Source organism: Rickettsia japonica YH, assembly GCF_000283595.1.
GTDB lineage: Bacteria > Pseudomonadota > Alphaproteobacteria > Rickettsiales > Rickettsiaceae > Rickettsia > Rickettsia rickettsii.
Window position 1 is genome coordinate 1,120,230 of the sequence record NC_016050.1, and the last position, 115,343, is coordinate 1,235,572.

Consider the following 115,343-nt stretch of genomic DNA (forward strand, 5'->3'; position numbering starts at 1 on the left):
ATATTCTAATGCTCCTACTAATACAGGATTACATGCAAATGTTATAAAATATTCTAAAGAAAACGGAAAAAATTATCGTATATATATAATGCCGGTGCTGGGGTAAGAGCAGATAATTCAAAGCTAAATCAAACACCAAAATATCAATTCTCTAAAATAAATGAAACAATAGAAGCAAGAAGTAAAGCAAAATTCAGCTCAATTAAATATGCACTCAAAAATCAAACAGATAAAGAAATAAAAGATAATATATTTTCTATATTATCTATAAATGAAATAGAAGCAATAAAAGCTCATAATAACGAAATCAACAGATTCAAATCGGGACAATTGATTAATCCAACAGCTGATTCAAGAAGAACAGTTACCGGACAAACTTTAGGGAATTGTAGTAGCAGGTCAATAAGAGAAGCTTTAAGAGACAATGTACCGGATTCAGAATTTCGTGAAATATATGATTTTATTACACAAAATCAAGTATCACAAATAATATCAAACTTAGAAAGTGAACAAAAAAATTTAGCAAATATCTTAAATATACCTTTAATAAAAGAACAAAGTATCTCAAATACAACTTATCAAAATCAATTTCAAAAAGATATTGCCAATTCAGCTACTAATTATTTTGATACTTTTTTTTATAATGAAGGGCATACACCAAGCACAAAAGAAAAGTGATTTAATAAAGTTGCTGAAGAATCTAATTTAAAGTATATCAAGATTGATCTAGTAGATTTTTTATCTACTGTATTTCCCTATAAGGACACTGATTTACCTATTACCGAGGATCTTTTTAAGCCTGTTATAAACCATATCCAAACTTGTTTTGAAGATCATGAAATCGCTCCCTCAAAAAAAGTTTTAGAAAATTATAGATTATATAAATCTAATAAAGAACAAATCATTAAAGAGCTATCAGCAAAATGCTTAAATGATAAAAATGTAAATATACTTATCAAAGCACAAATACAAACGAAAATAGCAAACCGCCCGGCATAGATATTTTCCAACAAATGAAACAAAGTAATACTAACCCTAAACCGCTAGAGCTATCGGAAGAACATAAGAAATTGGATAATGTCATAAAAGATATGGCACAAAAATACAAAATGACTATACCGGAAGCAAAAGCATCCGAAGAAATCACTCAAATGGTCAAAGATTTATAGTAAAAATAAATTTAATGAAGAAATAACACCTATAAAAGCTCAAAAATTAGTAGATGAATTTACACAGCAAACTCTAGATATTCTTGGAGAGAATAAATTAAGAGACTCACCTATAATTGAAACAAAAAACGTGCATATTAATATACCGCTCCCGAACTTAGAAAAACAAGAAACTACTAGCCTTAACTTGGATACAATATACTCAAAAAATTCGCCTGTATCAAGCTTTTTGAATGACGCTGTACTTAAAAGAAGAAAAACAAAATTTAGTAAATGCACTAATAACTGAAGTTAATAAAAATCTACCTAATAATACAGGAGTATTAGAAGATAAAAAATAAGAAGTTAAAACCGATAATACATGCAATAAAAATTCAGAACCTAAAAAACAAACTATCAAAAATAAATTTTATAAGTATTTAAGTAAATTAACGAGAAAATTGGGATTAAAATCCATAAGTAATTATCTTAAAGAATTAATTAAAGCCCCAAATCTTGAGCAAAATATCAATTTAGAAAAAGAAGCAAAGTTAATAGCAGACAAACATCGACTAACAAAATATATGGAACTTAGCGATAATAAAAATAATAATGCAGTATTTAGCGGTAAAAAAACATCAAAGAATATTACTCAATTATAGATTCATTTTACCGTCAATTCAGATATTGCCTATAAAAAGTTGACTCAAGGTTTCGATGTCATTCCTGCGAGGCTTTGTTGCATTGCTCGGTTTTTTCGTCATTGTGAGCAGCCATAGGCTGTGTGGAAATCTCATGAAATAATAACAAACTTGAGATTGCCACACAGCCTATGGCTGCTCACAATGACGACCCGGTATCCACACAACAATGCCTTGCGGGAATGACAGCGGAAAACCGAACCACGCAACAACTACGCTATTTACTATATCCTTTTAAAATCTCAAAATCTTGCCCTTGGAGCAAAAATTTTTCAGGTAATGTAATTTTTGCTATAAAATTCTTTACATCTGCGCTTTGTAAATAGATTGTAGCTTTAGCATTACTCTGATCTTCGTTATTTATACGAGCTGCAAGCAAGGTTACTATCTGCCGTAATTCTTCATGATTTTGTGGATAAAACTGTAGTTCAAATTGTTTATTATTAATTGCATCCTCAATTGATGAAAAGCTTTTTGCCGTTAGTTTTATTCCTCCCTCATCTTTAACTATGTCACAATTAACAACTACCAAACTTTTAACATCCAGTAAATGTACATAATCTTTTAAAACTTCCTCACTAAAAATACTAAGTTCAAAGATATTCTCAGGATCGGAAAGCACGAGCGTCACAAACCTACCTCTTGCCGACATACGAGAATCCTTTTTTTGTATTACACCGGCAAGATTTACTCGGTTAGTACCATCAGGTAAGTTATTATGCAAATCCGCAGTATTTAAAATATTTAAACGACTAAATATTTCTTGATATTCCGTAAGAGGATGATTAGAGATAAATAAACCCATAGCCTCAAATTCATAAAAGGCTAAAGTATTTTTATCGGCATAATCGCTTGATACTAAAATAGTTGGACTTAAACTAGAAACTTTAATTAAGCTAAATTGATTAGATTCCTGCTCTTCGTGATATGCAGTTGAATAAGAAAGCAATTTTGGAATGCTTGACAATAATTGCAATCGATTATCATGCAGCTCATCAAAACAGCCTGACTTGATTAAATTTTCCAATAATTTACTATTAATAGATTTGGGGGGTAATCTTTCAATAAAATCAGTAATTGATTTAAACGCCCCTCTTGCTTTTCGCTCATCCGTTACTAACTTACCGAAATTCGGCGTAACTCCCTTAATAGCACCTAAGGCAAAGATTATTGCACCCGCGATGTCATACCGTGGCTTGACCACGGTATCTTTTGAAATTTCCTGGATACCGCGATCAAGTTGCGGTATGACAGGCTTTACGCTATGCGGGATGACAGTGTCCGAAAACTTTACACTAAAATACCCTTCAGAAATATTAATATTAGGTGCAATAATTTTTATGCCGTTATCTTTTGCTTCTTGTAAAAATAAATTAATTTTATCGTGATGATTCAATTCAAGATTTAAGCATGCTACTAAAAATTCAGCAGGATAATTAGCTTTAAGATATGCAGTTTGGTATGAAATAACACCGTAAGACGCAGCATGTGCCTTATTAAAACCGTATCCGGCAAATTTAGCCACGGTTGCAAAAATGGATTTAGCTTGAGATTCCGAAATATTATTAGCAATTGCTCCTTTAACAAAAATTTCTTCCTGCTCCTCCATTTCTTTTTTTATCTTCTTACCCATTGCTCTACGAAGTAAATCGGCAGCTCCTAGCGTATAACCTGCAAGAACCTGAGCAATTCTTTGTACCTGCTCCTGATATATCACCACTCCGTAAGTTTCTTCTAAGATTGGCTTCAATAGCTCATGTAAATAATCAGGCTGTTGTAATTTATGCTTACAAGCTATATAGGTAGGAATATTTTCCATAGGACCAGGACGGTATAACGCACCAAGAGCTATCAAATCATGTATAGAATCAGGTTTAAGGCGTCTAAGTGCATCTTTCATCCCGATACTTTCAAATTGGAAAACGCCGACTCCTTTACCTTTACACAACATTTGATAAGTCTTATTATCATCAAACGTCATATTGTTAAAATCTACTTCTATCCCTTGCTCTTTAAGCAGTTTCTTACAATCGGTAATAACCGTTAGGGTTTGTAGCCCTAAAAAATCAAATTTAATTAAACCGGCAATCTCAGAATATTTCATAGAATAACCGACTACCAGCATATCGGAGTTAGCATCTTTATATACCGGTACTATATCGACTAAATCAGTACCTGCTATTACGATTCCTGCAGCATGAGTTGAGGAATGCCTATGCAGCCCCTCAAGAATTAACGAAGTATCAAGCACTAGCTTAATTAACTCCGCTTCACCGTCTAAATTATACAGCCCATTACCTTTAGCGGCATTTGCAAGCTCCGGAACTTCACGCATTGCCTGTTCTAAGCTAACTGGATTAACTGCACTAAAAGGGACAAGCTCCGTTAGATAATCAGCGAATTTATAAGGTAAGCTAAGAACACGAGCGACATCCTTAATTACAGCCTTTGCCTGCATCTTACCGAAAGTTATAATCTGTCCTACTCTATTATTACCGTATTTGGAACGTACGTAATTAATTACTTCCTCACGCCTTTCCTGACAAAAATCAATATCAAAATCAGGCATTGAAATACGTTCAGGATTTAAAAATCTTTCAAATAATAAGCCAAATTTAATCGGATCGAGATCAGTAATAAGCAAGCTCCAAGCAACAACCGAGCCTGCTCCCGATCCTCTACCCGGTCCGACTAAAATACCCTCTTTTTTACTCCATTTAATAAAATCAGATACAATCAAAAAATAACCGGCAAAATTCATATTACAGATAATATCCAGCTCATAATTAAGACGAGCAAAATATTCGGTTTTCAATTCTTCTTGATTCTCTAACGAAATATTTTCAGATTTAAACTTTGTAGCAAGCCTTGCAAGCAACCCTTCTTTTGCATCTTTTTTAATTAAATCCGTTTCACTAATATCTTTGGTGGCAAAATTAGGCAGCATCGGCGGGTTTGCATGTGCGGCAAAATAACAACGCTCTCTTAAATTCATGGTATTTTGGATGGCACTAGGTAAATCGGAAAAAAGCTCTATCATCTCATGCGGTGATCTAAAATAACAATTTTCGCTAACTGTTTTTCGATCCAAATATTCTTTAGTAACACCGGCTGATATACATAACAATACATCATGTGCATCATGCATGCTTTTCTCACTAAACAAAACTTTATTAGTAGCAACAAGCGGAATAGCAAGCTCGGCAGCAATTCTAATATAACTATCCTCAATAAACTGTTCTTCCGGTATCTCATGTCTCATAATCTCAAAGTAAAAACGATCTCCTAAAATTTCCTGTAATTTACGTGCAAACAGCATCGCTTGCTCCTCGTTGCGAGCTAGCAAGCATTTTCCGACAATACCGTCGGTATAACAGCATAATCCTATTAATCCTTCTTGATATTCGATTAAATCTTCAAAATCAATGTGATCGCATATCTTACGATCATTTTTAATAAAAGTAAGACTTGATAGTTTGAGTAAATTTTTATAACCAGTTTCATCTTTAGCTATAAGCAAAATTTGAGCAAAAATATCTATATCGTATTTTATATTTAGAATAACTCCGTGTATCGGCTGCAGTCCTTTTTTTACTGCACATAATGCAAACTCTAATGAGCCGAATAAATTTCCCTTATCTGCCAAACAAATAGCAGACATTTTATTCGATGAAGCAAGTTCTACTACCTTCTCAATCGTTAATGCACTTTCTAGAAAAGAATAAGAGCTTTGAGTTCTTAAATGAATAAATTCAGGTCGCATTTTAAATTAATGTTAAAGTTTATTGTCTTACTGTATGACTCCTTATGTCATTCCCGTAGACTTTTTATGTTATTTCCGCGTAGGCGGAAATCCATGGTAAAGCGAGATAAATCGAGCTTTTAAAAAGTTTTAAAGTACTGGATTCACGCCTACGCGGAAATAACATCGGAAGCCTTAACGACAAGACTAAATTTTACTTCCGACTGCATAATATCTAAAACCGATTTTTTTCATTGCTTCATTATCTAGTATATTTCTAAGATCAATGATTATCGGCGATTTTACTAAATCATAAATTTCTTGCCAATTAAGTTCTTTAAATTCTGACCATTCAGTTGCAATAACTATAATATCTACTGATTTACAGGCGTCAACGGCTGAATCTAAATATAGCAAATTTTTATGTTCCAAATTCTTTTTAGCATTTTCAAGACCGATAGGATCAAATGCTTTAACATATACATCTTTATTTAATAAGATCTTTACAATTGCGATGGCAGGGCTTGCTCTTACATCATCTGTTCCTGCTTTATATGTTAAGCCTAAAATTGCTATATTTTTACCTTTTAAATCTCCGTCTAACAAAGTAGCTATTTTATCTACCATATTACTTGGACGCTGCTTATTACTTTTAATTACTGCCTTAAGAATCCTACAATCTATATAATGATTTTCTACAAGATTATTTAATGCTAGAATATCTTTTGGAAAGCACGAACCGCCAAAACCAGGTCCTGCATTTAAAAAATTTTGACCGATTCTTTGGTCAAGTCCTACACCTTTAGATAAATCTTTAATATTACCGCCGATTTTTTCACATAAATCAGCCATCTCATTAATAAAAGCAATTTTGGTAGCTAAGAAACTATTTGAAGCATATTTAATAAGTTCGCTCGTCACTAAATCGGTAACCACAAACTTTGCACCTTGTAAAGGTGCATAAATTTTTCGCAATATTTCCTCTGATTCTTTATTATTTACACCGATAACTATACGATCAGGATATAAAAAATCTTCTACCGCACTACCCTCTCTTAAAAACTCAGGATTAGAAGCAACATTAAATGAAAAGCCTCTTGATTTTAAATAAGCTATAATATTACTGCAACTACCGGGCGGAACGGTAGATTTTATGACTATTAAACAATCTTTATTTATATGCTCGAAAACTTTATTAATAGCATCATAAACATATTTTAAATCCGCTTCTCCCAAACATTTTGAAGGTGTACCGACCGTAATAAATATTGCATCAGCATTTTGAAGTTCATTATTATAAATATTTGTAAATTTTAACCTATCAGATTCTAAAGCTTGCTTAAGATACTCATCAAGTTTAGCTTCATAAATCGGTAATATTTGCTTATTTAATTTGGATATTTTAACCTCATCATTATCAAGACAAGTAACATTATGACCTAAATAGCCCATAATAATACCTGAGACTAATCCCACATATCCACTACCAATAAATGTAATATTCATAATTTTTTGTGATTTTTATATTAAATTTTTAAATTATACGTTATATTCCAAGTGTATACCTCAAATAAATGAAGAGTAGTATAGACGAAGCTCAATTTCAAAAAGTGCAAGAAGTCCACAAGACGAGGAACAGAGCGTATACTTAATACGTGAGTACCGGAGTACTTGTAGGATGACGTAGCCAATTTTTGCAGTTCTATCCGAGTATATAAAGCTTTTATCATATTTCAATAGATTTACAAGCTCAAATGAATTTTATTAAAAAAACCTTTATTAGTATTTTTATAATTCTGATTTCATTATCTTTGGCTATAACTCTAACTGTTTATAGTGCAAATAAAGGACACTTAAATGAACCTTTGAAAAAAATAATTGAATTTTATTTAAGTAAAAATGATATAAAGGCTGTACTACATAATTTAGAATTTAAAGAAAACCGATTATCCATAGATAAAATTTCCTTAAGTCTTATAGATAATGCTAGAGGAGAAATTAACGATTTTAATCTTTTCTTTAATTGCAAAAATTTCTTCTCTAATTCGTTAATAGAGGCTAATTTTAATATCGATAAAATTTCCGTAATTTCAAATAACGATGAAGAGATTATAAATACTTCAACGACCGGTGATTATTCGTTAAATATAATTAAAAAAGATGCCCTAACCGACATACGACTAACTTCAATAAAAAGTGATATCTTAACTGATGAGCAAGGAGCAGACTTACCTCTAGGAAATGCTTTATGCTCATATAAAACCACCTATTCTAAAAATAATCCAAAGACCGTTAATTGCAAACTCACCTTTGGGGACAAAGCTTTTTTATCACTAAGCGGTATAATAACCGATAAAAATATCGATGCAAGTGCAGCTGCCGCAAATATGCCTTTAATAATTTATCAAACAGTCGAAAAAATTATTCCGAATAATCCTATAATCTCATATTTACGAGAACATATAAAACAAGGTTACATCCAAAACGGAGAATTAAATATTAAATTAGATAAAAAATTTTTAAAAAAAAATATTTTAGTAGAAGATAATTTAAAAGCAAATTTACATATCTCGAATTTTGAATATAAATATCATACAGATTTACCGCCTTTGACTAAAGTTGATACTAATATAATCATTTCAGGACCGGAAATAAAATTTCTAATTAATGAAGCATATAGCGGTAAAAGTGTCGTTTCAGACGGTATTATGACTTTCAAATGGGAAGGACTGGATAAATCACAATTTGTGTTTAATGCTACTGCTAAAGGTGAAATTAATGACTTAATTGCCTTTGTTCCAAATGATGCATATCAAAATATTAAAGCTCAAAATATTGATCTTAAAACAATCAAAGGAACGGCAAATTCAATAATAGAGTTAATAATTCCTATTAGCCCCAATATCCCTAATAGCTATAATGTTTTGTCGACATTAACAAATATCTCTTTTAACACATTAGATAATAATATCCTATTACAAAACGGTGAAGCCAAAGGTAGTTTTAAAGATAATAAACTAAATATTAGCGGTAAAGGTAACATTAATAATTATGCAAGCAGCTTTACTTATGATCATGATATATCGGATAAAAATAATGAGTGTTTACTTAAAATAAAAAGCAATATTGCAGCAAATAATCAAAGATTTGGAGTATTTAAATTAATTTCAGGCAGCACCGTTTTAAATTTTGAGTATAAAAAACAGCATAATAATGAGAGTTTTATTACCGTTAATTCTAATCTTAATAATTTAGAATTTTATATAGATAAAGTATCTATTCATAAAAAATTATATAAAAAAGCCAATTTATATTTATATACTAAATTAAATGATAAAAATTTCGATAGAAATATTGAATTTAACCTTTCAGGGCAGGATAATCTAAAAATTAACGGTAATGCCTTAATTAAGAAAAATATTTATAATATTAATCTAGCCTCTGTTAAACATAATCATACGGATTTAAAAGGAAAAATAATCATAGATAACCATAATCTTAATACGGCACTTTATGGAAGCAGATTAGATTTATCAAATGCTAATATGATGCAGTTTTTAGAAAAAGCGGGAGATTCTACACGTAATATTAATTTAAAAACTAATATATCAAAAATACTTTTAAAGAATAATATAATTCTAGGTAATCTTGATTTAGCAATTAAATGTGATAAAGTGCGGTGTTTCTCCGGCTTTCTAAATGCTAATATTGATAATAAAAAAGTTAAGATGTCGCTTACCGCTAAGGAAACTTTTGAACAATGGTTCATTGAATCCGATAATGCCGGAGCATTGCTTAAGGGACTCGGAATGTATACCACTATGCAAAACGGTCAAATTAACATCAACTTAAATACAAAAAGATATGAAGTAAAAAAAGGTGAAATAGTGCCAATATTAGACGGCAAATTTTCTATAAAACATTTTACGGTAGTCGATACTCCTTTTTTAACACGGCTTGTTTCCTTTGTTTCGTTGCCGGGTTTTCTTAGTTCAATCACTAATAATAAAAATATTTTATTTGAAGATATGAGAGGTAAATTTAATTATAGAGGAAATATAATTACAATTTTTGATACGGAAGCACATGGACCGTTCTTTGATTTTACTATGACAGGTAATATTGATACCAAGCAGCAATTAATTATGGTTAAAGGAAATGTTATTCCTTCCTTTTTCTTAATCAGCACTATTGTAACTAAAATACCGGTAGTCGGTAAAATATTTTCCAAAGTCGCTCCTTACTCCCTAAAAATGAAATATTAAGTAACTATTTAAAGCTATTAGATTTCGTGTACAAAATTTTTAATCATTCCTTTATGTCATTCCTGCGAGGCATTATTGCGTGTGTACCTAATCGTCATTACGAGCGACTGAAAGCGTTGTTGCATTGCTCAAAAAACGTGTTCGGCGTTATACCGTGGCTTGACCACGGTACCCAAAAAACAACTAAGAATGCTAACAATATTAGTATTTTTAACTGGGTCCTGCTACAAACTTGCAGGATGACAGAGGTGGAAGTAAGACATGCAACAAAGCCACAACTGCAAGGAGCGTGGTGGCAATTCAGAAATAATAATAGAATATTCTGTAAATCAGAATTTTTTACTGGATTGCTTCGTCGAAACTTACAGTTTTTCCTCACAATGACGTTTAAGATCAATTCATGCAAGAATGACATAAATAACCATACATATTTAATAGGTATTTTACTTTTAGGCTTAATTTCCGGTCTTACGTTCAATTTAATTTTTTTTACAGTTCCATATCAATTATCCGAAGCAAAATACACCACTGATATAATAGGTTCGATATCACTAGCTGCCTTTCCTTATTGCTTAAAGGTCATATGGTCACCTTTTATAGATAAATACTCTATACCTTTTTTATGTTCTAAATTCGGTCACAGGCGTGGCTGGGCATTGGTATCACAAATATTTTTAATCCTAGCGATGACGGGGTTCTTAAACATAAGCCCTTGTAATAACTTATATATTACTGCAATTATCTTATTTATTATTTCATTCTGCAGTTCTACACAAGATATTGTACTTGATGCATATAGAATTGAGAGACCTACATCTCAAGAAGAGCTTTCAATGGCTTTTACCTTTAGTAGCATAGGGTTTCGTTTAGGTATGTTACTTGGCAGCGTCGGTACTTTATATTCATCAATTATTTTCGGCTGGAATACAGTATATAAATTTGCTCTATTCATTACTCTAATTGGACCTATAGTAATTTTATGTATCAAAGAACCACCATCAAAAGAAATATACCATACAACTACTAATTTAATAGGATTACAACAATATTTTGAAGTGATTAAAAAAAGTATTATCTCCTTAAAAAATGAACAGCAATATTTACTGCTAATTATATTGTTTATCTTTTTATATAAGGCTGCGGATTCTATACCTATGGCTATGAGTTCGCCTTTATTGCTCGATTTAAGTTTTACTACTCATGAAATTGCCGTTATTTACAAAGCTTACGGGTTACTAATCATGATCGTCGGAGGAGCTTTAAGCGGCGTTTTAGCTGCAAAAATGGGTATATTTCATAGTGTCTTAATTGGTGGAGTTACTCAATTATTGTCACCTCTTATGTTTATGATTCTTGCTACTATCGGCTATGATATAAAGACATTTATAATAACTGTTACAGTACAAAATTTTTGTGCAGGCTTTGCAGGAACTATTATCTCTATCTATTTTGCTAGCCTTTGCAATAGTGAATTTGTTGCCACACAATATTCTATTATTGCATCTTTTAGCTCGCTTAGCCGTATTATTCTAGCTAGCCTTGGCGGTATTTGTGCAAAATATCTTACTTGGCCTGTATTCTTTTTAGGTAATACTCTGTTTAGCATGTTATTTATCCCGATATTTTATAAAATATATAGAAAGAAACTAGGCTTTGTGAATATTTCTAAAAAGATATGACAATTATTAAAAAAAGTTTATAATATTGATATATATATTTCTGCGAAATGAAGAGTCAGAATTTTTATGAAACTATATAGTTTTCAAGAACATTTATTAGAATTAAAAATAAGGCTTCTTAGAATATTTACTGCTTTTATAAGTATATTTGCTATTTGCTATTATTTTAGCGACAATATTTATAGTGTTTTATTAAAACCGCTTGCTAAGCTAAGCGGTGATACGGTACGAAATATAATTTATACAGGGCTTACAGAAGCATTTTTTACCTATATTAAACTTGCAGCTTTTACTGCTTTTACTATTATTATACCTATAATTGCTTTGGAGTGTTATTTATTTATCAGTCCCGGGTTACACCGCCATGAAAAAAAAATTATCGCTTTTATTCTTTTTATGTCGCCTATTTTATTTTGGTGCGGTAGTATTTTTGTTTTTTACTTTGTAATGCCGAAAGCTTGGAATTTTTTTCTTAGTTTTGAAAAACGTGATATGATAGTACCGATAGTTTTGGAAGCAAGAATTAGCGAGTATCTAAATTTAGTTATTCATTTAATTATTGCTTTTGGCGTTGCCTTTCAACTGCCAGTTGTGATAATGATATTAAATATACTAAAAATAGTTAAGGTACAAACACTTAAGCAAAAAAGATGCATTGCCGTGGTAATTAACTTTATTATTGCAGGAATATTAACGCCTCCTGACATTTTAAGCCAGTTTGCTCTTGCAATACCGCTACTTTTATTATATGAAACTTCAATAATGATATGTAATTTTATAGAAAAACTGAGGACACTAAATGTTAAATATCAAATGGATTAGAGAAAATAAAGAATTGTTCGATGAAAAACTTAGCCAAAGATTTATTGAACCTATGTCTAGTAAAATTGCTATGCTCGACGGAGAGAAAAGAAAAATTACGAGTTTAATTCAAGAATTTCAGCATGCACGTAAGGTAAAATCAAAGATTTTAGGTAATATGGCCTCTAAAAGCGGCGAAGAGTTTGAAGGGTTACAAAGAGATGTCAAACATATAAATGAGAAGTTGGAAGCACTTGAACAGGATCTAAATAATAATAACGAATTAAATGAACTATTAAATATGTTTCCTAATATTCCGGACGAAGAAGTACCTTACGGAATGGATGAAAGTATGAATAAATTAGTTCGTACTTACGGAGAGACAAATCCAAATGCTTTGAATAAACAGCATTTTGAACTAGGTATAAAATTAAATTTAATGGATTTTGAACAAACTGCTAAAATTTCTGGAACTAGATTTGTAACGTTAAAAGGTGATTTAGCAAAGCTAGAACGTGCTTTAATTAATTTTATGGTTGATGTTCATACTAAAGAGTGGGATTTCTTTGAGATATCACCTCCGGTATTAGTGCGAGATAATGCTATGTATAATGCAGGACAACTACCTAAATTTGCCCAAGAGTCTTTTGTAACAACCAATGGTTACAGACTAATTCCAACCGCAGAAGTATCTTTAATAAATATAGTCGCCGATGCTATTATACCAAGAGAAAAATTACCGATGCGTTATGTTGCTTACACCCCGTGCTTTAGATCAGAAGCAGGTAGTAGCGGTAGAGATACAAGAGGTATGATTAGATTACATCAGTTCGGTAAAGTTGAGCTAGTATCTATTACTACCCCTGAAGAATCAAAAAATGAACATGAATATATAACTAATGCATCAGAGACTATTTTACAAAAACTGAATCTTCCTTATCGTGTTATGTTACTTTGCACCGGAGATATGGGATTTGCGGCAAAAAAAACCTATGATATAGAAGTATGGCTTCCGGGACAAAAGCAATATCGTGAAATTGCTAGCTGTTCTAATTGTGGAGATTTTCAAGCACGTAGAATGAAAGCAAGATATAAAGAATTCGGCAGTAACGAAACTACCTTAGTTCATACTTTAAATGCTTCAGGATTACCTATCGGAAGAACTATGGTTGCAATACTTGAAAATTATCAGAATGAAGATGGATCAATAACTATACCGGATGTCTTGATAAATTACATGGGAGGATTACAAAAAATCACTGCCTATAGTGAATAATTGTTTATTAAAGATAGATAATAAGGTAAAGTTTCTAGTTGTTGTTAAATTGGCTTTGTTGCATGGCTCTTATGTCATTCCCGCGAAAGCGGGAATGACATCGAGTAGAGGCCTACGGCTGCTCGCAATGACAACTCTAGCATCCACACAGGCAAAGTTCATTAGTATATACTCCTGTGAAATGAAGAGTTGGCTACGTCGTCTTTGTAAGTCCTCGGATACTCACGTATTAAGTATACGCTCCGCCCCTCGGCTTACAGAATCCTTGCTCTTTTCCAAGTTGAACGAGTATACAAAACGATAATTTAAATTCAGGTTATTTGTGTTTAGTGGTTTACGAAAATTTGACAAAGATATATATAATTATAATGCTCCTAATTTTATACCTATAGCATGTCATTATAATGAAAATACTTTACTTACCAAAGACGGTAAATTACTACAAATTATCAAAATACACGGCATTACCTCAGAGAAAATAAGTGATAACATACAAAATTTACGTGAAATGGTTAGAGTTTCTATAAAAAAGAATATAACCGATTATAATTTTGCTTTTTGGCTACATACAATACGAGAAAAACAAAACTTAGACGATTCAACTCCTTACAAAAAATTATTACCGGCAAATATTCATACCCTATGGCAAAGAAAAAACCATTGGAATGATAAATTCGTTAATACTTTATATATATCTATAGTACATGATTCTACTAAAGTTAACATCACAAATTTTAACTCTTTAATAAATTCTTTATCTAATAAATTAATTACTGATTTTGAAAATAACTACTTAGATGCAGCGTTTCAAAAATTAGACAATATCACTAATAATATTTTAAATGATTTAAACGAATTTGGTGCTGAAAAACTCGGTATAATATTTGAAAATGATAATGCTTTTTCTAATCCTTTATTTTTATATAATCGAATAGCTAACCTTAATAATAATGATTGTTTGGTACCTATAATAGATTTATCCGATGCACTAGGTAGAAGTATTTATACAATTAGAAGCGATAAAGTGGTAGTTACGGATCATGAGCAAAATAATAAATTCGCTTCTTTACTATCTATAAAAGAATATCATGAAACTCCTTCTAATACACTGGATAAATTTTTACAGTTACCGATTGAATTAATAATAACTGAAATATTTTACTTTGTTAGCAAAAAACAAGTAATATCCAAATTGCGTGGTCAAGATTATATTCTAAAAATTACTAACGACTCAACTTTACTTAATCACAAAGGGATTAATAAGCTTGATGCAGCTAATTTAGATTTTCAATTTTGTAATCAGCAAATTTCAATTGCCGTTATAGAAGAAGATGAAAATAAACTAGATGCAGCCGTAGCTAAAGCATCAACCGAACTTTTTAAACTTGGTATTATTCATGTAAAAGAAGATATTAATATTGAGCAAATATTTTGGTCGCAATTACCTGCTAACTTTGCCTTTATACGTAAAATGTCGCCATTATCCGTAGAGCATATTGCTTCTCTTACCGCTCTTCATAATACTACACTCGGTAATCAATATAATCCTTGGGGTAAGGCTATAACTTTACTGCGAACCGAGAAAGGTACTCCATATTTCATGAATTTTCATGATAAAACGAATAAAGGTAATACTTGCATCTTTGGTACGGGGAAAACCGGCAAAACCGTATTATTGAACTTTTTAATATCAGAATCGACTAAATACGATCCAACAATAATTTATATCTCTAATAATAATGATTCTAAAATTTTTATCGAGGCAATAGAAGGCAAATGGTTAGAACCGGACAAACAAATTATCAATCCATTTTTAGTAGATGATACAGAAAAATCACAAGCATTCATTTTAGAATTTTTAAAATTAATCAGTGGTCATTATATTTCACCTCTTAGCGAAATAGAGATATCCTTTCTAGAGAAATTAAAAAATAAAATTTTATCAATTGAAAAAGAAAAACGTATTTTTTCCGATATTTTAAAATTAGAAGATTTTAAGGAGGAAGGAGGAATACAAATACTTGATAAACTTAAAGTTTTTACCGAAGAACAATTATATTCCGGATTATTTGACGGATCGTCTCTTAACATTGAAGAAGGGCAAGTTATAGGGTTTAATTTATATAAACTTTCTGATGAGCCGTTTTCTAAACAATTTTACCCGACGGAGAGAAAATTTTTAGAACAATTTAATAATAATTTAAAGAAACACCAAAGTATTAGTGCAGCAGCAATTTATGCTCTTACTTATCATTTAAGTCTAGTTGGCACAAAACCTAAAATATTTGCTGCCGATAATTTTGATAAACTTTACAGACCTGAGATTTATTATGATAATATAAATTTAATCTATAATAATTTGTCTCAAAATAACGGTATTTTCGTCAGTAATTTCAATTTTATTTATCTTAAGTCATATCCAAAATATACTATAAAACCTTGGCTTGATTTAATTAATACTAAAATCATTCTACCATCTGAAGTTAAAATAGAAGATTTAGATAAAATTTTAGGTTTAAGCGAGCCGGAAATAAAAAAATTATCACAGCTAATACTTTCTGCAAGAATGTTCTTAATTAGTAAGGATAATGAATCGATAGCTTCTGAATTAAGTATTGCCGCTTTAATAGGAGTTGTCCGTATTTTATCAAGCAGACAGGAGGAAATGGATATTTATAAAAAAATACTTGAACAACACCAAGGTCCTCCGGATAATTGGGTTAATTACCTATATAATGAGTTAAATACGGACTAATATTTCACTCTGTCATCCCGTGATTTATTATGGGATCCAAAAAAATTAAAAAGGACTGGATCCCGCTACAAGCTCGTGGGATGACAATAATTTATTATGAACTATAAAAACAACGAGCATAAAGAATACTCAAAGTGTTAAAAAAATATTTACTATTTTTCTTATTTTCATTTTTCTCATTTAATGTATATGCATCTATTTGGGATGATATAGTCACTTGTCTTAGCGATCCATGTAATTGCGGTCAAAGTGAGAGAACGGAAATTTGGAATAAGGATGGAGGCATCAATGCAAAGCCAAGAGGGCCTTTTAAACCAGGCACATTATGTCCTCCTTGGAATAAAAGCGACGGCCGTAATAATGATACTTGTTTATTAAAATTTGATTACCCAGGTACATTTATCGGTTTTTTACTCAATAGATGTGCGGAAGAAGCCCCTGATAGTAGTTACTTTACTCCAAAAATTCGTATTAGAGTTCAAAGCTGTAATGCCATAGCTTGTTGGCACCAAAACTCTACTTTAAATTGGGATGGAGAATGTGTATTATGGCCTACAGGTTACGGTATACCTCTAACTAGAGTCTGTGCTAGAGTTGCCGTACCGGATATGCCTCCACCTCCCGGAATAAATGCCCCACCTTCCCCTGCAGATCCAGGTTATACCGATGGAGTACATCTCAATAAAGTCGGTTATACAGAAACTGATAATAAGATAATCGGTGTAGACGGAAAAATAGTTACTTTAAAACCTCCTAAACTTTGTGCTTATAGCGATCCTGGACTTGTTAACCTTGTTTCAGATTCCGGTGTACATCTTGATCCGGTGGACTGGAATCCTAATCGTCAACCTCTTCATCACACTAACGAACTTAGCCCTATTGCAAAAGTATTAAAATTTTTAGTTGAAACGATAAAAGGAGCAAGTTTACCAAGTTTATTAGGGCAGCTTCTTGGTATGATAGATCAAAATTCAGAATTTATCAAAGTACTTCAATCAATACTTAATGCAATAGGAGAGATTTTTAATTTTTTTCCTACTTTAATAATAAAAATTATTGAAGCACTTGGGTCATTAAACGGTTCTGTAGATAGCTATTCTTTTGGTTGTGTACAATTACCTTTAGGGCCTTTTCCACCACCATATTGTCCAAATTTAGATTATATTAGCATTAATGCGAGTGCTCATAATGTATGTAGCATAAAAGATGCAAGCGGCCAGTTTGACCAATCTTCTACTAGTCCAGCTTGTGTAGTGCCATCTAATATTAATGTTAAAAACAATATTGTTAATAATACCATACGTGTTAGCTTTAGCAATCTTGTTCCGCTTTGCACGAGTTCTCGCTCTGACCTCAAAACTTGTGTAGAACCACGTAATATAGATTTTTCTTCAGCAAAAATTACTCATACTAATACGGCTTTTAAAGATTTAATTAAATCGTGTAAGAATACTTCAGGCAACACTCCATGTATTAATACAGAAATTTCTACGCCATGTAGTGTTACAGCTAACGGTTGTAATGAGGGATTTAGAATAGTATATTCGCAGAAAATTGGAAATGTAGAAACACCCAGCGATTACTACATAAGCGATATACCGGACTGTCCAAGTTCTAATTCAACTACCTGTCAAAAAGTGTGGGGAGTTAATATCGGCGAATTTAAGGATGTAAGCGTAAAATTTCCTGAGGTACAAAAGCAAGATACAACTAGCTTAATGCCTATAAAGACAGATGTCATCTTAAAAGACACTAACGGTAAAGATAGAAAGCTTTATGTCTCTATTAGTAATACCGAAGACGATAAGCAAAATCCTAATAATATTTGCTTATTTGAGTCCGGTAGTTTAATAGATTGCGTACCGAGAGTAAATCATTCTTACAGCTTAGCTACTTATGAATGTGCAAAGCAATATGCCGGAATTACCTGTACTAATAATAGCAATCCCAACGATGCTTATTATAAACCGCAATTCGTTGCATCAGTACAAGTAAGAGAAGGCGACAATATCATAGATGAAACAAGCACTCTTGTAACGCCGTTAGCATACGCCGGACCTCCACCCCCCAACCCCACTGACACCGAAAGCATAGTAATGCTTGCCGGTTATAAGTATAGTTCTTCCGTTGCGTTTATACCTAAAGATCCAAAGGAAGATAAATATATTGCTATGCCGTTTTCAGGAGAGAATGCTCTAAATCAGTTGACTATTCACGGTAAATATAAAGACGATAAAGCACCTTATGATAGTAATGGAAATCCTGACTCAAGTGCGGTATATTTAAAATATTTAGAATATATAAACGGTAAATATATCCAAGGTGGAACGCATGCCTGCTTGATGCCGAAAAATTTCCAACATTGTAACCCTATGCTGCGTCCTACTTTACCTGATGGATCACCTATGCCCGGTTACAATAATGACTCAATAAATTGTGTACTTGCTAAACTCAACAACAACGATACTATAAATTGTAAAGATTTTAAAAATAAATATAACGTTAAATATCCAAATCTTGGCTTATGTAAAAAAGATACAGATCTAACGCGCTGTACTCTAGAAGAAACAGTGTCAGGTCCAGGAAGAGGTATTACAATTTATACTTGCAATATAAATAAGATTCCGAGTAAATGCTATACCAATAACGATAAGGCTAATACTCCTATATGTGTTTTAAGTAGGGATTATACAGATAGAATCGAGCCGAAACCTAACATAGGACCAATATTAGTACCGGTAGATCCTTCAAAATATTATAAAGTGACATATACAAAAGGAGATAACAATACTCCTCCTGAGCCGACATATAAAGCTGAGACTGAGGATGTAAGAGATAAAACTTGGCAAGAGCTAAATCTTTGTGCTCCTATATTAGTACCTACTTGTGCTAAAATTCCTAGCACAGAGAAAGCTCCTTCCGGTAACAATCACGGTAATGCAGAATGGCCTGAAAGCGATATAGGAGAACTGGCAAAAGGAAAATGCCCGACGAATTGGATACCTATTGATCCTAATAAACCTTTAGAACGCTATTGTTTATCATATTTTGATAGAAAGGTTGTCGAGTTTGAACCTTTAGGCCACAATGTCGGCTGTAGAGAATTTAAAGGATTACCTATAAAAGTTGGTTATAACGACTTCCCATCAGACCAATTACTTGAGACCCCTTATAATCCGGTAACTAAAATAGGTGACTATATCTTCAACAAAAAACCGGTACCACATGGAAGCATTATGGCATTTCCAAAGGATGGAGCAAGTATAGCTGCAGCAAATAAACCGGACAATACAATATTGCATACTGTAGAATTCAAAGTAACTTTAGATGCAATAATGGACGATATTGAGTATTTTGAAGTAAAAGATTTATGGTATGATGATTGCACATTAATATATGTCAACGGCACAAAGTTACTTAGCCTCCCTACTAACGTTGATTCTCTGGATGAGAAAAGGTACTGTAACAATGGAAATGACCAAGGTCAAGCATTACAAGCTAAAAATTTACCGATTGATATAAAGCGTTATTTAAAACAAGGAGAAAATACTATAAGATTCCAGCTAAGAGTTATGTTTGATGGAGGACTATATTTTCACATGCAATATAAAATGAAGAGATAAATAAATGAGTTGGATTATTTTTTATACGGTAATCGCTGCTTTACTGATTCTCGATTTGGGAATAATACACAAAAAAAATACCATAATGAGTTTTAAAGAAAGCATACTTTTTAGTCTTTTCTATCTTGTAATAGCTTGTTCATTCGGTATCTATGTTTACTATAATACGGGGGCAGATCATGCTCGTGAATATTATACTTGCTTTCTCATTGAGAAAGCTATGTCACTTGATAATATTTTTGTTATCTCTATTATGTTCCAATTTTTTAAAATTCCCGGGCAATATCAACATCGTGTTTTATTTTTCGGTATAATAGGCGTAATAATATTCAGAGCCGTAATGATTTACGGCGGTATTATTCTTATAAATAAATTTACCTGGTTATTATATATTTTTGCCGTAATACTTATTACTACAGGTATAAAAACTTTCTATGTATCACATAAAACTTTTGATATACAGAATTCTTATATTTACAAGTCAATAATAAAAAATCTAAATATTACCCCTAACCTTGAAGGGGATAAATTTGTTGTTAAACGTAATAACAAACTATATTGCACCCCCCTTTTTATATCTCTAGTACTGATAGAAGCAATAGATTTAGTCTTTGCTATAGATAGTATACCGGCAATATTCGCAATTACTAATGATGTTTATATAATTTATACTTCAAATATTTTTGCTATTTTAGGGCTTAGAGCGTTATTCTTTTGTTTAGCAGAAATTGTAGAACGTTTCAGTTATATAAAATATTCTTTGGCTTTAATTTTAATATTTATCAGTTTTAAAATATTTATTCATCATTATATAGCGATTCCGGCATATGTTGCGTTAACTGTAACTATTACTTTATTACTATTTGGTATAATTGCTTCCATAATTAGGAAAAATATGATTGACCATTAATAAAGGGGGTATATAATATTTTTTTATTTTGCAATTATAATGACTAAATTACTAAAATCATTTTTTATTACTATCATCATTTTTAATAACATTGCTTGCGCAAAAGAAACAGGGTTCTATATAGGAGCAGAAGGTGGAATAGTTGAACCGGTCGTTAGTAAATTCCGACATAAACACTCAAATACCAAAATAATTTTAAAAAAATCAAGTATGTATAGTGGGAAAATAGGCTATATAATATATCCACAGATAGCTATTGAATGCTCAGCAACTTATCAACCTAAATATCGTCTGCATTACGTATTACCTCAGCAAAATTTAAGTAATGGTCTCACTATTCCTAAAACCCCAGGTAATACTACCGTATTATCAAATATATATATGCTAAATCTTATTTATGATTTAGAAAAAATAAAAACTGGCACACCTTTTGTAATACTTGGAGGTGGAATAGCACAAGTAAAAGTTAAGCCTACCTCTTCTAGGTGGAGTGTTATAAATAGCGATTATTTTAAAGTAAGAAAAACTCATAAAAATTGTGTTGCTTGGCAAGCAGGTCTTGGAATTTCACAAGATGTAACTTCAAGTTTAAGTATTGATGCAACTGCAAAATTACAAACGGCATATAGAGTAAGAATTAATTATGATACACTTGATATGCAAACGGGGCAATTCGTGCCAGCAAAGCCTATCAAAAAAACTATAGCCGTTGGAGAATTTGGCGTAGGATTTACTTATAGATTGCCATTTTAATAATTCTGTGATTTATATGAAAGCTACAATGTCATCCCGCGAGATGACACGAATAATTCAACTATATAAGGAAAAAATATGTCTCCAAAAGCTACTAACTCTTCTTCTACCCCTAACGGTCATGATAAGATGGCAAAAAAAACACATTCCGCACAATCCGTTGTTAACGGTGCGGTTTCAGATCATAACACTTATGATGAAGTACCGTATGAAAGCTACCCATATGCTCTTACAAATCCTTATCACTTAAGTACACTTGCAACTCTTTTCGGTGTAAATGCTCCTGAAGTCGAGAATGCAAAAATATTAGAGCTTGGTTGTGCAGCAGGCGGTAATTTAATACCACATGCAGTTCTTTATCCAAAAGCTTATTTTGTTGGGGTTGATTTGTCTAAGGTACAAATTGACGAAGCAAATAAAAATGTTAAAGCACTAGGATTAAAAAATATAGAATTCTATCATTGTTCGATAACCGACATTAACGATTCTTTCGGTAAGTTTGATTATATAATTTGCCATGGCGTAATTTCTTGGGTACCAAAAACCGTTAGAGATAAAATTTTTGAAGTTTGTAATAAAAATCTTAGTCCAAACGGAATAGCATATATTAGCTATAATACCCTCCCTGGCTGGAATATGGTCCGTACTATTAGAGATATGATGATGTATCATTCTAGCTCATTTGCAAATGTACGGGATAGAATAGCTCAATCTAGATTGTTACTAGAATTTGTGAAGGATAGCTTAGAAAACTCTAAAACTCCTTATGCAGAAGCATTAAAAACCGAAGCAGGGCTACTTGCTAAACAAACCGATCATTATTTACGTCATGATCATCTAGAAGAAGAAAATGCTCAATTCTACTTCTATGAATTTATGAATGAAGCAAGAAAGCACAATTTACAATATTTAGCCGATTGTAATCTTTCGACTATGTATCTTGGTAATATGCCGCCGAAAGTAGTAGAGCAGTTAAAAGCGGTAAACGATATAGTTAGAACCGAACAATATATGGATTTCATTACGAATCGTCGTTTTAGAACCACTTTACTATGTCATAGTGATGTGAAAATTAATAGAAGTATTAACAATGATGATATAACGAAATTTAATATAATCTTTAATATAGTGCCTGAAAAACCACTCAAAGAAGTAGATCTTAATAATGCTTCCGAAAATTTAAAATTCTTCTTAAACGGCAATCAAGACTCTAACTTAACAACTAGTTCGCCTTATATGAAAGCTATTTTATACACTTTCAGCGAAAATCTAAATAATCCGTTAAGCTTTGAGAAAATAACCACTGAAGCTAATAAAAAGCTACATAATACTAAATTAAACGAAATCAAAGCTGAGCTTTTAAATAATGCAATGAAGCTAGTACTACAAGGTTATATTAGTATTACAAATCAGAAGCATCGAAATAACCCTGAGCTTGATAAGCCTAAAACAACAAAAATGGTGATACATCAAGCAACCAATACACCTTCTATGTGGGTTACAAATTTAAAACATGAACCGATCGGCATTAATTTCTTTGAGAAGTTTGCACTTAGATATATGGATGGTAAACATGATAAAAAAGCAATCATTGAGGCTGTACTTGGTCATGTAGAAAAAGGCGAGCTAACTTTAAGTAAAGAAGGTCAAAAAGTAGAAAACAAGGAAGAAATACGCAAAGAACTAGAAAGCTTATTTATTCCGATGATCAAGAAATTTTCTTCTAATGCTTTGTTGGTGTAGCCAATTTGCACTCTGTCATACCGTGGTCTTGCCACGGTATCCATGATACTAAACAAAAATTATTTATTGATTCTCCTACGCCAATGGCGTATAATTATTATGAGTAAAAAACTGATTTCAGTTGTTGAGCTTCCAGAGTTGCAAAAATTCGCCAAGAATAATTTAAATGAAAAAGAATGCTTTGAAATAATACATTACATTGCTGCTAATCCTGACCAAGGCGATATAATAAAAGGCACTGGAGGTATAAGAAAGTTACGATTTACTTTAAGTAGTAATAATAAAGGTAAAAGTGGCAGTATAAGAATAATTTATTTTTACTACAATGAAAATATGCCAGTATTTTTAATAACCGGTTTTATAAAAAGTAAGATGGAAAATATTAATCATAATAGTTGTAATGAATAAAAAAAACTAACTGAAGAATTGGTAAAATTATATGTCGGACGAGGCAAAAATGAATAATAAAAATACTAAACAAACAAAAGTATATTAATTGGAATGCAAGAGGCTGTTTTATACACTAAAGGAAAATTAAAAGCAAATAAACATGATATAAAATTATCTAATATAGACGTGCATGAAGCAAGAGATAAGTTAAAATTAACACAACAACAATTTGCTACAACATTTGGAGTGAGTGTTGCAACTTTAAGAAACTGGGAACAAGGCAGAAGATTACCTACCGGAGCTGCAAAATTACTTCTTAAGATTATTGAGAAAGAACCTAATGTTGTAAAACGAGTTTTACGAGGATAAAATAGAGATAAGACACAACCTATATAAACACCATGCCTATATTTTTTTATTTATTTGCAACATTAATAACTATCAGTAGCTTATGCGTTGTCTTAAGCAAAAATTCCGTATATTCGGTATTATGGTTAATTTTTGCATTTATCAACGGTGCAGGGCTTATGATTTTGCTTGGAGCAGAATTTTTAGCTATGATGCTGATAGTGATTTATGTTGGAGCTGTAGCAGTATTATTCTTATTTGTGATAATGATGCTAGATATGCATTTTAATAAGACAATAACGCAGCTAAAAGCAAATCTAGCTTTAAGTATTTTTATAGCTTTGATTATGTTTGCCGATTTAGTAATAATTATTTTACTTGGTACTAAAAATATTAATTTCAACTCCAATGTATCGTTTGTCATAACAAATAATATCTCAAATACTAAAGCAATAGGAGGCATACTCTACACAGACTTTATGCTACCGTTTCAAATGGCGGGCCTTATATTATTTGTCGCTATGATTGCATGTATTACGTTAACACTAAAAAAGCGTGAGGGAGTAAAACGTCAAGATATATCAAAACAACTACGTCACAATAAAGAAAATACCATATTAATGACAAAGCCTATTCTAAATAAAGGTGTTGAGAATATTAAATATGAATGAATATATTTCGCTTAATCATTATTTAATCTTAAGCAGCTTAGTTTTTACTATCGGAATGTTTGGATTATTTATGCATCGCAAAAATATTATCAATATATTAATGTCTATTGAGTTAATGCTGCTTGCAGTTAACATAAATTTTGTTGCATTTTCCGTATATATGCAAGAATTATCGGGACAAATTTTTAGTATTATAATCTTAACCGTAGCAGCTGCCGAAACCTCAATCGGGCTTGCAATATTACTAATATATTTCCGTAATAAAGGCTCCATTGAAATTACCGACATTAATCAGATGTGGGGATAATGATGTATCAAAATATTTCTATAATGATCATCATGTTACCGCTTGCATCTAGCATAATAAATGGGTTATTCGTAAGGGTAATAGACAAAAAATTAGCGCAAGTAATTGCAACCGGCTTTTTATCTTTATCTGCCTTATTCTCATTAATAATATTTTGCGATGCAGGCTTAGACGGGAATATAATCCATATTAAATTATTACCATGGATTGAGGTTGGAAATTTTAAAGTAAATTGGTCGATTTATATCGATCAGCTAACTAGCATAATGTTTATAGTCGTAACATGGGTGTCAAGCATCGTGCATATCTACTCGCTTGGCTATATGGCCGAAGATAAGGGGATTATACGCTTCTTGTCTTTTCTTTCTTTATTCACTTTTTTTATGTTAATGCTAGTATCTAGCGATAATTTCTTACAATTATTTTTCGGTTGGGAGGGCGTCGGCGCTTGCTCATATTTACTAATAGGTTTTTGGTATTCAAAAGAATCAGCCAATAAAGCGGCGATTAAAGCTTTTATAATAAATAGAGCCAGCGATTTTGCTTTTATCTTAGGTGTAATGACGATTATTGTTTATTGTGGCTCGGCAAATTACAAAGATGTATTGTCATCTGCAGAATTATTATCTAATATAAAAATATTTTTACATTTTTCCATTCTAGACATTATTTGTTTATTATTATTCATCGGTTGTATGGGTAAATCTGCACAGATCGGTTTACATGTATGGCTTCCTGATGCGATGGAAGGACCGACTCCGGTATCTGCACTTATTCATGCAGCAACCATGGTAACGGCAGGAGTATTCTTAGTAGCACGCTGCTCGTATTTATTTGAATATAGCCCTTTAATTCTACAATTTATTACGATTATCGGCGGTGTTACTTGTCTCTTTGCTGCAAGCATTGCTATTATGCACAGCGATATAAAGAAGATTATTGCTTACTCAACTTGCAGTCAGCTTGGTTATATGTTCATGGCGTGCGGAGTATCTGCCTATAATAGCGGAATATTTCACTTAGTAACTCATGCCTTTTTTAAGGCCTTATTATTCTTATCAGCCGGCAGCGTAATACATGCCGTTCACGAGCAGGATATTTTTAAAATGGGTGATTTAAGAAATAAAATGCCGGTAACTTATGGCAACTTCTTAATCGGCTCACTTGCACTAATAGGGATTTATCCTTTGGCAGGATTTTACTCTAAAGACTCGATTTTAGAAGCGGCTTATAGTAGCGGCTCGTTTATGTTTATTTTTGGAATAGCAGCAGCAATACTTACCGCTATTTATTCAATGAAGATTATTATGTTGGTATTTCATGGCAAAACTAAGCTAGCAAAAGATGTTTTTGAGCATGCTCACGAACCGGCTAAAGTAATGAATAATCCACTTATATTACTTGTCGCCGGAAGCTTTTTTAGCGGTATGATCGGCTATTATTTACTTGCTATGGACAAACCAAACGGTTATTTCCATGCAAGCCTATTTAATTTACATATTTATAAATTACTAATTAGCCACCCGCCTTTATATATTAAGCTACTACCTATGGCAGTCGGTATAGTGGGGATTGTTACTGGGATTTACTTATATAAGTCAAGTACTGTTATGTCATTCCCGCAAAAGCGGAAATCCAGTAAAAATATTAAAAACGCCTGGATCCTACGTTCAAGCCGCGGGATGACACCCCTTGTATTAATTTCCAACATATTACGCAATAAATATTACTTCGATGAAATATATAATTGCTTAATTGTGAAACCTATTAACTGTTTAGCTTCTTTATTTTATCTTGGCGATCAGCTAATAATTGATCGTTTTGGACCGAACGGTTTTTCACGAGTCGTTAATTGCTTTAGTGTTCTTACCGGCAAAATACACACAGGATATGTTTTTAATTATGCTTTGTATATAGTATCATTTATTGTTGTAACAATTAGTTATTTTGTTTGGAAAAACATAATGTACTGATGTTATTTGCGTTAAAAACTAAAACCGTCATTAAAACCGTCATTGCGAGCGAATGTAAAGAGCGTGACAATCTCATGAAATAATAACAAATTCCTGAGATTGCTTCGTCAATTACTTCGTAATTTGCTTCGCCATGACGGAAAAAAACTCATAAAATCTTAAAGAATGTTAGAATTACCTATTATATCTATCAGTATTTTTCTGCCGCTAATAAGCGTGCTATATATTTTGCTGTTTATTAGTCAAAGTAAAAAAGCAGATAAACCGATATATGTAATGTATGTTGCAGTGCTTAGTTCTGTTTTAACATTCATCTCAACTATCTATATTTTAATAGAGTTTGACTCCTCAAACCCCGCTTATCAATTTGTTGAACGCTACGCTTGGCTTGATAAGATCGGGCTTGAATTCCATATAGGCGTTGACGGTATATCAATATTTTTTGTGGTTCTAACTTCTTTTCTTACTCTTATTTGTATAATTGGAAGCTTATTTACCATTAAAAAATATATTAAAGAATATTTGGTATGTTTTTTATTAATGGAATCTTTTTGTATAGGGGCATTTACCTCGGTAAATTTACTATTGTTTTATCTGTTTTTTGAAGCAATATTAGTGCCGATGTATATTATGATCGGCGTATGGGGTGGCAAGAATAGAATATATGCAGCTCTTAAATTCTTCTTATATACGTTCTTTGGTTCTGTATTTTTCCTGCTTTCATTAATTTATATTTATAGCAAAATGCATAGCTTTGATTTAACCTATATCTTTCAGCTTACCGATAATATTCCATTATTTGCTCAGCAAATTTTATGGTGGGCTATCTTTATTGCTTTTGCCGTTAAAATCCCTATGATTCCTTTTCATACTTGGCTACCCGATGCACACGTACAAGCTCCAACCAGCGGCTCGGTTATTCTTGCCGGTATTTTGCTAAAACTCGGCGGTTACGGTTTTTTAAGAGTATTACTACCTCTATGTCCGAGTGTATCACAAGAATTTGCAATTTACGTAATTTACCTTAGCGTTATTGCTATAATATATGCATCACTCGTTGCGCTTGCTCAAAAAGATATGAAGAAGATGATAGCATATTCATCTATTGCACACATGGGATATGTTACGATAGGTATTTTTAGCTTTACTAAAGCCGGAGTTAGCGGAGCAATATTTCAGATGCTTAGCCACGGCGTGATTTCTTCATGTCTATTCTTAATAGTCGGTACTTTGTACGAAAGATTACATACAAAAGAAATAGCTAAATATGGTGGTGTGGCAAGTAAAATGCCGGTGCTTGCCGCATTTTTTATGATTGCAATGCTCGGCTCTGTCGGGTTACCCGGAACTAGTGGATTTATTGGAGAATTTTTAAGCCTGCTTGGGATTTATAAGGTGAATGTAGTAGCAACCTTTATAGCAGCTCTCGGCATAATCTTCGGGGCGGTTTACATGCTGAAATTATACAAAGAAGTAATGCTCGGTGAAATTACCAATAAAGAAATTATGCATTTCAGAGATTTATATAAATACGAAATAATCTCAATAGCTCCTTTAATATTATTAATTATTTACTTTGGTCTAATGCCGAGTTCTATTTTAAATGTATTTAGCTTATCGGTGGAAAATTTGCTGGTAAAATTTTAATTGCTTACAAAAAATATAAATGCTACTCTAATTATAGAACTTAAAAGTGAGATTTATATGAAAAAATAGCAAAAGAAACTAAAAAAAATAAACCATGAATTAAACAACGCAACTAAAAAACTAGGTCAAGAAGCTAATAAGGTAACAGGCATAGATATAAGTCATGTGGTAAATCCTGATGCATCAGATCATAAAGAAGCTTGAAGCAATGCTCGTGAGAAACTTGGAATTGGTCATAATAATCAACAAGATAATACAGAATTAACTAGGACCATACCAGAAGAGCATTATGAAAATTAAATGCAACAGATGTCATACTGTGGCTTGATCACGATATCTAGTAAAATTATTAGTATTTTGAATTGCTTTTATGGATACCGTGGTCAAGCCACGGTATGACAAGGACATGTTATCACTTCATCAATTACAATTTAAAAACTTATTTGATCTAAATATTACTTTTCTTCCTTCTTCTATCACATATATAAAAGGAGCTAACGGTTGTGGGAAAAGCTCGTTGCTACGAATGATAGCAGGAATTATGCAACCGAGTAGCGGTAATATCTACTATAGAAACTGTAATATTAACAATATCGCTAAACTTTACTGCACTTATATCGGTCATAATTTAGGTCTAAAATCAGAAATGACTGTTTTTGAGAATCTAAAATTTTGGTCAGAAATTTATAATTCCGCTGAAACCCTATATGCTGCTATTCATTACTTCAAATTACACGACTTATTAGATAAAAAATGCTATAGTTTGTCTAGCGGAATGCAGAAAATCGTAGCCATAGCAAGACTTATTGCTTGCCAATCTGACTTATGGCTACTTGATGAAGTTGACACTAACTTAAGCAAAGAAAATAGGGATTTACTCAATAATCTAATTGTCATGAAAACAAATAGCGGCGGTATTGTTCTTCTATCCTCTCATCTAGAAAGCTCTATAAAATCTGCACAGATATTACAGCTTGATTAATTATTATTGTTTTGCGTATTTTTATAAATCTCCCAATGTACAATAAAAAATATAAGGCTAACTATAATCCCAATTGAACAATTAATTATTGTACTTACAGCATGTGTTTTAGTAACTTCTATATATTATTCTTATAACTAATTCTCTTGTCTTCTAGCTCTTTTAGAGGCAACCCTTTTAATTGTTCATATAAATCCTTATAATATGATTTTAGCTTTAAATATTGCTCATTAGTACTATAATTTTATGAGTTCCTCTTATTCCGGTAGGAATAATGTAATGAATGCATTAAATGTAATAGAGAGCGTTATCAATAAAACTATAGTAGTAACAAAACAAACTACCATACTATAAATCTGTTTTATAAACATAATTTTTTAGTTTTTATAATTATTTACAATTAAGAGAATAAAAGTCAAAAAAAAGAAAAGCAATAATTAAATTACAAAGGTTTATGAAATCTCGAATGCAAGGTTCGAATTTTCATGATATATTTTTTTAATTTAACTTTTTTGAAATGAACCTATTAACAGAATCACAATAGCATAATATACGTATATATTCCGAATAAATGGCGAGTAATTAAACGAGTATATTACCTATACTCGTAATCTTTGTGTAGTTTACTAGCGAGTGCCTGTTCCCATCTATCGCCATTTTGCAGTAATCTTTCCTTATCGTAAATAAGTGCGGTATGAGTTAGACTTGCAAACTCAAAATTAGGACCTTCAACTATTGCATCTACAGGGCAAGCTTCCTGACATAATCCGCAATAAATGCATTTTGTCATATCTATATCATAACGAGTAGTACGCCTGCTGCCGTTTTCTCGTTCGTCCGCTTCAATTACTATCGCTTGTGCCGGACAAATCGCCTCACAGAGTTTGCACGCAATGCAGCGTTCTTCACCGTTTTCATAGCGACGTAGGGCATGTTCACCCTTAAATCTTGGACTAACAGGGCTTTTTTCATAAGGATAATTTATGGTAACTTTGGGCTTAAAGAAATACTTTAAAGTCAAAGCCATCCCCCTTACTATCTCATATAGAAAAAACGATTTTAAATAGTTTATCATAAAAATTATATATTAAAGATCGATGTATTTCTACAGGGCATCACCCGCATGGATACCGAGTCGTCGTTGCGAGCAGCCGTAAGCTGTGTAGCAATCTCGTCAAATATCCTGAGATTGCTTCGTCAATTACTTCGTAATTTCCTCGCAATGACGGGTAAACCGATCAAGCAACAATGACAATAACACCTAAATACTTGGTAAATTATCTGTATAAACAAGCACGTTTGATACTAACACTACCCAAAATAAAGTTAGAGGTAAAAATACTTTCCAGCCAAGTTGCATTAATTGATCATAGCGATATCTTGGTAAGGTCGCTCTAATCCATAAAAAACAAAACAATAAGAATCCGACCTTAAATACAAACCAAAAGAACCCCGGAATACAATCTAACCACGATATATTAAAGGGCGGCAAGTAACCTCCTAAAAAGAAAGTCGTAGTCATTGCACTAACTAATATCATATTAGCATATTCACCTAGAAAAAATAAAGCAAATCCCATAGAGGAATATTCAACATTATAGCCAGCAACTAACTCCGATTCTGCTTCAGGTAAATCAAAAGGTAATCTATTTGTTTCGGCAAGCACTGAGATAAAAAACACGACACCCATAGGTAGTAGCATTAAATCAATCCACCACGGCATTGTTCTTTGTGCTTCAATGATCTCACTTAAATTGAGAGTACCGGTAGTAAGTAGCACGGTAATAATAACCAGCCCCATTGACACTTCATAAGAAATCATTTGGGCAGAGGAACGTATAGCTCCTAAAAAAGCATATTTTGAGTTACTAGCCCAGCCAGCAATAATAATGCCGTAAACACTTAAAGAAGAAATAGCAAGAATATATAAAACACCTACATTAATATCTGCCAGAACTACGCCCTTTGCAAAGGGTATAACTGCCCAACCGATTAAACTTAATATAAAAGTTATCATCGGTGCTAAAATAAATAATATTTTATCGGAATTGGTTGGAATGATCGGCTCTTTGAATAAGAGCTTAACCGCATCGGCAATAGGCTGAAGTAATCCAAACGGACCGACAACGTTAGGTCCTCGTCGAAGCTGCATTAATCCAATAACACGACGCTCTGCATATGTTAAATACGCAACGCACAATATTAAAGGGATAGTAATTGCAACTACCTTTAGAGCGATGATAATTAACGGAAAAATATATTCAAAAAAGAGTTCTAGCATGATTGTACTCTTATTATATCATTCCCGCAAAAGTGGGAATCCAGAAAATAATTTACAAAAAAAGAGCTGGATTCCCGCTTTTGCGGGAATAACATACGGGGTGAGAATAGCATATTTTTCATCATGCCGCCTCCTCGTCTCTTGCTTCCTTAGCCTCAACACACTTAGCCATAGTGACCGAATTTTTACTAATCACATCAGTCATATAATAATTAATAGGTTCTGCAGTGATAGGCTCTTTTGATAACTTATCTTTAGAGCTAAACTTACTAAATTTATTTTCTATAATTCTATCAATACTAGCAAATACCTTATATTCTTTAGCAAGCCTTACTCTTACTTCTTGCAAATTATCCATTCCTATATCTATTTTTAGATAACCGGCAAGCTCTTTAATAATTTCTATATCTTCTTTAGCTACCCCTACAGGCGATACTGCTTTTTCTGCTATTTGCGGTCTACCTTCTAAATTTACGTAAATTCCGCTCTGCTCGGTATAAGCAGCCGCAGGTAAAATTACATCAGCACTGCTAGCACCTGCGTCCCCGTGATGTCCTTGATATATTATAAAAGTCGATTTCAGCTTATCAAATGGGATGGCGTCCGCTCCAAGTAAATAAGCGAGTTCCAACTCTTCGAGCTTAATAGGAGTATTAAAACCAATATCAAGACCGCCAACTATAGAAGCGTGATTATGCAATATATTAAAACCTTTCCAATCATCACGCATAATATTATATTCAGTCACTATCTTATGAATAAGCGACAATATAGCATATCCGTCATCTCTTGCATATACACCGTCACCTACTATAATCATCAGATATTTTGCTGCTTTTAAGGCTTTCGTAAACTCATGAGTACCAATGGCTAGCTCCTCAATAATCTTAATATCACTTCCTAAATCCTGAATTTTATAGGTTTGGTTATGCCCCCCACCTATTCTTGCTACTTTTAGTGAGTCGGCACGTACTCGCATACCTATTCTACTATTTAATACTGGAGCTATTTGCCTTGGATTTGCTCCGATTAGCAAACATAAATCAGCCTTTTCTATCTCTGCAATAGTAGTATTAAATAAATAATTGCCTCGCTGCATGGTATCTAGTTTATAGTCAAACTGATTAACGCTGTAATTATTAGAGCCAAGCTTTTGCAATAATGTTTTTAACATAAACATTGCTTCGACAGAAGAGAGAGAACCAGCAATAGCAGCAATCTTTTCTGGTTTTACGGATTTTATTTTATCCGCTACTGTCTTTAAAGCTTCACTCCAGCTAGCTTCTACTAACTTACCGTTTTTTCTGATATAAGGACGATCCAAGCGCTGATATTTTAAACCATCATAACTAAAACGATTCTTATCCGAAAGCCACTCTTCATTTATTTCTTCATTAACACGAGGTAATATCCTCATTACCTCATCGCCTCTACTATCAATACGAATATTAGAGCCTTCGGCATCATGCACTCCAATGCTAGCGGTATGTTTTAGCTCCCATTTACGAGCTTTAAAAGCATAAGGCTTAGAGTTCAAAGCACCGACGGGACAAATATCGATCATATTACCGGAAATTTCGGAATCTAAAGTTTGCTCTAAATATGAAGTTACTTCCATGTGTTCTCCACGATGAATAGCTCCCATTTCCTCTATTCCCGCTATATCGCTCGCAAATCTAATACATCTTGTGCATTGTATACATCTAGTCATAGCTGTTTTAATCAGCGGTCCTATATATTTATCTTTAATAGATCTCTTATTTTCGTGGAATCTATTAGTACCTTTGCCGTATCTGAAAGCCTGATCCTGTAAATCACACTCTCCGCCCTGATCACAAATAGGACAATCTAAAGGATGGTTAATCAGTAAAAACTCCATCACCCCTTCACGTGCTTTTTTTACCATAGGCGTATCGGTATGAATAACCATACCGTTACTTACCGGCATAGCACAAGAAGCTATAGGCTTTGGTGATTTTTCCATTTCAACCAAGCACATACGGCAATTACCAGCGATTTTTAGACGCTCATGATAACAAAAATGAGGGATTTCTTTTCCTGCTTGTGTACAGGCTTGATAAACGGTGCTACCTTCTGATACTTCTATTTCAGAGCCGTCTACGTTCAGCTTTATCATTTTTATTTTATCCAATAAGTCATAGGGTCTGGGGATGCTTTGTCTTCTATCATATATTTAAAACCGATGGCAACACGAAGTATATACCAAACAGCGAGTATAAAGTATAGTACTACTCCAATCATGATAAACGTAAATATAAAACATACAATCCACCCAAGAACCCCAAGGCAAAAAGTACGAAATAAAAACACGTAATGACTAATTGCAAAGTTATCGCCTTTATCTTTGTTAAGATATGCAAAAAATACCCCGATTAACGGCAATATCGGAGCTACGATCCCGCATAAATATAATATATATACCACAATTAAATTTTTCTTACCGCTCTCGGTATATTCTTTAAGATGCTTGTCCATATTTTTACCTCTTTATGTCGTTCCCGTGTGGCGTTGTTGCATGGCTACCTGAGTTGTCATTGCAAGCAGCCGTAGGCTGCGTGGCAATCTCATGAAATAATAACAAAATCCCAAGATTACGTACAATTGCTACGCAATTTCCTCGTAATGACTATACCAGCAAACTACCCCTTCAAACTCTCTACCACAAAATGCATAATACTGCCGTGCTTTATATAATTTATTTCATTATCCGTAAATATTTGCAATATTAAATCGATTGTTCTTATTGCACCAGTTTGTTTTTTTATCACGCATTTAACAGGATTATAAGAGCTTATATTCTCGCTTAAGCCTGTAATGTCAATAGTTTCTGAACCGTCTAACTTTAAATCTAATCTTGTATTATTGCCGGTAAAAGTTAACGGTAAAATACCCATACCTACTAAATTTGAGCGATGTATTCGCTCAAAGCTCTCGGCAATCACTGCCTTTACACCAAGCAACCCAGGTCCTTTTGCTGCCCAGTCTCTAGATGAGCCGCTGCCATATTCTTTACCTGCAAAAATCACTACCGATACATCATGAGCTTTGTAGTCCATAGCTGCATCGTAGATAGTTTGCTGCGTGCCGCTTAACTGGTTTATGGTCAACCCGCCTTCTACACCTTTACACATCTCATTTTTTATACGAATGTTAGCAAATGTGCCACGCATCATTACTTCATGATTTCCTCTACGTGATCCGTAAGAGTTGAAATCTAGAGGCTCTATATGATGGTCCGTTAAATATTTAGCAGCAGGGCTGGTTTTACTAATACTACCTGCCGGCGAAATATGATCGGTAGTAATAGAATCACCGAGAATTGCTAGAATTTTTGCAGATTTTATATCTTGTATATTATTCTTGCTGCCTATATCCTTAAAATAAGGTGGATTATTAATATAGGTACTATTCTTATTCCAGTTATAAGTAGAACTATTAGTAACCTGTAAATCTTTCCACTCTTTCGTTCCGCTAAATATATCAGAATATTTTTCTATAAACATAGAGGAATTAATTGAATTTGCAATAACTTCATCTATCTCTTCTTTGCTTGGCCAAATATCTTTTAAATAAATATTTTCTCCTATAGGCATATTTGTTAGATCTATATTAAGAGTGCCGCTAAGTGCATATGCTACGACTAAAATAGGCGAGCCGAGATAGCTTGCTTTAGTAAGCGGATTAATTCGCCCTTCAAAATTCCTATTACCAGATAAAACAGAAGCAACAACTAGCCCGTTTTTGTTAATAGTTTCCTCTATTTCTGGATTTAGAGGTCCGGAATTACCGATGCAAGTAGTGCAACCGTAACCTACTAAATTAAACCCTAATTCATCTAAATATTTATCAAGACCACTAAGCTTCAAATATTCCGTTACGACTTTTGAACCAGGAGCAAGAGAAGTTTTAACCCAAGGTTTTACCTTTAACCCGTGTTCTAGTGCTTTTTTAGCAAGAAGTGCTGCACCAATCATAACCGAAGGATTAGAAGTATTAGTACAGCTAGTAATTGCTGCAATTACCACATCGCCGTTACCGATTTCATAATTCTGATTTGCTACGGCATATTTTTTATCAATGTCTTTATTTTCTAAAGCAAAATTCGGTAATTCATATTTAAAATTACTTGCTACATCGTTTAAGTTTACTCGATCTTGCGGACGTTTTGGACCGGCAAGTGAACTATGTACCATAGATAAATCTAGCTCTAAAACCTCGGTATATTCTGCCGCATGTTCAAAATCATACCAAAGATTCTGCTCGATTGCGTATTGCTCTACTAATCTGATTTGCGTTTTTTCTCTACCTGTTAGCTCTAGATATTTTATAGTTTCTTGATCAATCGGGAAAAAGCCGCAAGTAGCACCATATTCAGGCGACATATTAGAAATAGTAGCACGATCGGCAATCGTTAAGTTTTTAAGCCCCTCACCGAAAAACTCGACAAATTTACCTACTACTTTCTTTTTCCGCAACATCTCGGTAACGGTTAAAACTAAATCGGTTGCGGTAGCTATACCTGTTAATTTTCCTGTTAGTTTTACCCCAATTACCTCCGGCAGGATCATAGTAAGAGGTTGACCTAGCATGGCAGCTTCTGCCTCTATTCCGCCGACTCCCCAACCAAGCACCGATAAACCGTTTACCATAGTTGTATGGCTATCCGTTCCAATTAAACTATCAGGATAAAGGGTGCCGTCTTTATGCCACACGACTTTTGCTAAATATTCTAAATTTACCTGATGACAAATACCCGTACCTGGCGGCACTACTTTAAAATTATTAAATGCTTGCTGCCCCCATTTAAGAAATGCGTAACGCTCTATATTACGTTTCATGTCCATTTGAACATTTTTATTGAATGCATCCTTATCTGCATAAGAATCAACGCTTACGGAATGGTCTATTACCAAATCAACAGGAATAAGCGGGTTAATTTTTAACGGATCGCCTCCTATTTTCTTCATCGCATCACGCATAGCCGCCAAATCTACAATAACAGGTACACCGGTAAAGTCCTGCATCAAAACTCTTGCCGGCATAAAATCTATTTCCGCATCAGATTTTTTAGTTTTTAGCCATTCTTTAAATACAAGTAAGCTTTGCTTTGAACCATTAGAACGTAATACATTCTCAAATAATACTCTTAAACTATATGGAAGCTTTTTTAAGGGAAGATCGATATCGCTTACCGCTTTATTTATATCGTAAATTTTGTATGAAGTATTATCGACTGATAACTCTTGTATATATTCTGAATTATGTACTTTTGACATTTGTTTCTCACTTGATTATGTGGAATGAACATCGTCATTGCGAGCAGCCTTAACACTGCGTGGCAATCTCAGGAAGTTTGATAAGATTGCCACGTCGCTTCTCGCTCCTCGCAATGACGGAAAAAAGCCTTGCAATGACATTAAAATAACCTTATCCCAAAACGTAGATTTTTTAAACAACTTAATGTTGATCTGATAAAGTTTTTTGAAGATCGAGAAGCTTAGTTGCTATTTCCGCTTCACTCAAATTCGTAACGTTAATAGCCGTTTCCGTAGCTATATTAATATAATTTGCCGTTACTTCGGTTACACCGCCGGAAATAAGATAAGTGTTTTCGGATTTATGCATATCATCTATATAAACCTGCATTAAACCGGCTTTTAAACTAACAATCATCGGAACGTGACTCGGCAGCACTCCAAACATACCATCCTCACCCGGCATTGTTACCATTTTAGCTTGCTTTTCAAATGCAATACTTAAAGGAGTAATTATTTTGACTAGAATTGTTGCGTTCATAGAATAATATAGTAAACTTACTATGTCATTCCCGCCTACGCGGGAATGACATCAACGTCACTTCAACGTCTGCGCCTTCTCTATAGCCTCGTCTATAGTTCCAACCATATAAAAAGCAGCTTCCGGTAAATCATCGTATTGACCCTCTACAAGTCCTTTAAAGCCTGCGATAGTATCAGCTAGATTAACAAATTTGCCTGCAGCTCCGGTAAATACTTCAGCGACATGGAAAGGCTGCGATAAGAAACGCTGTATTTTTCTAGCACGTGCCACGGTTAGTTTATCTTCTTCGGATAGCTCATCCATACCTAAAATAGCGATAATATCCTGTAACGATTTATAAGCTTGTAAAACCTGCTGCACTTGTCTTGCTACACTATAATGTTCTTCACCGACAATCATCGGATCAAGTACCTGCGAATTACTATCTAACGGATCAACTGCTGGATAAATCCCAAACTCGGCTATCTGACGGCTAAGTACTGTTGTAGCATCTAAATGTGCAAAAGAAGTCGCAGGAGCAGGATCAGTTAAATCATCTGCCGGTACATATATAGCCTGCACGGAAGTTATTGAGCCATGCTTAGTAGAGGTGATACGCTCTTGTAGTTCGCCCATATCGGTTGCAAGAGTAGGCTGATACCCTACCGCTGACGGAATCCTACCGAGTAACGCCGATACTTCAGAACCTGCTTGAGTAAAACGGAAAATATTATCTACAAAAAACAAAACATCCTGCCCTTCATTCATATCTCTAAAACTCTCCGCAATGGTCAGACCGCTTAACGCAACTCTTGCCCTTGCTCCCGGCGGCTCGTTCATTTGTCCATAAACTAAAGCTACTTTTGACTTTTCAGGTTCTGCAAGGTTAATAACACCCGAGTCAATCATTTCATGGTAAAGATCATTACCTTCTCTAGTTCTCTCACCTACTCCTGCAAATACCGTATAACCGCCATGTGCTTTAGCTACGTTATTAATAAGCTCCATTATAAGCACGGTTTTACCGACTCCTGCACCACCGAATAGTCCTATTTTACCGCCTTTAGTATAAGGAGCAAGTAAATCAATAACTTTAATACCGGTTACTAATATATTACTCTCGGTTGACTGATTGGTAAAATCAGGAGCAGGCTTATATATAGAAGAAATATTTGAGCTTTTAATATCTCCTTTACCGTCAATCGGCTCACCTACAACATTCATAATACGCCCAAGCGTCTCAGTACCTACAGGAATACGAATAGGACTGCCTGTATCTATTACTTCTACGCCCCGCACTAACCCTTCCGTAGAATCCATAGCAATACAACGCACCGTACCATCACCTATATGTTGTGCTACTTCCAGTACTATCCTTTGTTTATCGTTATAGCACTCTAGAGCATTTAAAATTTCCGGTAACTCACCGTTATTCGTAAATTTTACATCCACTACCGCTGAAATAATCTGAGTAATTTTTCCAATATTCTTTGTCATGATTTTTTCTTTTGTTAAAAAATATACTACGAATAAAATGAAGAATAGATAGACGCAGTTTAATGTGGAAAAGAGCAAGGCGTTTCATATTTTTTGACAGCGTACATACTAGTACGTGAGGATCAAAAAATATGAAACAACGAAGCCAATTTTCAAATTAAACGAGTATATCTAAACCGCTTCTGAACCGGCTATAATCTCTATTAATTCCGTAGTAATAATAGCCTGTCTTGATCTATTTAGCTTTAAAACTAACTTGCTTATTAAATCATTAGCATTATTTGTTGCATTTTCCATAGCGGTCATTCTAGCTCCCTCCTCACTTGCTCTACTTTGTAGTAAAGCATAATTTATTTGGGAATTCACATATAAATTAATTAGATTAGAAATGAGATTCTCTCCCTCATATTCATAATTATAGTCAATTGATTTGGACTCGCCTACTATGTCACTCGTCGCTTTCCTATTATTTATAGGCTTCGCTCCTCGTTCCTTGTATCCGAATCCGACTAAATTAACTATAGGATTATCTATCATAGAATCATCCTGATATTTTGCTACCGGTAAAATCTGTTGTCTAGTCATAATTTGAGTCATTGCGTTCTTAAATTTATTAAAATATACAACACAATTACTAACTTCTAGATTTTCTACTGCCGACATAATTTTTTGTTTTACTTGTAGCATCAGATTTTCATCATGAATTTTGGGTAACTCAAAATAACTATCAATATAATTTACATATTGCCTTTTTAGTGCTTCGTAACCTTTTTTTCCAATAATGATAAGTTTTATTTGTTCGCCTTTATTTTCTAACTCTTTAATATCATTCTTAACTTGCTTAATTATACTGTAATTAAACGTTCCGCATAAACCACGCTGTGATGTCATAACTATCAATAAATTTGCTTTATTCGGCACGGTATTAAAAAATTTCTGCTCTTCTATAGATAACTCATACATATCAATTGATAATATAGCAGACATCATGTTACTAATAGCCTCAATATAAAAATTTGAATTGGCTATTTGACTCTTTATTTTTGCCATTTTAGAAGCTGATACTAGTTGCATTGCTTTAGTAATCTTTTGTGTAGATTTAACGCTTTTAATTCTAGTTCTTAACTGCTTTAAATTTGACATATTTATTTAGTATTTTTATGTCATTGCGAGGAACGAAGCTTTGTTGCAATCTCGTCAAATATCCTGAGATTGCCACGCTCCTTTCAGTCACTCGCAATGACGATTTAGTATCCACACAAAAACAACATCATCTTATTTAACAAATTCCTTAACGAAGTTTTCTAAAAATGCTTTCAGTTTCTGCTCGGTTTCTTCGGTTATACGTTGCTCGTTTTTTATTGATTCCAAAATATCTTTTTTATTTAACCTTATCTCCGTAAGCATTTTATCTTCAAATTCTTTTACTTTCTGAAGCGGAACATCATTTAAATATTTCTTAGTTCCGACATAAATACTTACGATTTGTTCTTCTACCGGAAAAGGATTATATTGAGCTTGTTTTAATATCTCAACTAATCTTTTACCGTGATCGATTTGTGCTTTAGTGGCAGGGTCTAAATCTGATCCAAATTGCGAGAAAGACTCAAGCTCTCTAAATTGAGCAAGCTCTAGCTTTACCGAACCTGCTACCTGCTTCATAGCCTTTATTTGTGCTGCAGAACCAACACGGCTTACCGAAATACCGACATTAACGGCAGGTCTTACACCTTTATAAAATAGCTCACTTTCTAAGAAAATTTGACCGTCGGTAATTGAAATAACATTTGTTGGGATATATGCAGATACGTCACCTGCCTGCGTTTCAATTATAGGAAGAGCAGTAAGTGAACCGCTGCCTTTTTCCTCTGACATTTTAGCAGAACGCTCAAGCAACCTTGAATGCAGATAGAACACGTCGCCGGGATAGGCTTCTCGCCCGGGAGGTCTTCTAAGTAATAATGAGATTTGTCTATATGCAACGGCATGCTTACTTAAATCATCATAAATAATAAGTGCGTGCATGCCGTTATCACGAAAATATTCGCCCATACTACAGGCAGAATAAGGGGCAATGAATTGAAGAGCTGCAGCTTCTGAAGCAGTAGCCGAAACAATGAGTGTATAGTCCATGGCTCCGGCATCTTCTAGTTTTTTTACTATTTGTGCAACACTTGATCTTTTCTGCCCAATAGCTACATAAATACAATAAATTTTATCACTTTCATTAGTAAGTGAATGAACTTGTTTTTGATTAATAATAGTATCAACGGCTATAGCCGTTTTTCCGGTTTGCCTATCACCGATTATTAACTCTCTTTGTCCTCTACCTATTGGGATTAACAAATCTATAGCCTTTATTCCGGTTTGTACGGGTTCACTCACGCTCGTTCTTTCTATTATCCCCGGAGCCTTCATCTCGATATGTCTGTACTCTTTACTTGCAATATCGCCTTTGCCGTCAATAGGATTACCTAGAGCATCAACAACACGACCAAGCAAAGCTTTTCCTACCGGTACTTCTAAAACTTCTTTAGTTCTTTTGACATTATCACCTTGCTGTACTTGGTTATCATCCCCCATAATTACAGCACCGACACTATCGTTTTCCAAGTTTAAAACAAGGCCCTTAACACCGGATTTAAATTCTACTACTTCACCGGATTTTACATTAGCCAGACCGTAAATTTGGGCTATACCGTCACCGACGGTTATTACCTGCCCTACTTCCTCAAGCTCACTTAAGCAATTAATATTAGCTATTTCCTTTTGTAATATTTCAGCTACTTCAATAGGCGTTAGTTTCATGTGGTTTATGTCTCCTCATTTTCTTGTCATTGCGAACGAGCATTGCCCGTGTGGATACCGAGTCGTCATTGCAAGCAGCCGTAGGCCTCATGGCAATCTCATAAAATATCCTGAGATTGCTTTGTCAATTACTTCGTAATTTCCTCGCAATGACTATATAAATATCTATGCAGCAATATTAACTGTCTTTAAAGCTTTCGTTATTTTCTCTAAACTACCTTTTATTGAGTAATCTTGCAACATACTATCATATTTAATTACAATACCACCAATAATAGTATTATCTATATCAAATAATATTTCTGTTTTTTGATTTAATTCTTTTTCTATACGAGATTTAATCCAATCCTGCTCTTTAGGTTGTAACTTATTTGCAGAAATAACCTGAACTATCTTTATATTTTTACTTTCATATAGTAAAGTATTATAAGCATCTACTATATTAGATAAAATAGCAGTACGAGAATTTTTTACCAATAACAATAAAAAATTTTGTACTATTGTGCTAATTTTGATATTTTTTGCTAATGAATTGACTGCGTTAATTTTGTCGTTCTTATTTACTATAGGAGAAAATAGGAACTCTCTAATATCAAAATTATCGGTAATTATACGGTTTATAGAAGTAATTTCTTCAAAGATCTTATCTTGTACATTATCAACCATAGCGTTATTAAATAACGCTACTGCATAATTCTCGATTAAATTACCTTTGTTCATTTTCTTAATTTATATCTCCGAAGTAAAATGAAACGTATATACGAAGATCAACTTCAACAAGAGCAAGGAGTCTATAAGGCGAGGAGCGGAGCATATACTTAATACATGAGCACCACAGCTCTTATAAGACGACGTAGCCAATTTTTGAAGTTCATCGAGTATTATATATGTATTGCCCTATCATAAGCAGAGAATACTGATTCATGCATCATTTCCGATAAAGTCGGATGCGGGAAGATAGTGTTAATTAAATCCAACTCCGTTCCTTCTAAATTTTTTGAAACCACATATCCTTGTATTAATTCCGTAACTTCCGAGCCTATCATATGAGCTCCAAGCAACTCACCCGTCTTAGCATCAAATATAGTTTTAATTAAGCCATCGCTATCACCACTTACTAAAGCCTTACCGTTAGCTATAAAAGGAAATCTGCCTATTTTAAGCTCATAACCTAAGGTTTTTGCTGCTTCTTCAGTCAAACCGACGCTTGCTATTTGCGGCGAAGAATAAGTGCAACCAGGAATATTATGTTTATTAATAGCATGCGGTTTTAAGCCCGCTATGCTTTCCGCTGCAATAATACCTTCATGGCTTGCTTTATGAGCTAAACAAGGCACTCCTGCTACATCGCCTATAGCATAAATTCCTGATGCCGCAGTTTGCATTAACCCGTTAGTAGTTATATAGCCGTTTTCTACTTTAATTTCTGTTTTCTCAAGACCTAAATTTTCCGTATTAGCTGTAATACCTACTGCCATAAGTAAAATTTCAGCTTGTAATTTTTGTGTTTTATCTGCTAACTCTAACTCAACTTCTATCTTATCTTTTGATTTTGTTTGCTTAATTAACTTAGAATTTGTAATAATTTTTATACCTTTCTTCTCAAAGTTCTTATGAGCGATTCCGCTAATTTCCATATCTTCAGCAGGCAATATTCTATTATGTGCCTCAATTACGGTAACATCCACACCAATACTATTATAAAACGAAGCGAATTCTATACCGATTGCACCTGAGCCGACAATAATCATAGATTTCGGCACATGCTGCGGTATCATAGCTTCTTTAGAAGTCCAAATTTGTTTACCGTCAGGCTTAAAGCCTTTTAAAACCCTAGATCTTGCGCCGGTAGCTATAATAATATTTCCTGCTTTTACTGTAGGTTTATCATTTATATTTATTACCTTATTTCCTGCAAGACTTGCTACTCCGTCTATCACGGTCACTTTGTTTTTCTTCAGTAGTAACTTAACACCGCCTGCAAGCTTATTTGAAATCTCTCTTGAGCGTTCGACTATTTTCTTAATGTTGATTTCAGCACCTTTAGCATCAATTCCATAATCTTTAGCATGTTTTATATATTCAAAAACCTCAGCAGATTTAAGCAGGGATTTAGTCGGTATACACCCCCAATTAAGACATACCCCACCCAAATGCTCTTTTTCTATTAATACAACTTTTTTCTTTAATTGTGCTGCTCTAATTGCTGCAACATATCCACCTGGACCACCGCCTATAACGGCTACATCATATTGTTCCATTTTATTTTTATTTTGTTAGTTTGTTATGAGCATTAACGTCATTGCTAGGAGATGCACAAGCATCGACGCAGCAATCTCAGGCATCATACACTATCTCCTGAGATTGCCACGCTCCTTTCAGTCGCTTGCAATGACGAAAATGGAAATGACACTATAGTATACTACTCTTCAGCATCCATCTATTCTTTTCATGCACCTTAATTCGTCCAATAATCATATCGGCTGTACCCTCATCGCCCTTTGCTTGTGCTACTTTGAGTCCCTCATATCATGTATCTCTAATAATATCTTGATCTTTCGTTAAACTTTTAAGCATTTCATTTTCTGTTGCGTTTAGATTTGCCTCATCTATAGATGCAAGTTTTATTAAATCTGATAATGCGGGAACTTTAGCATTTAAACTTCTTATTCTTTCAGCAAGCTCATCTAAGCTTTCAGCTAAATCTTCATACTGCCCCTCAAATAATAAATGTAGACTTCTAAACTCTGCTCCTTCTACATTCCAATGATAATTTTGTGTTTTAAAATATAAAGCATAGCTATCTGCTAAAATTTGTTCTAAAGCTTTTACTCTTGCATAATACTCTTAAATTTCTATGAACTTTTTGACTTTATAACATTTCTTTAGATACTTCAAGCGATATTGAAATTTATATAATTTCACCTAATTGCAATGATTATATATTAATTATTAATTTTTGTTAATAATTTCTTGACTATCAAATAAGTACTGCTGATTATGCCCTTCAATTTTAAAAATCCAAAGGAATAGCAAAATGATACATCAATTAACTTCATTTTTAACCACTGTGGCAAGAATTACTACAGCAAGAGCAACAATTGGAGATCAAGAATATAATATGCTTAGGATATAACGGAGAAAATTATTATATATACTACACAAAATTTAATTGTATCGAATTGTCCTAAAAACAATATGACAGCGATGGAGTGTAGCAAAGGAATTGAATTATTAAATAGCGATATCATGAACCTAATATTTAGAGGGTTTTTCAAAATAAAGAAAGCGTTAACTAACTATAGACGAGGCTATTATTACTGCAATTAATGATAATGGAGACGATATACGAGATTATATATTAAAAAAACAAGGTGATAATACTTTTATTTATGAGGAAGTATTGATGCAAGAAAATTTTCGTTATTATTTTGATCCACAAAATTATACTAAAATTTAAAACCCTACTATTGAGTATATACTTAATACTGCAGCAACTAATAACCCTATTAAACCCTATTACTATAGGTTATAGTAAAGGAGGCAAAATATTTGAGGCACTTAAAGGAAATAATTTGAATGGAATTTCTTCAGAAATAAAGGATTTTAATATCTAACCCGATATCTAGCACTACTCAAGGTGCTAGCACAATAGAAAACTTATTAGAACTCATAACAAAAGACTTATCTGAAATAGCAGCTAATCCGATTAATAACACAATAACAAGCTCTACTGCCAAAATTGCTGAATCAATCTTTTCCGATAACACTGAAAGTTGGACTGAAACGGGAATAAATTTAATTAATAACACCGTAGCAAACCTTACTAATACTGCTTTCAATACAACTTACAACTCTCAAGAAAATATGTTTGATGAGAGTGATAACGATAATTCCTTGGTTGCTCAATATATAAGCATTGGTACAGCTGTAGTTGCCTCCATAGCTGTTATAATAGGTGTAGGGGTAACTTGGTATGTTAGAAATAAAAACGCAACAAAAGCTAAACTAAAACAATATATTGATGAAATTGAAGCTGAAAAACTTGCTGCTGAAATTAATGAAGATGTTACTACTGAAAATAACACTCTACTTGATAATGATCATGCTGTGGTAGATATGACCGGAGTCTCCTATGAAGAAGAAGGTACTTTAGTATAGATAACCTATAGTATTGCTTTTTAATCAACAACCAATAGCAAATTCACTGTTGGTTGTTCCTCGAAAATAAAAATTGAGATTTATTTCATCTTTATTTATCAATTCTTTTAGCTTTTCTTTCGCTGCTTTTTTAGAACGTTGCCCTGAATAAGAATCATAATTTTGATTATCTTCAATGAAATGTACAAAGAAAACTGTTCTGTCATTTTTTTGTAGCCAACCTATAAACCATCCGATTTTACGATCCTTTAACTTTACAGTTCTATCTTGGCTAAGTTTATTACCGCTACCGGTTTTACCGTAACGCTCCCAACAATCTACAAAATCTTCAATAAACAAAATATTTTTAGTCATTTCTTGGGCTTGAACACTTACAGGCAATTTATTCTCTGCTAGTTTCTGAAGAAAAGCTAATTGTTCTTACGGTGAAATTTTTAAAGAACTAAAAAATCATGCATTAGTTAAACCGTTATTCTTTTCTTTATCTCCTCCTGAAATATCACGATTACCATAATCAAATTATGTTACATAATCACGAAATTTTTCAATACCTAATTCTTTAGTAATAATCTGAGAATACCAAACACAGCTATGCTTCATCCAATCTTTAGGTGTTTGGGATTGTTTCCAAACTTCAAGATAGTCAGCATATCCTTCTTTAAAAGGTAATTTGGGATGAGTTTCATCAATTAAAAACCCATCATCATAACCCATTAAACTTACAGCAATTTTAAATGTTGAGCATGGAGCATAACGAGACTTGCAATTACCTTCTTGTTTTATAATTTTCATTAACTACAAAACAATCCGCTTGAGTTATAAAAGGTATAATAAGTGATATTAGGGCAGTGAGATATAAAATAATTTTTTCATAGGTTAAAAAATAAAAATAGGTGGTTTTGTTGCATGACATCGAGCACAGGGGATGACATTGGCTTAAACTAATTATACAGTTTAGTAAATTTCCTGAGATTGATCTTCCTTACTCGGTACATAATCAAAAATATCATTATTATCTTGATTATCAATCATATCTTCATTCTCAAGCATCTGAACATTATTTACTTTAAATGCTTCTATAACAGTACCGCTTGGTGTAATTTTACCAGTTGCTCTATCTACGGCGATTAGCTTAATTGAATCTGGAACTTTGAAAGGCAGCGATGGCTTATCCTTATAAGCATTACTCATAAAATCAATAAAAATCGGTAATACTACGTTTGAACCTGTTGCTCTTTTTCCAAGCTCTTTCGGTGTATCATAACCCACATAACTGCCGACTACTATTTTGGGTGTAAAACCTATAAACCATGTATCTTTACTATCGTTACTAGTACCGGTTTTTCCGCCGATAATTTTCCCTAACTTCTTCGCAGCATAACCGGTACCTCTATCTATTGCTCCGGTTAAAAACGAAATAATTTGATAATCACTAGCTTCATCCGTAACTCTATAGATATATTCTTTCGGTATTTCTAATATTGCGGTATCTAAATTACTATCCGAAACATTACAAGCAAGACATTCTCTATCATCTCGCCTATAAATAATTTTACCGTTACGATCTTTAATTAATTCTACAAAATGAGGCTCCACTTTTTTACCGCCGTTAGCAATAATTGCATAAGCATTAGTCATTCTGCTAAGTGTGGTTTCAATTGAACCAAGTACCATAGAGTAAACTTTTTTTGGTTCATTATTAATACCGAAACGCTTAATTATATCAACGATTTTTGTAAGTCCTACGGCAGTTGCAACTCTTACGGTTATAAGATTACGAGATTTTTCAAGACCAGTACGCATAGTGATTTCACCTAAAAACTTACCCTCATAATTTTTAGGACGCCAACTAGGCATCCCTGGACCTTGCGAAATCTCAATAGGTCCATCATTAAAAATCTGATTCGGCTTAACACCGTTTTCAAGAGCTGCTAAATACACAAAGGTTTTACTCAAAGAACCGGGTTGACGCAGTGCTTGAGTTACTCTATCAAATTTACTTGTGGAAAAATCATAACCGCCGACGCTTGCAAGTACCTGTCCGGTATTTGGGTTCATAACCATAATAGCACCGTTTACTTCAGGAATCTGACGAAGAGCATACCCCTCTTTTATAGCCTTAACCACTATCACATCACCTTTTTTAAGCAAGGTCTTAACTGATTTAAGATTACTTCTTGCCCATTTCATTTCAGCAATAGGCATCTTAGATTTGCTGCCATCTATAAGTCCAATCTCTACATGATTATCAGCTACATCTAGAACTACAGCTAATTTATACTCTAAAAGCGATGGAGGAGTCGGTAGTTTTTTTAGCTCTCCTTGCCAATTATCAAGAGAAATATTAGCTATAGGCTTTCTAAAACCACGCCTTCTATCAAACTCCCTTAGACCTTTTCTTAGAGAGTTTTCAGCTAATTGCTGCATCTTTTCATCTAAAGAAGTAATGATAGTAAGACCTCCGGTATAAAATTCTTCCTTACTATTTAACATCCTAATTACTTCTTCTCTGACCTGTGCAGCATAATAATCTGCCGTAACAGTTTCTTCCTTAGCTCGTTTACGTAAAACTATCGGGCTATCCATAGCTTCTTTCGCAGCGTCTCTTGTTATATAACCATCTTCAAACATACGTGCTATTACGTAATCACGACGAGCTTTTACTCTAGCATAGTTTCTCGTAGGATTAAGTTCGGAAGGAGCTTTAGGCAGTGCCGCAATAAACGCTGATTCTGCAATAGTAAGTTCCTCTACGGATTTATTAAAATAATTTTGTGCAGCTGCCGCAACACCGTATGCACCACGACCAAAAAATGTTTGATTAAGATATAATTCTAAAATTTGATCCTTAGTAAATACTCTTGAAATCATATAAGAAAGAATCGCTTCTTTAATCTTACGTTCAAGAGAAACTTCGTTAGTTAGCAGAAAATTTTTAACCACTTGCTGAGTAATGGTAGACGCTCCTTCCATACGCCTATGATGTAAATAATTAGATATGTTTAAAAATGCCGCTCTAACTATTCCAAGCAAATCAACGCCGGGATGGTTATAGAAATTCTTATCCTCAGCTGCAATAAAACTTTCTATTAGTGAACTCGGTACGCTATTAATCGGTACAAATACACGACGTTCAAAAGCGTACTCCTCCATTAATTTGCCGTCACGGGAATAAATACGCGTTACCGACGGTGGGTAATAACGTGCAAGCTGTGAGTAATCAGGCAAATCACGTGAATAGTGGTATATTATATAAGCAGTAATCCCGCAACCTACTAAAATAAGGAAGACAAAAATTTTTAAACAAAAAAGAAGAGATTTATACATGACTTATAATATTGCGCCGGTTAAACTATTAAGTGAAGCCTTAGTAATTTTTACATCAATGATTTTACCAAGTAAAGATTTATTAGGGTTTTGGATATATACGGACTGCATGTATGGAGTTTTACCTATTATCTGGTCGTCGAATTTACCATTGCGATCAAATAGAACTTTCATAGTACTACCAACACAACTTGCATTAAAAGCTAGTTGCTGAGCCATGAGTTCTTGTTGTAATATAGTTAATCTCTCTGATTTTATATGTTCAGGTATTTGGTCGGTTCTAGTTGCACCAGGTGTGCCGGGACGTGGGCTATATTTAAACGAATAACACTGACCGTATTTTACTCTGCGGACCAAATCTAACGTATCCTCAAAATCTTCATCTGTTTCACCGGGAAACCCGACAATAAAATCAGAGGATAAAACTATATCGGGCCTTGCTTCTCTTAAGCGATTAATTATATCAAAATAATATTCCCAATCATGTTTGCGGTTCATGGCTTTTAATATTTTATTTGAACCTGACTGCACCGGTAGATGTAGAAACGGCATTAATTTAGGTTCGGTGCCGTGCAGCTTTATTAGATCATCATTCATATCTATCGGGTGTGAGGTGGTATAACGTAATCTCTCTAAATTGGGAATTTGTGCTAGATGTTTGAGTAAATCGGCTAGACTAAATATTTTATCTGCAGGACCTTTACCATGATATGCATTGACATTTTGTCCAAGTAACATAATTTCTTTAGCACCGCTACTAACTACTTTTAGTGCTTCTCTGTAAACCTGCTCTACATTTCTTGAAAATTCAGCACCTCTAGTATAAGGTACTACACAGAAAGTACAAAATTTATCGCACCCTTCCTGTACCGATATAAAGGCACTTGTTCCTTGCGAATATAATTGCTCAGGTAGCTGATCAAATTTTGCTTCTTCAACAAAATCAAGATCGATTAAGTGCTTTTCGTGTCTAACGACTTTTGAGATTAATTCCGGTAGGTTATAATAAGATTGCGGACCGACAACAATATCAACATAAGGAGTTCTTGTAAAAATCTCCTCCCCTTCCGCCTGTGCAACACAACCGGATACAACTATTATTGCAGAACTTAAACCTTGTTTTATTCTGGTATCTTGTAGTTTCTTAATACGACCGAGTTCAGAATAAGTTTTCTCGGCTGCTTTCTCTCTGATATGACAAGTATTTAGAATAATAACATCTGCTTCTTCAATATTTTCAGTAGGTTCATAGCCAAAGGGATAAAGCAAATCCTGCATCTTAACGGAGTCATAAACATTCATCTGACATCCGTAGGTCTTAATATAAAGTTTCTTACTCATAATTTTTTATATATATATCTATTAAACTAAAAGCCTAGTATACGAAGATCAACTGCAAAAAGAGCGAAGAGTTCACAAGGCAAGATGAGCTGCGTATAACGTAATACACGAGAACCGAAGCTCTCGTAGAACGACTCAGCCAATTTTTGCAGTTCATCGAATATACTATAAAAAGTTTTATATTATACTATATTTATATCAATCTTTAAACTAAAACCTTGATGGGCATTGCTCAATAACTATAGATATCTTTAAAAGCCCCCGTCATTGTGAGGAAAAACTGCAAGTTTTGACGAAGCAATCCAGTTAAAAATGCTAATATTTAGATTTTTATTATTTTTGCTAGATTGCCACGCTCCTTGCAGTCGCTCGCAATGACGACTCGGTATCCACGCAGGTAATGCTGAGTTAGGAATGACACTCAATCCTTACGGATTAATTCTTGTTGTGCAGATTCTTGCGGTGATTTCTTTTAATTTTTCTATTCTTTCAATAAGACAAAGCAGCTGTTCTTTAGTAATTTTATAGTTTTTATCATATCTTGCATCAACATAAGCTTTTTTCAAGAAGCTCAAAACACTTTTTTTGTTCTTAGGTTAATTGAAGAAATACACTCCATAATTCATTGTCATAATTTCCTGCCATGCTACCTAGTTCTTGTAAATTATGTAATTTAGGTTTGTAGTTTGAGAAAACTAATAAAATAGTACCGTAAAGACTTTCCGTAGCTTGATAAAGGGCAAAGGCTGATAAAAAGCATACTCCAAATCGTTTAAATAAGTAGTTGCCCCTTTTAAAAAACCTTTACCTCTACCAAACCAATATTCATAATAATCTTTAGCGATGTCTTTTATCTCGCTCCAAGGTAAATCTTTAGCCTCGCTAAGTATAAATTCACCGCTATCATATAAAAGAATACCTTCTTTTTTTATATCGGTATAAAAATAACGTCCTTTTTCTAACTGCCTACTTATTTTCTCTATTGACTCTAGAATTATCGATATTCTTGAATCATACGGAATAATTTGCTTAGGGTTTATTATTCCTGTGTTTTCTAATCTTATATATATATTATCTTTTAATCTTAAAACAGTGTATACTTTACATTTACCTTTTTCAGAATTATATCAGTATCACTATGATAGCCGTAAGGTAGATCACGTACCCAATCTCCTCCAGCAAAAGAGCCGTACAAGATAATCATAGCGATTTTTCCTGTGCAATATCTAAAACCTGCTGCACTATACAATTAAGCCTTGCTCTAATTTTAAGAGAACGTTCGGGTAAGGTGGTTTGCATTTAAATATCTATACTTTATATTTTTCTGCTTTTAGCTTTTTTATTTCTTCTATTGTAAGCTTAGTATATCGTGCTATTTTCTCTATAGGTTCATTCTCTATTAGCATTTCTTTTGCAGTTTCAATTTTCTCTTTCTCTATGCCCTTCTCCATCCCGGCATTAAACTTTTCTTCAAACTTGTCTATTTCTTTTTATATAGCCATTTCAGCTCTAAAATAATCATCATGCTCCTGTTCTGTCCATTTATATTGCTCTAAACTTGCATATGCCGATAACACAATTTCATTTTTAATCTCTTTTGGTGGTTCTTATTCTTGCGAAGCATATTTTAATAAATACAACCATTCATCGGTATCATCTTTAAGATCATTTTTTTTTAACTTCCCTAGTTCAATAAATACATAAGTTAATGAAAACAAATATTGTTTATGGGTATTACTTTCTTTTATATGATGATAGCTAATATACGGCAATTCATCAGGCAAAGCTTTTGCTCCTATGATAGAAAATTATTACTACCGGCAATAAATCCTTATGTTTCATACCCTTCTTAATTTGACTAACGTAGGTATAACAACTGTAAAGCTGCGTTCTATTAAGATAATCTTTCTCCATTTTACGCTGCATCTCGATTATATACCATCTACCAGTTTCATCTTTAACTTGTAGATCGAACAAACTTCTTTGCCCTTCAAGAAATAAAGGTAACTGTTCAGTAGTTATATAGCTTAAATCTATGATTCTATCTCCTTGCAATAACCTAAGAAGAGAGTTCAATAAATTTATTAATTTTACTTTAGCGCTAAATAATTTTTTAAATGCGACATCATTTGTACCATCTAAATATCTTTGGATAAATAATTATATCTTTGGTAAATTTTTATACATAGCAAATTAACTTCAAATAGTAAATTACTTTTACAATTTATTATCGGTACTAGGCTTCTTGCATCACCTATCTTAATAAAGAGGAACTTGAAGAAAACACGGAACACAGCACTGTAGCGTACATAAAAGTGCGTGAGGATGCGAGTACCGGATTGACGTACAAATTACCTTTAGAAGGAGGTTATGCAAGAAGCCTATTAATACCTATCATTATCATCATACACTCCCCAAATTACTTTCTTGGAAATCCAACCTGTGTAATCCTTACATGTAATTTGGCAGAATTGTTTTTTACATTTTTTTAAACTACAACGAACTTTTGGCATTAATTTTGCTATAACTCGGCTTTTAGGGTCTGCAGATTTGGTAAGTTCTATTTCCTTATCAGAAGTAATAACTACTGATCTTTTACCTGATAAAACGCTTGAATGTATCCAACCGCCTTCACCGTTAATGTCACGTACTTGTCGCCATTGCTTGTACTCTGCAGTTATTTCTACCGGTTCGCCTTTTTTAACAAAAACCCATTCTACGGTAGATTTAGTAGTTGGTCCGCTCCTTGCATTTACTTCATTAGATTTTATTGAAACAAATCTCGGAATAGGCAATTTTTTATTATCAGCATTAATTGTTGTTGATAATATTACAATAATTAAAGTAATAAGAATTTTAATCATTATCTTCCGCTTCAGATAAAGCATCCTCTTTTTTTTCTATTATATAATTACCAAGCCTAAATTGTACTTTTATTCTATTAATTTCCTGCTCGCTAATACCTATATTTTTTAGGACTGTTCCACCTATTTGTAATCCAGTCTCATAACTTTCTGGAATAATAGTTGTGGCACCTAAATCATAAAACTCTCTAGCATTTTTTAAATTTTTTAACTTAACGACAACCGGTATATCCTGATAATTACCGCTAATTGTTTTAAGCGATTTCTTGATAGTTACTTGATTATTCATAGTAAGTATTATAGCGAATGCTCTTTCCGTACCTAATGCCTTTAAAGTATCGGCTTGCGATACATCACCTTTAAAAACCGGCAAACCGTTTGATAGCTCTTCTTTTACTCTCTCATCATCTAAATCAAGTATTACGTAACTTATACCTTCCGCTTCCAAAACTCTTGCTACCATTTTACCGGTATTACCGAGTCCGGCAATAATAATATGGTTTGTTAAATCTCTTGCCCCAAGCTCAATCATTTGAGTCGGAGTTTTACCAAGTCCTTTATCAACTTTCTCGGCAATCTTTTGTCCTAAAGCTGCGAGTAATGGAGTAAGTGCCATAGTAAAAGTAACTACGAGTAATAATATATCGGCAGTACTTTCTTCTAATACTCCACTATCTTTACCTAAACTGAATAATATAAAACCAAACTCTCCGCCTTGCGATAATAATAAGCCTGAATAAAAAGCAACTCCTTTATTAAAACCGAATAAAATACAAAAAGCCGTTATGATTAAGGTTTTTATACCTATTAAAGCAATAGATAAAGTAAGAATATGAGATATTTTTTCATACATTTCTAGGGCATCGATATTCATACCCACGGTCATGAAAAACAATCCTAAAAATAAACTTTTGAAAGGATAAATACTTTCCTCTGCCTGCAATCTAAATTCAGTTTCCGCAACTAATACTCCGGCAACAAATGCTCCTAGAGCTAAAGATAAACCAAATGTTTCGGTAGCCCAAGCAGCAGAAAGTACTATTAACAAAGTCATCGAAATAGGTAACTCGCTTGCATTATTACTTTCTGATGAAATGAATGAAAATACAGGACGAAGAAAAACACGACCGACAATAAATATTGTAAGTAAGGCCGTTACGGCTTTTAAGAGTGCAATACCAAGAGCCGCTGCAAGCGAAGCTTTATTGTTACCGGCAAGTAACGGAACTATCACAAGCAATGGTACTACGGCCAAATCTTGTAGTAACAGAATAGCTAAAGAAACTCTTCCTATTTGCGTTGATTGACTACGATTTTCCTCAATAACCTGCATAACAAGTGCCGTAGATGAAAGGGCCAGACCACCGCCGGTAATAATAGCCGCACTACTATTGCCGTCTATAAGCACCATTGCACCGGCAATTACTATAGCGGTTGTTAAAACTTGCAAACTACCGAGACCAAATACATATCGTCTCATAGCTTTTAATCGCTCGAAGGATAACTCAAGTCCTATCGCAAATAATAGAAATACTACACCAAGTTCACCTAGTAACTTAGTTTGGTCATATGTTACGATTTTTAAACCGTGATCACCTATTGCAGCTCCGGCAATTAAGTAACCAAGTACCGGACTTAATCTAAGACGCTTAAGTATAGCCACGATAAAAACCGCAGTACCGAGTAAAATTATAACGTTAATAAGAATATGATCGTTCATCTTTTCCAAATTTCTTCTAACTTAAAATGCTCCCGTACTTCAGGATAAAAAATATTAATTAAAATAGTACCTGCATCTATTAGTACCCATTCTGATTTACCAAGCCCTTCAATATTACTATTTATACCAGCATTATTTTTTAATTCTAAAGCTACATATTCAGCAATTGCTCCAACATTTTTAGTCGAACGACCGCTAGCAAATATAATATAATCGGCTAATTTATGTTTTCCTGTTAAATCAATTACCTCAATATCTTCTGCTTTTTTCTCACTTAAACATTCTAAGATAAATAATTTTAATTCTTCAGTTTCTTTTTTCATAATAACTAATAAATGACATAATAATATTAATTATTATATGCATAAGAGTCGATTTTATCAATGAATGTTTAAAATTCTATAATAAAAATTCACATAAAGCTTTACTTTAAGCAAAAAAACTTTAATTAATACTTAAACTAATATTGATAAAATAATGGCAATATCTGTAGAAGAGTTAGAAAAAATACTTAAAGAATCATTTCCGAACAGTACAATGAAAATTACTGATTTAGTAGGAGATCAAGACCATTATGCCTTAGAAATATCAGACGTTCAATTTAATGGACTTTCTTTAATTAATCAACATAAATTAGTAAAAAACGCCCTGTCTGAAATATTAAATAAAAAACTACATGCAATTACCATAAAAACTATCGCAGTTCCTGAAAAATAATTACAAATATTAATATAATAATCCTTATATAAATTCAACTTATTATTTAATTTTATGCAAACAGCTGATTATATAGTAATCCGCTATTCGGTGTGTAATTAAGAATAAGGATTTTAAAATCCTTATTCTTAATTGATGCGGGTTTTTAGAAGTTTACTTTAAGTCTTAGCGTACCGAACTGGGCATGGTATTTTTTAGCTAAGTTCCGACTGTAATGCACTCCGTACTCCATTCTACCCTTCTTAATTACTGCACCTGCCCCTAAATCATATAGCACTTTAGTAGGTTTAGGTGGCGGTACCGGTAGAGGCTCATTAAGACCGTTAAGATCTGCAACGATTGCCGGTGTTTTACCTTTGAAATCGTAATTAATAAAGGCATGAATTTGCGGTCTAATTATGAATTCATCCTTATAGTAGGTTGTCTTAATTTCACCGCCGAGTATACCTTCAACCTTGTTATATTGACGTTTCTGAATAGTTAGGTTTTGGAAAGAAGTACCGTATTCCTGATAACCGGAATCTTTAATCTTAGTAAGCCTGATTCCTGCCATCGGTGCAAATGAAGTTCTTTCCATAGATCATTATAACCCCCAACTACTTGACCGCTATTAGCATTGCCTGTTTGCCCTGCATTTATAGTATCATAGAAGACATTTATAATAAGCTCACCGGTAGGAGTAGCAGAGCCTGTATAAGTAACTTTATTATTACCAAGATCGAAAGTTATATTACTTCCTGAGATATTGCCCCCGACATTTACGCTAGTATTATCACAGGTAAACATCATTGTTGCTTGATCGGCAACTTATAGTATTTGCTCCTAAATCCGATGCAATAAAAGCGGTTTTCTTCGGTGCAAAAGTAATAGCATTAGTGCCTATTACCGCTTTTTGTAACCATACATCATCATTGAATTTATGACTACCGTAGTTAATCGGTGCTTGTACAAGTGCAGCATTAGTGTATTCCGCTGAAGAGTTGCTGCTGCTCCCTTTGAAGTTCTCTGAAACGATTTTTGTTTTGTAATGAAATTTTGTTGTTGCTCTTGGCACTTTAACACCACCGACCGTGGCTGACGGAATGTCTAAACTTCTACTGTTATAACCGGTAAATACCGCTGATTTACCGGCATCAATAGTAATATCTTTAGCATAGCTATCCCCTTTTACCGTGCCTTTATTACTATTGAACTAGTTTAAGGTTTAAATTCTCACCGCCTAAATCATCGGTCAAACCATTATTAGCGTTAAATATTGCCGTACCTTGATTATTTAGTCTTGGTTGTTATACTCGAGTAAAAATCTTCGCTATCGATTGTGATTTTACTGTCTACACCGTTGAACTGAACGGTTTTAAGGTAATTTGAGTCTGAACCTACTGAACCACTACCGCTAGCTCCAGTTGTTAAATCATTTGATATTGCAAGAGTATGGATTTTATTACCTGTGGTCGTAATTGATTCATTTATTATACTTGTATTATTAAGGCTTAAAGTTGCAGACGGAGCAGTAGTAAATGAAATCGAGCCTGTTTTCACGGTACCTTGAATTGTAACATCACCCCCGTCTATTTGAACTATATCGACCATTCCTTTAGTACCTATACTACCGGAATAATTAATAGCGGTAAATTCATCAAAAATTACCATGCTCTATCCTTAGGATTTAAAAGCAAAAAGAGAAAAGCTTGATCCTTCAGAAATATCTAAACTATTCGTTGTTCCCTTAAATTTTATGTCACCACCATTTATTAATATTACATATCCTGCATTAATACCTCCGGTACAATTTAATACATCACCGCTAATAGTTATATCACCCACTTTTGAAGTACTACTACCTATAGCTCCACTAACGCTGCTTGGACCGGTAAACATTAAATCCACAGCTTTACCACATGTGATGTTAATACCACCGGTTAAATTAGTTACTTGAGTAAACACTATATTACCCGTGCCGGTTCCTTGGATTTCAGCAATTGACATATTACCGCCGGCGTTAATCGTAACGGTGTTGTTGTCAACATCCGCTTTTAACATTGCAAGGTTCGTAATTGTATTCGTTGAGTTTCCGTTACCGTCAACTGTACCTATAGTACCGTTAGTACCTCCGGTACTTGTTATATTACCGGTAATAGCTGATGTTATATTATTTTCTATATCACTAGCAAATATTGCGGTACCGGCATTATTTTGGCAATTCATATTACCGTCAATCTTTACAGCCCCAAGCTCGCTATTAATAGGACCGGAAGGAGTCGAGAAAAAAACATTTGATCCAAACTGATCCTATAGCAACTTTTGCAACGGATACGTCGATATTTGGGGTATTAAGAGCAGTTATTACCAGTGTTCCGTACCCTGTAAGTTGTACTTTACTCACCGGATTTGCTTTTGTTCCGATATCATACTTATTAGCCATACCATCTATTGTTAACTTGGTATTAGCATTTCTTGCATTTATCTCAACTACACCGGTATTTGGAACAACTTGCTCTATATTACCTGTTAACTCTATAGTACTGTTCTTGCCACTAGCTACGGTAGTCATTAACTTTAAAACAGATGCGGGATTCACGAATGTAACACCTGGTGCATCTAATGGAAAATCACCGTTTAATGCATCAAGGGCATAAATGGCTGATCCAGCATTAACCTCACCGATATTAATTTTGGCAATCTTAGCCGAGGTAAGTGATGCATCGGCAAAAACCCCACCAGCAGCAATATTAAGCACTGCAGTATTACTCACATCAAGTCCATTTGTACCTAACGTAGCATTAGTACCAAAAACGCCGACATTACCACTAACATTTATAACAGCAAGGGGATTTGCCTTTGTGCCAAGAGTTTCATTACCCAAATTACCCTGCAAAGTTAACACATTGTTATATAGGTATAGTACTAAAAGTACTACTTAAATTGACGCTACCGCCTCCACCGGCAAAACCATCGACACTATTCATAAAGGTAACTTGTTGATTTTTGCTAGTAGTTAAACCAAATACGGATTTAGTATTATTCAAATTAATAGCACTTCCTAGCGTTAAAGCCTTGTTAGATACATCTATCGTAAATGCTGCAACTGCATTTCCCTGCCCGATATTAATTGTGTTTACCATACCTATACTTGAATCAGTAGCCGTTAAAGTAGTACCGGTAGTATAAACGTTTAATGTTCCTGTGTTCCCGTTTTTGATTTGGCTGTTAAGTAAATAACCTGCAGGATTTGCTCCCGAAAACTCTAAAACACCGCCATTGGTAAAATCCACGTTACCGCTTGTTGTAAGCGAGTCTTGTAAATTCGCCACAGCATTGTTACCAAGTGTTAAAGAAGTAGCGGATATACTTTTTTGCAAGATAACCGTTTTATTACCTGCTGCATTAACAGTAATTGCTCCAATATTATTTATGACTCCGGTAACGTTACCGCCTCCTAAAAATACTAAATTACTGTTAGTTGCTGCACTACTTGTCACTACTGCTAAAGTACCGGTATCATTAACGTTAACCGTACCTGCAGACCCTTTAAAATCAGTCTGTCCTGTAATAACTGTTGTGTTAAATTGTCCCTCCTGTTCCATTACCGCTATCTGCATTAAGTGCAATTTCTCGGCTACCGGAAGCCACGTGTACTCTTAATTGACCATCTACATCATTTGCTGGAACTAGGTTGAAGCTAGCCACAAATTCTTCAGCATTTGGCGATTCATTACTTACGTCATAAGTAGCATTTTGGCCGCCAAACTTGATACTATTTTCTATAGGTTGTATATCCATAACTTCATTAACGTAAAGACCTGCGGCTGGTGAAGTATCAGTAGCAAAATTAAGTAGCTGATTATTTGCACTATTAAAAGTTTTTGCCTTAATCCAACTTGGATGTTTAAATTGAAAGTCAGTGTCAATCTGTAATGTAAGATCTGCCTGGCCTTGAACAGAAGTTACTATACTACCTGGACCTGAGATAAAGGCGATTCTATTATCACCAGTAGGAGGAAAAAGTGATGTAGCCTGAAAAATCAAAGTACTAGCTAAATCGTTAAAATTAAAGCTGTTAAAATAGTAAGTATTCCCTGGTGCTTCTCCTGGTCCTGGAGCAAAAGGAGGAACCGTTGCAAGTGCTTGTGCATTTGTAACTGGTGTACCTGTTAAAGTGATGTTTATAGCGTTAGGGACATCTACAACGCGCCCGACATTTTCTTTAGTAAGATCAACAGGTATAACCGGTCCAAGAGTTATGTTATTTGGCACAGTCATTCCTGCGAAAGCAGGAATCCAGTAATCTTTAATGTCATCCCGCAACTTGATTGCGGGACCTCAGGATACAGTCTGTTATACAAGATCGGGGTCAAGTCACAGTATGACAGCAAAAAAGACTGGATTCCCGCTTCCACGGGCATGAACATAAGGGCCATACAACAAAGCCACAGGACTGACACAATGACGCTTAGAACCTAACAAAACCACTTTTTCTAGGTAAAATCTATAAATTTTTACATAAACAAATTGATTTGCTACGAATAATAGAGTATATAGTATAGGCATAATTAATTATCGGGGCGTAGCGCAGCCTGGTAGCGCATCTGGTTTGGGACCAGAGGGTCGGGAGTTCGAATCTCTCCGCCCCGACCATAAAAACATAAATTATAATGTCAAAAGACGACCTCATTCAGTTTACAGGTACAGTACTTGAACTTTTACCTAATGCTACTTTCAGAGTAAAGCTTGAGAATGATCATGTAATTATTGCTCATACTTCCGGTAGGATGCGTAAAAATCGTATCAGAATATTACTAGGAGACAAAGTGATGGTAGAAATGACTCCTTATGATTTAACTAAGGGTCGTGTGATTCATCGTCACTAGTCTTTATAAGTATGAAGCAGAACAGAAAAAACCTACCGATTATATTAGCATCAAGCTCTCCTGCAAGAATTGAGTTACTAAACAGAATCAAAATTATCCCTTCACAAATTATTCCGGCAGATATAGACGAAACACCTAATTTGCGTGAATTACCCGCTCCCTTAGCCATGAGACTTGCTTACGAAAAAGCTATAAAAATTGCATCTCAAATAGAGGAATCAGCTATAATTATAGCTGCCGATACCGTAGCGGCAGTAGGTAGAAGAATATTGCCGAAAGCTACTACTTATGAAGAAGTCAAGAATTGTATTAAGATGTTATCCGGGCGTCGTCATCGTGTCTATACCGGTTTATGTATTATCAAAAAAGAGAATGATCAGCTTACAGTTAGACAAAAAATAGTTCAGACTATTGTTAAGTTCAAAAAATTAAGTGAGGAAGAGGTTAATTTTTATTGTTCTTTGGATGAGGGCATAGATAAAGCAGGCGGATGTAAAATTTCCGGTTATGCAGAAGCTTTTATCTCATTTATTTCCGGCTCATATTCAAATGTTATGGGATTACCTTTATTTGAAACAGTAAATGCTCTAACTTCTTTAGGTTTTAGATGTTCAAGTGTCATGCCGGCAAAAATGAATTATTGTCATTCCGCGACTTGATCGCGGAATCTAGTTAAAAATACTAAAATTATTAATATAATAATTTGTTTTTCTAGACCCCGTGGTCAAGCCACGGGGTGGCATTAAATGTTTTTGGATTCCTGCGATCCACGCACATAAATTACCTAACTACTTAATTCCCAGGCTCATCCAAATGACTTCTCTCATAATTTTCATGACGCTCTTGAGCTTCAATACATAATGCAGCAATAGGTCGTGCTTCTAATCTTTTTATACCTATTGGGTCGCCTGTTTCTTCACAGTAACCATATTCCCCATTTTTAATACGTGATAATGCTTCTTCTATTTTACTCATTAATTTACAATATCTATTTCTACTACGAAGCTCAAAAGCTCTTTCTGTTTCATGAGTAGCACAATCGTTAAGATCGGATTCTTTTAAATTTTCTTCCTTTAAATTATTTAAAGTCTCTTGAGATTCCTTTAATAAATCCTCTTTCCATCTTAAAAGTTTTTGTCTAAAATATTCTAGGTGATTAGGACACATATATTCTTCATCTTGAGAAGGTTTATATCCCATAGGTAATTTAGGTGTTTCTAGCATATTAATATCTCAATATTAACTTTAATATATTATGTTTATAAGGTTTTTAAAAGTGTTTCTAGCATATTAATATCTCAATACTAACTTTAATATATTATGTTTATAAGGTTTTTAAAATAATCTATAACTTAAAATTAATGCAAGAAGATTATGAATATTAATATATTTTATTTTTTAATTGGATATGCAGTAGTATAGACAGCTTCTAAATGCTTTATACTTGTTTTAGTATAGTTTTGTGTAGTAGATAGACTTTTATGACCTAATAGCTCTTGAAGAGAGCGTAAATCTGCACCATGCTCAAGCAAATGTGAAGCAAAACTATGTCTAAATGAATGAGCAGTTAAATGCTGCGGTAAACCATAAAAATGCTTTAATTTAATTAATTCACGATTAAATACCGGTGGTTGTAATTTCTTACCCTGCTTTCCTCTAAATATGGGTTCATTATCACCTAACTTATATGGCAATATTTCTAAATATTGGGTAATTAAATTTTTAGCAATCGGTAACCACGGAATTATTCTTTCTTTACTACCTTTACCTATTATTCTTATAAATTCTAGATTTTGTAGATGAAGTTTCGTAATTGATAATGCTTCCGATATACGTAGACCTGAAGCATATATAAGGACAAGTAGGGCTTTATTTCTAAGTTCTACCCACTTAACATTCCCGTATTCTTCAATATGTTCAAGTGATATTACTACATCATCTTCCGATAAAGCTTTTGGTAACAATTTAGTCTTTTTAGGAGATTTTATAGAAAAAATTATATGACTATTTAATTGTGTTGTTTTCTCTAAAAACCTATAAAAATTTTTTACTGCAGATAAACCACGTGAAATTGAAGAAGCGGTAAAATTATCACAGTTACGTTTTGCAAGCCAACTTCGGATTAATCTTATATCTGCAGTTTTAATATGATTTATCGTTACAAGCTCTGAATTATAATAGTTCATAAACTCAAGAAAATGCTTAAGGTCATTATTATAAGAAATTGCTGTATGATTAGAGTAATTTCTTTGCAAAACGAGGTATTTTTGCCACTTATTTATTAATGCTTGAATTGATGTATCTAACATTTATAAAAACTTAACTATTTTTAATATTATTCTTAATGCTAACAATTATTGACTCATAATTTTATAAATGTTAGCATGAATTGAGGGTTTATGTTTACATATACGTAACCTATAAAACATAAAAAATTTTTTAGGAGAATGAATAATGTGAAATAATACACAATTTTTAGATTTAATGAAATCCTATATGAATCCAGAATTTTATATGAGTTCTATGAAAAATATCCCTAGTGTAGATCTTGCATCTATCACAAATACAATGCAAAGAGCTATGAATATTCTTTTAATAACTAACCAAATTGCTACAGAAAGCATGCAATCTTTGCTTAAGAAAAATTCCGAAATTATACAAAATAATGTTAATACTATTTTGAATACTACTAAAGAAGCAGCAACTTCTAAAGATTTCAAACAAGCTAGTGAATGTCATCAAAAATGTTTAAAATCTATTTATATCTTTTAGCTACTAGATGCCTGCTTTCGCAGGAATGAGATAGTGGGAATCTCCTCTCAGTTGCTCGCCTTTCTGTTTAACCAATTTTGTAAATAAGATTCTGCTAGCTCCTGATCTTCTATAATAATTACATTTTCAGCATTACGTTTATCGGCAGCGGCCGTGAAATTAAACGAACCGGTTATTACTTTCTTTTTATCAATAATTATAACTTTATTATGAGCGATTCCTGGTACTTTATCTATACCTACATCAATTTTTGCTCGTTGTAATTCATGTAATTTAGAAAATTTTTGCTTTAAATTACTACGATCAAGCAATATTCTAACCTTTACTCCTCGCGCTTGTGCATTAATAAGTGCAGTAGTAATTAACGCATCGCTCATACCGTATGCCTGCATATAAATAGATTCTTCAGCTTTATCTATCTGATTGGCTATAAACTTAGTACAACCGGCAGGCGGAGTAAAACATGTACTAACTTTACTTCTTGAAAGCTCTGAAATATTGTAATGCTTTATTTGCAGAGTAGATAAAGCTAATGATTTTTGACTTATTAGATTAGTAAAATAATCCGGATTCTGTCCATAAATACCTAAAGCCATTCCCAAGATAAAGGCAATAGATATTTCTATAAATTTATTATTTTTTCTCTTCATGACTTATTTATATTTTAGGCGTTGCATAGATCGGCTTTTCCGTCATTGCGAGGAAAATTACAAAGCAATTGACGAAGCAATCTCATGAGATTGCCACGCAGCCTATGGCTGCTCGCAATGACGATTTAGTATCCCCACAAACAACACCTACTTCCTTACGTAATTTCCTGGAGCTTCTTCAATAGCCTCTAGATTCTGATAATCTAAAGAATCTACTAGCTTATTATCATTATTTTTTATAAGCCAATAATTCCACCATGAGCCTTTATATTCTGTAGCTTTCATAAGCCACTCATGACTACTTAAACTTAAGTCGTCATTAAACCGATATTTATATTTAGCACTAGCAGGAAGGTTAACTACACCTGCTACATGCCCTGAATCCGTGAAACAAAAAATCTTATGTCCGTTTAATAATTTTACTCCATCATATATTGAACGCCATGGAGCTATATGATCTTCTTTTGCGGCTACGAAAAAAGAGTTACAATCAACTTTTCCAAGAGCTATTTTTGTTCCGAGTACCTCTAAATTATTAGACTCTTTTAGCCAGTTATTGCAATATGTATTTTGTAAATATTCCTAATACATTTTTGCCGGCAAGTTAGTAGGATCCGCATTCCAATATAGCAAATCAAAAGGCATCGGTTTTTTACCGAGTAAGTAATTATTGACAAAAAACGTCCAAATTAAATCATTAGCCCTTAGTAAACTAAAGCTATTTGATAAATATGACCCATCAAAATAGCCTTTTAGTTTTATATCTTCCTTAATGTAGTTAATCGTAGCTTCATTAAAAAATATTCCAAACTCGCCTGGATGAGTATAATCAAGCAAAGTAGTAAAGAAAGTAACACTATTAATATAAACAGTAGACGAAGTTTAATTTGGAAAAGAGCAAGGCGTTTCATATTTTTGGACCGCAGCGTACATACTAGTACGTGAGGATCAAAAAATATGAAACAACGACGCCAATTTTTCAAATTAAACGAGTATACCTTATATCTTTAAACTATTCCACATACTATTAACCTTGTCGATAACTTCCTGACTCATTTCTATTTTTTTACCCCATTTTCTATTTGTCTCAGGGTATATTTTATCGGTTGCATCTATTCCCATTTTACTACCAAGGCCTGACTCAGGAGATGCAAAATCCAAATAATCTATCGGGGAATTATCTATAAAGCTCGTATCACGCCTTGGGTCGCTTCTTGTTGCTATTGCCCAAATTACTTCTTGCCAATTACGAACATCAATATCGTCATCTACAACTATAACAAACTTACTATACATAAAGTGCCGTAAGTAAGACCAAATCCCAAGCATTATTCTTTTAGCATGACCGGGATAGGATTTTTTAATCGATACTACCGCAACTCTATATGAACAACCTTCAGGTGGAAGCCAAAAATCGACTATTTCCGGAAATTGTTGCTGCAATATAGGAATAAAAATTTCATTTAATGCTTCACCTAAGATTGATGGCTCATCAGGCGGTGCTCCTGTATAGGTGCTTAAATATACTGGATTTTTCTTCATCGTTATTGCGGTAACCGTAAATACAGGAAATTCCTCAACATCATTATAATATCCGGTGTGATCCCCAAAAGGACCTTCAGGTAAATACTCCTCTAAACTTACATAGCCTTCCAGCACTATTTCACTATGTGCAGGTACTTTGAGGTCAATAGTTTTGCATTGTACCAACTCTACTTTTTTATTACCGAGTAAACCAGCAAAATTATACTCCGAGATATTCTCAGGTATCGGCATAACTGCTGCCAAAGTTACCGCTGGATTTGCCCCGATAACGATAGCAGTAGGAAAAGGTTCTTTTTTTGCTTCTTTCCAACGTTTATGATGCTCTGCTCCGCCCCGTAACTTTAACCAACGCATCAATAGCTTATTTTCTGAAATAACCTGCATTCTATATATGCCAAGGTTGTAATTATCGATTTTATCTTTTGTTGGACCTCTAGTAAATACTATACCCCAAGTAATTAAAGGCGAAATGTCATCCGGCCAACATCTTTGGATCGGCAATATATTGATATTCGGTTTGTCAATGACGATTTCATGACAAGCTGCTTTTGATACGGTTTTAGGAGACATAGCAAATATACGCTTAGCAAGCGGTAACATTGACAATGTGTCTTTAAAAGATGCAGGAGGTTGCGGCTGTTTAAGGAATGCTAGTAAAACGCCAAGTTCTCTTAATTCTTTGGGTGACTTAAGTTTAAGCCCCATACAAATACGATTTATACTAGCATAAAGATTAGTTAGAACAGGTATGTCGGACTTAATGCCGTCGACTTTTATAACATTTTCAAAAAGTAATGCAGATCCGCCTTGTGCTAATACTCTTTTACTAATTTCAGTAATTTCTAAGTTAGTTTTAACCTCAAGAGCAATACGCTTTAACTCACCGTTTTTTTCTAAAAATTTTAAAAACTCCGGTAAATCTTTAAAGCTCATAGTTTTTTTTTTGTTTATAATGTGCGGCTTATTTTATCGTCATTGCGAGCAGCCATAGGCTGCGTGGCAATCTCATTAAAGATCCTGAGATTGCTTCGTCAATTACTTCGTAATTTCCTCGCAATGATGATACGGTATGACCTGATGGATTTCGCTACTTACTAAAATTAGCTTTTACCTGCATATCATTCTGAATGATTGTGTAGTTAATTAGCTCGTCAATTACAGAATTTTTAATATTATATATTATATTTTTTTCTGAATTGACATGAATATTTTTAGCTGTTAATTCATCGACACTGCTAGATTTAATATGTGCAAAATATACTTCATCACCTACTTGAAATACAGGCGTATTACTTCCTATTGTAGTATTAAAAATTGATAATAATATTTCAGGAGTTAGTGTTAGATCATTTTCCATTTCGGATCTAATATAGCTTTTTTTGCTTATTTTTATTCCGGTAGCTTTAAGCTCTTTTATGTTCTCTTGATCTGAATTATATTCCTTTGCTAAATCCTTGATAATTTTTAAGTTTACATCTGCAATATTCCGCTTTATCCAAGCTTTATTTACCTGCTCTTTAATAGCATCAAATTCAGGTATTTTTGCCGGCTGAATAGATTTTAATTCTACCAATATAAGATAGCTTTTATCCTCTGTTTCTATAGGATAAGATAATTCACCTTCCGAAAGCTCAAAAATACTATCGGCATTTTCAGCAATTATTTTATCTTCAATAAGCTCTGCATAACTGATATAGTTAACGTTTTGTATCGGTAGCTTATATTTTTCGGCAATTTCAACTAAGCTAGAACCGGCTGCCGTCTCATCTTCCAGCTTTTTAGCAAACTCCATATTAAGTATGTCGATTTTTTGAGCCTTTAATAAATCATGTAATTGTTGTTGTACCGCTTCAAAACTTTGATCACCGAATTCATCTTTATTTTCATTATAAAATTCTAACAACTCATCTTGAGTAACTGAGACTTTTAAATCCTTAATATTAGCTTTAATATAAGAAAAGCTGCGTTTCTCAGGTACCTCAAACGCGGTTTTATTATCTTGGTAAAAATCCTTTAATTGCTGACCGGTAGGAGTAGGGATTTGTAAATCTTTCGGTTTATTTTGTAAATCTATTTGTATTAATTCTACTTCTCTTTTTTCAGCCATATAATCTACTATATTGTCAGTCATAACTTTAGGAACATAGAAACTTTCTATAAAAGTACCAACAAAAATATTTTTTAGAGCTTTTTCTTTGAAGTTTAATAAATATTTTTCTTCATCCATATAAGAATTTCTAAAATAAGTTTTAAAAATTTTTATATTGAAAACACCTTGCTCATTTTTAAAAACCGGTGATTCTTTAACTAAAATTTTAACTGTATCATCACTGAGATCTAAGTCATAATAACTCACTAAATAATCTAAGACATTATCGTAAACAAGCCTTTTTAGGATTCGGTTATCAATATTTAACTGTGCTATTTCTTCATCCGTTAAACTTGTTCCCGTTTGCTTACTTATAGAATTAATTTCTAAAGATTTTGCTCTCAAAAAATCTTCCTGGGAGATATTTTTCACATGAGAAAAAGTAACAATATCGCCGCTTCTTCTTCCATTTAATACATCTTTAATACCAAAGCCGATAAAAGCAAAAGCTATCATTGCGAATAAAACCCGCATTATAAAACTATCGGCAGTTTTTCTAATATTATCTAACATAATTTTTTATTTAAGTTTTTATCGTCATTGCAAGGAAATTACGAAGTAAGTGACGAAGCAATCTCAGGATATTTGACGAGATTGCCACGTCGCTTCGCTCCTCGCAATGACGTTTCTCAAGACTACATTATAAAGCAAAAAAGCCTATATAGTCAAACTATATAGGCTTTTTTTATGATTATAGAACGGTTAATTAAAAATTAACACGAACTTTTACACTACCTTGCTGAGCGAAATACTTACTTCCGATATTGGTATCGTAGTTAATCCCATATTCCATCATTTTATGCTTAGCAGTAACACCGACACCGACATCAAAACTTGTTTTGCTTTGCTTAAAGCTGTTGGTTGGGAGAGGAGCAGTCATACCTTGTAATCTTGCATCAATCGCCGAAACTTTATTCTTGAATGCATAATCGACCATTGCGTAAAGCTCAGGTGTTAGCACTATTTCATTGACATTGATATTACTTGATACTTTAGCACCGAGTAAACCGTCGAAAGTATTATAGTGCTTGCCTTTAACGGTAAGATTTTGGTAAGTAGTACCGGTTTCCTTATAGCCCTTATCTTTGATAGTCGAATATCTAAGCCCAGCTAGCGGTGTTAAGTTAATGTTCTCAGGCATCATATAGGTATAACCAGCCATTAACTGACCTGTATAGCTTTCGGATTTATAATTACCGTTTGCAGTTTGATAACCGACAGTCTCTAGTGCCGTTGCAATAACACGTCTTGATTTGCTTCTTATCTTATTATCTGAGTAAGATGCTATAGCTTCAACGAAGAGATTTTCATAAGGTACATTATATAAACCGTATAAAGAATAGATGTTGCTCTCTACCTTATTCTTATCGCCCGTTTTATTATTTTTTAGCTTAATGTCAGTATCGGATCTTGTATATGCAAGTCCGAGTGCTAGATCATCGCTAACGAAGCCGTCAAAACCTATAGTGCCACCAGTTGTATCAGACTTATAACCACTTATATTGTTACACATCTTCTGCTTTGCATTACCGACAAACGGGCTTATCCACGCACCAAACTTAGCATCCATATCTTCATCACCGGAAGAAACAGGACCTTTATTCGCTACTTGTACTTTATCCATTCTAGCATTTAGAGCAGTTATATTACTTGATATATTACTTGCTACAACTTGATTATTAACGGCAGCTATAGTATCGCTAGGTTTTACAACATCTTGAATGAGATGAGTTGTAGCATCTGCTTCCTGTAGCGGTGTCATTAGACCAAAGTTATTGAAAGCTTGACGTGCATCTGAACCATTGGGAGCATCCTCCATTAACTCAAGCGATTTCTTTATATTTGCAGCATTTGGGATACTTACAAGCGGTCCACCCGGTGCAAAATCTTCATCTATAACATCTGCAGCTATATCCTCTGCAAATAACGTTAAAGTCGATGCATCAAAAGTAAAATCAACAAAACGGTTGTCATTATTAATAGTTATTTTAACATTCTCTTTAGGAGTAGGCTTTAAATCACCTGCTGTTTCTGCAGATATTACCGTATATTTTGTATCTGGGCTTATATTATTCATGTCGAAATTAGTAGCAGTAACAACAAGTGCTAAAGTTGAAACCCCTGATAAATCAAGAGTACTACCTGATTTAATTAAGATATTACCACCTGACTTAGCTGCTCCATCAAAAGTAGTATTTAAGGTTAGCGTATCGGTAAAGCTACCGGTGCCAGTATATGTTACGTGATTTGCACCTAAAGTAATTGTAGTACCGCTACCTGTTATATTACTATTAAAGGCTAGGCTATTGCCGAAATTAATAGTAGCACTGTTAGCTACAAAGCTGGTAGCTGTTACATTTTTAGCAAAACTAGTGATAGAACCTTTGGCTAAAGTAACCGCACCTGTATTAGTGAATGTATTGGCAAAACTTGTAGTACCGCCAAGTGTCGCTGTACCTTTTGCGTTAACACTGCTTGCAAAACTTGTAGCACCTGCCGTTGTGATATCACCAACCGAATTAGCCGCAGTCCCTACAACACCTTTAACACTACCGCCATTCGTGAAGTTTAGCTTCAGAGCCTGACCACCGGTTTTATTTATGCTGCCTGTTAAGTTAAAGTTTGCAGGTAATGTTAAAGTATTTGTGCCTGTACCTTGGATTTCGCCGATTTTAACGTTACCGCCTTTGGCAATAGTTACATTTCCTGCACCTACTTTTAACATAGCAATCCCGTTTACTCTATTAAGATTACTTGCACCTAAAACTATTAACGTACCGTTATTAGTACCGCCGGTATTTTGGACTGCTCCCGCAACACTTACATTGTTATTTAATATTACCGTACCGTTTTTTGCATTAAAATCTAAGAAACCGCCAATATGACCGGTTTGAGTTAATTGAACAGCATCATTAAATAAAACTACATTTGCCTTAGCAGCTCCAAGTTCTAATTTACCTGTAATATCAAGCTCTATATTTGTTGTATTAAAAGTGGTACCTGCCGCGCTGCAATCTCCCGCTCCTTTGAAAACTATAGTTTGTAACTTATGAGCTCCACCAAACGTCTTGCCTCCGGCTATCGTTAATTTTTTTCCTGCAGTTACAGAATTTAATATTACTACACCCTCATTGTCATTATCAGGGTCTATATTCGCACCTAGTGTGATCGTACGGTCGTTTCCTGAACTATTTTGTAATATTAATTGAGCATCCGCATGTGCAAATTGAATATTTCCTGCCGGTATATTTAAATTACCATTATTTGCATCAATCGTATAAGTAGCATCGTTTATTTGTATAATACCAGCATTAAATGCTGTACTACTAGTAAAATCTGCATTATTTTCAATACGCACGTTCTGTATACCTTCTAAATTTACATCGTCAGTTATTGTAACGGCATTATAAATAAGTAAAGTGTTAAATTTATTACCGCCTCCATCACCGATATTTCTAGCGGTACCTGCTACATTACTCCCAATATTCAGGCCATTAACCCCACCATCAAAGACTACATTACCTTCATCAGCACCGGGAGCTACTAAATCAGCTGCTAATAATATATTTTTTGCTCCGACTCCGGTGAAGTTAGAAAGTACTAAAGCAGAATCTGGAACTCTAAAATTAATATCTTGAGCATTTAATATAGTAACATCACCAGCACTTGCATCAATTGTAAAAAGATTACCGGCTCCAATATTAATTTCTGCAACTGTTCCTATAGTTGAATGATATGCCGTAAGTGACTTTGTATTAACATTTAATATAGCGTTATTGCCGTTTGCTATAGCTCCTTTAAAATAATAAGGGATTATGTTACCACCACCATCAAGAGGTCCGTTAAACTCTAAAATACTCCTGGCTCCAAAATCTATATTATTCGCAGCTAGGCTTCCTCCAGCTTTTAATGTTACTCCTGCTCCTACATTCACTGTTGCTAATGCATTTGTATTACCTATATTGCCAGTTACTGTACTATTACCGGTAAACGTTGCTATACCATTATTTGCATTACCGGTATTATCTAGCGCCCCGGTCACCACTACAGGATTCGTAAATGTCACTGCTGACGCATTATCCGTTAAGTTTATTGCATTCGCTTTTACCACTCCGCCTTGTACTTGTAGCAAACCTGCTCCTACATTCACTGTTGCTAATGCATTTGTATTACCTATATTGCCAGTTACTGTACTATTACCGGTAAACGTTGCTATACCATTATTTGCATTACCGGTATTATCTAGCGCTCCGGTCACCACTACAGGATTCGTAAATGTCACTGCTGACGCATTATCCGTTAAGTTTATTGCATTCGCTTTTACCACTCCGCCTTGTACTTGTAGCAAACCTGCTCCTACATTCACTGTTGCTAATGCATTTGTATTACCTATATTGCCAGTTACTGTACTATTACCGGTAAACGTTGCTATACCATTATTTGCATTACCGGTATTATCTAGCGCCCCGGTCACCACTACAGGATTCGTAAATGTCACTGCTGACGCATTATCCGTTAAGTTTATTGCATTCGCTTTTACCACTCCGCCTTGTACTTGTAGCAAACCTGCTCCTACATTCACTGTTGCTAATGCATTTGTATTACCTATATTCCCGCTTACTTGACTTAATGCACCATTTAAATTTAAGACACCTACATTATCACCGCCTGTGGTGTTATCAATCTCACCTGTTAATACTGCATTTGCATTTGTAAGGGTTAATACCGACGCAGCATTTGTTAATTTAGTCGTAGTAGCTTTAATAACCGCTCCCTCTAACGTGGCTGTACCTGCTCCTACATTTATCGTGGCTAATGCATTTGTATTACCTATATTCCCGCTTACTTGACTTAATGCACCATTTAAATTTAAGACACCTACATTATCACCGCCTGTGGTGTTATCAATCTCACCTGTTAATACTGCATTTGCATTTGTAAGGGTTAATACCGACGCAGCATTTGTTAATTTAGTCGTAGTAGCTTTAATAACCGCTCCCTCTAACGTGGCTGTACCTGCTCCTACATTTATCGTGGCTAATGCATTTGTATTACCTATATTGCCAGTTACTGTACTATTACCGGTAAACGTTGCTATACCATTATTTGCATTACCGGTATTATCTAGCGCTCCGGTTACCACTACAGGATTCGTAAATGTCACTGCTGACGCATTATCCGTTAAGTTTATTGCATTCGCTTTTACCACTCCGCCTTGTACTTGTAGCAAACCTGCTCCTACATTCACTGTTGCTAATGCATTTGTATTACCTATATTGCCAGTTACTGTACTATTACCGGTAAACGTTGCTATACCATTATTTGCATTACCGGTATTATCTAGCGCTCCGGTCACCACTACAGGATTCGTAAATGTCACTGCTGACGCATTATCCGTTAAGTTTATTGCATTCGCTTTTACCACTCCGCCTTGTACTTGTAGCAAACCTGCTCCTACATTCACTGTTGCTAATGCATTTGTATTACCTATATTGCCAGTTACTGTACTATTACCGGTAAACGTTGCTATACCATTATTTGCATTACCGGTATTATCTAGCGCCCCGGTCACCACTACAGGATTCGTAAATGTCACTGCTGACGCATTATCCGTTAAGTTTATTGCATTCGCTTTTACCACTCCGCCTTGTACTTGTAGCAAACCTGCTCCTACATTCACTGTTGCTAATGCATTTGTATTACCTATATTGCCAGTTACTGTACTATTACCGGTAAACGTTGCTATACCATTATTTGCATTACCGGTATTATCTAGCGCTCCGGTCACCACTACAGGATTCGTAAATGTCACTGCTGACGCATTATCCGTTAAGTTTATTGCATTCGCTTTTACCACTCCGCCTTGTACTTGTAGCAAACCTGCTCCTACATTCACTGTTGCTAATGCATTTGTATTACCTATATTGCCAGTTACTGTACTATTACCGGTAAACGTTGCTATACCATTATTTGCATTACCGGTATTATCTAGCGCCCCGGTCACCACTACAGGATTCGTAAATGTCACTGCTGACGCAGCATTTGTTAATTTAGTCGTAGTAGCTTTAATAACCGCCCCCCCTAACGTGGCTGTACCTGCTCCTACATTTATCGTGGCTAATGCATTTGTATTACCTATATTCCCGCTTACTTGACTTAATGCACCATTTAAATTTAAGACACCTACATTATCACCGCCTGTGGTGTTATCAATCTCACCTGTTAATACTGCATTTGCATTTGTAAGGGTTAATACCGACGCAGCATTTGTTAATTTAGTCGTAGTAGCTTTAATAACCGCTCCCTCTAACGTGGCTTTACCTGCTCCTACATTTATCGTGGCTAATGTATTTGTATTACCTATATTCCCGCTTACTTGACTTAATGCACCATTTAAATTTAAGACACCTACATTATCACCGCCTGTGGTGTTATCAATCTCACCTGTTAATACTGCATTTGCATTTGTAAGGGTTAATACCGACGCAGCATTTGTTAATTTAGTCGTAGTAGCTTTAATAACCGCTCCCCCTAACGTGGCTTTACCTGCTCCTACATTTATCGTGGCTAATGCATTTGTATTACCTATTGTTCCGTTAATGGCAGCATCTGTCTTGACAGTTATTATACCTCCTCCATCTATATTTCCTGCAAGTGTTATATTTGCCGGGGTTGCAGATTGTATAATTAGTTCAGCATTCACTCCCCCTAAAGTTATATTTCCTAAACCTGTATAATTATCGGCAGGAGCATTAAAACCATGATTTGCAGCAACAGCATTATTACCATTTAAAGTTAAGCTTTTGCCGGCAGTAATAGTAACAGGCAACAAGTTACCTCCCGTTATAATCGAACCAACGACGGTATTTTGAGCAATATTTAGACCTACGGGATTAGTATTCGCAACATTTATAGCCTTAATAATACAATTGACTACATCTGCAGTGATAGTATAATCACCACCGTAAGTAAATGCCCAATTGTTTTGAGGACCACCAGCAGGATTACCATCAGCTTCCCCTCTAGCCGTTATCTGATTCCAATTATTGGCAGCAGCATCATTACTAAATGCTGCATCATTATTAGTAGCAATAACACCTGCAGCAACACCGAGTGCCCCACTACTACTCAGCATTATCGCTGCGGTTGAGGTGGTGAATAAAGCGGCTTTAAGACCTTGTTGTATTGCTTTTTGAAATAATTTTGGAGAAATATTTGCCATATGTAAACCTTAATAAAAATTAAATCACTTAAAAAGTGTTATAATTCTAACGCAACTTTTTTAATATGTCTATTATAATTAATAATTTTAGGATGATATTGTTATGTATAGATTATATGTCATTCCGTAGCGGCGTTGGCCTTGTTGCATGGCTCTTATGTCATTCCTGCGAAAGCAGAAACCCAGCGCATAAAGCAAGATAAATCGAGCTTTGAATTTCAAAAATTTACTGTATCTATACTTTTTTCTTGGATTCCTGCTTTCGCAGGAATGACATAAGAGCCATGCAACAACACCTACGGCTGCGTAGCGCATGACGCAAAAATACCCTACCTCTCAGGCAATAATATCTCTCTTTTACCTGTATGATTCGGTGGTGAGACTATTCCCTCTTTCTCCATCTTCTCAACTAAATTGGCAGCTTTGTTATAGCCAATTCTAAGCGACCTTTGGATATAGCTAATGGAAGATTTGCGTTCGTAACGCACTATCTGCACAGCTTTTTTGTAAAGCACTTCATCAGAGGTACCGTCACCGATATCAATGCTACTATCGTCCTCTTCAGGTTGCTCGGTAACGGCAGAGATATATTCAGGCGTACCGCTCTCTTTTAAATATTCCGTAATTTGCTCAATTTCGGCTTCATTAACAAACGGTCCGTGTACCCTACTTATCTTGGAAGTACTCCCCATAAATAACATATCACCCATACCGAGTAACTGCTCGGAGCCTTGCTCTCCTAAAATCGTTCGGCTATCGATTTTAGAGGTAACTTTAAAACTAATACGACTTGGAAAATTGGCTTTAATGACACCAGTAATAACGTCTACAGAAGGTCTTTGCGTTGCCATAATAATATGGATGCCTGCCGCTCTTGCCATCTGAGCAAGCCTTTGAATCAGCATTTCAATATCCTTACCGGCAACTAGCATTAAATCAGCCATCTCATCAACAATAACCACTATGTAAGGCAGTTTTTCCATGTTCATTGTAACGGTTTCGTAAATAGGCTTACCTGTTTCAGGGTCAAAACCAGTTTGAATCGAACGCTCAATTACTCTCTTCTCTTTAACCGCTTCTAAGATTTTTGCATTATAACCTGCGATATTCTTAACACCGATATTGCTCATCATTCTATAACGGTTTTCCATTTCCTTAACTGCCCATTTAAGAGCAACTACCGCTTTAGAAGGCTCGGTTACCACGGGAGTTAGCAAATGCGGTATTCCATCATAAGCCGATAATTCAAGCATTTTCGGATCAATCATGATAAAGCGACATTCTTCGGGAGTATAGCGGTATAAGAGCGACACAATCATCGCATTAATACCGACGGATTTACCTGAGCCGGTGGTTCCTGCTACTAATAAATGAGGCATTTTAGCAAGATCGGCAATCAGCGGCTTACCTGCTAAATCTTTACCCAAGACTAACGGCAATAAAGTTGATTTGTCTTGGTATTCTGGGGTCTCTATAAGTTCTTTTAAGCAAAAGAATTCACGCTGCTTATTAGGAAGCTCAATACCAAGTACGTTTTTGCCGGGTATGACTGCTATCCTTGTTGATAAAGCAGATAGTGAGCGTGCTATATCGTCAGATAATCCTACTACCCTTGATGTTTTCGTGCCTGCTGCCGGCTCAAATTCATATTGAGTTACCACCGGTCCTTGATTGATATTAATTATCTGCCCTTTAACTCCAAAATCATTCAGCACGGTTAATAACTCTTCAGCCTTTTGTTTAAGCTCTGAGGAAGAAGCTCCTTTTACATGATGGTTTTCAGGATCACGTAATAACGAAATAGGCGGCAATTCTGCTATTTCGCTTTGAGATATTTTAGGGCTAACAGGTTTGCTAAAGAATTTTATAGGATTTGCAGATACGGATCTCGCTTCTTCAGGAAATTTTACTTTTTCACTTACAGGCTTTTGGTAAGAAGAAGTTATATTTATCTTATCATTGTTTTTAGTAGGGAATAATCTTATCGACGACAATCGTGAAAATACATTATGTAAAAAAGATTGTATCCGATAGATTAAAAATTTACCTAGCTTAATAATAAAATTACTTAAAGAAGTAAATTTAATTTCAAATAAAACAACTAATATAATAAAGGTAAAAAATATTAATAATAAGTATAGTTGATTTGTAAATCGCTCAAAAAAATTAGAAGCTATTATTCCGATAGCTCCACCTGCATTTGCCGGTATGAATTCTAGCTTAATCTTAGATAATAATGTGCTACTGCTAACGAGAGCAAGCAACATTACAAACATACGGACAAATGAGCCGCGATATCTCCCATACCAACAATTTCTCCCCCAAACAAAGCAAGCAAGCGGTATGATAAAAGCAGCCAACCCAAAAAATTGATATAAACAATCCGATAAATAAGAGCCAAAAATTCCGACTAAATTACTATGGTAATCTGTTGTGACCGAGTTAAACGACGGATCGTCTATATTATATGACGTGAGAACAGTAACAATCCCAAGCCCGATTATCCCTAAGATAACCGCTTGTACCTTATTGTTTGAAAGAATTTTATTTATGTAATATAGCATAGTTTTAAATATTAAGCTAAATTATGAGTTTTATATCTTTTTCTACAATACTCTATAGGCTTTTCAATAAAGAAATAATTATTACTGTTATAAAAGTAACCAACGTATTAAGAAATATCCCATTATCAGCCCAATATGAAATAGCAGGTAATATATTATACAAGACAATTAAATGACAACAATATATTGAGTAAGAGAGTAAAGCAATTAATTTGTCTAACTTATTATCTTTGGTTAAGTCAAATATTTTTCCTAAAGATAGAGCAAATAAACAATAAAAAAGTAATTTTTTTAGTTGAGGCTCTATTGGGATAAACGGAAAAGTAATAATTATTAATATAATATATAAATAGAGTAATTGACTAAGCCAAGACTTTTTTTCGTTTATTTCTTGATTAGTATAAATATAAAATGCTTGACTACCAATTAAGAAAACTGCAAGTTCAGAAGGAAAGAATCTATAAGACCAAGAATCTCCTATAAATCCATTAAACTAAGAATAATTCATGGAAGATTACACAATTGCCTTAAAAAAGAAAATTTTTGCTGCAAGAAGAAAGTAACTAAAATACAAAAGATATAAGTAGGATAAAGCCTTAAATATCTACGTTTCCAAAATTTTATTTTGCTTGTATAATTGCTCTGAATCATAGCCATATAAAAGCCGGAAATCATGAAAAAAGATTGTACTGCAATTGTTGTACCTATAAATTTAAGCAATGGATGAGAAGTTGAATGTGCAGCCATAACAGAAAGAGCAAATAATAACCTAACTACACCCATTATGTTAAATAATAATTATATTAGCAATTATATAATATCCAAAACCTACATCAAGTAACATAACAGCACTTCTCAATAATAGGATAAGTTATTTACATTAAAAGAGCCATTTTGTATTATGAAAAATATATTTTTTTTGAGGGAAAGGTAACCAAAATTCATGACCATAAAAATCCACACGGGAAAAGATTTCATAAAGATGCGGGCAGCAGGAAAATTAGCTGCAGAGACGCTCGATTTTATTACTGATCACGTAAAACCGAATGTCACTACTAATAGTTTAAATGGCCTTTGTCATAATTTTATTACTTCTCATAATGCCGTTCCTGCACCGTTAAATTACAAAGGCTTTCCGAAATCAATTTGTACTTCTATAAATCATGTGGTTTGTCACGGCATTCCAAACGATAAACCGTTAAAAAACGGTGATATAGTAAATATTGATGTTACGGTAATTTTAGACGGTTGGTACGGTGATACTAGCCGTATGTATTATGTCGGTGACGTAGCAATTAAGCCAAAGCGTCTTATTCAAGTAACTTATGATGCAATGATGAAAGGGATTGAAGTAGTTAGACCCGGTGCTAAACTCGGTGATATCGGACATGCTATTCAAAGCTATGCCGAGAAACATAATTATTCTGTGGTTAGAGATTATACGGGTCACGGTATCGGAAGAGTTTTTCATGACGAACCATCAATATTAAATTACGGTCGCAGCGGCACGGGTCTAACGTTAGAAGAAGGGATGTTTTTCACCGTTGAACCTATGATAAATGCCGGTCATTATGACACTATATTAAGTAAACTAGATGGATGGACAGTTACTACACGTGATAAATCATTATCGGCTCAATTTGAGCATACTATAGGCGTGACTAAAGACGGTTTTGAAATATTTACGTTATCACCTAAAAAACTTGATTATCCTCCATACTAAACTGTAGGATAAAAATTGATTTTGTTTGGCTATCTATGTCATTCCCGCGGGACATTGTTGCGTGGATCCAAAAACGCACTCGGTGTCATCCCGTGTCTTGACCACAGGATCCAAAAAGCATTTAAAAAGACTAGATCCCGCGATCAAGTTAGCTAGGATGACATTAAAGATTACTGGATTCCTGCTTTTAGCTAGGAATGACATCAGCAACATTTTACTTATTTATAATTTGAATAAACATAAAGAATGTTAGAAAATAATTTGTTAGAATTTAGTAATGATGAAATAGATACGCATCATTATATAGGTCACCGTAAAAGAGTAAAAGAACGCTTCGTTGCCGCTGGAGCAGAACATTTTTCTGATTACGAATTACTTGAAGTAATGTTATTTTCGGCTATCCCTCGTAAAGACATAAAACCTCTTGCTAAAAAATTACTTGATCATTTTGATATTACGGATTTAATTAACCTTGATAAGGAAAGGCTACTTAGTATTAAAGGCACCAATGAAAATTTATATATCAATTTTGCTCTACTTGAGCTGATAAATTAGAGTATTGAAACAAAAAATAATAAATAAAAATATTAGTGCTTCTTGGAGTTCTTGGATTGATTATTTAACAGTTAATATGAGCAATATGCGACTCGAGCAATTGCGTATATTATTTTTGAATAAGAAAAATATTTTAATTGCTGATGAGGTTTTAAGTCAAGGAACTATAGACCAAGCTGCGGTATATCCACGTGAGATAATTAAACGAGCTTTATTTAACGAGAAGCAAGCAGCCTTATACTTGTGCATCATCATCCAAGCGGTAGCCCTGAACCTTCAAAAGCCAACATTCATATGACAAATAAGATAGTAGAGAAATGCCAAACCGTAAATATTATAGTTTTAAATCTAATATGTTCCTATGAATATAAATAGCTACAGCACATTATTTATTTTTTCTTTTATATCCACCGCTATATTAACATATATATTAACTAAATATCTTCCTACTATCGGTTTAGTTGATATACCAAGTAACCGTCGTTCTCATGATAAGATAACACCGCGCGGCGGCGGTCTTGCTATTGTAGTTGTTGTAATGATTGCTTTGAGCGGGTTTGAATATATAATGAGCAATAACTTTGTTAATTCAATAAAAATATTACCGTTATTATTGGCAATTGCTTCGATTTCCTTTTTAGATGACTTAAAAGCCGTACCTATTCTAATTCGTTTAATATTTCACTTAATTTGTGCAGCTTTTGCTATTTTTCTTTTTTCGCAGCTAAACTCTGTACATATACTAATATATTCTATTTTAGTTATAGCTTTAAGCGGTTTTATTAATATATATAATTTTATGGACGGTATAGACGGTATGAGTTGTGTGGAATCTATCCATCTATCTAGCACTATGCTTATATTATGTTTTTTACAATTTCCGACTATTAATAATCCATATTTTATAGCTAGTGTAAATGTTATTATTCTTGGTTGTTCTTGTGGTTTTTTAATATTTAATTGGCATCCGGCAAAAATATTTTTAGGAGACGTGGGAAGTATTAGTCTTGGATTCTTAACGGGTCTTTGTTTGCTCCTGCTGGCTCTTACAAGCACTAATTTATTTATAGCTTGTGCTATTGCTAGCTTATATTACATCACTGATGCAGTGCTAACCATATTAATTCGGCTACTCAATAAAGAAAAAATTTGGCAGCCTCATTTAAAGCATTTTTTTCAAAAAGCAGTACAAAAAGGTAAATCTCATAAACAAGTAGTATCGATTATAGCAGTTTGTAATATATTTTTAATGATCATATCGGTTACATCTTTACATTTTCCCGTAATATCTATAATGCTTGCCTTAGCCGTCATAACTTTAACAGTGCAGAGTTTATTAAAATGAAGCTCATTAAAGAGGATATCGATAAAATAGTTAGACGTATATTTGCTAAACAACATCCATTGCTGCCTGAAATCATGATTAACTGGAATAAAATAGTCGGATTTAACTTCAGCACTAAAGCATTACCTTTAAAAATCATCACCTATACTTATAAAAAACAAAAGATTAATACGCTGTTTATACAAGCTGAAGATAATGCTACTGCAGCAGAATTACCTTATTATCAAGATATTATTCTAGAACGTATTAAAATTTATTTAGGCTTTGCAGCAATACATAAAATGAACGTAACGTTTTATAAAGGCAAAAAGAGTCTTTAGATTAAGAGTTTGTTGGCATGAATATCAATGCCATCTCTACTATAACTCCGCAAGCTTGTAGGTGTTGTTGCCTGGCTCAGTTTATGTCATTCCCGCTTTCGCGGGAATGATATCGTACGGGCTTTTCGAACCATACAACAACTCCGCAGCCGTAGGATCTAGGAAAAATAATAAAAATGCTGTAAATCAGAATTTTTTACTGGATTGCTTAGTCAATTACTTCGTAATTTTCCTCGCAATGACAAAAAAGCTGAATCATGCGATAATACCTTACAGTCGCTTAGCTCATGATTTCTCAGTATCCACGTAGGCAATACCAAGGCATACAAACAAAAAAAGGAGTCTTTATTAAAGACTCCTTTTTCGTGTTAATAGCTTGTAAAAAGATTTAAGACTAATTACATATCAAATCTTAATCCTGCCATTAAGTTATGACCTTTATAATGGGTTCCGCCAAATTTAACTTTATCCCCGTCAATAGTTTTGGTGGTATTTTTTGTTTTACCGTAATCTCTCCAGCTATAAACTAGTTCAGCTTTTACACCTTGTGTAACTTCAAATGAAGTTCCTAAAGATAATTGATAAGCAAAGTTAGTTTTGTTTTTAGTAGTACCGTTGAAAGTGTCAGTTACACCATTTTTAATATCTTTAGAGTTAATTTTTTCCTTTACAAAAGCAGCACCAACACCTGCACCTGCAAATACTTTAAACATGCTTAAATCGACGAAATCAACATAACCGTTAAGTAATAAACTTACAATAGTAGGTTTATTTTTTACTGAGAAAGAATTACCGTCTGGATAAGTTTTTGATTTCTTTAAATGACTACTTGCTACCGTTCCAATTGTTAAATCGGTTCTTAGATTATCCATGATATAGTAACCCGCACCGATCTCACCTGTAAATCCTGTATTAGACTTTATATGAGACTTTATATGAGACTTTATATGAGACTTTAACTTAAAATCTGCTCCTTTATGTTTTGTTTTGTTAAAAATCACACCGCCGGCACTAAGTTTTAAATACCATTGATTTTCCACAGATGATGACATCGATGAATTAGTAGATGAATCTACAGAAGAATTCATATCGCAATCAGCAAATGAAAGACCAGAAGTTAAAAGTGCTGTGCTTGCAGCTGCTATTAAAAGTAATTTTTTCATATTGTTAAATTTTTCCTTTAAATTTTATTAGTTGTTAGTAAAAACGATATTAGATAATAATTTTACAATTTTTACCTAAATTCAATAAAAAACAGCTTTAAGTGACATTTCTGAGTTGTCATCTAATGTCACTCTGTGGCTTAACCACCGGGATCCAGTTTTTTTTGTATTTCTAGATACCGTGGTTAAGCCACGATATGATATTAGGTTATTACCTAAAACTATTAATATATTCTTGTTAATTATATATCAAATCTTATACCGGCTGTTAAGTTATGGCTTTGATAACGCATACCACCGGTTGGTACACTTGTTCCTTGATAAATTACATTCTTACTTTTTGTTCTACCATCATCTATCCAGCTATAAGCTAGTTCTACTTTAACACCGTCGGCAATTTGTGCAGAAGTACCTAAAGTTAACTTGTAAGAAATATTAGTTCTGTTTTTAGTGTTAGATGAAAGACCGGTTATCCCATTATATGTAATTTTTTCTTTAACTAATGCAGGACCAACACCGGCACCAGCAAAAACATCGAACATATCAAAATTAGTTAAATCTACATAACCGTTAATAAGTAAACGTGTAATAGTAGGTTTATGGCTTGCTGAAACATTAGTACCGGTAAAAGGTGCATTAGTCGCAGCTCCGGATTTCTTTAACTTACCACCGATTATAGTACCTAAAGTTAAATCGGCTCTAAAGTTTTCGGAAATATAATAACCGATACCTAAATCAACTGGAACAGTTGTATTAGATTTTAATTTAACACCGGTTGCCTTATCCTTTTCTTCATTAAACATTGCTGCACCGGTATCTATTCTTAAATACCACTCATGATCCATGCCCTCAGCAAATGATACGCTAGAAGATAAAATTGTTGCACTTGTAGCAGCTATTAAAAGTAATTTTTTCATGATTAGCACCTCAAATTAAATAATTAAACATTATCTTAATGGCATATATAACATATTATATTTTTTAGTTCTATATTTAATTGGCAACTAGATTCATAATAATAAAGCTTTTATTAAGTTTTGTGACAAAATAAACACATATAGTTAATTCATGTTATTTTAGGTTCTGTGAAGATTTCTAATTGATTTGTTATTGTGAGATATTTTGAAGCGAAAAAAATAAGATTTTTGAAGGAATATTTAATCCTATTTTCAAAAAAATATTATAATTTTCGCTTAAAAATATCTCAAAATAACAAATCAATTAGAAATCTTCACAGAACCTATGTATTTATTAAACTTATCTTTCTCATCTTTAAATTTATCGGCATCAGGCAAAGCAGGTTTTTTTTTGGTAATATTTTTCCATCCTTTATTTTCTATAAAATCTTTTGCACGTTCTACCCATTCTATTAACCCCGGTGATTCAGGTTTAATAGCACCTATAGGACAATCAGGAACACAAACGCCGCAATCTATACATTCATCGGGATTAATGACTAACATAAAATCATCTTCCCTTTCACCTTCATAAAAACAATCTACAGGACATACTTCAACACAATCGGTATATTTACATTTTACGCATTCATCGGTTACAACATAAGTCATTTTATTATCTGTTTTTGATTTTGTCGATTAATATAGAAGTTCTTAAAAGTAATACTAATAAAAAATATAATATAAAACTAATAAACATGATAATTAAAGGCTTTAGCATTGAAGAGTGAATAGTTGGACTCCCTAGCCTTAAAACACTAGCAGGCTGATGCAGACTATACCAAATATTTACCGAGAATTTTACTATCGGTATGTTCATCAGTCCGATAAGAGCAATAATAGAAGAAGGATTTTGTGCCTTTCTTATATTATCCGCACTATTCACTATAATAATATAACTTAAATATAATAAAAATAATATGAGCATGGAGGTAAGTCTTGCATCCCAAACCCACCATGTCCCCCATATAGGTTTTCCCCATAAAGAACCTGTTACTAAACTAATCAAAGTAAAAGTAGCCCCAACGTAACTAGAAGCTACAGCTAGCAAATAGCTAATAGTAGTTTTCCATACTAAACAGCTAAAGCTGCATGCTGCCATGAAAACATAAACACCAAGAGCCATCCAAGAGGCAGGGACATGAACATACATAATGCGTACAAAATCACCTTGCTGATAATCTACCGGCGAAACTATGAGGGCTAAATAAAGACCTATAATCATCATTACGCAAGTAGATATAGCTAATATAGGTATTATAACCTTTGATAATTTATTAAAATAATAGGGGGTTAATAGTTTTAGCATGTTTTCTTACTTCTTTATGTCATTCTGTGGCTAGAAATAACAGTTCTTATCCTCTTAAAAAACTCTTTCATTAATAGCCCCGAATCTTCGGCAAGAATTCCGCTATATATTTCCGGTCTATGAAAACAAGCACTACTGTTAAAATATCGCAAATTACTTTCGACTGCTCCGTGCTTGGAATCAGAAGCCCCATAAAATAAACGTTTTAACCTGCTATGAGCTATAGCTGCCGCACACATAGCACAAGGTTCTAAAGTAACGTAAATATCATAATCATTTAAATTTTTAGAAGATATAAGATTACATGCTTCATTAATAGCAATAATTTCAGCATGATAAAGAGCGTTATTTTTTTCTTCCGTATTGTTATGGGTACTAGCAATAATTTTCTGATTTAACCTATCTACAATTACCACTCCGACCGGGACTTCCTTTTTATCAAAAGCAATCTTGGCTTGTTTTAAAGCTTGCTCCATGAAAAAATTATTAAAATTAGCTTCTTTATCTAACAATATATTCACGGTAATTTACGTGTTCTTCGATTCCAAAAGGATCTTGGTGGATAATTATTTCAGCCTCCGGAAATTCCTGCAATATTTCAAAAGCAATCTCATCGCTAATTTTATGAGCATTATAAAGCGACATATTGCCGTCCATTTCCAGATGGCACTGGATAAAAGCTTTTTGACCGGCATATCTAGTTTTCATTTCGTGCATACCTTTTGCTCCTAAATGGTTATTAACTATCGAGATAATTTTTTGTCTATCTTGTTCGGGTAATTCATGATCTACTAAATTTTTAAATGCCTTTTTAAATAAAGAATAAGAAGAGTGAAATATATATAACGAAATAACTACACCAAATAATGGGTCAACAAACCACAAATAATCACTTAAATTTATAGAGATAATTACTATAACATTAGTTAGTAAGTCTGTGAAATAATGAAGCTTATCGGCTTTTACTATTTCCGATCCTGTTTTTTTAATTACATAAGTTTGGTAAAGCACTAAAATAATTGTTAAGAATATACATACATACATTACAGTAGTACCGTCGCTAATATTCTCCGGTTTTGTTTTTTCAAATAAAGATTTAACCGAAGAAAAGCCTACAAAAAAAGCTGAAGCAAAGAAAAATATCGATTGAGAAAAAATTGTTAAATCCTGCATTTTTTCATACCCGAATCGATGATGATGATCCGGCGGTTGCAGGGCAAATCTTAAAGCTATTAGATTAATAAAGGAAGAAGTTATATCAAGCATTGAATCAATTAAAGAAGCAAGGATTGATTGCGAATCGGTAACAACCCAAGCATATAATTTTATACTTAAAATAATTAATGCCGTAGTAACCGATAAATAAGATGCCGATTTTATTAACCGATTACGGCTATTAGTATCCATGACAAATCTTTCCAATTTATTTATTTGTAGTTTAACAAAGAAAATATAAAATTCAATTATAATAAGGTTCTGTGAACAAAATTAAAAATAATATTTTAAAATACAAATAATTTAAATTTTGTTTACAGAATCTAGTTTTAGCTTTACAAAATTCTAAAAACCATATACTGATTAATTATATATTAATAGAGAGAATTATATGAAACTATTATCTAAAATTATGATTATAGCTCTTGCAACTTCTATGTTACAAGCCTGTAACGGTCCGGGCGGTATGAATAAACAAGGTACAGGAACACTTCTTGGCGGTGCTGGTGGCGCATTACTTGGTTCTCAATTCGGTAAGGGCACAGGACAGCTTGTGGGAGTAGGTGTAGGTGCATTACTTGGAGCAGTTCTTGGTGGACAAATCGGTGCAGGTATGGATGAGCAGGATAGAAGACTTGCAGAGCTTACCTCACAGAGAGCTTTAGAAACAGCTCCTAGTGGTAGTAACGTAGAATGGCGTAATCCGGATAACGGCAATTACGGTTACGTAACACCTAATAAAACTTATAGAAATAGCACTGGTCAATATTGCCGTGAGTACACTCAAACAGTTGTAATAGGCGGAAAACAACAAAAAGCATACGGTAATGCATGCCGCCAACCTGACGGACAATGGCAAGTTGTGAATTGATAGACAAAACGTCATTGTGAAGAAAATTACGAAGTAATTGACGAAGCAATCTCAGGAATTTTATTATTTCATGAGATTGCCACGCAGCTTATAGCTGCTCGCAATGACGTTATAACAAAAGGAGCAACCTATGACTTTCATAATAGTACGGCATTTAAACATAATGATCGCATTCCTGATAAATTTACTTGTAAAGGACAAAATGTTTCACCGCATCTAGAATGGAGTAATGCTCCTTCAGATACTAAATCTTTTGCACTTATAATGGATGATCCGGATGCACCGGTAGCAATAGCACCGCCACACGGTATATGGGATCATTGGGTAATATATAATATTTCTGCTTCTATTACTAAGCTTTCAGAAGGACAAATAGATAGTAGTATTAAAATTTTAAATAATAGCTGGCAAGAAAAAAAAATACGGCAGTCCTTGTCCACTTGCCAGCAAACTTCATCGTTATTTTTTTAAACTATATGCTCTAAATGATTATCTTGAGCTTGATGAGAATGCTAGCAAGCAAGATTTAGTATTAGCCCTGCAAAAACATTTACTTGCCGAGGCAGCACTAATCGGCATTTATTCTATTTAATGAATGCTATTTATTGCCCACTGTGTCATCCCGTGGCTTAAAACCACGGGATCTAGAAAAATAACTTAAAACATTAATAACTTTAGTATTTATTACTGGATCCCGTGGTTAAGCCACGGGATGACAGAAGTGAACTGACACATGCAAAAACCTATAATCGAGTTTCGTAACGTATCTAAAAAATTCGGTAATAAATTTCCGATAAATAACGTTAGTTTCACTGTCAAAAAAAATAATATCACTACTTTAATCGGACCTAACGGTGCAGGTAAAACTACCATAGTACGATTAATGCTTGGACTTGAAAAACCTACAAGCGGCGAGATTATAATTGATCCCAAACTAAAAATTGGATATGTACCGCAGAAGTTCGGATTAACCCCTGATTTACCTATTACAGTAAAAAAATTTTTAGAGTTGTTAGCACCGAGTAATTTTAATAACAATATTAAAGAGCTTAACTCATTTATTGATTTGGAACATATAAAAGATCAAGAAATTTCTAAGCTCTCAGGAGGGCAGTTTCAAAAGGTAGTTCTTGCATGTTCAATAGTTAATAATCCCGACTTAATTATTTTAGATGAACCATTACAGTCTTTAGACGTAACAAGCCAACAAGAATTTTATCAGCTTATTAATTTGATTCGTAAAAAGCTCAATATTACGGTTTTTATGATTTCTCATGATTTATTTACCGTAATAAAAAATTCCGATCAAGTGATATGCTTAAACGGTCACATATGTTGCAGCGGAATACCAAATGAAATAACTCCTAACTCTGAATTCTCAAATGCACTTTCTGCTCTAGGCTTCTATACCCACCACCATGACCATAAGCATTAGAATTATTGCATAACTTATTTGTCTCCAAAAGGATCTCTCCTTATTAGCTATGTTATGCAAGAATTCTATTATACTTGAATTGTATTCCACGCTCACCTAAGCTTGTTCTGTAGCATCACCTATCACCTCTACTTTTAATGCATTGTGATCCGTATTATCAAACTGAGTTCAATCATTTTCATTTGTATTACCTGATTCTTGTTGGCATGTTATCACATTAAACAATTCTTTCGTAGTGAGCCTGGCCTTAGATAAGCTTTTTACCTTATAACTATTTTCAATAAAGAGTTTCTGCTGACTTGGTTCCATTGCAAGTAATTCTTTCACACTAACACCGGCGTCAGTCAAACTTTTTATATTATCGTCATTTTCAACAAAGAATTCTTGTTTATCGTTTTCTATATTCGAAATTTGTGCAAAAGTAAAACCTATGTTAAGCAAAGATATTTCCTCTTCTGTTAAATCTCGGTTAATTTGCTTACTTATTATAATTTGTTGTAGTAATTTACTATCAGTTTTTAGCTCTTCAATAGTAGAATATTGATTAACCTGGTTATTAGCATTTGCATTTTTTCCTAAGTTTAATTCTATTGTTGGTACTTCTCTTGTAATAGGATAAACATTTGTTGCATCGCCATATATAAAATCTTGCTCCATTGGTTTTGGATGTATAGTGTTTATATCAAGTTTAGGAGTTTGTCCGCCACATCCTACATATAAATTTAATACTTGTTTTTGTAATGCTTCTCTCAATTTATTTATTATAGGTACAAATAATAATTTATCTTCTTTCCCTAAATGCTCAAATGAATCTAGTACCATAGAAGTGGCTTTTTCATTCTTTTTTCCCTCTCCAGCAAGCCAAGCATATGACTGAGCTCTTATATTTCCTTTATCATCCGTAATTATATAAAAACCGGCATTTGCTTTACTCATACCGTCTAAAACACATCTTTCGGAATCATGTCCTATAGATTGGCAAGAATTACTAAATTTACCAAGCATAAAACCTTTCATATCATCGGCAGGTAATTTAGAAAAATTATACTTTTTGCCTTTTACCTCTATATCAAAATTAATATCAGACATATAATATTCTTTTATAAAGTTCAATGCTTTTTGAAAACTATTATTATCTAGTTTTCCTTTTAAAGAAAAATTAGCTAAATTTTTTGCATGTAATTTATTTTCTTCTGATAATTCTTCTTCGTTGTACTTATAAGATTCTTTAATTACTATTTCAGTTACTTGATTTACTAATTATTTAAATCATTTTTAGTTATCTGCTGAAAATCATTTAATTTACATTTAATTTATTTTCTTTAAGAATTTTTTGAAATTTTTCAGTTTTTTCCAGTAAGTGTGCATTACTGAAAATATATAATGAGTCTCTTCCAGATTTATTTAAAATTTGAAAAAATTCTAATGTTTTGGAAGACAATGTTTGTGGTAAATTAAATTGAAAACTCAATTCTATTGTTGCTTTTGTATCATAATTAACAGTTTTTAAGTAACTTTTTATATCGTTTAAATTTCCAAAGTAAGTAGATAATTTTTTAGACATTTCTAAAGAATTTAAACCGCCATTCTCCGTATATAAGTCAGCGATTTTCGACAATATGGCAATACTTCCTTACATAGTTCTTTACTAATAAGATTTTTTTAAGGCGTGTATTTGTACTTAAATATTGCTTATGTATTTTTTCAAAAACAGACTTTTTATTAAAACCCTCTTTATATAATAAATGAATATTTGCCAATAATATTTCAGCATCGTCTTGGTTTATTCCAGCTTTTTTCAAAGTCATGGTATTACTTTTAGCATTTTCTTCTAAGGTTGTTATGGCCTTTTCTAAATTAATTTCTTCTTTTATAATTATTCTACAGAAAACCATAAAACATGGTAATAACCATAAAATATGATAATTTTTTAGAAAATAGCAAGGATTAGATTAATTTTTCTTAACGAAATCAAGGGATGAGTGTTAAGGATAATTTAGCAATACATCAAATAGCAAATTATATAGAATAACTTGCTATTTATATTAGATCACACCAAATATTGCTTTAAATATCTACCGGTATGGCTTTCCTCACAGGCAGCGATATCGGCAGGGGTGCCACATACAACTATCTTACCGCCTTTGTCGCCACCTTCAGGACCGACATCAATAATATAATCTGCAGTTTTTATAACATCTAAATTATGCTCGATAACTAAAACAGTATTTCCCATATCAACAAGTTTATGTAACACTTTTAACAATTTATTAATATCGTCGATATGTAATCCCGTAGTCGGTTCATCAAGTATATAAAGCGTTTTACCGGTTGAACGTCTTGATAATTCTTTAGCAAGCTTAACGCGTTGTGCTTCACCACCTGAAAGAGTAGTAGCAGACTGACCGATTTTAATATAGCCTAGACCCACTTCATTTAAGGTAATTAATTTTTCATAGATTAACGGTATTTTTTCAAAAAACTGCATCGCATCTTCTACAGTCATCATCAAAATATCGGCAATAGATTTACCTTTATATTTTATTTCAAGCGTTTCTCTATTATATCTGTGACCGTTACAAATATCACACTTTACATATACGTCAGGTAGGAAATGCATCTCTATTTTTATTAGCCCGTCACCTTGGCATGCTTCACATCTACCGCCTTTAACGTTAAACGAAAATCTGCCTACTTTATACCCTCTAGCTTTTGATTCAGGTAATTCCACAAACCAATCCCTAATATGGGTAAAGGCACCTGTATAAGTCGCAGGGTTTGAACGAGGAGTTCTACCTATCGGAGATTGATTAATATCGATAATTTTATCAATATATTCAAGTCCTTTTAACTCTCTATATTTGCCGGGAAATACTTTGCTAGTTGGCTCTAAATGCTTTAGAGCCGCTTTATATAGAGTATGAATCATCAAACTTGATTTACCGCTTCCCGATACTCCCGTTATAGCGGTAAAAGTACCAAGCGGAATTTTGATATCAACATTATCTAAATTGTTGGAAACCGCCCCAAGTAATTCAATTACCCTATTATCATGCCCTACTCTTGTTTCAGACGGCACTTTGATTGTTTGACGACCGCTTAGATACCTACCTGTGATACTTTCTTCAAAATTCTTTATTTCTTCAGCATTTCCTTCCGCAATAACACGACCGCCGTGAATACCGGCTCCCGGTCCTATATCAACAATATGGTCTGCTTCATATATTGTTTCTTCATCATGCTCGACTACCAAAACGGTATTACCCAAATCTCTAAGCCTTTTTAGTGTCTCAATTAATCTTGTATTATCTCGTTGATGAAGACCAATAGACGGCTCATCAAGTACATATAAAACACCGCTCAGTCCTGAACCTATTTGAGATGCAAGACGAATACGCTGACTTTCCCCCCCCGATAAAGTACCTGCTTCTCGTGATAACGTTAGATAATCAAGCCCGACATTCATAAGAAATTTTAATCTCTCGGTAATTTCTTTGAGTATACGCTCAGCAATAAATAATTGCTTTTTATTTAATTTTTCTTCTAAGTGACTAAACCATTTTTGCAAGTCTGCAATACTCATACCTGCTACTTCGCCTATATGAAAATTTGCTATTTTAACGCATAATGCTTCGTCTTTTAATCTAAACCCTGAACAAGCAGTACATTTATGCTCTGACTTAAATTTAGCTAGTTCTTCTTTAATTAAAACCGATTCTATAGTACGGTCCTTTTCTTGCAAACTTGGTATTATACCGGCAAAAGGTTGTTTTATTATTTGCGTTTTAGAACCATCGTGAAATTCAAACTTTATTGCCTCTTCTCCTGAACCTTCAAATAAAATATCCTTAACATTTTGTGATAAACTTACAAAAGGTACTTCAATAGAAAATTTATAATGATCGGCAAGAGCCTTTAATGTCTCTAGGATAAATTTAGAAGCTGTACTACCCCAAGGCACTATTGCACCGTCTTTAATAGCAATTCTTTGATCCGGAACTATTAAATCTCTATCAAAGAAAAACTCCTTACCTATCCCTTCACATTTAGGACATGCTCCAAAAGGGCTATTAAAAGAAAAGATTCGAGGCTCTATTTCAGTAAGCTGAAAACCCGATACCGGACAAGAATATTGCTCGGAAAAAGTAATACGCTGATTTTTTTCAAACTCGCTCTTAACTGCCGGCGGTAATTCTACAATTTCCAAATAAGTAATACCCTCGGCAAGATTTAATGAACTCTCTAAGCTATCTGCAAGTCTATTACCTAAATTTTCGTCTAGAACTATTCTATCAACGATCACTTCTATATTATGCTTCTTATTTTTATCAAGTTTCGGTAAATCATCAATTTCGCAAACTTCCCCGTTAACTATTAATTTCTGAAAGCCTTGCTTTTTCAAATTCATAATTTCACGCTTGAACTCACCCTTATGTCCTCTAACAATAGGAGCGAGTAAATATATTTGCGTACCCTTAGGTAGTTCGTTAATTATATCTACCATCTCGGAAACTGTTTGGCTATGTATCGGAAGACCGGTTGCCGGAGAGTAAGGAATACCCACCCTTGCATATAATAACCTAAGATAATCGTAAATTTCCGTTATAGTTCCAACCGTAGAACGTGGATTTTTGGAAGTAGTTTTTTGGTCAATTGCAATAGCAGGCGATAATCCGGAAATAGATTCTACATTAGGTTTATTTTGTAAATGTAAGAATTGCCTTGCATATGAAGATAAACTTTCAACATATCGCCTTTGACCTTCTGCATAAATAGTATCAAACGCTAAAGAAGACTTGCCTGAACCGCTAAGACCGGTGATAACAACAAATTTATTCCTTGGAATATTAACATTTATATTTTTTAGATTATGCTCTTTAGCACCGCATACCTTAATATATTCTTGGTTCATAATCACTTCACTATAAAATTTTTGAGATATTTTTTAAAAAACCTGTAGTATTATAGGCTCTTTTATTTTATTATTGCAATAATAATATTTTAAAGTAGGTAGTTCTATGGCAGGTAGTTTAAATAAAGTAATATTAATAGGTAATGTAGGGCGTGATCCGGAAATGAGAACTACGGGCGAAGGGAAAAAAATCATTAATCTTTCCTTAGCAACAACCGAAACTTGGAAAGATCGCATTACCAGCGAACGAAAAGAACGAACTGAATGGCATAGAGTAGTGATATTTAGTGAAGGGTTAGTATCTGTTGTAGAACGCTATGTCACAAAAGGTAGCAAATTATATATTGAAGGTTCATTGCAAACCCGTAAGTGGAATGATAATTCAGGTCAAGAAAAATATACCACGGAAGTTGTGTTACAAAACTTTAATTCACAATTAATATTATTAGATAGTAAAAACTCTAATAATCATACTCAAGATTCAGGGCATAGCGAATATAAACATCCTGAAACTAAAAATCATTCCTTTGACCATAGCGACTTAGACGACGAAATACCGTTTTAATCAAAATTGTTATGAAAAATTTTATTTGGGCAATAATATTTTTAATACCAATATTTCTTTCAGGGTGTTCTACTACTCATGATGTAGCTAGCAGGGTAAAGCATTCGCAATATATAGCAACTCAAAATAACTTTCAGATGAGGCTAGTAAACGGTGGTGATTTTACTCTTACGACTTATCAGCGTATTACCGACCGTAACCTACCTTTTGTATTCTATATTGAGGGAGATGGACATCTTACGGATGGATCTGCTAATTCCGACAACCCTACTCCCGTTAATCCTATGCTCTTAAAGCTTGCTACAATGGATAAAAGACCGAATATTGTTTATATAGCAAGACCTTGCCAATATACTCCTTTAGAAATGAACTCAAAATGCATTAGCGATTATTGGTTAGATAAAAGAATGGGGCAGGAAGTAGTAGATTCAATTAACAATGTTATAAATATTATCAATAACGGACAAAAATTTAGCTTAGTCGGCTTCTCCGGTGGCGGCGGGCTTACAATATTAATTGCCGCTCAAAATAGTAATGTTAAAGATATTATAACGATTGCCGGTAATTTAGATACTAAAAAGTTTGATAAATATCATAATTATCGTGGTTACTTAGTTAAATCCTTAAACCCGATAAATTATGCAAAACAGGTTAATAATATCCCTCAATTACATCTCTCCGGTATGGATGACAAAAGAGTCCCGCCTTTCATAGCAGCACTTTACTTAAAAACAAGTAACTCACCGTGTGTAAAAAAGCAAACTTTGCCTAATATTTCTCATGCAAAAGGTTGGGATAAAGTTTGGTCTAATATATTAGATATTCCTCTGATTTGTAATTAGGCATTAGGAAATATTATTAATTTATATTCAAGCACTTATCATGGCTTTTGCCCTTAATGTTATGCCGGCTGTACCAAATTGTTTTAGACATTTTCCAATCTTTAAACACTTTACTTCCGTAACATTTACATATGCTGTATCAGCTGCTTGTATGTATGTTATTAGCTCTTTTGGTTTTCCTCATTTAATAAAAACCTTTGGAAACTGGGGAGTATTAATTATTATGATTCCAACAAGTATTGGATTTGGTATATTTCATTTTACAAAATTGGAGAAAGCAAATGGAAATTATCCGACAAAATCTTTTGCTCCTTCTCCGGTGATGTCTGCTTAATTGATAAATATTTATAGCAGGTTTCCTGTAATATCTCTTAGTTTAAGACACTCAGCAAAAATTATAAAATTGCGTATTATTAGAGAATTACAGGAAATAATCAGAAGTTTTAATAATTAGTAATAATTATAATCTATAATGTTGCCGACGTTTCACTAAGCCTTGCAGCTTAAGACCGCCTTTAGCACACATCCATCGCAGTAACTCGTTAGCAGCGTTTGCATATTCACCTCGGTTTAGCTTTTGCCGCAATGTTGATGCTTGAAATGCCCCAGCCCCGCAGTTGAAAATAAACGAGATTAAGGCGGCTTGTTGGTTTTCGGTTAATGGCATACCCTAGTGAACGATTATCGATACATTTACCAGCTTCGAGTAATTATTATTTATCTTTCTACAGATCCTCGCTTGCTTTTTTGCGATATATTTTTAGGAGTAGTAATAAGAAATGAAGAAGGGGAGATTTATTTTTGTTAATAGTAGCCCTTATGCGTTCTAGTGTTTGTTTAGTATTTTTATTAGCATGTGTTATAGCATCCTTATAAATACCTACTTCTTTCTGTTCTTTTTTGAAAGCTTCTTTATTTCCTATGTTAGCCAAAGCTTTAAAACTATGTTTTATAACTTGTCCAATATTTTTAAAAACATGCAAATTATCTTTTTTAGCTGTTTCTGTGCACCATATATCTAGATTCTCTAATTCTTTTTTGATTTCAGGATTTGCCTTCCCTTTTTCATAAGTATTAATAATCTTTTCTAATTTTTCTTTAAACTCTTTTTCGTTATTACTCGGTTTTAAATTAAGCATTACACCAGAATGGTCTGATGATAGTTCTGTGAGGGTATTAATCATCATTTCTTCTTTTAATATTATTAGCTCCATTAAGCAAATTTGCATATTTATGTCTACATATGGAACGATACTTGTGATATAACTAATCATGATTATTAAATATTCGTTAACACAAAAGAAATTAAAGCTTTAATTAATAAACTTGAGAAATATTTTTATATTTCGTTTTATAAGGTGATAAATTTACTATTTAGAAGAAAGAGAAAAGCTGCTTAGTTTAGAGGCTTGGTGAAAGACAATTAATATTCAGCTAAACGGTCCAAAGCTTGATTTTATGCTGCATCTGCGGTTTGATACGTTTGTAGAAATACCGAGAAATGCAGAATGGCGCACCCTAAAGGATTCGAACCTCTGACCCACAGATTAGAAATCTGTTGCTCTATCCAGCTGAGCTAAGGGTGCTAAACATTTGTGGTAAACGTTATATCAGTTTAAGCAAAGTTTTTCAAGGATTCTTTTTTTATTAAAAATAATAAGCAAATATGATAAAAAATATTCATGGATAAATTCTACAATTACAATTCTTCTTCACATCAGGCTTTACTTAGTTTTAAAGTAAAGCCTAATTCTAAACAAAATCTAATTAGCAATTTTGTAATTATTAATAATATCCCATATCTAAAATTATCTATAAAAGCAATACCGGAACAAGGTAAAGCGAATGAAGAAATCATAAATTATTTAGCAAAAGAATGGAAATTATCACGTAGTAATATCGAAATTATTAAAGGTCATACTCATAGCTTAAAAACGATATTGATAAAAAATATTAATGAAGACTATTTAAATTTGATTATTAATTCCTATATTAAATAAGGTGCAGTTGTTGCTAGACTTCCAATGTCATTCCCGTATAGGCGGGAATCCAGTTTATATTTATTATTTTCTAGATTCCTGCTTTCGCAGGAATGACATAAGCAGTCATATGACGAAAAAATAATTTATTAACTAGAATAATTATGATACAAGAAAAAAAGAAATTTGATGCCGAGGTTGGCAAGATTTTAAATTTAATGATTCACTCTCTTTATAGTAATAAAGAGATTTTTATGAGGGAGTTAATTTCCAATGCTTCGGATGCTTGTGATAAATTACGTTATTTATCTCAAAGTAATAGTGCATTAGTAGCTGGCGATAGCAATTTTAAAATTACAGTTAAAGTCGATAAAGATAACGGACAAATCATTATCCGTGATAACGGCATCGGCATGAATAAAGACGATTTAATTGAAAATCTCGGTACTATTGCAAGATCGGGTACGGCAAATTTTCTTAAAAGCCTATCCGGTGATTCTAAAAAAGACAATATGCTAATCGGTCAATTTGGTGTTGGATTTTATTCAAGCTTTATGGTAGCCGATAAAGTGACTGTAACCTCAAGAAAAGCTGGGGAAGATAAAGTCCATATTTGGGAATCAGACGGGCTTGGTGAATATACTGTCTCAAATTCAGATAAAGAGTTCACAAGAGGCACGGAAATCGTTTTACATATCAAAAAGGAAGAAGATACATTCCTTGATCATTTTAGATTAAAACACATCGTTAAAAGCTATTCCGATCACATAGCAGTACCGATATATTTCTTTGATGAAGCTGGTAATAATGAAATCCAGCTTAATTCAGCTTCTGCATTATGGACAAGACCGAAATCGGAAATTACGGAAGAACAATATAAAGAATTCTACAAAAGCCTATCTTATGCCATTGATGCCCCTTGGATAACTATGCATAATAAAAACGAGGGAGCTATAGAATTTACTAACCTACTTTTCATTCCATCAAGCAAAACATTTGATTTATTCCACCCTGATCGCAAAAGGCGAGTAAAATTATATATAAAAAGAGTATTTATATCTGATGAGAATATAGATTTAATCCCGTCATATTTAAGATTTTTACGAGGCGTGGTTGATTCAGAAGATTTACCACTAAATATTAGCCGTGAATCACTGCAGCATAATAGCGTGCTTGAGAAAATCAAAAACGCTATTACAAAAAGAGTGCTTGGCGAGCTTAGAAAAAAGAAAGAGGAATCACCTGAAGAATATAATAAGTTTTGGGCTAATTTCGGCGGTGCTTTAAAAGAGGGTTTATGTGAGGCTACTACCAACCATGAAAAATTATTAGAGGTATGCATATTCAGAAGTGCCTTGCATAATAAAATGATCAGCCTTGACGAATATATAGCGAATTTTAAAGAAGGGCAGAGTACTATATATTATTTAAGCGGTGATAACCCCGATAAATTACTTTCAAGCCCACAAATCGAAGGGTTGTTAAGTAAAAAAATCGATGTATTACTTTTTACCGATACAGTGGATGATTTTTGGGTAAATGTTAATAGCAAATATAAAGAACATGCTATTAAATCAGCGACAAGAAGCGATATCGATGTAGAGCAAACTACTTCACAATCTGAGGAGAAAAACACAGATAGTAAAAAATCCGATGATGAATATAAATTGCTAACAGATTATTTTAAAGAGACACTAGGGGAGTTGGTAAAAGAAGTTAAGATCTCTAAAAAACTTACTTCAAGTCCTGCTTGTCTTGCCGTTAGCGACGCTGCTATGGATATTCGTATGGAGAGATTTTTGATTGAACAGAAACAAATAGCTAATGCCTCAGCTAAAAATCTAGAGTTAAACCCTAAAAATAAAATCATAGAGAAAATCTTTAACGACTTAAAAGCAAATAATAAAAATAATGAAGAATTGGTTAATCTAATATTTGATCAAGCCTGTATTTTAGAGGGTGAACCGGTTGCTGATACAGGTGCATTTTCAAAGAGATTAAACGATATTGTACAAAAAGCCATATTATAACTTTAAACTTTTTTAATTTTAATGTAGAATAGTTGCAAACGTGAGTTTGGAAGTATTGTTCTGTTCGGTGTCATTCCCGCGTAGGCGGGAATCCAGAAAGAACATTCAAAATATCTGATTATAGAATTTTATAATTAATAAAATGGATTCCCGCCTACGCGGGAATGACATCGAGAAAATGTCTTATTACGATATTATATTTAGCAAACATATAGATAAAATCAAAAGCGAAGGAAGATATCGAGAATTTAAGGCCTTAAAAAGACAAGCCGATAATTTTCCTTTTGCAGAACACGCTAATAAACAAATAGTTATGTGGTGCATTAATGACTATTTGGGTATGAGTAAACATGCAAAAGTAATGCACGCTTCTATAGATGCCTTGCTAAAATACGGTGTTGGATCAGGTGGAACTCGCAATATCGGCGGTAATAATATAGCCATTCTTGAACTTGAAAAAGAACTTGCAAATTTACACAAAAAGCAAGCAGCTTTAGTTTTTACATCCGGTTTTGTTGCAAATGATACAACGCTTGCAAGTCTTGCTAAAATCATGCCGGATATAGTATTTTTCTCCGATGAGCTAAATCACGCATCAATAATTACAGGGATTACAAGTTCAAGAGCCGAGAAATATATATATAGACATTTAGACGTTAAGCATCTAGAAGAGCTTTTACAATCAGTCGATATTAATAGACCTAAAATTGTTGTTTTTGAATCGGCTTACTCTATGGACGGTTTTTTCTCACCTATCAAAGATATAATCAACTTAGCCAAAAAATATAATGCTTTAACCTTTATCGATGAAGTTCATACGGTCGGTTTATACGGTAAACAGGGTGGCGGTATTGCCGAGCTTCTTAATTGTAGTGATCAAATCGATATTATTCAAGGGACGCTTGCCAAAGCATATGGTACTATCGGCGGTTATATCACTAGCAACCATAATTTAATCGACGCTATAAGACTAACCGCTCCAGGGTTTATTTTCACTACTTCATTGCCGCCGGTAATTTCTACCGCTGCAACGCATAGTATTAGACATCTTAAAGAATCGAATGAAGAACGAATAAAACATCAAGAAGTAGTTACAAAACTTAAAAATTCTTTTGAACGTTTTAATATACCTTATTTGAAAAATGAAAGTCATATAGTGCCGATAATTATTGGTGATCCGATTAAAACGGCAAAAGCCTCAAATATGCTCCTTAATGAATACGGTATTTACGTTCAACATATCAATTTTCCAACCGTACCGAGAGGTACGGAACGCCTCCGAATCATCCCAACCCCTGCCCATACCGACAAAATGATCAATGATTTATCTGTAGCTTTAGTGCAGATATTTGCCGCACTTGATATAGAATTATCTTCTGCTAAAGAACTGAACGAAGAAGTACGCTTAAATCTTATTGCTTAACGCCATTGTGAGGAAAATTACGCAGTAATTGACGAAGCAGTCTAATAAAAAATGCTCTTAATGTCATTCCTGCGTGGCATTGTTGCGTGGATCGGTTTTCCGTCATTGCGAAAAGAATTACGTAGTAATTCGATGAAGCAATCCAGTAAAAAATTCTGTAAATCAGAATTTTTTACTGGATTGCCACGTCGCTTCGCGCCTCGCAATGACGATTTGGCCTCCACGCAACAACACTTTCAGTTATTTAGCTCATAACGATATATATCTTTGGTTAACAACGCCACAAATCTTATACCCAATTTATTTACTTGCTTTTGCTCCTAAATCATCTAGTTTATTGCAATATACTCTAAAAAAAGTAAGATATAACCCTTTAAATTCTTTTTAAAAAATAAAAGGTTACCCCATAAATACCTTATCTTTATATAATTTAAAAAATAGTTGTATTTTTATACTACTATAATATTAATTTGTTTACTTTGAAGAATTTATAATCTACTGCAAAATTTCAATACAAAGCTGTAATTATTGAGCTTTTAAAGTTAACTCAGATAAAGAACAAACGAGCAATAACAAAAAAGAAAAAAGTACTTCTACAAAATCGACTACGGCTAATCGCTTAGCTCATGACAATATCCATCTTTAATTTAGCAATGTCTAAAAAATATAAGTAATATGAATTTTAACTTAATATAATTACCGAATATGTCTTTTTTTGACCGCAAAACTGCAATTATTAAACTCTTAAAACTCATGCCGGCAAAGAGTTTACTGCTTCTAAAATAGCCGTATGGATAGTTGAAACGTACTCTCAAGAGGCTGCTCAAAAATTGTAAACAAGTCACGATAAGCTATTAATGAGCGTTAACAAGATGAGTAACACAAAAGAAATAGCGATAATTTTGTATAAAAATGAAATGAAGAAGCTATTACCTACAACCATACCAAAAATAGAACCGAACATTAATACAATAAAAAAGGGAAATCGGGCTAAATATTATTATATTAATAATACCGATAAGATATTTGATATATCCAAAATTATTAAAGCCCTTGAAAATTATAAGAAGCAGGAGCTTAATGCTATGGAAATGGCTCAATTGCTATTAAGTGCTAACGCGAAATAGTTAGTGATTGCAAAAATAGACGACTATATGCCAACAAAGGTGAGTTCTGCGAAACTCACAGTTAACAATGCCTAATCCTAATGGTATTTTACAAAAACTATTGCATATTGCAGCTCTTTAGTTTATTTTGATTAGCAAACTATATACAGAATTAATGGATTATTAAAATGGGCATTACCATATTAAAAAACGAAGGATTAGATTTTCATGCAAGAATTTCTACTCCTTTAAGTGAGATAGATGACGATATTCAAAAAGAATTACTTGATTTAACCAAAAAAGTTAAAATAGCAGGTTTTAGAGCCGGTAAAGTACCGGTTTCAATTGTTAAGAAAAAATACGGTACTTACGTCAGGAATGATATAATAGAAAGAAGAATTAACCATTCAGTAAATCACGTTATTAAAGAGTATAATCTAAATATAATCGGTAGACCCAAAATTGAAGAATTACAAAACGAATCCGATAAAGCTTTAGAATTTACCGTAAAAATAGAGCTATTACCTAAAATTACTATTCCGGATTTAAAAAAAATCTCACTAGATCGTCCAAAATTAGAAGTAAACTCTAAAGATGTTGAAGAACAACTAGAAAAACTTGCCGCATTAACAAAAAATTATACTAAAGAAAGTAAAGCAAAAATAAAAGACGGAGATCAGGTTACTATTGATGCAATCGGGTACATCAAGGAGAAAGCTTTTGAGGACGGTAAATTAAATGATTTTAAAGTAATAATAGGTAGTAATGCACTTATTCCCGGTTTTGAGAAACAATTAATAGGTTCTAAAACAGGTAGTGAAGTAGATGTTAATGTGACTTTTCCTGAAAATTACCATGCTAAAGATTTAGCAGGTAAAGATGCTCGTTTTGTAGTACAAATTAAAGCAGTACATACTGCAGAACCTACCGTTATCGATGACGAATTTGCTAAAAAATTCCAAAGTAATAGCCTTGAAGAATTACGTACACATTTTACTAAACAAATAGAAAATGAGTCGGAAGAAGCTATTAATACTATAATGAAAATGAACTTATTTGATAAGTTAGAAAAATTGTTAGATTTTGATGTACCGGAATCTTTATTAGAGCAAGAAAAAAATATTCTAAAGTCCGAAACCGATAACAATGAACAAGATGAATCATTATTGAAAGGTAAATCCTCTCAAGAAATAACAGCATATTATAATAAATTAGCCCTACGCCGTGTGCGAATAGGCTTATTACTTGCTGAATATGCAAAATCTAAAAATTTGCAATTAGAGCCTGATGATTTAAGAAAAGTTATTATGCAACAAGCACGTAATTTTCCTGGGCAGGAAAATATGATATTTGATTTTTATAAAAATAATCCTAGAGCAATTGAAGGACTTAAAGGTCCTGCCTTAGAAGATAAAGCTGTACAATATATATTTAATCACGAAATAAAACTTAAAGAAAAGAAATATACTAAGGAAGAGCTAGAGAAATATCTAGAAGCAGAAGAGCAACGTATTACTTTAATTTAAAGCTTATTCATTGTCATTGCGAGCGAACGTTAGTAAGCGTTGCAATCTCAGGAATCCTCGCAATGACAATCCTCAGTATCCACGCAGGCAATACCTAGTAGTATTACTCCTGATTTTTTATAGTCTCTAAAGCAAGTTTAACTATTTTATTTACTCCAGCATTAGTGTGGGTAGAGATAGGAAAAACTTCTTTATTAGTAACTTTCTGCAACTTATTTATTTTTTCCTGTATTTCCTCATCTGTGAGAACATCGCATTTATTAAGACATATGATTTCGATTTTATTTTTTAGATAATCGGAATATGATTCAAGCTCAAGACGTACCGTATTATAATCTGCAACTACATCATTACTAGAGCCGTCTATTAAATGTATTAATACATTACATCTTTCTATATGCTTTAAGAATTTATCGCCAAGTCCGTGACCTTGATGAGCCCCCTCAATTAAGCCGGGAATATCGGCTATGACAAACTCTTCGTCATCAACATATACCACTCCAAGCTTCGGCACTAAAGTAGTAAAGGGATAATCGGCAATTTTAGGCTTGGCTGCCGTTACAACGGATAAAAAAGTAGATTTACCGGCATTTGGAAGCCCCACAAGCCCAACATCAGAGAGAAGTTTTAAACTTAAATGAATCCACATTTCTTCGGCAATTTCTCCTTCCGTACGCTTTCTTGGAGCTTGATTAACCGACGATTTGAAACGGCTGTTACCAAGACCGCCACTTCCTCCTTTAATTATTTCAAAGCTTTGATCATCCACAGTGAAATCGTACAATAATATATTGCCATCCTCGGAAAAGATTTGAGTACCGATCGGAACATCAAGAACTAATGATTTTCCTGATTTACCGCTTCTATTTGAATCTTTACCGTTTTCGCCGTTTTCTGCGGTAAAATGCTGCTTATATCGATAATTTACTAGCGTATTAAGATGGTGATTACTCCTGAAAATAACACTACCGCCACGTCCACCATCACCACCGTCCGGTCCGCCTCTGTCAATAAATTTCTCACGATGGAAACTAACACAACCATTGCCGCCGTTCCCACCTTTTATATATATTTTAACTTCATCAATAAAATGCATATGATTTATATTTTCAACGTCATTGCGAGGCGCGAAGCGACGTGGCAATCTCATCAAATCTCTTGAGATTGCTACGCTCCTTGCAGTCGCTCGCAATGACAACAATGTTTACCTCTCCCGAATACCCTTATACTCTCTATGTACATAACCGGTGTAAAGCTGTCTAGGTCTGCTGATTTTTTGTTCAGGGTCTTCGTGCATTTCTTTCCATTGTGCCATCCAGCCTACGGTTCTTGCTATTGCAAAAAGTACCGTGAACATTTGCGACGGTATACCCATAGCCTTATAGATAATACCCGAATAAAAATCAACATTTGGATATAATTTTCTCTCAATAAAATATTCATCTTTAAGAGCGATAGCTTCAAGTTCTATTGCTATTTGTAAGAGCGGATTGTTGTCTAGCTGCCCGAGTTCCTTTAATACTTCTTTGCACGTTTCTTTAAGTACTGCGGCACGCGGGTCATAGTTTTTATATACACGATGACCAAAACCCATTAACCTAAATGGATCATTTTTATCCTTAGCTTTAGCTATATATTTAGGAATATACTCAGAACTACCGATTTCTTTAAGCATATTTATTACCGCTTCATTAGCCCCACCGTGAGCAGGTCCCCAAAGTGAGGCAATACCCGTGCTAATACAAGCAAAAGGGTTAGCTCCGGATGAGCCGGCAATTCGGACTGTTGAAGTAGAAGCATTCTGCTCATGATCGGCATGTAGGATAAATATCTTATTAAGAGCATTTTTTATTATTGGATTTACTGTATATTTCGTATAAGGCGTTGCAAACATCATATGCAGAAAATTTTCGGTAAAATCTAACGAATTATCAGGATAAATAAACGGTTGTCCTATAGAATATTTATAAGACATTGCAGCGATGGTAGGTATCTTAGCAATCATTCTAATAGCGGTAAGTTCGTAATCTGCTTCCTTAAAATTCAATAAATCAGGATAAAATGCCGAAAGAGAACCGACAGCCGCAAGCATAATAGCCATAGGATGAGAAGAGCTACAAAAGGTTTGAAATAAATAGTGTAATCTTTCATTCACTAATGAATGATGAGCAACCTGTTTAGTGAAATTATTATACTGCTCACCACTTGGTAGTTCCCCATAAATCAGTAAATATGCCACTTCTAAAAAATCACTTTTCTCAGCTAAGTCTTTAATATCATATCCTCGATGCCGCAAGATTCCTTTATCACCGTCTATATAGGTAACAGTAGACTGACAAGAAGCAGTAGACATAAAACCCGGGTCGTAAGTAAAGCAATCGGCTTCCGCAGATACCCTACTTATATCGATTACATCCTCACCAATACTTGCTTTAAGTATAGGTAATTTAAATATTTTTCCTCTGATTTTTAATTCAGCAAATTCTGAATCATTATTATTTTCATTGGTCATATGGATATACCTTATTTTTATACATCAGTAAGTATAACCCTAATTTAATGAAATTAGAAATGAATTATGATTTATTAGAATTTAAAAATTTTCTTTGATATCTTGCTCAACTTGCAAGGTTAATGAAAATTTAAAACGCACATGCTTCTACTTTCAACTGCAAGCCTAAAGCGTTTAATAAAGATCCTATATTGTCGACACTTGGATTACCTTTGCTAGATAACATTATATATATGTTGTCTATTTATATGAGCTTCTTTAGAGATTTTTGCTATACCTCCTCTTGCTCTAACGCTTCATTAATATACCCTACTAATATTTCCTCATTTTGTAATTTTTCTTTTAAATAATCTGTAAACTTTCCATATAACACCCTCAATTTCGTTTATAAACTTCTTCTATTATTTCTAAGGCTTTTTTAATATCTTTGCCTTGAGTATCTTTATTACCTGCATTTAATAGCAGAATATCTGTTATAAAAATTGTATTTGTTTAGTGTTTTGCATATTAAGCTTAACTAGAGATGATTACACTGTCGCATATATACGACTAATTGTCCAGTAGAAAATTATTTTGAAAAGTACGTGAAGCTGTGAGTACTAGATTAATGTACAAGCTATGCAAGAAGTCTATTATTGACTAAATACTCCTTAATCTTGAGTAAATCATACCAAGAGGTACGTTTTTGCATAGGTTGGCGGAGTAAATAGGCAGGGTGGAAGATCGCCGTAGTTTGAATAGGAGCGGATAAATATTTATTGGTATAAAAATAATATTCTTGTCTAATTTTAGTAATACCCGAATTTTTTCCAAGTAAGCTAGTTGCAGCCGTGCTACCGACTAGAATAATTAGCTGCGGGTTAATAAGAGCAATATGCTTCTCTACAAAAGGTCTACAAATATCGACTTCTTCGAACGTCGGCTGTCTATTAGCAGGAGGACGCCAAAATACCGTATTAGTAATATAAGCGTTATTTTTTCGTGAAATTCCGATAGCGTGTAACATATTATCAAGTAAATTGCCACTTTCGCCGTAAAAAGGTATTCCTTTCAAATCTTCGGTACTTCCCGGGGCTTCGCCTATTAACATAATTTTAGCTTCTAAATTACCGTCACCGAAAACCGTATTAGTAGCAAATTTCTTAAGTTCACAACCATTAAAATTTAGTAGAGATTCTTTTAGTTCTTCGATATTATTAGCTTTATCGGCAAGAAATCTTGCTAGGGTTATATTATCATGAACTTTATCATTCATATTGAATGCAGTTTCTTTTGTAGACATAAGTTTTACTTGTGGCTTTTCAGTTAGTTCAGTATTATTACGTACCTTTAATTGCGGTGGATGTTCATGGCAATAATATTCAACACCGATTGCACTTAACCATTTAAGCGTATTATTCATTATCTTAAAATAAAATATGTTAAAATATTCCGTACCACACGAACTAAATGGCATAAGGCTTGATAAAGCTCTATCATCGCTTCTTGAAAATGTTTCAAGGAATCAAATCCAAAAAGCTATTAAAGATTCGCAAGTACTAGTTAATGATGTAATTATTTCTGATCCTGATGTTTTGGTCAAGGAGAATGATATTATATTTTTTTCTTTTAAAGAACCTGAAGAGCTAAAAATTGCAACAGCAAATGTAGCACTTGATATAATATATGAAGACGATGATTTGATAGTAATTAACAAAGCTGCAGGTATGACGGTACACCCGGGAGCAGGGCATCATGACGATACGCTTGTTAATGCTTTACTACATTATACAAAAAACTTATCGGATATCGGCTCATCAGAAAGACCCGGGATAGTACATCGTTTAGATAAAGACACTACGGGCTTGATGGTAGTTGCTAAAAATAATAAAGCACATATGCTACTTGCAAATCAGATAGAACAAAGGCAGGTAATACGGCAATATAAAGTGTTAGTGTGGGGAGTAATAAATCCGCTAGAAGGAGTCATTAAAAATAATATAGGTCGCAGCCGAAGCAATCGCCAAAAAATGACCATATTAAAATATGGCGGCAAAGAAGCCGTTACACATTATAAGACTCTAGAATTATTTTATAAAGGTAGTATTAGTATGGTGGAGTGCAAGCTTAGTACGGGTAGAACTCACCAAATTAGAGTACAGCTAAGCCATTTAAAGCATTCGGTAGTCGGCGACCAAACTTACGGCAATAACGACCGAAAAATTGCTCTTTCTCCCCCTGAACTAAAAGCAAAATTAATTGATTTTAAACGTCAAGCCCTGCATTCTTGGTATTTAAGTTTTATTCATCCGACTAGTAATGAGATTATGGAATTTTCTTGTGAGTTGCCAAGGGATATGGAAGAGATAATTAGTTTATAATTGACAAAATATTAATTTTTTAATATAATATTAAGGATTAATATTTATTTATAAAATGAAAAAAGCTAATTCTAAATTAGAAGAAGCCTTATATTCTATGGAAGAGGGTATTTTAAACCTTAGAAAACAAAAAGCGAGATTAGAAAAGATTTTTACTTTTCTGCAAGATTTAAGTACCGCCACAGACAAAATTATTTCCTTAGATATATAAAATTATAGAGATTGGCAAGAAGTAAAAGATTTTATTTTAAAATTAGGTAATAATTTATCTTTTAAACCGCAATCTATAAAAATTGCTAGCTCTTCCCAATATAGTACAGAACATGAAATTAAAATTTCTGAATTCGTCAATGAAATTCTTTCTCTAAGATTAAAAACAGGCATAGATATTAATAATAGTACGTATATTGATGATGCAAATTATAGGAAAGAAATTTTATTAAAAAAATTTTTAGAAGAATTTAAAAAAAATGATTTTAATGAGCAAGAAGAACAATTAAATAAATTTATAAAAGTTGCATGCAAAGAAGCAAAAGCACCTGATAATATAGACATGCAATATATGCAAGCTCTGCGGATTTTCTCTGAATTTGATTTCAGTAAAATAGATGAAAAATATTCTAATTTACAACATCTTTTTACAAAGCTATATAAAGCACAAGAAGTAAAATCAGAAATTTATCATTATGAAGTAGAAGATGATTTACATTTTTATATGGTAAAAGTTAATGGAGTAAATGTAACTACTTGGCAAAATTTCTCAAAGAAACAGGGGGAGTTTATAAACCAGTCCGGGAAAAAAGAATATAGAAAAGCTTTTATGGGACTAGATGCTTTTGACTCTAGCATAGAATATGCATGACCAAGATTTAACAGATGTATATGTAGTTTTTACCTATAATAAAGCATGGGAACAGAAAAGTAGTATTGGTATACCATCAGTAGAAATTATTATAACTATAGCAACTTCTAAAACGCAAATTTTATTTCACATATAGGAATAATAAAAGCTCCAATATATGACTATAATAATACTAAAAAACATTTAAGTCTTTCGCTTAAACTTCATAGTTTTATTGCTAAATGTGCAGAGATTATTTATCCTAACAAAAAAGAATATATGATTACTGTTCCAACAAAAAATATGACTCATATTATTATTAAAGAATATGCGAAAAAACAAATTTTAGATAAAATATATATAGGACATCAAGACACAAAAATACCGCAAGAATCTTTAGAGGAATTAAAATCTAAATACCAAAATACTAAGTGTACACGATATGAGGGACAAGAGTATAAGCATTATTTTAAAGCTTATTTAGAATATATTTTAAAAAATCAACAAGAAATTTTAGGTGAGAAGAAAGCTCCCATAAAATTTACCGAAGCAGGATATGGTGCTTTTTCTGACTTGATTTTGTATGGGAAAAATGGTGAAGTACTAAATAAACTAACTGCTGACCAGATAAAAGGAGAGTTCGCTTGGTTTTTTACTAGTCCTTATTTATTAAAAAATCAACACGAACAAGAACCTTTAATCACTTGTGATTTAGAAACATTAGCAAATCTTAGCTTTAAAAATAGCTATATAGAACACGAATATTATTCAGAAATAATTGGTGATATAATAACATAAAACGATTTATGAAAATAATTAAAATACCTAAAACCAAAAATTATCTTAAAATAGATATTATAACTCTAGAACCCGAAGATAGTGTAGATGAGATTTTATAAATGAAAAATTTTGGCAGAAAATAAAACTTTCCATGCAATGTTCTATAAAGCAAATTCTTAGTGACGCTACAGATAAATTAAATAAAATAGGTATTAGTTCGCCGCAATTAGAAGCACGAATTTTACTACAGCATGTTATAAATAAACCTATTGAGTATTTACTTATTAATCTTGATGAGCAGTTAAATGAAGCCGAGATAGAAGCTTTTGAAAAACTGTTAGCGAGAAGATTAAAGCATGAACCGATAGTATATATTACAGGTGTTAAAGAATTTTACTCACGTGAATTTATTGTTAATAAACATGTATTAATTCCAAGAAGCGATACTGAAGTTTTGGTGGATGTTGTATTTCAATGTCATTCCCGCGAAAGCGGGAATCCAGAAAAAAAGCAACCGGATCCCTGCTTTCGCGGGAATGACATAAGCGAAAACTGCAATGACAAATTCTTAAATATCCTAGAACTTGGCACAGGTAGCGGCTGCATTGCTATCAGTCTATTATGTGAGTTACCGAATGCTAATGTAATTGCAACCGATATCAGTCTTGATGCTATAGACATTATCAAAAGTAATGCGGCAAAATATGAGGTAACGGATCGCATTCAGATTATTCACAGTAATTGGTTTGAGAATATTGAAACTCAGAAATTTGATTTTATCGTTAGCAACCCGCCATATATAGCTCACAGCGAAAAATCAGAGATGGCAATTGAAACAATCAATTATGAACCGTCTATTGCTTTATTTGCTGAAAAAGACGGACTGCAGGCTTACTTTCTCATCGCCGAAAATGCCAAACAATTCTTAAAACCAAACGGTAAGATTATATTAGAAATAGGGTTTAAACAGAAAGAAGCGGTAACCCAAATTTTCTTAGATCATGGTTATAATATTGAAAGCGTTTATAAGGATCTACAAGGTCACAGTAGGGTAATATTATTTTCTCCTATTAATCTCAATCGGTCATATGCAAGACGTATCGGTAAAAGCTTATCAGGAGTGCAACAGAATTTATTAGATAACAAACTACCAAAATATTTATTTTCTAAAGAAAAGCTTGTAAATGAAAAACGTAAAGTATTTCTTGAGATAGGCTTTGGTATGGGTGAGCATTTCATTAATCAAGCTAAAATGAATCCTAATGCACTTTTTATTGGGGTAGAGGTATATTTAAACGGAGTTGCAAATGTTTTAAAGCTTACAGGAGAACAAAATATCACGAATTTTTTATTATTCCCTAATAATTTGGATTTAATATTAAATGAGATACCAAGTAATAGCCTTGATGGAATTTATATTTTATTTCCCGATCCATGGATAAAAAATAAGCAAAAAAAGAAACGTATTTTCAATAAAGAACGACTTAAGATTTTACAAGATAAGCTAAAAGACAATGGTAATTTAGTATTTGCTTCCGATATTGAAAATTATTTTTATGAAGCAATAGAGTTAATACAGCAGAACGGTAATTTTGAAATTATAAATAAAAATGATTATTTAAAACCGCACGATAACTATGTAATTACCAAATATCATCAAAAAGCTATTAAGGCGAATAGAACGCCGAAATTTATGATTTTGCAGCACGTTTTAGGCGATCATTAATTGCAGCCCCTATATTCACTTGAGGTATAGGGCTAACTGCTATACCTCTTACATCATGAGATGCAGCATAATCGTCAAGTATTCTTAAATAAGCATAAAGATTTGCAGCGGCTTCTATAAAGTCACCTTTTACACTTAAGTTTAATGAAAATCTTCCTGTAAGATTGCTATTGCCAAAATTTAATCCGATTTCTTTATCCTCTAAATTTATAGCATTTAGCCTAACCGGTACTTTTGGTGAATAGTGTTTTGCAAGCATTCCCGAAGCTTTTATAGTACTTGTCTCTGATGCTTTTAAAACTTCTATCCCTAGTATTTCTCCTAAAATTTCAGCAGTTATAACCCCTTCTCTAAGAATAGTAGGAGTAACAGTTGTTGTATCGATTATCGTTGACTCTAGCCCATATTTAGATTGATAGATTTCAGGTGCTAAAATAAAAATTTCCTTATTATCCTTAAAATGTTTTGTGACATGCTCAGCGTTAGTCGGACTAATATAGTTTGAAGGGTTAGCACTTGGGGCAGCTATAGGTATGCCTGATTGTCTGATAAGCTCTAACGCTAAAGGATAAGATGGTATCCGAAGTGCTATGGTATTTAGTCCTGCTGTTACGCTAGGGGCAATATTTGCATTCTCTTTTAAAGGGACAACTATAGATAATGGTCCAGACCAAAATTTTTCTGCTATTTTTGTAGCTAAATCGTCAAACTCCCCTATTTCCTTTGCTTGCTCTATGGAGGAGACATGCACGATAAGCGGATTGATAGCAGGGCGCTCTTTGAACTGAAAAATCTTTAAACACGCCTCATTATTTGTGGCATCCGCACCAATCCCATATACTGTTTCAGTCGGAAAAACAACCACTTTACCTGATTTTATAAATTGAACTGCTTTGTTTATCATAAGCGGTTAAACTTAGCTACTTTATCAAATAATTCACAAATATTCTGTAATAACGACAAACGATTTTGAGCGATCTTTGGATCAGAGTCATTAACGAGTACATTATCAAAAAAGCTAGTAATGGGAGTTAATAGAGACGATAATAAATTTAAGGCTTTCTTATAATCTTTATCAGCTATACTATCTATAATTTGCGGAGAAATTTTTTGGATTACTTCAAATAATTCTTTTTCAGGTTGTGTACTAAAGAGACTCGCATCAACTAAGCCGGTAATTTTCTGATCACCAATTATATTGCTAGCTCGTTTGTAAGCATTTAATAATTGCTTGCCTGCGTCTTCTATTAAAAATTCTTTTAACGCATCAAGCTTAAAGTTTGTATCTACTAAATTTAAGTCAAGAACTGCATTAATTAACGCAATATCATAGTCATTTTTAAAGTAAAATTTTGCTCTTTCTTCAAAAAAAGATATTATTAAATTCTTATTTTCGTCAGATGAATCTTTATATAAGTTTATAGAAAAATTAATTAAATCATTAAAATTTAGCTCTAATTTATTTTCAAGTATTATTCTTATTATACCAAGAGCTTGACGTCTTAAGGCATATGGATCACCTGAGCCTGTTGGTGTTTCCCCTGCTATCATCAAACCTACTAAACTATCTAGCTTATCGGCTAAAGCAAGTAAAGCCGCATTTCCGCTTGGTACATTGTCACTCAAACCTTGCGGTTTATAATGGTCTCTAATTGCAGCGGCTATTTCTGCATTTAGCCCTTCATGTTTTGCATAATAATAACCCATAATCCCCTGTAAATCAGGAAATTCCCCGACCATCTCAGAAACAAGATCACTTTTGCAAAGTCTAGCTGCTGTAATCAAATCCTTATTATTTGGAGCTATATAATTACAAATATCGGTTATGCGTTCAACTTTTTCTCTTAAATTACCAAGCTTTGCATGAAATGTTACAGCTTCTAATTGGCCTAATCTTGATTCTAAAGTTTTAGCTATATCCTGCTTACAAAAATATAAAGCATCCGAAAGACGTGCCGATAGAACTTTCTCGTTACCTTGAATAACTAGTTCAGCATTTGTAAATCTGCCATTACTGACAAAGAGAAAATACGGTGTGAAATTTCCTGTTTTATCAAATAAACAAAAATATTTCTGATGCGTACGCATCGAAGAAATAAGTACTTCTTTAGGTAACTCTAAAAATTTTTGTGGTATTTTTCCAAGCAGTACAACAGGAAATTCGCTAAGCCCTATTACTTCTTCTACTAAACGATTATCTTCTTTTATAATTAAATCATGAGAATTTGCTAGTTCCAGTAAACCGATTTTAATTATTGCCTCTCTCTTTGCTCTTTCTAAAATAACATGATTTTCTAAAAGCTTATTTCTATAATCTTCAAAATCTGTTACTTCTAATTTTTTATTATCAGTAAGACGATGCCCATACGTAATATTATTAGCGGTTAAATGCCCAAATTGCATCGGTAATATTTCGCCGTCAAATATGCATAAAATATTTCGCAGAGGTCTAATCCATTTTATTTTGTAATAACCCCAAAACATCGATTTTGCCCAGCTATATTTATTAATAGCCTCTATAATAATCTCCGGCAAAATTTCTTTTATTTCTCTTTCTTCTGTTTTTTTGACAAAGAAATAATATAGCTGATTACTAATTAATTTAGTAGAAAGCTCTAATTTACTAACATTATGAGCTTTACAAAAGCCGTTAATAGCGGCTTCCGGAGCTTCTATGCTTGGTCCTTTCATTTCTTCCTCTTTTGGCAAAGTTATCTTTGGCAAATGGGTAGCATGCAGCGTTATCCTGCGAGGTCCCGCGAATACTTGTACTTTTGCAAATATTTCGTTTTCTTCAAAAATTTTCGTGAATATATTTAAAAAACCCTCTTCAGCATTTTTTTGCATAAAAGCCGGAATTTCTTCGCTAAATAGCTCTAATAATAACTCGCTCACTTGTTCATCTCCAACCATTTTGTACAACAAATTCTAGCTAAATGACGCACTCTTAAAACATAAGAAGCACGCTCAGTGACGCTAATTACTCCAAGTGCATTTAGTTGATTAAATGCATGACTTGCCTTAAGGCATTCATTATAAGCCGGCATAGGTAAATTAGCTTTGATTAATCTCTCACACTGGTCTTCGCTATCCTTGAAATGTCGCAGTAACATTTCACTATCGGCAAGCTCTAAATTATATTTTGAAAATTGCCGTTCAGCTTCGAAATCCACTTCACCGTATTTTAAAGCTTTTTCGCCTACTTGCCCATTCCAATCAAGCTCTCTTACTTCATCAACACCTTGAATATATAAAGCAAGCCTCTCGAGTCCATAAGTGATTTCACCGGCAACGGGACGGCATTCAATACCGCCGATTTGCTGCATATAAGTAAATTGCGATACTTCCATACCGTTACACCATACTTCCCAGCCAAGCCCGGCAGCACCTAAGGTTGGCGACTCCCAATCATCTTCAACAAATCTGATATCATGAATTTTTAAATCTATGCCTAAACATTCTAAGCTTTTAAGATATAACTCTTGAATATTATCCGGCGACGGCTTTAAGATAACTTGAAACTGATAATAATGCTGCATTCTATTAGGATGCATGCCATACCTGCTATCCCCTGGTCTTCTTGATGGCTGAACATATGCAACAGACCAAGGTTTAGTACCAAGGCAGCGAAGTACAGTTGCAGGGTGAAACGTACCGGCTCCAACATGGGCATCGTAAGGCTGCAATATTGCACAGCCATAATCCTGCCAATAATTTTGTAATGTCAGAATAATTTGCTGAAATGATAGTTTTTTCATAGGGTATTATTATTGGGAAAGAAAATTTTGATCAGTTAAAAGGATCGAATATTTTTATATTAAACATATTATAATGTTTGATATTTCTAGTA

At 33.6% G+C, this 115,343-nt stretch carries 104 protein-coding genes, 2 tRNA genes and 8 pseudogenes (2 of these 114 cut by a window edge); 49 read left to right on the plus strand and 65 right to left on the minus strand.

Annotation, left to right across the window (positions count from 1 at the left end):
• The 4 genes and pseudogenes from RJP_RS06160 to RJP_RS06175 form a co-directional block, all read left to right on the plus strand.
• Positions 1–106 (plus strand): annotated as a pseudogene (locus tag RJP_RS06160) (hypothetical protein); it begins 156 nt to the left of the window's first position.
• A 224-nt stretch (positions 107–330) separates the two neighbouring features.
• Complete coding sequence (locus RJP_RS06165; RefSeq protein ID WP_024704370.1) at positions 331–678, plus strand: hypothetical protein; 348 nt, start codon at positions 331–333, stop codon at positions 676–678.
• Between the two features lie 335 nt (positions 679–1,013).
• Positions 1,014–1,169: a hypothetical protein gene (locus RJP_RS09655; RefSeq protein WP_167535736.1), complete on the plus strand. Its 156-nt coding sequence runs from the start codon at positions 1,014–1,016 to the stop codon at positions 1,167–1,169.
• A 440-nt stretch (positions 1,170–1,609) separates the two neighbouring features.
• Positions 1,610–1,810: a hypothetical protein gene (locus tag RJP_RS06175; protein WP_024704371.1), complete on the plus strand. Its 201-nt coding sequence runs from the start codon at positions 1,610–1,612 to the stop codon at positions 1,808–1,810.
• A 256-nt stretch (positions 1,811–2,066) separates the two neighbouring features.
• On the opposite strand, the gene dnaE is transcribed toward RJP_RS06175, so the two are convergent.
• Positions 2,067–5,612 carry a DNA polymerase III subunit alpha gene (dnaE, locus tag RJP_RS06180; protein ID WP_014121092.1) on the minus strand — a complete coding sequence of 1,182 codons (3,546 nt, stop codon included), beginning with the start codon at positions 5,610–5,612 and terminating at the stop codon, positions 2,067–2,069.
• Positions 5,613–5,798: 186 nt separating this feature from the next.
• Positions 5,799–7,097: a UDP-glucose dehydrogenase family protein gene (locus RJP_RS06185; RefSeq protein ID WP_014121093.1), complete on the minus strand. Its 1,299-nt coding sequence runs from the start codon at positions 7,095–7,097 to the stop codon at positions 5,799–5,801.
• Positions 7,098–7,345: 248 nt separating this feature from the next.
• Between RJP_RS06185 and RJP_RS06190 the strand changes: the two genes are divergently transcribed.
• The 17 genes and pseudogenes from RJP_RS06190 (at position 7,346) to ccmA (ending at position 29,714) form a co-directional block, all read left to right on the plus strand.
• Positions 7,346–9,856, plus strand: coding sequence for a YhdP family protein (locus RJP_RS06190; protein ID WP_014121094.1), 2,511 nt, complete (start codon positions 7,346–7,348; stop codon positions 9,854–9,856).
• Positions 9,857–9,882: 26 nt separating this feature from the next.
• The gene (locus RJP_RS06195) at positions 9,883–11,535 is read left to right on the plus strand and encodes an MFS transporter (RefSeq protein ID WP_014121095.1); all 1,653 of its coding nucleotides are present in this window, start codon (positions 9,883–9,885) and stop codon (positions 11,533–11,535) included.
• 66 nt (positions 11,536–11,601) lie between these two features.
• Positions 11,602–12,357, plus strand: a complete 756-nt coding sequence (tatC, locus tag RJP_RS06200; RefSeq protein ID WP_014121096.1) for a twin-arginine translocase subunit TatC — start codon at positions 11,602–11,604, stop codon at positions 12,355–12,357.
• Entirely contained in the window at positions 12,335–13,612 is a 1,278-nt protein-coding gene (gene serS, locus RJP_RS06205; protein WP_014121097.1) for a serine--tRNA ligase, read from the plus strand. The genes tatC and serS overlap by 23 nt, the downstream gene beginning before the upstream one ends.
• A gap of 49 nt (positions 13,613–13,661) precedes the next feature.
• Positions 13,662–13,805: pseudogene (locus tag RJP_RS11655) on the plus strand (palindromic element RPE5 domain-containing protein); the annotation flags it as partial.
• A gap of 129 nt (positions 13,806–13,934) precedes the next feature.
• Positions 13,935–16,367 (plus strand): VirB4 family type IV secretion/conjugal transfer ATPase, encoded by a 2,433-nt coding sequence (locus tag RJP_RS06210; protein ID WP_014121098.1) that lies wholly within the window; start codon positions 13,935–13,937, stop codon positions 16,365–16,367.
• Positions 16,368–16,501: 134 nt separating this feature from the next.
• Complete coding sequence (locus tag RJP_RS06215; RefSeq protein WP_014121099.1) at positions 16,502–19,990, plus strand: hypothetical protein; 3,489 nt, start codon at positions 16,502–16,504, stop codon at positions 19,988–19,990.
• Positions 19,991–19,994: 4 nt separating this feature from the next.
• Positions 19,995–20,900 carry a TerC/Alx family metal homeostasis membrane protein gene (locus RJP_RS06220; RefSeq protein WP_014014803.1) on the plus strand — a complete coding sequence of 302 codons (906 nt, stop codon included), beginning with the start codon at positions 19,995–19,997 and terminating at the stop codon, positions 20,898–20,900.
• Positions 20,901–20,939: 39 nt separating this feature from the next.
• Entirely contained in the window at positions 20,940–21,653 is a 714-nt protein-coding gene (locus tag RJP_RS06225; RefSeq protein ID WP_014121100.1) for an outer membrane protein, read from the plus strand.
• A gap of 78 nt (positions 21,654–21,731) precedes the next feature.
• Positions 21,732–23,396 (plus strand): methyltransferase regulatory domain-containing protein, encoded by a 1,665-nt coding sequence (locus RJP_RS06230; RefSeq protein ID WP_024704373.1) that lies wholly within the window; start codon positions 21,732–21,734, stop codon positions 23,394–23,396.
• Between the two features lie 42 nt (positions 23,397–23,438).
• Entirely contained in the window at positions 23,439–23,804 is a 366-nt protein-coding gene (locus RJP_RS07090) for a type II toxin-antitoxin system RelE/ParE family toxin (RefSeq protein WP_225981267.1), read from the plus strand.
• A gap of 93 nt (positions 23,805–23,897) precedes the next feature.
• A complete protein-coding gene (locus RJP_RS06240) occupies positions 23,898–24,155 on the plus strand; it encodes a helix-turn-helix domain-containing protein (protein ID WP_004997354.1) in 258 nt (85 codons plus the stop codon).
• Between the two features lie 32 nt (positions 24,156–24,187).
• Positions 24,188–24,805, plus strand: a complete 618-nt coding sequence (locus RJP_RS06245; protein WP_014121101.1) for an NADH-quinone oxidoreductase subunit J — start codon at positions 24,188–24,190, stop codon at positions 24,803–24,805.
• Positions 24,798–25,112 (plus strand): NADH-quinone oxidoreductase subunit NuoK, encoded by a 315-nt coding sequence (gene nuoK, locus RJP_RS06250; RefSeq protein ID WP_012151334.1) that lies wholly within the window; start codon positions 24,798–24,800, stop codon positions 25,110–25,112. Before RJP_RS06245 ends, nuoK begins: the two co-directional genes overlap by 8 nt.
• Positions 25,112–27,085, plus strand: a complete 1,974-nt coding sequence (nuoL, locus tag RJP_RS06255) for an NADH-quinone oxidoreductase subunit L (protein WP_024704374.1) — start codon at positions 25,112–25,114, stop codon at positions 27,083–27,085. The genes nuoK and nuoL overlap by 1 nt, the downstream gene beginning before the upstream one ends.
• A gap of 165 nt (positions 27,086–27,250) precedes the next feature.
• On the plus strand, positions 27,251–28,732 hold the full coding sequence (locus RJP_RS06260; protein WP_014121104.1) for an NADH-quinone oxidoreductase subunit M: 1,482 nt from the start codon (positions 27,251–27,253) through the stop codon (positions 28,730–28,732).
• Between the two features lie 406 nt (positions 28,733–29,138).
• On the plus strand, positions 29,139–29,714 hold the full coding sequence (gene ccmA, locus RJP_RS06265; RefSeq protein WP_024704375.1) for a heme ABC exporter ATP-binding protein CcmA: 576 nt from the start codon (positions 29,139–29,141) through the stop codon (positions 29,712–29,714).
• A gap of 595 nt (positions 29,715–30,309) precedes the next feature.
• Here ccmA and nuoI read toward each other — a convergent pair.
• The 13 genes and pseudogenes from nuoI to RJP_RS09480 all read right to left on the minus strand — a co-directional run bounded on the left by nuoI (position 30,310) and on the right by RJP_RS09480 (position 45,941).
• Positions 30,310–30,789, minus strand: coding sequence for an NADH-quinone oxidoreductase subunit NuoI (nuoI, locus tag RJP_RS06270; protein ID WP_014121106.1), 480 nt, complete (start codon positions 30,787–30,789; stop codon positions 30,310–30,312).
• A gap of 186 nt (positions 30,790–30,975) precedes the next feature.
• Positions 30,976–31,995 (minus strand): NADH-quinone oxidoreductase subunit NuoH, encoded by a 1,020-nt coding sequence (gene nuoH / locus RJP_RS06275; protein ID WP_014121107.1) that lies wholly within the window; start codon positions 31,993–31,995, stop codon positions 30,976–30,978.
• A 121-nt stretch (positions 31,996–32,116) separates the two neighbouring features.
• The gene (gene nuoG / locus RJP_RS06280; protein ID WP_024704376.1) at positions 32,117–34,132 is read right to left on the minus strand and encodes an NADH-quinone oxidoreductase subunit NuoG; all 2,016 of its coding nucleotides are present in this window, start codon (positions 34,130–34,132) and stop codon (positions 32,117–32,119) included.
• Positions 34,133–34,134: 2 nt separating this feature from the next.
• Entirely contained in the window at positions 34,135–34,491 is a 357-nt protein-coding gene (locus RJP_RS06285; protein ID WP_014121109.1) for a DUF4870 family protein, read from the minus strand.
• Positions 34,492–34,655: 164 nt separating this feature from the next.
• Complete coding sequence (acnA, locus tag RJP_RS06290; RefSeq protein ID WP_014121110.1) at positions 34,656–37,292, minus strand: aconitate hydratase AcnA; 2,637 nt, start codon at positions 37,290–37,292, stop codon at positions 34,656–34,658.
• Positions 37,293–37,473: 181 nt separating this feature from the next.
• Positions 37,474–37,812 carry a F0F1 ATP synthase subunit epsilon gene (locus RJP_RS06295; RefSeq protein WP_014121111.1) on the minus strand — a complete coding sequence of 113 codons (339 nt, stop codon included), beginning with the start codon at positions 37,810–37,812 and terminating at the stop codon, positions 37,474–37,476.
• A gap of 57 nt (positions 37,813–37,869) precedes the next feature.
• Positions 37,870–39,291, minus strand: a complete 1,422-nt coding sequence (gene atpD, locus RJP_RS06300; protein WP_024704377.1) for a F0F1 ATP synthase subunit beta — start codon at positions 39,289–39,291, stop codon at positions 37,870–37,872.
• A 171-nt stretch (positions 39,292–39,462) separates the two neighbouring features.
• Positions 39,463–40,434 carry an ATP synthase F1 subunit gamma gene (gene atpG, locus RJP_RS06305; protein WP_014121113.1) on the minus strand — a complete coding sequence of 324 codons (972 nt, stop codon included), beginning with the start codon at positions 40,432–40,434 and terminating at the stop codon, positions 39,463–39,465.
• Between the two features lie 132 nt (positions 40,435–40,566).
• Entirely contained in the window at positions 40,567–42,099 is a 1,533-nt protein-coding gene (gene atpA / locus RJP_RS06310) for a F0F1 ATP synthase subunit alpha (RefSeq protein ID WP_014121114.1), read from the minus strand.
• 165 nt (positions 42,100–42,264) lie between these two features.
• Positions 42,265–42,819 carry an ATP synthase F1 subunit delta gene (gene atpH, locus RJP_RS06315; RefSeq protein ID WP_014121115.1) on the minus strand — a complete coding sequence of 185 codons (555 nt, stop codon included), beginning with the start codon at positions 42,817–42,819 and terminating at the stop codon, positions 42,265–42,267.
• Positions 42,820–42,980: 161 nt separating this feature from the next.
• Positions 42,981–44,360, minus strand: coding sequence for a dihydrolipoyl dehydrogenase (gene lpdA / locus RJP_RS06320; protein WP_014121116.1), 1,380 nt, complete (start codon positions 44,358–44,360; stop codon positions 42,981–42,983).
• A gap of 151 nt (positions 44,361–44,511) precedes the next feature.
• Positions 44,512–44,931 (minus strand): annotated as a pseudogene (locus tag RJP_RS08425) (Dps family protein); the annotation flags it as partial.
• An 803-nt stretch (positions 44,932–45,734) separates the two neighbouring features.
• Positions 45,735–45,941, minus strand: coding sequence for a hypothetical protein (locus RJP_RS09480; RefSeq protein ID WP_037215178.1), 207 nt, complete (start codon positions 45,939–45,941; stop codon positions 45,735–45,737).
• Between the two features lie 25 nt (positions 45,942–45,966).
• Here RJP_RS09480 and RJP_RS09485 point away from each other — a divergent pair, with 25 nt between their 5' ends.
• Positions 45,967–46,260: a hypothetical protein gene (locus tag RJP_RS09485; protein ID WP_014014824.1), complete on the plus strand. Its 294-nt coding sequence runs from the start codon at positions 45,967–45,969 to the stop codon at positions 46,258–46,260.
• 24 nt (positions 46,261–46,284) lie between these two features.
• On the opposite strand, the gene RJP_RS10830 is transcribed toward RJP_RS09485, so the two are convergent.
• The 11 genes and pseudogenes from RJP_RS10830 to rsfS all read right to left on the minus strand — a co-directional run bounded on the left by RJP_RS10830 (position 46,285) and on the right by rsfS (position 55,835).
• On the minus strand, positions 46,285–46,614 hold the full coding sequence (locus tag RJP_RS10830; protein WP_231839149.1) for a penicillin-binding transpeptidase domain-containing protein: 330 nt from the start codon (positions 46,612–46,614) through the stop codon (positions 46,285–46,287).
• A 165-nt stretch (positions 46,615–46,779) separates the two neighbouring features.
• Positions 46,780–47,052 (minus strand): penicillin-binding transpeptidase domain-containing protein, encoded by a 273-nt coding sequence (locus RJP_RS10835; protein ID WP_024704379.1) that lies wholly within the window; start codon positions 47,050–47,052, stop codon positions 46,780–46,782.
• A gap of 162 nt (positions 47,053–47,214) precedes the next feature.
• On the minus strand, positions 47,215–49,587 hold the full coding sequence (locus RJP_RS06345; RefSeq protein WP_014121117.1) for a penicillin-binding protein 1A: 2,373 nt from the start codon (positions 49,585–49,587) through the stop codon (positions 47,215–47,217).
• 3 nt (positions 49,588–49,590) lie between these two features.
• On the minus strand, positions 49,591–50,928 hold the full coding sequence (gene miaB / locus RJP_RS06350) for a tRNA (N6-isopentenyl adenosine(37)-C2)-methylthiotransferase MiaB (RefSeq protein ID WP_014121118.1): 1,338 nt from the start codon (positions 50,926–50,928) through the stop codon (positions 49,591–49,593).
• Between the two features lie 428 nt (positions 50,929–51,356).
• Positions 51,357–51,503, minus strand: a complete 147-nt coding sequence (locus RJP_RS09905; RefSeq protein WP_014014829.1) for a hypothetical protein — start codon at positions 51,501–51,503, stop codon at positions 51,357–51,359.
• Between the two features lie 732 nt (positions 51,504–52,235).
• Complete coding sequence (locus RJP_RS09660) at positions 52,236–52,379, minus strand: hypothetical protein (protein WP_014014833.1); 144 nt, start codon at positions 52,377–52,379, stop codon at positions 52,236–52,238.
• Between the two features lie 222 nt (positions 52,380–52,601).
• Positions 52,602–52,712: pseudogene (locus RJP_RS11490) on the minus strand (Rpn family recombination-promoting nuclease/putative transposase); the annotation flags it as partial.
• Complete coding sequence (locus RJP_RS11155) at positions 52,705–53,004, minus strand: Rpn family recombination-promoting nuclease/putative transposase (protein ID WP_261792620.1); 300 nt, start codon at positions 53,002–53,004, stop codon at positions 52,705–52,707. The gene RJP_RS11155 and the pseudogene RJP_RS11490, both read right to left, overlap by 8 nt.
• A gap of 308 nt (positions 53,005–53,312) precedes the next feature.
• Positions 53,313–53,792 carry an SH3 domain-containing protein gene (locus RJP_RS06370; RefSeq protein ID WP_014014834.1) on the minus strand — a complete coding sequence of 160 codons (480 nt, stop codon included), beginning with the start codon at positions 53,790–53,792 and terminating at the stop codon, positions 53,313–53,315.
• A complete protein-coding gene (locus RJP_RS06375; protein WP_024704380.1) occupies positions 53,785–55,512 on the minus strand; it encodes a monovalent cation:proton antiporter-2 (CPA2) family protein in 1,728 nt (575 codons plus the stop codon). The genes RJP_RS06370 and RJP_RS06375 overlap by 8 nt, the downstream gene beginning before the upstream one ends.
• Positions 55,509–55,835, minus strand: a complete 327-nt coding sequence (gene rsfS, locus RJP_RS06380; protein WP_004997291.1) for a ribosome silencing factor — start codon at positions 55,833–55,835, stop codon at positions 55,509–55,511. The genes RJP_RS06375 and rsfS overlap by 4 nt, the downstream gene beginning before the upstream one ends.
• Positions 55,836–55,989: 154 nt before the next feature.
• Between rsfS and RJP_RS06385 the strand changes: the two genes are divergently transcribed.
• Positions 55,990–56,229: a BolA/IbaG family iron-sulfur metabolism protein gene (locus RJP_RS06385; protein WP_012151363.1), complete on the plus strand. Its 240-nt coding sequence runs from the start codon at positions 55,990–55,992 to the stop codon at positions 56,227–56,229.
• A 145-nt stretch (positions 56,230–56,374) separates the two neighbouring features.
• On the opposite strand, the pseudogene RJP_RS11500 reads toward RJP_RS06385, so the two are convergent.
• The 7 genes and pseudogenes from RJP_RS11500 to RJP_RS10865 all read right to left on the minus strand — a co-directional run bounded on the left by RJP_RS11500 (position 56,375) and on the right by RJP_RS10865 (position 60,489).
• Positions 56,375–57,015: pseudogene (locus RJP_RS11500) on the minus strand (autotransporter outer membrane beta-barrel domain-containing protein).
• Positions 57,002–57,283, minus strand: a complete 282-nt coding sequence (locus RJP_RS06395) for a hypothetical protein (RefSeq protein WP_024704381.1) — start codon at positions 57,281–57,283, stop codon at positions 57,002–57,004. Before RJP_RS06395 ends, RJP_RS11500 begins: the two are co-directional and overlap by 14 nt.
• Positions 57,284–57,498: 215 nt before the next feature.
• Positions 57,499–57,879 carry a hypothetical protein gene (locus RJP_RS09915; RefSeq protein WP_225981269.1) on the minus strand — a complete coding sequence of 127 codons (381 nt, stop codon included), beginning with the start codon at positions 57,877–57,879 and terminating at the stop codon, positions 57,499–57,501.
• A gap of 9 nt (positions 57,880–57,888) precedes the next feature.
• Positions 57,889–58,434 (minus strand): hypothetical protein, encoded by a 546-nt coding sequence (locus tag RJP_RS10855; RefSeq protein WP_225981270.1) that lies wholly within the window; start codon positions 58,432–58,434, stop codon positions 57,889–57,891.
• A gap of 34 nt (positions 58,435–58,468) precedes the next feature.
• Entirely contained in the window at positions 58,469–59,092 is a 624-nt protein-coding gene (locus RJP_RS06420; protein WP_231839097.1) for a hypothetical protein, read from the minus strand.
• Positions 59,093–59,117: 25 nt separating this feature from the next.
• Positions 59,118–59,828, minus strand: a complete 711-nt coding sequence (locus RJP_RS10860; protein ID WP_225981272.1) for a hypothetical protein — start codon at positions 59,826–59,828, stop codon at positions 59,118–59,120.
• The gene (locus RJP_RS10865) at positions 59,791–60,489 is read right to left on the minus strand and encodes a hypothetical protein (protein WP_231839098.1); all 699 of its coding nucleotides are present in this window, start codon (positions 60,487–60,489) and stop codon (positions 59,791–59,793) included. The genes RJP_RS10860 and RJP_RS10865 overlap by 38 nt, the downstream gene beginning before the upstream one ends.
• Before the next feature lie 298 nt (positions 60,490–60,787).
• Here RJP_RS10865 and RJP_RS06435 point away from each other — a divergent pair.
• The 3 genes from RJP_RS06435 to RJP_RS06445 all read left to right on the plus strand — a co-directional run bounded on the left by RJP_RS06435 (position 60,788) and on the right by RJP_RS06445 (position 61,756).
• Positions 60,788–60,864: transfer RNA gene (locus tag RJP_RS06435), tRNA-Pro, on the plus strand.
• A gap of 17 nt (positions 60,865–60,881) precedes the next feature.
• Entirely contained in the window at positions 60,882–61,097 is a 216-nt protein-coding gene (gene infA, locus RJP_RS06440; protein ID WP_010977828.1) for a translation initiation factor IF-1, read from the plus strand.
• Between the two features lie 11 nt (positions 61,098–61,108).
• Positions 61,109–61,756, plus strand: coding sequence for a Maf family protein (locus RJP_RS06445; protein WP_014121121.1), 648 nt, complete (start codon positions 61,109–61,111; stop codon positions 61,754–61,756).
• Positions 61,757–61,889: 133 nt separating this feature from the next.
• On the opposite strand, the gene dksA is transcribed toward RJP_RS06445, so the two are convergent.
• Together dksA and RJP_RS06455 are read right to left on the minus strand one after the other, a co-directional pair.
• Entirely contained in the window at positions 61,890–62,321 is a 432-nt protein-coding gene (dksA, locus tag RJP_RS06450) for an RNA polymerase-binding protein DksA (RefSeq protein ID WP_014121122.1), read from the minus strand.
• Positions 62,322–62,488: 167 nt separating this feature from the next.
• The gene (locus RJP_RS06455) at positions 62,489–63,406 is read right to left on the minus strand and encodes a tyrosine recombinase XerC (protein ID WP_014014843.1); all 918 of its coding nucleotides are present in this window, start codon (positions 63,404–63,406) and stop codon (positions 62,489–62,491) included.
• A 187-nt stretch (positions 63,407–63,593) separates the two neighbouring features.
• On the opposite strand from RJP_RS06455, the gene RJP_RS06460 reads away from it, so the two are divergent.
• Positions 63,594–63,869, plus strand: a complete 276-nt coding sequence (locus RJP_RS06460) for a phasin family protein (RefSeq protein WP_014411110.1) — start codon at positions 63,594–63,596, stop codon at positions 63,867–63,869.
• A gap of 47 nt (positions 63,870–63,916) precedes the next feature.
• On the opposite strand, the gene pld is transcribed toward RJP_RS06460, so the two are convergent.
• The 9 genes from pld to RJP_RS10875 form a co-directional block, all read right to left on the minus strand.
• Positions 63,917–64,519, minus strand: coding sequence for a phospholipase D (gene pld / locus RJP_RS06465; protein ID WP_014121123.1), 603 nt, complete (start codon positions 64,517–64,519; stop codon positions 63,917–63,919).
• A gap of 147 nt (positions 64,520–64,666) precedes the next feature.
• Entirely contained in the window at positions 64,667–64,804 is a 138-nt protein-coding gene (locus tag RJP_RS09995; RefSeq protein ID WP_024704383.1) for a hypothetical protein, read from the minus strand.
• A 297-nt stretch (positions 64,805–65,101) separates the two neighbouring features.
• Positions 65,102–65,356 (minus strand): alpha/beta hydrolase, encoded by a 255-nt coding sequence (locus RJP_RS10870; protein ID WP_024704384.1) that lies wholly within the window; start codon positions 65,354–65,356, stop codon positions 65,102–65,104.
• 162 nt (positions 65,357–65,518) lie between these two features.
• Positions 65,519–66,997 carry a UbiD family decarboxylase gene (locus RJP_RS06480; protein WP_014121124.1) on the minus strand — a complete coding sequence of 493 codons (1,479 nt, stop codon included), beginning with the start codon at positions 66,995–66,997 and terminating at the stop codon, positions 65,519–65,521.
• A 154-nt stretch (positions 66,998–67,151) separates the two neighbouring features.
• Entirely contained in the window at positions 67,152–68,726 is a 1,575-nt protein-coding gene (locus tag RJP_RS06485) for a SurA N-terminal domain-containing protein (RefSeq protein WP_014121125.1), read from the minus strand.
• 193 nt (positions 68,727–68,919) lie between these two features.
• Positions 68,920–75,435 (minus strand): autotransporter outer membrane beta-barrel domain-containing protein, encoded by a 6,516-nt coding sequence (locus RJP_RS06490; RefSeq protein WP_014121126.1) that lies wholly within the window; start codon positions 75,433–75,435, stop codon positions 68,920–68,922.
• A 329-nt stretch (positions 75,436–75,764) separates the two neighbouring features.
• A complete protein-coding gene (locus RJP_RS06495; protein ID WP_014121127.1) occupies positions 75,765–77,999 on the minus strand; it encodes a DNA translocase FtsK in 2,235 nt (744 codons plus the stop codon).
• A gap of 52 nt (positions 78,000–78,051) precedes the next feature.
• A complete protein-coding gene (locus RJP_RS11620; protein WP_390889714.1) occupies positions 78,052–78,480 on the minus strand; it encodes an acyltransferase family protein in 429 nt (142 codons plus the stop codon).
• 23 nt (positions 78,481–78,503) lie between these two features.
• Positions 78,504–78,782, minus strand: coding sequence for an acyltransferase family protein (locus RJP_RS10875; protein ID WP_024704388.1), 279 nt, complete (start codon positions 78,780–78,782; stop codon positions 78,504–78,506).
• 160 nt (positions 78,783–78,942) lie between these two features.
• Between RJP_RS10875 and map the strand changes: the two genes are divergently transcribed.
• From map to RJP_RS06525, 5 genes and pseudogenes are all read left to right on the plus strand, one after another.
• Complete coding sequence (gene map / locus RJP_RS06505) at positions 78,943–79,722, plus strand: type I methionyl aminopeptidase (RefSeq protein WP_014121128.1); 780 nt, start codon at positions 78,943–78,945, stop codon at positions 79,720–79,722.
• Positions 79,723–79,968: 246 nt separating this feature from the next.
• The gene (locus tag RJP_RS06510) at positions 79,969–80,277 is read left to right on the plus strand and encodes a UPF0758 domain-containing protein (RefSeq protein WP_014014852.1); all 309 of its coding nucleotides are present in this window, start codon (positions 79,969–79,971) and stop codon (positions 80,275–80,277) included.
• 4 nt (positions 80,278–80,281) lie between these two features.
• A pseudogene (locus RJP_RS06515) lies at positions 80,282–80,652 on the plus strand (JAB domain-containing protein).
• Entirely contained in the window at positions 80,639–81,622 is a 984-nt protein-coding gene (locus tag RJP_RS06520) for an MraY family glycosyltransferase (protein WP_014121129.1), read from the plus strand. Before RJP_RS06515 ends, RJP_RS06520 begins: the two are co-directional and overlap by 14 nt.
• A complete protein-coding gene (locus RJP_RS06525) occupies positions 81,619–81,942 on the plus strand; it encodes a DUF721 domain-containing protein (RefSeq protein WP_014121130.1) in 324 nt (107 codons plus the stop codon). Before RJP_RS06520 ends, RJP_RS06525 begins: the two co-directional genes overlap by 4 nt.
• 398 nt (positions 81,943–82,340) lie before the next feature.
• On the opposite strand, the gene RJP_RS06530 is transcribed toward RJP_RS06525, so the two are convergent.
• The 6 genes from RJP_RS06530 to RJP_RS06555 all read right to left on the minus strand — a co-directional run bounded on the left by RJP_RS06530 (position 82,341) and on the right by RJP_RS06555 (position 86,777).
• The gene (locus tag RJP_RS06530; RefSeq protein ID WP_014121131.1) at positions 82,341–83,105 is read right to left on the minus strand and encodes an outer membrane protein; all 765 of its coding nucleotides are present in this window, start codon (positions 83,103–83,105) and stop codon (positions 82,341–82,343) included.
• 242 nt (positions 83,106–83,347) lie between these two features.
• Positions 83,348–84,022 (minus strand): outer membrane beta-barrel protein, encoded by a 675-nt coding sequence (locus tag RJP_RS06535; RefSeq protein ID WP_024704389.1) that lies wholly within the window; start codon positions 84,020–84,022, stop codon positions 83,348–83,350.
• A gap of 300 nt (positions 84,023–84,322) precedes the next feature.
• The gene (locus RJP_RS06540; protein ID WP_014014858.1) at positions 84,323–84,673 is read right to left on the minus strand and encodes a ferredoxin family protein; all 351 of its coding nucleotides are present in this window, start codon (positions 84,671–84,673) and stop codon (positions 84,323–84,325) included.
• A gap of 4 nt (positions 84,674–84,677) precedes the next feature.
• Entirely contained in the window at positions 84,678–85,370 is a 693-nt protein-coding gene (locus RJP_RS06545) for a heme ABC transporter permease (protein ID WP_014014859.1), read from the minus strand.
• 14 nt (positions 85,371–85,384) lie between these two features.
• A complete protein-coding gene (locus RJP_RS06550; RefSeq protein ID WP_014121133.1) occupies positions 85,385–85,891 on the minus strand; it encodes a nucleoside deaminase in 507 nt (168 codons plus the stop codon).
• Positions 85,872–86,777, minus strand: a complete 906-nt coding sequence (locus RJP_RS06555; protein WP_024704390.1) for a cation diffusion facilitator family transporter — start codon at positions 86,775–86,777, stop codon at positions 85,872–85,874. Before RJP_RS06555 ends, RJP_RS06550 begins: the two co-directional genes overlap by 20 nt.
• 199 nt (positions 86,778–86,976) lie before the next feature.
• On the opposite strand from RJP_RS06555, the gene RJP_RS06560 reads away from it, so the two are divergent.
• The 3 genes and pseudogenes from RJP_RS06560 to RJP_RS06570 all read left to right on the plus strand — a co-directional run bounded on the left by RJP_RS06560 (position 86,977) and on the right by RJP_RS06570 (position 88,891).
• Positions 86,977–87,456: an RT0821/Lpp0805 family surface protein gene (locus RJP_RS06560; protein ID WP_014121135.1), complete on the plus strand. Its 480-nt coding sequence runs from the start codon at positions 86,977–86,979 to the stop codon at positions 87,454–87,456.
• Positions 87,457–87,567: 111 nt separating this feature from the next.
• Positions 87,568–88,048 (plus strand): annotated as a pseudogene (locus RJP_RS06565) (YbhB/YbcL family Raf kinase inhibitor-like protein).
• Between the two features lie 141 nt (positions 88,049–88,189).
• Positions 88,190–88,891 carry an ATP-binding cassette domain-containing protein gene (locus RJP_RS06570; protein WP_014014864.1) on the plus strand — a complete coding sequence of 234 codons (702 nt, stop codon included), beginning with the start codon at positions 88,190–88,192 and terminating at the stop codon, positions 88,889–88,891.
• An 819-nt stretch (positions 88,892–89,710) separates the two neighbouring features.
• On the opposite strand, the pseudogene RJP_RS10880 reads toward RJP_RS06570, so the two are convergent.
• The 4 genes and pseudogenes from RJP_RS10880 to uvrA all read right to left on the minus strand — a co-directional run.
• A pseudogene (locus RJP_RS10880) lies at positions 89,711–89,980 on the minus strand (hypothetical protein); the annotation flags it as partial.
• A gap of 208 nt (positions 89,981–90,188) precedes the next feature.
• On the minus strand, positions 90,189–90,509 hold the full coding sequence (locus RJP_RS06585) for a hypothetical protein (RefSeq protein ID WP_014121137.1): 321 nt from the start codon (positions 90,507–90,509) through the stop codon (positions 90,189–90,191).
• The gene (locus tag RJP_RS06590; protein ID WP_014121138.1) at positions 90,493–90,786 is read right to left on the minus strand and encodes a hypothetical protein; all 294 of its coding nucleotides are present in this window, start codon (positions 90,784–90,786) and stop codon (positions 90,493–90,495) included. Before RJP_RS06590 ends, RJP_RS06585 begins: the two co-directional genes overlap by 17 nt.
• A gap of 155 nt (positions 90,787–90,941) precedes the next feature.
• Complete coding sequence (gene uvrA, locus RJP_RS06595; RefSeq protein ID WP_024704391.1) at positions 90,942–93,803, minus strand: excinuclease ABC subunit UvrA; 2,862 nt, start codon at positions 93,801–93,803, stop codon at positions 90,942–90,944.
• Between the two features lie 106 nt (positions 93,804–93,909).
• Here uvrA and RJP_RS06600 point away from each other — a divergent pair, with 106 nt between their 5' ends.
• Genes RJP_RS06600 through RJP_RS06610 form a run of 3 tightly spaced genes read left to right on the plus strand, consistent with a single transcriptional unit; the run spans position 93,910 to position 95,544 of the window.
• Positions 93,910–94,368: a single-stranded DNA-binding protein gene (locus RJP_RS06600; protein ID WP_014014871.1), complete on the plus strand. Its 459-nt coding sequence runs from the start codon at positions 93,910–93,912 to the stop codon at positions 94,366–94,368.
• Between the two features lie 11 nt (positions 94,369–94,379).
• Positions 94,380–95,210: an alpha/beta hydrolase family protein gene (locus RJP_RS06605; RefSeq protein WP_014014872.1), complete on the plus strand. Its 831-nt coding sequence runs from the start codon at positions 94,380–94,382 to the stop codon at positions 95,208–95,210.
• Between the two features lie 40 nt (positions 95,211–95,250).
• Positions 95,251–95,544, plus strand: coding sequence for a hypothetical protein (locus RJP_RS06610; protein ID WP_014121140.1), 294 nt, complete (start codon positions 95,251–95,253; stop codon positions 95,542–95,544).
• Between the two features lie 126 nt (positions 95,545–95,670).
• Here RJP_RS06610 and RJP_RS06615 read toward each other — a convergent pair whose 3' ends face one another.
• From RJP_RS06615 to RJP_RS06625, 3 genes are all read right to left on the minus strand, one after another.
• Positions 95,671–95,877 (minus strand): lysozyme, encoded by a 207-nt coding sequence (locus RJP_RS06615; protein ID WP_024704392.1) that lies wholly within the window; start codon positions 95,875–95,877, stop codon positions 95,671–95,673.
• Positions 95,878–95,935: 58 nt separating this feature from the next.
• Complete coding sequence (locus tag RJP_RS07100; RefSeq protein ID WP_225981274.1) at positions 95,936–96,484, minus strand: hypothetical protein; 549 nt, start codon at positions 96,482–96,484, stop codon at positions 95,936–95,938.
• 235 nt (positions 96,485–96,719) lie between these two features.
• Positions 96,720–96,796, minus strand: a tRNA-Arg gene (locus tag RJP_RS06625).
• 96 nt (positions 96,797–96,892) lie between these two features.
• On the opposite strand from RJP_RS06625, the gene RJP_RS06630 reads away from it, so the two are divergent.
• From RJP_RS06630 to tig, 5 genes are all read left to right on the plus strand, one after another.
• The gene (locus RJP_RS06630) at positions 96,893–97,210 is read left to right on the plus strand and encodes an A1G_07140 family DUF167 domain protein (RefSeq protein ID WP_004997180.1); all 318 of its coding nucleotides are present in this window, start codon (positions 96,893–96,895) and stop codon (positions 97,208–97,210) included.
• Positions 97,211–97,353: 143 nt separating this feature from the next.
• The gene (htpG, locus tag RJP_RS06635) at positions 97,354–99,219 is read left to right on the plus strand and encodes a molecular chaperone HtpG (protein ID WP_014121142.1); all 1,866 of its coding nucleotides are present in this window, start codon (positions 97,354–97,356) and stop codon (positions 99,217–99,219) included.
• Positions 99,220–99,397: 178 nt separating this feature from the next.
• The gene (gene hemA, locus RJP_RS06640) at positions 99,398–100,642 is read left to right on the plus strand and encodes a 5-aminolevulinate synthase (protein ID WP_024704393.1); all 1,245 of its coding nucleotides are present in this window, start codon (positions 99,398–99,400) and stop codon (positions 100,640–100,642) included.
• A gap of 917 nt (positions 100,643–101,559) precedes the next feature.
• Entirely contained in the window at positions 101,560–101,769 is a 210-nt protein-coding gene (locus tag RJP_RS09925; protein WP_390889715.1) for a hypothetical protein, read from the plus strand.
• A gap of 167 nt (positions 101,770–101,936) precedes the next feature.
• Positions 101,937–103,274: a trigger factor gene (gene tig, locus RJP_RS06650; RefSeq protein WP_014121145.1), complete on the plus strand. Its 1,338-nt coding sequence runs from the start codon at positions 101,937–101,939 to the stop codon at positions 103,272–103,274.
• Between the two features lie 103 nt (positions 103,275–103,377).
• On the opposite strand, the gene obgE is transcribed toward tig, so the two are convergent.
• From obgE to RJP_RS06670, 3 genes are all read right to left on the minus strand, one after another.
• Complete coding sequence (obgE, locus tag RJP_RS06655; protein ID WP_024704395.1) at positions 103,378–104,370, minus strand: GTPase ObgE; 993 nt, start codon at positions 104,368–104,370, stop codon at positions 103,378–103,380.
• A 108-nt stretch (positions 104,371–104,478) separates the two neighbouring features.
• The gene (locus RJP_RS06660) at positions 104,479–105,786 is read right to left on the minus strand and encodes a citrate synthase (RefSeq protein ID WP_014121147.1); all 1,308 of its coding nucleotides are present in this window, start codon (positions 105,784–105,786) and stop codon (positions 104,479–104,481) included.
• A 616-nt stretch (positions 105,787–106,402) separates the two neighbouring features.
• Complete coding sequence (locus RJP_RS06670; protein ID WP_024704397.1) at positions 106,403–107,188, minus strand: uracil-DNA glycosylase family protein; 786 nt, start codon at positions 107,186–107,188, stop codon at positions 106,403–106,405.
• 16 nt (positions 107,189–107,204) lie between these two features.
• On the opposite strand from RJP_RS06670, the gene RJP_RS06675 reads away from it, so the two are divergent.
• Together RJP_RS06675 and RJP_RS09375 are read left to right on the plus strand one after the other, a co-directional pair.
• Complete coding sequence (locus RJP_RS06675; protein ID WP_014121149.1) at positions 107,205–108,146, plus strand: RluA family pseudouridine synthase; 942 nt, start codon at positions 107,205–107,207, stop codon at positions 108,144–108,146.
• 55 nt (positions 108,147–108,201) lie between these two features.
• On the plus strand, positions 108,202–108,357 hold the full coding sequence (locus RJP_RS09375) for a hypothetical protein (protein ID WP_155983340.1): 156 nt from the start codon (positions 108,202–108,204) through the stop codon (positions 108,355–108,357).
• 2 nt (positions 108,358–108,359) lie between these two features.
• Here the strand turns inward: RJP_RS09375 and RJP_RS09495 are convergent, their stop codons facing one another.
• On the minus strand, positions 108,360–108,497 hold the full coding sequence (locus tag RJP_RS09495; RefSeq protein WP_162098703.1) for a hypothetical protein: 138 nt from the start codon (positions 108,495–108,497) through the stop codon (positions 108,360–108,362).
• Between the two features lie 202 nt (positions 108,498–108,699).
• On the opposite strand from RJP_RS09495, the gene RJP_RS10885 reads away from it, so the two are divergent.
• The 4 genes from RJP_RS10885 to trmB all read left to right on the plus strand — a co-directional run bounded on the left by RJP_RS10885 (position 108,700) and on the right by trmB (position 111,493).
• Positions 108,700–109,008 (plus strand): hypothetical protein, encoded by a 309-nt coding sequence (locus tag RJP_RS10885; protein ID WP_225981275.1) that lies wholly within the window; start codon positions 108,700–108,702, stop codon positions 109,006–109,008.
• Positions 109,001–109,144, plus strand: a complete 144-nt coding sequence (locus tag RJP_RS09500; protein WP_162098704.1) for a hypothetical protein — start codon at positions 109,001–109,003, stop codon at positions 109,142–109,144. Before RJP_RS10885 ends, RJP_RS09500 begins: the two co-directional genes overlap by 8 nt.
• A 122-nt stretch (positions 109,145–109,266) precedes the next feature.
• Positions 109,267–109,785 (plus strand): hypothetical protein, encoded by a 519-nt coding sequence (locus RJP_RS10890; protein WP_024704398.1) that lies wholly within the window; start codon positions 109,267–109,269, stop codon positions 109,783–109,785.
• Positions 109,786–109,918: 133 nt separating this feature from the next.
• Positions 109,919–111,493, plus strand: coding sequence for a bifunctional peptide chain release factor N(5)-glutamine methyltransferase PrmC/tRNA (guanosine(46)-N7)-methyltransferase TrmB (gene trmB / locus RJP_RS06695; protein ID WP_014121150.1), 1,575 nt, complete (start codon positions 109,919–109,921; stop codon positions 111,491–111,493).
• Here trmB and RJP_RS06700 read toward each other — a convergent pair.
• The 4 genes in view from RJP_RS06700 to RJP_RS06715 are tightly spaced (at most 31 nt apart) and all read right to left on the minus strand, a layout consistent with a single transcriptional unit that may run on beyond the window.
• Positions 111,459–112,397 carry an L-threonylcarbamoyladenylate synthase gene (locus RJP_RS06700; RefSeq protein ID WP_014121151.1) on the minus strand — a complete coding sequence of 313 codons (939 nt, stop codon included), beginning with the start codon at positions 112,395–112,397 and terminating at the stop codon, positions 111,459–111,461. The two genes, trmB and RJP_RS06700, sit on opposite strands and share 35 nt — an antisense overlap.
• Positions 112,394–114,388, minus strand: a complete 1,995-nt coding sequence (gene glyS, locus RJP_RS06705) for a glycine--tRNA ligase subunit beta (RefSeq protein ID WP_024704399.1) — start codon at positions 114,386–114,388, stop codon at positions 112,394–112,396. The genes RJP_RS06700 and glyS overlap by 4 nt, the downstream gene beginning before the upstream one ends.
• On the minus strand, positions 114,385–115,251 hold the full coding sequence (locus tag RJP_RS06710) for a glycine--tRNA ligase subunit alpha (protein ID WP_014121153.1): 867 nt from the start codon (positions 115,249–115,251) through the stop codon (positions 114,385–114,387). Before RJP_RS06710 ends, glyS begins: the two co-directional genes overlap by 4 nt.
• A gap of 31 nt (positions 115,252–115,282) precedes the next feature.
• On the minus strand, positions 115,283–115,343 hold the 3' end of the coding sequence (locus RJP_RS06715; RefSeq protein ID WP_014014890.1) for a type II toxin-antitoxin system VapC family toxin. The gene runs 347 nt beyond the window's last position; 61 of the gene's 408 nt are visible here — the last part of the coding sequence; the start codon falls outside the window, past its right edge — the gene reads right to left on this strand; the stop codon is at positions 115,283–115,285.

Coding starts and splice junctions, on each gene's coding strand:
- RJP_RS09655 (WP_167535736.1), top strand. CDS start 1,014: ATGAAACAAAGTAATACTAACCCTAAACCGCTAGAGCTATCGGAAGAA.
- dnaE (WP_014121092.1), bottom strand. CDS start 5,612: ATGCGACCTGAATTTATTCATTTAAGAACTCAAAGCTCTTATTCTTTT.
- RJP_RS06185 (WP_014121093.1), bottom strand. CDS start 7,097: ATGAATATTACATTTATTGGTAGTGGATATGTGGGATTAGTCTCAGGT.
- RJP_RS06190 (WP_014121094.1), top strand. CDS start 7,346: ATGAATTTTATTAAAAAAACCTTTATTAGTATTTTTATAATTCTGATT.
- tatC (WP_014121096.1), top strand. CDS start 11,602: ATGAAACTATATAGTTTTCAAGAACATTTATTAGAATTAAAAATAAGG.
- serS (WP_014121097.1), top strand. CDS start 12,335: ATGTTAAATATCAAATGGATTAGAGAAAATAAAGAATTGTTCGATGAA.
- RJP_RS06220 (WP_014014803.1), top strand. CDS start 19,995: ATGAGTTGGATTATTTTTTATACGGTAATCGCTGCTTTACTGATTCTC.
- RJP_RS06225 (WP_014121100.1), top strand. CDS start 20,940: ATGACTAAATTACTAAAATCATTTTTTATTACTATCATCATTTTTAAT.
- RJP_RS06230 (WP_024704373.1), top strand. CDS start 21,732: ATGTCTCCAAAAGCTACTAACTCTTCTTCTACCCCTAACGGTCATGAT.
- RJP_RS07090 (WP_225981267.1), top strand. CDS start 23,439: ATGATACTAAACAAAAATTATTTATTGATTCTCCTACGCCAATGGCGT.
- RJP_RS06240 (WP_004997354.1), top strand. CDS start 23,898: ATGCAAGAGGCTGTTTTATACACTAAAGGAAAATTAAAAGCAAATAAA.
- RJP_RS06245 (WP_014121101.1), top strand. CDS start 24,188: ATGCCTATATTTTTTTATTTATTTGCAACATTAATAACTATCAGTAGC.
- nuoK (WP_012151334.1), top strand. CDS start 24,798: ATGAATGAATATATTTCGCTTAATCATTATTTAATCTTAAGCAGCTTA.
- nuoL (WP_024704374.1), top strand. CDS start 25,112: ATGATGTATCAAAATATTTCTATAATGATCATCATGTTACCGCTTGCA.
- RJP_RS06260 (WP_014121104.1), top strand. CDS start 27,251: ATGTTAGAATTACCTATTATATCTATCAGTATTTTTCTGCCGCTAATA.
- ccmA (WP_024704375.1), top strand. CDS start 29,139: ATGTTATCACTTCATCAATTACAATTTAAAAACTTATTTGATCTAAAT.
- nuoI (WP_014121106.1), bottom strand. CDS start 30,789: ATGATAAACTATTTAAAATCGTTTTTTCTATATGAGATAGTAAGGGGG.
- nuoH (WP_014121107.1), bottom strand. CDS start 31,995: ATGCTAGAACTCTTTTTTGAATATATTTTTCCGTTAATTATCATCGCT.
- nuoG (WP_024704376.1), bottom strand. CDS start 34,132: ATGATAAAGCTGAACGTAGACGGCTCTGAAATAGAAGTATCAGAAGGT.
- RJP_RS06285 (WP_014121109.1), bottom strand. CDS start 34,491: ATGGACAAGCATCTTAAAGAATATACCGAGAGCGGTAAGAAAAATTTA.
- acnA (WP_014121110.1), bottom strand. CDS start 37,292: ATGTCAAAAGTACATAATTCAGAATATATACAAGAGTTATCAGTCGAT.
- RJP_RS06295 (WP_014121111.1), bottom strand. CDS start 37,812: ATGAACGCAACAATTCTAGTCAAAATAATTACTCCTTTAAGTATTGCA.
- atpD (WP_024704377.1), bottom strand. CDS start 39,291: ATGACAAAGAATATTGGAAAAATTACTCAGATTATTTCAGCGGTAGTG.
- atpG (WP_014121113.1), bottom strand. CDS start 40,434: ATGTCAAATTTAAAGCAGTTAAGAACTAGAATTAAAAGCGTTAAATCT.
- atpA (WP_014121114.1), bottom strand. CDS start 42,099: ATGAAACTAACGCCTATTGAAGTAGCTGAAATATTACAAAAGGAAATA.
- atpH (WP_014121115.1), bottom strand. CDS start 42,819: ATGAACAAAGGTAATTTAATCGAGAATTATGCAGTAGCGTTATTTAAT.
- lpdA (WP_014121116.1), bottom strand. CDS start 44,360: ATGGAACAATATGATGTAGCCGTTATAGGCGGTGGTCCAGGTGGATAT.
- RJP_RS09485 (WP_014014824.1), top strand. CDS start 45,967: ATGTTTGATGAGAGTGATAACGATAATTCCTTGGTTGCTCAATATATA.
- RJP_RS10830 (WP_231839149.1), bottom strand. CDS start 46,614: ATGACTAAAAATATTTTGTTTATTGAAGATTTTGTAGATTGTTGGGAG.
- RJP_RS10835 (WP_024704379.1), bottom strand. CDS start 47,052: ATGAAAATTATAAAACAAGAAGGTAATTGCAAGTCTCGTTATGCTCCA.
- RJP_RS06345 (WP_014121117.1), bottom strand. CDS start 49,587: ATGTATAAATCTCTTCTTTTTTGTTTAAAAATTTTTGTCTTCCTTATT.
- miaB (WP_014121118.1), bottom strand. CDS start 50,928: ATGAGTAAGAAACTTTATATTAAGACCTACGGATGTCAGATGAATGTT.
- RJP_RS09660 (WP_014014833.1), bottom strand. CDS start 52,379: ATGGAGAAGGGCATAGAGAAAGAGAAAATTGAAACTGCAAAAGAAATG.
- RJP_RS06370 (WP_014014834.1), bottom strand. CDS start 53,792: ATGATTAAAATTCTTATTACTTTAATTATTGTAATATTATCAACAACA.
- RJP_RS06375 (WP_024704380.1), bottom strand. CDS start 55,512: ATGAACGATCATATTCTTATTAACGTTATAATTTTACTCGGTACTGCG.
- rsfS (WP_004997291.1), bottom strand. CDS start 55,835: ATGAAAAAAGAAACTGAAGAATTAAAATTATTTATCTTAGAATGTTTA.
- RJP_RS06385 (WP_012151363.1), top strand. CDS start 55,990: ATGGCAATATCTGTAGAAGAGTTAGAAAAAATACTTAAAGAATCATTT.
- RJP_RS09915 (WP_225981269.1), bottom strand. CDS start 57,879: ATGGTAATTTTTGATGAATTTACCGCTATTAATTATTCCGGTAGTATA.
- RJP_RS10855 (WP_225981270.1), bottom strand. CDS start 58,434: ATGAATTGCCAAAATAATGCCGGTACCGCAATATTTGCTAGTGATATA.
- RJP_RS10860 (WP_225981272.1), bottom strand. CDS start 59,828: ATGCAGATAGCGGTAATGGAACAGGAGGGACAATTTAACACAACAGTT.
- RJP_RS10865 (WP_231839098.1), bottom strand. CDS start 60,489: ATGACTGTGCCAAATAACATAACTCTTGGACCGGTTATACCTGTTGAT.
- infA (WP_010977828.1), top strand. CDS start 60,882: ATGTCAAAAGACGACCTCATTCAGTTTACAGGTACAGTACTTGAACTT.
- RJP_RS06445 (WP_014121121.1), top strand. CDS start 61,109: ATGAAGCAGAACAGAAAAAACCTACCGATTATATTAGCATCAAGCTCT.
- dksA (WP_014121122.1), bottom strand. CDS start 62,321: ATGCTAGAAACACCTAAATTACCTATGGGATATAAACCTTCTCAAGAT.
- RJP_RS06455 (WP_014014843.1), bottom strand. CDS start 63,406: ATGTTAGATACATCAATTCAAGCATTAATAAATAAGTGGCAAAAATAC.
- RJP_RS06460 (WP_014411110.1), top strand. CDS start 63,594: ATGAATCCAGAATTTTATATGAGTTCTATGAAAAATATCCCTAGTGTA.
- pld (WP_014121123.1), bottom strand. CDS start 64,519: ATGAAGAGAAAAAATAATAAATTTATAGAAATATCTATTGCCTTTATC.
- RJP_RS09995 (WP_024704383.1), bottom strand. CDS start 64,804: ATGAAAGCTACAGAATATAAAGGCTCATGGTGGAATTATTGGCTTATA.
- RJP_RS06480 (WP_014121124.1), bottom strand. CDS start 66,997: ATGAGCTTTAAAGATTTACCGGAGTTTTTAAAATTTTTAGAAAAAAAC.
- RJP_RS06485 (WP_014121125.1), bottom strand. CDS start 68,726: ATGTTAGATAATATTAGAAAAACTGCCGATAGTTTTATAATGCGGGTT.
- RJP_RS06490 (WP_014121126.1), bottom strand. CDS start 75,435: ATGGCAAATATTTCTCCAAAATTATTTCAAAAAGCAATACAACAAGGT.
- RJP_RS06495 (WP_014121127.1), bottom strand. CDS start 77,999: ATGCTATATTACATAAATAAAATTCTTTCAAACAATAAGGTACAAGCG.
- RJP_RS10875 (WP_024704388.1), bottom strand. CDS start 78,782: ATGGGTGTAGTTAGGTTATTATTTGCTCTTTCTGTTATGGCTGCACAT.
- map (WP_014121128.1), top strand. CDS start 78,943: ATGACCATAAAAATCCACACGGGAAAAGATTTCATAAAGATGCGGGCA.
- RJP_RS06510 (WP_014014852.1), top strand. CDS start 79,969: ATGTTAGAAAATAATTTGTTAGAATTTAGTAATGATGAAATAGATACG.
- RJP_RS06520 (WP_014121129.1), top strand. CDS start 80,639: ATGAATATAAATAGCTACAGCACATTATTTATTTTTTCTTTTATATCC.
- RJP_RS06525 (WP_014121130.1), top strand. CDS start 81,619: ATGAAGCTCATTAAAGAGGATATCGATAAAATAGTTAGACGTATATTT.
- RJP_RS06530 (WP_014121131.1), bottom strand. CDS start 83,105: ATGAAAAAATTACTTTTAATAGCAGCTGCAAGCACAGCACTTTTAACT.
- RJP_RS06535 (WP_024704389.1), bottom strand. CDS start 84,022: ATGAAAAAATTACTTTTAATAGCTGCTACAAGTGCAACAATTTTATCT.
- RJP_RS06540 (WP_014014858.1), bottom strand. CDS start 84,673: ATGACTTATGTTGTAACCGATGAATGCGTAAAATGTAAATATACCGAT.
- RJP_RS06545 (WP_014014859.1), bottom strand. CDS start 85,370: ATGCTAAAACTATTAACCCCCTATTATTTTAATAAATTATCAAAGGTT.
- RJP_RS06555 (WP_024704390.1), bottom strand. CDS start 86,777: ATGGATACTAATAGCCGTAATCGGTTAATAAAATCGGCATCTTATTTA.
- RJP_RS06560 (WP_014121135.1), top strand. CDS start 86,977: ATGAAACTATTATCTAAAATTATGATTATAGCTCTTGCAACTTCTATG.
- RJP_RS06570 (WP_014014864.1), top strand. CDS start 88,190: ATGCAAAAACCTATAATCGAGTTTCGTAACGTATCTAAAAAATTCGGT.
- RJP_RS06590 (WP_014121138.1), bottom strand. CDS start 90,786: ATGGTTTTCTGTAGAATAATTATAAAAGAAGAAATTAATTTAGAAAAG.
- uvrA (WP_024704391.1), bottom strand. CDS start 93,803: ATGAACCAAGAATATATTAAGGTATGCGGTGCTAAAGAGCATAATCTA.
- RJP_RS06600 (WP_014014871.1), top strand. CDS start 93,910: ATGGCAGGTAGTTTAAATAAAGTAATATTAATAGGTAATGTAGGGCGT.
- RJP_RS06605 (WP_014014872.1), top strand. CDS start 94,380: ATGAAAAATTTTATTTGGGCAATAATATTTTTAATACCAATATTTCTT.
- RJP_RS06610 (WP_014121140.1), top strand. CDS start 95,251: ATGGCTTTTGCCCTTAATGTTATGCCGGCTGTACCAAATTGTTTTAGA.
- RJP_RS06615 (WP_024704392.1), bottom strand. CDS start 95,877: ATGCCATTAACCGAAAACCAACAAGCCGCCTTAATCTCGTTTATTTTC.
- RJP_RS07100 (WP_225981274.1), bottom strand. CDS start 96,484: ATGATTAGTTATATCACAAGTATCGTTCCATATGTAGACATAAATATG.
- RJP_RS06630 (WP_004997180.1), top strand. CDS start 96,893: ATGGATAAATTCTACAATTACAATTCTTCTTCACATCAGGCTTTACTT.
- htpG (WP_014121142.1), top strand. CDS start 97,354: ATGATACAAGAAAAAAAGAAATTTGATGCCGAGGTTGGCAAGATTTTA.
- hemA (WP_024704393.1), top strand. CDS start 99,398: ATGTCTTATTACGATATTATATTTAGCAAACATATAGATAAAATCAAA.
- RJP_RS09925 (WP_390889715.1), top strand. CDS start 101,560: ATGAAGAAGCTATTACCTACAACCATACCAAAAATAGAACCGAACATT.
- tig (WP_014121145.1), top strand. CDS start 101,937: ATGGGCATTACCATATTAAAAAACGAAGGATTAGATTTTCATGCAAGA.
- obgE (WP_024704395.1), bottom strand. CDS start 104,370: ATGCATTTTATTGATGAAGTTAAAATATATATAAAAGGTGGGAACGGC.
- RJP_RS06660 (WP_014121147.1), bottom strand. CDS start 105,786: ATGACCAATGAAAATAATAATGATTCAGAATTTGCTGAATTAAAAATC.
- RJP_RS06670 (WP_024704397.1), bottom strand. CDS start 107,188: ATGAATAATACGCTTAAATGGTTAAGTGCAATCGGTGTTGAATATTAT.
- RJP_RS06675 (WP_014121149.1), top strand. CDS start 107,205: ATGTTAAAATATTCCGTACCACACGAACTAAATGGCATAAGGCTTGAT.
- RJP_RS09375 (WP_155983340.1), top strand. CDS start 108,202: ATGAAAAAAGCTAATTCTAAATTAGAAGAAGCCTTATATTCTATGGAA.
- RJP_RS10885 (WP_225981275.1), top strand. CDS start 108,700: ATGCAATATATGCAAGCTCTGCGGATTTTCTCTGAATTTGATTTCAGT.
- RJP_RS09500 (WP_162098704.1), top strand. CDS start 109,001: ATGCATGACCAAGATTTAACAGATGTATATGTAGTTTTTACCTATAAT.
- RJP_RS10890 (WP_024704398.1), top strand. CDS start 109,267: ATGATTACTGTTCCAACAAAAAATATGACTCATATTATTATTAAAGAA.
- trmB (WP_014121150.1), top strand. CDS start 109,919: ATGCAATGTTCTATAAAGCAAATTCTTAGTGACGCTACAGATAAATTA.
- RJP_RS06700 (WP_014121151.1), bottom strand. CDS start 112,397: ATGATAAACAAAGCAGTTCAATTTATAAAATCAGGTAAAGTGGTTGTT.
- RJP_RS06710 (WP_014121153.1), bottom strand. CDS start 115,251: ATGAAAAAACTATCATTTCAGCAAATTATTCTGACATTACAAAATTAT.